Below are 115038 nucleotides of genomic sequence, written 5' to 3' on the forward strand. Positions count from 1 at the left end.
CGCACGATCGGCTTCAATCGCCTGAGCCTCGGCGTACAGGATTTCGATCCGGTCGTGCAGCAGGCGATCAACCGCATCCAGCCGCTCGCGATGACGGCCGACCTGCTCGGCGCCGCACGCGCGACGGGCTTCCATTCGGTGAGCGTCGACCTGATCTACGGCTTGCCGCACCAGACGGTCGCCGGGTTCGCGCGCACGCTCGAGACGATCATCGAACTCGCGCCCGACCGGCTGTCGGTGTTCGGCTACGCGCACATGCCGCACCTGTTCAAGATGCAGCGGCAAATCGACGATGCGACACTGCCGCCGCCCGCAACGCGCATTGCGCTGCTCGGCCTCGCGATCGACATGCTGACGTCGGCCGGCTACGTGTACATCGGGATGGACCACTTCGCTCGGCCGTCCGACGAGCTCGTGCGGGCACAGCGCAACGGCACGCTGCAGCGCAATTTCCAGGGCTACAGCACGCGCGCGGATACCGACCTCGTCGGCTTCGGCGTGTCGTCGATCGGCAAGGTCGGCGACGTCTACGCGCAGAACGCGAAAGACCTGCCCGCGTACGGCGCCGCGCTCGACGCGGGCCGGCTGCCGATCGTGCGCGGCGTGCGGCTCACGCCCGACGACCGGCTGCGCCGCGACGTGATCACGCAACTGATGTGCAACCTCGAACTGCCGTTCTCGCATGTCGAGGCCGCGCACGGCATCCGCTTCGCCGATCATTTCGCGCGCGAGCTCGATGCGCTGCGCCCGTTCGAGCGCGACGGGCTCCTGACGATCGCGGGCGACCGCCTGACGATCCATCCGGCCGGCCGGATGGTCGTGCGCAACATCGCAATGGCGTTCGACGCGTATCTCGGCCAGACGCCGCGGCAAAGCTACTCGCGCACGGTCTAGCACCGGCCGCAAACCGGCGGCCGCACGCGGGCGGCCGGTTTGATACAGTGTGAGGCTTCCGTTCCGCCAGAATCCGCACGATGCGCACCACCAAAGCGACCTACGCGGTCGAACGCCTGAAAACCCGCTCCGGCAACCCGCAATTCGCGGCCGTCGCGATGGCGGGCGGCCTGTTCTATCTCGTCGACCGCTCGGGCGGCACCGCCGAAAAGCGCTGCGAGCCGCTGCCGCTCGACGAGTTCGTCAAGTTCGTCGACGAATTCGGCCCCAAAAAGCCGCGCAAGGCGAGCAAGCTCGACCTCGCATTCGAGGCGCAGATCAAGAAAAGCAAAGGGTAAAGGTCTGTTGCAGGCCGCCTGAAGGCTTGATCGCCGCCCTGTTTGGTACAATCGCGGAGTTTATCTACCCCCGCTGATGGCCGACCAGGCTGCGTGACCACACCATGAATATCGAAAACGCGCGTTTCAACATGATCGAACAGCAGATCCGGCCGTGGGACGTGCTGGATCTGGACGTCCTGGGCCTGCTGTCGATCGTCAAGCGTGAAAACTACGTTCCGGCCGAATACCGCGATCTCGCGTTCGCCGACCTCGAACTGCCGCTGCCCGGCGGACACAGCAAGATGCTGTTCCCGCGCGTCGAAGCACGCGTGCTGCAGGAACTGACGGTCAAGAAGCACGAGAACGTGCTCCTGGTCGGCGCGGGCTCGGGCTACCTGGCCGCGCTGTTCGCGCATCGCGCGCAGCACGTGACGGCCGTCGAGATCGATCCGGTGATCGCGAAGTTCGCGGAAGACAACCTTCGCAACGACGGCGTGACGAACGCGGAAGTCGTGCTCGGCGACGGTTCGCGCGGCTGGGCCGGCAAGGCGCCGTACGACGTGATCTGCGTCGCGGGCGGCCTGCCTGTCGTACCGCAGGAAATGCTCGAACAACTGAAGGTCGGCGGCCGCCTGTCGGCGATCGTCGGCGGCCGTCCGGTGATGAAGGCGCAGATCATCACGCGCATCGACGACAAGCAGTACCGCGTCGCCGACGTGTTCGAAACCTACATCGCCCCCCTCGTCAACGCGATCGAGCCGTCGCGCTTCAAGTTCTGAACGGCGGAGCCTCCATGCAGATCCTGACGCCCGCGATGCTCGCGGAATGGCTCGGCGATACGGCGCGCCCCGCACCGGTCGTGCTCGACGTACGCGAGCCGTGGGAAATCTCGACCGCACAGATCGCCGGCAGCGTATCGATCCCGATGCAGCAGATCCCCGCGCGCAGCGAAGAGCTCGACGACGAAGCGGAAATCGTCTGCGTGTGCCACCACGGGATGCGCAGCGCGCAGGTCGCGATGTTCCTCGAATCGCGCGGCTTCACGAAGCTGTACAACCTGCAAGGCGGGATCGACGCGTGGTCGCGCGACGTCGATCCGTCCGTGCCGCGTTACTGACCTCTCCGGCGGCGCATTGCGCGCCGCCATACCGGTGACCGGCACCGCGCCGGCCACACGATCCGCCGAACGGGCGCGCATGGCGCGCCCGTTTCGCTTTCCCCCCCTACTCCGTTTCCTTCAGCGCGTCGGCGACGATCGCGAACAGCTCGGCAATCTGCGCGTCGTCGACGATGAGCGACGGCGAGAACGCGAGGATGTCGCCCGTATGGCGCACCATCGCGCCGTTCCGGTAGCGCGTGCAGGCACCGGAACGGTGAAGCACGACCGTGCACCATTTGCGCCCGCGAACCTGCACCGCAACGGACCATGGATGCCGCACGAAGCGTCACGCGCACCGCGCGTTCGCCCGCTCCGGCACGGCCGGCGTGCATGTACGCGGACTGGCACATGCCTTGCGTTACCTGATGGCCGACGCCGCCAAGGCGCACGCATATCCAACACGTCAAGGGGAACCCGATGAAACGTCGCAGTCTGTTGAAGTTCGGTTCGATGGCCGGCGCGCTCGCGCTGGCGGGCAAGAGCCCGTTCGCGCACGCGGCCGATGCGGGCACCGGCCCGATCAAGGTCGGTATCCTGCACTCGCTGTCGGGCACGATGGCGATCTCGGAAACGTCGCTGAAGGACACCGCGCTGATGACGATCGCCGACATCAACAAGAGCGGCGGCGTGATGGGCCGCAAGCTCGAGCCGGTGGTGGTCGATCCCGCGTCGAACTGGCCGCTGTTCGCGGAGAAGGCGCGCCAGTTGCTCACGCAGGACAAGGTCGCGTGCGTGTTCGGCTGCTGGACGTCGGTGTCGCGCAAGTCCGTGCTGCCGGTGTTCGAGGAACTGAACGGGCTGCTCTACTACCCGGTGCAGTACGAAGGCGAGGAAATGTCGCGCAACGTGTTCTACACGGGCGCCGCGCCGAACCAGCAGGCGATTCCGGCCATCGAGTACCTGATGGGCGCGGAAGGCGGCGGAGCGAAGCGCTTCTTCCTGCTCGGCACCGACTATGTGTATCCGCGCACGACCAACAAGATCCTGCGCGCGTTCCTGAAATCGAAGGGCGTGAAGGATGCCGACATTCAGGAGGTCTACACGCCGTTCGGCCACAGCGATTACCAGACCATCGTCGCGAACATCAAGACCTTCTCGCAAGGCGGCAAGACGACCGTGATCTCGACGATCAACGGCGATTCGAACGTGCCGTTCTACAAGGAACTCGGCAACCAGGGGATCAAGGCGACCGACGTGCCGGTCGTCGCATTCTCGGTCGGCGAGGAGGAACTGCGCGGGATCGACACGAAACCGCTCGTCGGCCACCTCGCCGCGTGGAACTACTTCATGTCGGTGAAGAACCCGACCAACACGAAATTCAAGGACCAGTTCGCCGCGTGGGTGAAGGCGAACAACCTGCCGGGCGGCGCGAAGCGCGTGACCAACGACCCGATGGAAGCGACCTACGTGGGCATCCACATGTGGAAGCAGGCCGTCGAGAAGGCGAAGAGCACCGACGTCGACAAGGTGCGCGTCGCGATGATCGGCCAGACCGTCGCCGCGCCGTCGGGCTTCACGCTCGCGATGGACGGCAACCATCACCTGCACAAGCCGGTGATGATCGGCGAGATCCGCGGCGACGGGCAATTCAACGTCGTGTGGAAGACGAAGACCGCGGTGCGCGCGCAGCCGTGGAGCCCGTTCATCGCGGGCAACCAGGGCAAGCCGGACATCGTCACGTCGATCCCGGCGTTCCTGCGCCGGCAGCGCGCGGCGTTGGCCTGACGCGGTACGGCGCGTCGCGCATCGGCGTGACGTGCCGCTCGCATGCAGGTGCCGATGCGCCGGCCGCGCTTGCGGTGACAAACCGCATGCACCGGCGCATCGCCGCATGAATCCGCTTTCCCAAGCCCGACAGGATTTCCCGATGCCTATACGCTTTCGCCGAGCCGCCGTCGCGATCGTCGCGTGCGCCGCCCTCGCGGGCGCACTGCCGCGCGCCGCGTTCGCGCTGTCGGCCGCCGATACCGCCGCGCTCGCCGGCGACGACTTCGACGCGAAGACGGCCGCGATCGAGCGGCTCGCCGCCGATGCCGATCCGCGCGCCGTCGCCGTGCTCAACGCGCTGTCGACCGGCGACGCGCTCGCGACCGGCGACGGCCGCCTGCTGATCCAGACCGGCGACACCGCGCACGACGCGCTCACGCAGGCCGCGACACCGGCCGGCGACGCGCAGCCCGTGATGCTGAACAACCTGCTGCGCACGAAGATCGCGGGCGCACTGTCAGGGCTCGCGCTCGCATCGCCCGACGTCGCCGCGCGGCGCGACGCGATCGATGCGCTGCTGAAGTCGCCCGACCCGGCGCTCAAGCCGATGATCGACCGCGCGCGCGCGAAGGAAACCGATCCCGCGCTGAAGCGCCGCCTCGATGCACTGTGGGCGATCGCCGCGCTGCACGACGGCGATCCGGCGAAGCGCCTCGAAGCCGTGCAGGTGGTGGCCGCGCGCCGCGACCTCGACATGATCGAACAACTGCGCCCGCTCGTCGCGAAGGACGCGGACGGCAGCTACGCGGAGCCCGATGCGCGCGTGCGCGATGCCGCGCAGCAAGGGCTCGACGCATTGCACACGCTGCAGCGCCGCGGCGAAATCGTCGGCACGCTGTTCGCCGGCCTGTCGCTCGGCAGCGTGCTGCTGCTCGCCGCGCTCGGCCTCGCGATCACGTACGGGCTGATCGGCGTGATCAACATGGCGCACGGCGAATTCCTGATGATCGGTGCGTACGCAACCTATGTCGTGCAGACGCTGATCCAGCGCTACGCGCCCGGCGCGTTCGACTGGTATCCGCTCGTCGCCGTGCCCGCGTCGTTCGCGACGGCCGCGCTCGTCGGCATCGTGCTCGAACGGCTCGTGCTGCGCCATCTGTACGGCCGCCCGCTCGAGACATTGCTCGCGACGTTCGGCGTGAGCCTGATCCTGATCCAGGCAACACGCATGCTGTTCGGCGCGCAGAACGTGCAGGTCGTGAACCCGTCGTGGATGAGCGGCGGCGTGACCGTGATGCAGAACCTGATCCTGCCGTACAACCGGCTCGCGATCCTCGCGTTCGCGCTCGCCGTGGTGTTCGTCGCGTGGGCGGTGCTGACGAAGACGCGGCTCGGCCTGTTCGTGCGCGCGGTCACGCAGAACCGCCGGATGGCCGCATGCGTCGGCGTGAAGACCGCGCGCGTCGACGCGTATGCGTTCGCGTTCGGCGCGGGCATCGCGGGCCTCGGCGGCTGCGCGCTGTCGCAGATCGGCAACGTGGGCCCCGACCTCGGCCAGAACTACATCATCGATTCGTTCATGGCGGTCGTGCTGGGCGGCGTCGGACAGATCGCCGGCACCGTGCTCGGCGGCTTCGGGCTCGGCCTCGCGAGCAAGGCGATCGAGCCGTTCTGGGGCGCCGTGCTCGCGAAGATCGCGGTGCTCGTGATGATCGTGCTGTTCATCCAGAAACGTCCGCAGGGCATGTTCGCCCCGAAGGGCCGCAGCGCGGAGGCTTGACGTGACTTTCATTACCGATTCGATGTCGAACCCGGTCGCCGACGCGCCGAAGCCCGCTGCCGCCGCACGCGCAGCAGACGGCTTCGCGCTCGGCCTGTCGCCGCGCCCTGCGCTGCTGTCGCGCCGCACGTGGCTCGCGCTCGTCGCGCTGTGCATCGCGATCGGCATCGGCGTGCCGCTCGCCGCGCTCGTCGCGCCCGAAGCGAGCGCATTCCATCTGTCCGCCTACGCGATGACGCTCGCCGGCAAGCTGATGTGCTACGCGATCGCCGCGCTCGCGCTCGATCTCGTATGGGGCTACTGCGGGATCCTGAGCCTCGGCCACGGGCTGTTCTTCGCGCTAGGCGGCTATGCGATCGGCATGTACCTGATGCGCGAGATCGGTCGCGACGGCAAGTACGGCAGCGACCTGCCCGACTTCATGGTGTTCCTCGACTGGCACCAGTTGCCGTGGTACTGGAGCGGCACGCAGCATCTCGCGTGGGCGCTCGCGCTCGTCGTGCTGGTGCCGGCCGTGCTCGCATGGGTGTTCGGCTTCTTCACGTTCCGTTCGCGCGTGAAAGGCGTGTACCTGTCGATCATCACGCAGGCGCTGACGTTCGCCGCGATGCTGCTGTTCTATCGCAACGAAACCGGCTTCGGCGGCAACAACGGCTTCACCGACTTCAAGCGCATCGCGGGTTTCGCGATCACGTCGCCCGGCACGCGCACGGTGCTGTTGCTGCTGACGTTCGCGACGCTGGTGCTCGCGTTCATCGCCGCGCGCGCGATCGTCACGAGCAAGCTCGGGCGCGTCGTCACCGCGGTGCGCGACGGCGAGACGCGGCTGATGTTCCTCGGCTACAGCCCGCTCGCGTACAAGCTGTTCGTGTGGACCGTGTCGGCCGTGCTGTGCGGCATCGCGGGCGCGTTGTACGTGCCGCAGGTCGGCATCATCAATCCCGGCGAGATGTCGCCCGGCAACTCGATCGAGATGGCGATCTGGGTCGCGGTAGGCGGGCGCGGCACGCTGATCGGGCCGATCGTCGGCGCGTTCGCGGTGAACGGCGCGAAGAGCTTGTTTACCGCGTACTTCGCCGAATACTGGCTGTTCTTCCTCGGCCTGATCTTCGTGCTCGTGCCGCTGTTGCTGCCGCGCGGGATCATGGGCCTCGTCGAAACCGTGCTCGCGAAGGGGAAACGTGGATGAACGGAACGGCCCTCTACCAATTCACGCCGCCGCCCGAGGACGAACTGTTGGCCGTCAGCGGCACCGCATCGATGGGCCGCGTCGTGCCGCCCGGCATCGACACGTCGCACGGCACGATCCTCTACCTCGAGGATATCGAGGTGAGCTTCGACGGCTTCCGAGCGCTGAAGAAACTGTCGCTCGCAATCGACGCGGGCGAGCTGCGCTGCGTGATCGGCCCGAACGGCGCAGGCAAGACGACGATGATGGACGTGATCACCGGCAAGACGCGTCCCGATGCCGGCAACGTGTTTCTCGGCCAGACGCTCGACCTCGCGCGGATGAGCGAGCCCGAGATCGCGCGCGCCGGCATCGGCCGCAAGTTCCAGAAGCCCACCGTGTTCGAGCAGCATCCGGTGTGGGAAAACCTCGAACTCGCGATGCAGACCGACAAGGGCTGGCTCGCGTCGCTGCGCGCGCGGCTCGACCGCGCGGCGCAGGCGAAGATCGAGGAGACGCTCGCGCTGATCGGCCTCGAAAGCCACGCGTATCGAGCAGCCGGCGAACTGTCGCACGGGCAGAAGCAGCGGCTCGAGATCGGCATGCTGCTGATGCAGCGCCCCGCGTTGCTGCTGCTCGACGAGCCGGCAGCCGGGATGACCGACCACGAGACGATGGAACTCGCCGAGCTGCTGAACACGCTGCGCGGCACCTGTTCGATGATGGTCGTCGAGCACGACATGGAATTCGTCGCGGCGCTCGCGGGCGACACGGGCCGCGTGACGGTGATGGCCGAAGGCGCGGTGCTCGCGCAAGGCACGCTCGACCAGGTCAAGCGCGACGACGCGGTAATCGAGTCTTATCTGGGACGTTGATGCGATGCTGAAGATCGAAGCGCTGAACCAGTACTACGGCGGCAGCCATATCCTGCGCAACGTGAACCTCGCCGCCGACGACGGCAAGCTCACCGTGCTGCTCGGCCGCAACGGCGTCGGCAAGAGCACGTTGCTGCGCTGCCTGATGGGCGTCGTCGCCGCGAAGAGCGGCACCGTGTCGTGGCGCGGCACCGCGCTCGGCGCGCTGCCGCCGTATGCGCGCGTCGCGGCCGGGCTCGCGTACGTGCCGCAGGGCCGCGACATCTTTCCGCGGCTGACCGTCGAGGAGAACCTGCTCGTCGGCGCGGCGAGCCGCAAGGCGCCGTCGAAAGTGCCGGACCGCATCTACGACCTGTTCCCGGTGCTGAAGGACATGCGCGCGCGGCGCGGCGGCGACCTGTCGGGCGGCCAGCAGCAGCAGCTCGCGATCGGCCGCGCGCTGATGAGCGAGCCGCAGTTGCTGATCCTCGACGAGCCGACCGAGGGCATCCAGCCGTCGATCATCCAGGACATTGGTCGCACGCTGCGACAGCTCGTCGACGAATCGAACATGACGGTGCTGCTCGTCGAGCAGTATTACGACTTCGCCCGATCGATCGCGGACCGTTACTGGGTGATGAGCCGCGGCGAGATCGTCGCGGGCGGCGACGCGCGCGACATGGAAACGAACGGCGTGCGCGAGCTGATCGCGGTGTGACGCACGGTACGGCAGCGGGCACAGGCGGCCGGTTCGCGGTGCGGCCGCACATGGCGCTTTCAACGAACGCGGCATCTGCATTATTGTTCCGGTAGGATCCACGTTTTTCGCGCCCGTTTCTCTCGTTGCCCGCTCGCCGCCGATGTCCGCCCCCGATTCCCACGCCCCGCTGTCCCGCCCCGCCGTCGCCAAGTCGTGGCGCGGCCGACTCGAACTCGGTTTCGAGCGGCACGGCGCGCGCACGACGCTCGCGCACCGGCTGCACGACGGCCCGCTGCGCGTGCAGCGGCCGCTGTACCCGGAAGGCGACGCGATCTGCCATGCGGTGATCGTCCACCCGCCGGGCGGCGTCGCGGGCGGCGACCGGCTCGACATCGACATCGCGCTCGGCGACGGCACGCACGCGGTGCTGACGACGCCCGGCGCGACCAAGTGGTACAAGTCGAACGGGCTCGATGCGACGCAGCGCATCGGCATTACTGTCGGCGAGAACGCGAAGCTCGACTGGCTGCCGCAGAACAACCTGTTCTTCGACGCGGCGCACGCAGCGCTCGACTTCACGGTGACGCTCGGCGCAGGCGCGAGCGCGATCGGCTGGGACGCGACGCAGCTCGGCCGGCAGGCGGCCGGCGAAACCTGGTCGGCGGGCCGCATCGCGTCGACCTCCGCGCTCGTCGGTGCCGACGACCGGCCGCTGTGGACCGAGCGCGCGCTGCTCGACGCGCGCGATCCGCTGCGCGGCGCGCTGCAGGGCCTCGCAGGTTTTCCCGCATACGGCACGCTGTGGGCCGCCGGCGCCGCGTGCGACGCCGCGCTCGCCGAATCGCTCGCCGCGCGGATGCCGTTCGACGACACGCTGCGCGCGGGTGCGACCTGCGTGACGCCCGGCGTCGTGCTCGTGCGCGCGCTGTCGACGTCGATGGAAGCGCTGCAGCGCCACTTCACCGACTGCTGGCTGCAGTTGCGACCGATCGTGCACGGCGTCAACGCACGACCGCTGCGCCTCTGGCAAACCTGAGCGCGCTCGCGCCGCGCACCGTTTCGGCGCAGCGGCGCGTCCGGCGCTGCACGTTACCCATGCACCGCGCACCAGGAACGCGCATCGCGCTGCGTTCCATGCACATGGCACGCGCCTTGCTGCTTACATAACCGATACACGGCGCACGCAAAACAGCGCGGTGCTACGATGATTCGCGCATCCACCCGGTTACGTGCGCACCGATAAAAATTACGTTTTCCTGAACGTTTGCCTTCATGAAACTGACTCCCCGAGAAAAGGACAAGCTGCTGATCTTCACGGCGGCGCTGCTGGCCGAACGCCGTCGCGCGCGCGGCCTGAAGCTCAACTATCCGGAGGCGGTCGCCTTCATCACCGCCGCGCTGATGGAATCCGCGCGCGACGGCAAGACGGTCGCCGAGGTGATGCACTACGGCACGACGCTGCTCACGCGCGACGACGTGATGGACGGCGTGCCGGAAATGATTCCCGACATCCAGGTCGAGGCGACCTTTCCCGACGGCACGAAGCTCGTGACCGTCCACCACCCGATTCCGTGAGGCCACGCATGATCCCCGGCGAAATCCTCACCGACGACGGCGAGCACGAACTGAACGTGGGCCGCGAAACGCTGACGCTCGTCGTCGCGAACACCGGCGACCGTCCGGTGCAGGTTGGCTCGCACTACCACTTCTTCGAAGTCAACGACGCACTGTCGTTCGACCGCGCGGCCGCGCGCGGCTTCCGGCTCAACATCGCGGCCGGCACGGCCGTGCGCTTCGAGCCGGGCCAGACGCGCACCGTCGAGCTCGTCGCGCTCGCGGGCGATCGCGCCGTCTACGGTTTTCAGGGCAAGGTGATGGGGCCGCTCTGAGCGCGCGCCCCATTCTTCAGGTCTTCAGGAACAGCACGAGATGACACTACGCTTGGGCCGCCGCGCATACGCGGAAATGTTCGGGCCGACGACGGGCGACCGCGTCCGGCTCGCCGATACCGAACTGCTGATCGAGATCGAACGCGACTTCACGACCTACGGCGAGGAAGTGAAATTCGGCGGCGGGAAAGTGATCCGCGACGGGATGGGCCAGTCGCAGCGCGTGTCCGCCGACGTGCCCGACACGGTCATCACGAACGCGGTGATCCTCGATCACTGGGGCATCGTGAAAGCCGACATCGCGATCAAGCACGGCCGCATCGCCGCGATCGGCAAGGCCGGCAATCCGGATATCCAGCCGGGCGTGACGATCGCGATTGGAGCCGCGACCGAAGTGATCGCCGGCGAAGGGTTGATCGTGACCGCGGGCGGCATCGACACGCACATCCACTTCATCAGCCCGCAGCAGATCGACGAGGCGCTCGCATCGGGCGTCACGACGATGCTCGGCGGCGGCACGGGGCCGGCCACCGGCACCAACGCGACGACCTGCACGCCGGGCCCGTGGCACATGGAGCGGATGCTTCAGGCCGCGGACGGCTGGCCGATCAACCTCGGCTTCCTCGGCAAGGGCAACGCGAGCCTGCCCGAGCCGCTCGTCGAGCAGATCGCGGCCGGCGCGATCGGGCTGAAGCTGCACGAGGACTGGGGCACGACGCCCGCCGCGATCGACAACTGCCTGTCGGTCGCCGACGACACCGACACGCAGGTCGCGATCCACACCGACACGCTGAACGAAGCCGGCTTCGTCGAATCGACGGTCGCCGCGTTCAAGGGCCGCACGATCCACACGTACCACACCGAAGGCGCGGGCGGCGGCCATGCGCCCGACATCCTGAAGGTGTGCGGCGAGGCGAACGTGCTGCCGTCGTCGACCAACCCGACGCGCCCGTACACGATCAACACGCTCGACGAGCATCTCGACATGCTGATGGTGTGCCATCACCTCGATCCGTCGATCGCCGAGGATCTCGCGTTCGCCGAATCGCGGATCCGCCGCGAGACGATCGCGGCCGAGGACATCCTGCACGATCTCGGCGCGCTGTCGATGCTGTCGTCCGATTCGCAGGCGATGGGCCGCGTCGGCGAAGTGATCATCCGCACCTGGCAGACCGCGCACAAGATGAAGGTGCAGCGCGGCGCGCTGCCCGGGGACGGCGCGCGCAACGACAACTTCCGCGCGAAGCGCTACGTCGCGAAGTACACGATCAACCCGGCGATCACGCACGGCATTGCGCACGAAGTCGGTTCGATCGAGCCCGGCAAGTGGGCCGACCTCGTGCTGTGGGAGCCCGCGTTCTTCGGGATCAAGCCGTCGATGATCCTGAAGGGCGGGATGATCGCGGTCGCGCAGATGGGCGACCCGAACGCGTCGATCCCGACGCCGCAGCCCGTCCACTATCGCGAGATGTTCGCGACGCGCGGCGGCGCGCTCGCGCGCACGTCGCTGACCTTCGTGTCGCAGATGGCGGCCGACGCGGGCATCGCGGAACGCTACGGCCTCGCGAAGCGGATCGTGCCCGTGCGCAACTGCCGCAACGTGACGAAGGCCGACATGATCCACAACGCGTGGCGCCCGTCGATCAGCGTCGACCCCGAAACCTACGACGTGATCGCCGACGGCCAGTTGCTCACCTGCGAGCCGGCGACGGTGCTGCCGATGGCGCAGCGCTATTTCCTGTTCTGATGTCCGGTTCCCGGTTCCTGTCTTATGCGCACCCTCGACAAACGCATTGCCCCGAACGTGAAACTCGCCGCGTCGCTCGTCGCGCGCGCACCGACGCTCACGCTCGCGTATGACGCCCGCTGCAAGAGCCGCCTCGCGGCGACGCTCGACACCGGCGAGGACGTCGCGGTCCTGCTGCCGCGCGGCACCGTGCTGCGCGACGGCGACGTGCTCGTCGCCGACGACGGCGCGCTCGTGCGCGTCGCCGCGGCACCCGAGACCGTGCTGCTCGTGCGCGCGGCCGATCCGCTCACGCTGATGCGCGCCGCGTACCATCTCGGCAACCGTCACACGCCGGTCGAGATCGGCGACGGCTACCTGAAGCTCGAAGCCGATCCGGTGCTCGCGGACATGCTGCGCCGGCTCGGCACGCAGGTCGAAGCGACGAGCGCGCCGTTCCAGCCGGAAGCCGGCGCCTACGGCGGCGGCCACAAGCACGGGCACGACGCGACGTTCGCCGAGGACTACGCGCTGGCGCAGCAGGTGTTCGGCGAACACCACGGACACTCGCATTCGCACGATCACGATCACGATCACGATCACCAGCATGGTCCCGGATGCACGCACGGCCACGGCCATGACCACCACTGAACTCGTCACGCTGCTGCACCTCGCGTCGCCGGCGCTGCCGATCGGCGCGTTCAGCTATTCGCAGGGCCTCGAAGCGGCGCTCGACGCGAACCTGATCCGCGACGCAGATAGCGCGCGCGACTGGATCGCGAGCGGCCTGACCGACGTGCTTGCGCAAGGCGAGCTGCCGTTCCTTGCGCACCAGCTCGCGCGCTGGCATGCGCACGACGCGCACGCGCTCGCCGCCGAAGATGCGTGGTTCATCGCGAGCCGAGAATCGGCGGAACTGCGCCGCGAGACCGAACAGATGGGCTGGTCGCTCGCGCAGCTTTGCGCGTCGCTCGAATGGGGCGAAGCCGCGCGCCGGGCGACGCTCGCATCGATGTCGCCGGTCACGCTGCCAACGGCATTCGCGTACGCAGCCGCCGCGCACGATGCCAGCGCCGACGCGACGCTCGCCGCGTACGCCTTCGGCTGGGTCGAGAACCAGACGTCCGCCGCGCTGAAGGCCGTGCCGCTCGGCCAGCTCGCCGGGCAACGCATCATCGTCGCGCTGCGCGGTGCGATCGACGCGGCCGTGCGCCGCGCGCTCGCGACGCCGCCCGACGCCGTCAACACGTTCGCGCCGCAACTCGGCATCCTGTCCGCGCGGCACGAAACCCAGTACTCGCGGTTGTTCCGCTCCTGAACACGACGCTACCCGCCATGAATGCACCTGTCCCCTCCTCCGCCCGCCGCACGAAGAAACTGCCGCCGCTGCGCGTCGGCATCGGCGGCCCCGTCGGCTCCGGCAAGACCACGCTGCTCGAAATGCTGTGCAAGGCGATGCGCGACCGCTACGACCTCGTCGCGATCACCAACGACATCTATACGAAGGAAGACCAGCGGCTGCTGACGGTTGCGGGCGCGCTGCCCGAGGAGCGCATCATGGGCGTCGAGACGGGCGGCTGCCCGCACACGGCGATCCGCGAGGATGCGTCGATCAACCTCGAGGCCGTCGACCGGATGCTGTCGCGCTTTCCCGACGCCGACATCGTGTTCATCGAATCGGGCGGCGACAATCTCGCGGCGACATTCAGCCCCGAGCTGTCGGACCTGACGATCTACGTGATCGACGTCGCGGGCGGCGAGAAGATCCCGCGCAAGGGCGGCCCCGGCATCACGAAGTCCGACCTGCTCGTGATCAACAAGACCGATCTCGCGCCGCTGGTCGGCGCGAACCTCGACGTGATGGCGTCCGACACGAAGAAGATGCGCGGCGAGCGGCCTTTCGTGATGACGAACCTGAAGGCGCTCGAAGGCGTCGCGGACGTGATCGCGTTCATCGAGAAGAAGGGCTTGCTGACGGTCTGAGCGGCGCGGCGGCGGCACACGACGCCGCCACGCATGCCCGGGGCGGCATCGCGCCGCCTTCGCCTATTCGTCGGACGTGTCCTGCGCGTCCTGCAGCGCGCGCGCGCCGCGTTCGGCGGGCGGCAGCAGTGCCGCGAGCACGTCGACCGTGCGCGCGGTCGCGCCGCGATGACGCGCCGCGAAGGCCGCGCCGGCCGCGCCCATCGCGATGCGCCGTGCCTTGTCGGCGAACAGCGCGTCGAGCACGTGCGCGAGATCGAGCGGATCCTCGACCTGCATCGCCGCACCGGCCGCGACCGCGTCGGCGGTCGCCTGCGTGAAGTTGAACACGTGCGGCCCGATCAGCACCGGCACGCCGACCGCGCACGCTTCGATCAGGTTCTGTCCGCCGAGCGGCAGCAGGCTGCCGCCGATGAACGCGACGTCGGCGGCCGCGTAATACGCACCGAGTTCACCCATCGAATCGCCGAGCAGCACCGTCACGTCGCCCGGCAGCGGTTCGGCAGCCGGCCGGCCGGCCGCGGGCGCGGCCGCGTCCGCGGCCCACGCCGAGCGTCGCACGCACTTGAGCCCGCTGCGCTCGACGAGCGCCTCGACCTCGGCGAAACGCTGCGGATGACGCGGCACGAGCACCAGCAGCGCGTCGGGCGTGCGCATCGCGGCGAACGCCTGCAACACCAGCGCCTCCTCGTTCTCGCGCGTGCTGGCGGCTACCCACACGGGCCGCGCGCCGATCGCGTCGCGCCACGCATGGCCGCGCGCCGCCAGTTCCGGCGGCGTCGTCATGTCGAACTTCAGGTTGCCAAGCACGGTCACGTTGCGTGCGCCGAGCGACGTCAGCCGCTCCGCATCGGCCGGGCTCTGCGCGAGCACGCGCGAGAAGCCGCCGAACACGTCGCGCGTCGCCGCGCCGAACTTCGCCGCGCGCCGGAACGAACGTGCGGACATCCGCGCATTGGTCAGCACGAGCGGCACGTCCGCGCGGCGGCACTCGTCGATCAGCGTCGGCCACACCTCGGTTTCCATCACGAGGCCGAGCGTCGGCCGCCATGCGCGCAGGAAGCGCCGCACCGCGCCAGGCATGTCGTACGGCAGGTAGCCGCGCAGCACGCGATCACCGAAGATCTGTTCGCCGGTCGCGCGGCCGCTCGGCGTCATGTGCGTGAGCAGGACGCGCGCATCGGGGCGCGCGCGCAGCAGCGCGTCGATCAGCGGCTGCGCGGCGCGCGTCTCGCCGACCGATACCGCATGCACCCAGATCAGCGGCGCACAGTCGTCGCGCGAGCGGCCCGCCACGCGGCCGAAGCGTTCGCCGATGTGCTCGCGATAGCCGCGCTCCTTGCGCGAACGCACGTAGAGCCGGATGACCGCGATGGGCGCGACGAGCCACCACAGCGCGCGATAGATCGCCCTCAGCATGCAGCGACCCTCGTATTGCATCGAAGCAGGTATGCGCTCAAACCAGCGCCCTGCCCTTCAGGCGCTCGAGAATGCCGAGCGGTGCGCATTCGCGGCGGACCATCGCGTCGACCGGCAGGAAGAACGTCTGCTCGAGCATGAACTGGCCGGACATCACAGCGTGCGAAGTCTGGTCCGAGAAACATATCCACACGCTGCCCGGCGGGAACGGCATCGTCTGCTGCGGGCTCGTCTTCTGGTAGTCGAGATCGGCCTTCATGCTGTCGTGCAGGTTCAGCATCAGGTGGTCGTACGCACTGCGCGGCGACTTCGTCACGTGCAGCAGGTTCAGCAGCCACGCGGCGCCCGGCAATTGCGGCTTGATGGACGGCAGGAAACGCTTCGCAACGTCCTCGAACGGCTCGCCGACACGCCACACGCGCGGCACGCCGGCCGGGTTCACGTTCGTGAACACGCGCAGGATGCGCTCGCCGTAGTTCGGCCGCGACGGGAATGCGTCGACGTGCAGCCGGCTGTCGTCCTTGCGCCACGACGTCTGGCGCGTCTCGACCTGCATCAGCCGCAGGCTGGTCGGCGCGACGCGCAGCTTGCCGCGGTATTCGGGGAAAAGGCCGTCGACGAGCGTGCCGGCCTGCTGCTGGAAGCGCGCGACGAGCGCGCGCACGGCCGACTGCGTGACGCTGTCGCCGAGCACGCCGGCGAGCGCGCCGCCGTTCGGTGCAAGGCTGATGTTCTTGCGTTTCGGATCGGCGAGCGCCGGATCGAGCAGCGCTTCCTCGCCGCCTTCGATCGCGAAGCGCAGGTGCGGGAAATACAGCACCTTGCCTTCCTCGACCGCGGCCAGCAACTGCTCGCGCGGCGCCGACAGGTTGTGTCCGCTCCAGTCGGCGGACGGGACTTCGATGATCTGGGATTCGCTCATGATCGGTTCGCGTGTATGACAGCGTTACAGGAGACCGAAGCCCGCGAGCGCCGACTTCACCTGCGCGATCGACGGGGGTTGCCCCGCCGTGCCGAGATTGACGACGTTCGGCGACCAGTAGCCGCCGGTCCGCCAGGCCGTCGCGAAATTGTACAGTTCGACCGTCGGGCGCTTCAGCGCGGCCGCGATGTGAACCAGACCTGTATCAACCCCGACGGTCGCCGCCGCGCCTTCGATCAGCCCGACCACGGCCGGCAGCGACAGCTTCGGCGGCACGATCGCCGCCGCGCCGAACTCCTTCGCGAGCCGCTCGCTCGTCGCGCGCTCCGCGTCGTTGCCCCACGGCAGCACGAGCGACGCGCCGCGCCGCACGAGCGCCTGGCCGAGCTCGATCCACGCGGCGTCCGGCCACTGCTTGTCGGCGCGCGACGTCGCATGGACGAACACCACGTACGGCACCGGCAGGTTCAGGCCGAGCGCGGCCACCGCGAGCGCCGCCGCGCGCGTGTCGAGGCCGAAGTCGACCGGATCGGCCGGCGTCGGCGCCGGGTCGCCCAGCGCGGCCGCGACGAGTTGCCGCGACCGCTCGACGACATGCGTGCGCGGCGCGATCGGCACGCGCTTGCGGTAGAAGAAGCGCACGGGCCATTCGTAGCCGGCGCCTTCGGTGCGGTTGCCGAGCCCGACGAGCGGGCCGCGCGCCCAGCCCGCGACCCAGGCCGTCTTGATGAGGCCCTGGCAGTCGATCACGAGGTCGTACTGCTCGGCCGCGAGACGCTGGCGGAATGCACGGATCTCGCGCCACGTGGCGCCCGAGAACGGCTTCTTGCGCCAGCGGCGCAGCGAGAACGGCAGCACGTCGCGCACGCCGTCGACGAGCCGCACGAGGTCGACGAAGCTTTCCTCGACGAGCCAGTCGATCTGCGCATCGGGGTGGCGGCGCCGGATATCGGCGATCACCGGCATGTTGTGCACGACGTCGCCCAGCGACGACACGCGCACGATCAGGATCTTTTGCACGCTGAAAAAACGCCGGCTGGCAGCCGGCGACAGACATAAAGGAGCGATTTTATCGCGCCCGGGGGGGCAGACAGACAAAAAGCGGCGCACGCCTTCAGCGTGCGCCGCTTTTCGGGGAGGGCGCGACCGATAGGCAAGCCGTCGCGCCTTCGGCGGCCCGCAGGCCGCCGATGCTCAGAACGGCAGCTTGACGTCCGGCTTCGCGGCCGTCAGCACACGGCGGAAGTCTTCCTGGATCCGCTTGAGCCCTTCCTGCGTCTCGGACTCGAAACGCATCACGACGACCGGCGTCGTGTTCGACGAACGCGCGAGGCCGAAGCCGTCCGGGTACTCGACGCGCAGGCCGTCGATCGTCACGACTTCCTCGGCGCCGTCGAACTTCGCCTCTTTCTGCAGCTTGTCGATCAGGCGGAAGTTCTCGCCCTCGTCGAGCCAGAGCTGCAGCTCGGGCGTGCTCATCGCGTCCGGCAGCCCGTTGAGCAGCGCGCTCGGGTCGGCCGTCTTCGTGAGGATCTCGAGCAGGCGCGCGCCCGTGTAGAGGCCGTCGTCGAAGCCGTACCAGCGATCCTTGAAGAACACGTGGCCGCTCATTTCACCGGCGAGCGGCGCACCCGTCTCGCGCAGCTTCGCCTTCACGAGCGAGTGGCCCGTCTTCCACATCAGCGGCTCGCCGCCCTTCGACTTCACCCACTGCGCGAGGTGGCGCGTGCACTTCACGTCGTAGATGATCTGCGCGCCCGGGTTGCGCGACAGCACTTCTTCCGCGAACAGCATCAGCTGGCGGTCCGGATAGATGATCTGGCCATCCTTCGTGACGACGCCAAGGCGGTCGCCGTCGCCGTCGAACGCGAAGCCGAGCTCGGCATCGGTGTCCTTCAGCGCCTGGATCACGTCCTGCAGGTTTTCCGGGTGCGCGGGATCGGGGTGGTGGTTCGGGAACGTGCCGTCGATGTCGGTGAAGCGCTCGACGAGTTCGCAGCCGAGCGCCTTGAACAGGCGCGTCGCGAGCGGGCCCGCGACGCCGTTGCCGGCGTCGACGACGAGCTTCAGCGGCCGCGCGAGCTTCACGTCGCCGACGATGCGCGCGATGTACTGATCGGCGACGTCGACCTGCTCATAGGTGCCGCTGCCCGTCTCGAAGCGCTCGTCGACGATGCGGCGGTACAGCGCCTGGATCTGCTCGCCGTAGATCGCGGCGCCGCGCAGCACCATCTTGAAGCCGTTGTAGTCGGGCGGGTTGTGGCTGCCCGTGACGACGATGCACGAATCGACGCGGCGCTCGCCGCCCTTCAGCGCAAGCGGCACGCTCGCCGCGAAATAACCGACCGGCGTAGGCACCATGCCGACATCGACGACGTCGACGCCGGCCGCACGCAGGCCGTCGGCCAGTGCGCCGACGAGCTCGGGGCCGGACAGGCGACCGTCGCGCGCGACGACGACCGCGTCGCCGCCCTGGGCGCGCACTTCGCTGCCGAATGCCCGGCCGATCCCGCGCGCCGTGTCGACGTCGAGCGTCTTGCCGACCACGCCACGAATGTCATATGCCTTGAAGATGGATTGGGAGATCATCGATTCTCTTCTCTCTCGGTTGCGTGCATGGAAAATTGTCTGGCCGCTTCTCGCCGGTGCCGCGCATGATACATGCGGGCCCGGCGAAACAAGGAACGGAACGGCTGGAGCGGCCCCGATCCCACTTATAATCGCGGGTTTCGATGACGCGCATGTCGCCCATTTTAATGCCTAGCCGACCCGCCGCCGCCAACCTGCAGCCTCCGGGCGCCCTGCCGGCCGCCCTGCGTGCGTGCGGCCGCCGCGCATGCTGAAGCGCTTCGGCAACCCGGATGTCGCGAAGGCCGTCGCGAACCTCGTCTGGCTGGGGCTCGAACGGCTCACGCAGATCGGCGTCGCGATCGCGATCAGCGGTCTTCTGGCCCGTTATTTCGGGCCGGATGTGTTCGGCAAATGGCAGTATGCGAATACGCTCCTCCTGGTACTGGCGCCGCTCACCTGGGTGTGCGGCGCGGAAATCCTCGTTCCGACCATCGTCCAGCGCCCGCCCGCCCAGCTCGGCGCGGTGCTCGGCAGCGCGTTCGCGCTGCGCATCGCCGTATCGGCCGCCGCGCTCGTTGCGACCTCGATCGCGATCGCCGCGGGCGCCTTCGATCCGCTGGTCGGCGCGATGCTCGCGGGCCTGGCGGTCACGATGGTTTTTCGCGAGCCATTCGTCGGATTGATCAACGCGTGGCTGCAAAGCATGACCTACAGCAAGCCGCAGCTCGTCACCAGCATGGTCACCGCGCTGGCGAAGGCGCTGCTCGTCTGGCTGCTGGTCCGCGCGGCCGCCGGCCCCGCGCGCTTCGGGTGGCTGTGGGCGCTCGAGGCCGCCGCGATCGGCTTCGCGCTGCTGCTGTACTACCGGCATCGTAACGGCGGCGCGCTCGGCTGGACGTTCGATAAACCGCTGTTCAGGCACTTTGCGACGGCCGGCACCGTGTTCTGGCTCGGCCTCATCTGCATGTACCTGTTCCTGAAGCTCGACCGCCTGATGCTCGAGCGTCACGTGTCGTTCGCCGATCTCGGCCGCTACTCGGCCGCGCAGCAACTCAACGAGAACTGGATCACGCTCGCGCTGATGCTCGCGCAGACGATCGCGCCCGCATTCGTCTACCGCGTGCAGGACGTCGCGCGGCTGCGCCGCAACATCGTCCGGCTGATCGCGATGACGGCCGGCCTGATGACGGCCGGCGCGCTCGTGCTCGACGCGGCCGCCCCGCTGATCGTCGGCAAGGTGTTCGGCCGCGGCTACGAGGCATCGGTCGACATCTTCCGCTGGGCCGTCTGGCTGTCCGTGCCGGCCGGCATCGAGGCGATAGGCAATCTTATCGTTCTCAAATATCAAGCAAAATTCGTGTTGCTGTCGAAATGGCTGCTCGCGCTGGCGATCGCCGCGCTCGTCAACCTGTTCGCGATCCCACGGCTGGGCCTGTACGGCGCACTCGTCGGGCTGGCGACCGGCTACCTGGCCGCCGCCGCCGTCAATTTTTATTACATCCGTTTCAAGCTGCAAACATGACGCCCCCCGCTTGCCCGCCCCCGCTCGACGACGTGGCCGTGCTGATGCCGGCCTACAACGGGCACGACGACGTCGCCCGGACCCTCGCGTCGTTTCGCGAGGACGCGCCCGTACACGTCCTGATCGTCGACGACGGCAGCACGCCGCCGATCGTCGCGCCCGACCTGCCCGGCCTCATGATCGAAGTGCTGCGCATGCCCCGGAACGGCGGCATCGAGCGCGCGCTCGCGGCCGGCATCGACGCGCTCGCGGCGCGCGGCTTCCGCTATGCGGCGCGCATCGACGCGGGCGATCTCGCCGCGCCGCAGCGCCTCGCGAAACAGCGCGCGTATCTCGGCGCCCATCCGCGCGTGGCCTGCGTCGGCATGTGGACGCAGGTCGTGTCGCGCGCCGGCGAACCGCGTTTCATGCTGACGCCGCCCGCCGATCCGCGCACGCTGCGCCGCACGCGCTTCCTGCGCTCGCCGCTCGTGCATCCGTCGGTGATGCTGCGCACCGACGCCGTGCTGGAAGTCGGCAACTATCGCGCGAAATACCGCGCGGCCGAGGATCTCGATCTTTTTTTACGGTTAATGCAACGCTACGATTGCGCGAACCTGCCGGAACTCGGCCTCTATTACGAACTCAACGAGGGCGGGATCAGTGCGACCAAGCGCCGGCGCCAGCTGGTATCGACGCTGTCGCTGCTGCTGAGCCACTTCAACGCGCTGAACCCGTACGACTGGGCCGGCCTCGCCAAGAACCTGATGCATTTCGTGACGCCATACCGCACGCTGCAGCGGATCAAGCAGACGCTGTTCGCCGCGCGGCCGTCCGCTTAGCGCTCATCCGGCCCCTTCGGCATTTCGACGCTTTATTTTTTCTTTTTTTCATGTCCGCCACCTCCCCGCTGCGCATCGCGCTCGTCTGCAACACGGCCTGGGCGATCTACACGTACCGCCACGGGCTGATCCGTGCGCTCGTCGCGCGCGGCGCCGAGGTCATCGTGATCGCGCCGCACGACCGCACGGTGCCGCTGCTCGAGCAGATGGGCTGCCGCTACGTGGCGCTCGCGGTCGCGTCGAAAGGCACGAGCCCGCGCGAGGATCTCCGCACGCTCGCCGCGCTGGTGCGTCACTACCGTGCGCTGAAGCCCGATCTCGTGTTCCATTACACGATCAAGCCGAACATCTACGGCTCGGTCGCCGCGTGGCTCGCGCGCGTGCCGTCGATCGCGGTGACGACGGGGCTCGGTTACGTATTCATCCAGAAGAGCCGTGCGGCGAGCGTCGCGAAGCGCCTGTACCGGTTCGCGTTCCGCTTCCCGCGTGAAATCTGGTTCCTGAACCGCGACGATCTCGCGACCTTCACCGACGAGCAGTTGCTCGCGCATCCCGACCGTGCACGGCTGCTGCACGGCGAGGGCGTCGATCTCGAACAGTTCGCGCCCGTGCCGCTGCCCGCCGGCGACGCGCCCGTCTTCATCCTGATCGGCCGGCTGCTGTGGGACAAGGGCGTGCGCGAATACGTGGAGGCCGCACGCATCGTGCGGGCCCGCTTCCCGAGCGCGCGCTTCCAGCTGCTCGGGCCGCTCGGCGTCGACAATCCGAGCGCGATCGGCCGCGCGGATGTCGACGCGTGGGTCGGCGAAGGCATCGTCGAGTATCTTGGCGAAGCGCACGACGTGCGCCCGCAGATCGCGGCCGCCGATTGCGTCGTGCTGCCGTCGTACCGCGAAGGCGTGCCGCGCACGCTGATGGAAGCATCGGCGATGGGCCGCCCGATCGTCGCGACCGACGTGCCGGGCTGCCGCGACGTCGTCGCCGACGGCGCAACGGGCTTCCTGTGCCGCGTGCGCGACAGCGCGAGCCTCGCGGAGCAACTGCTCCGCATGATCGAACTCGGAGCCACCGGACGCGATGCGATGGGCGCGCGCGGCCGGCAGAAGGTCACGGCGGAATTCGACGAGCAGCAGGTCGTCGAACGTTACCGGCAGACCATACATTCGTTGACAGGCATCACCCTCTGAAGGAGCGCATCAGCTATGACCGCTAAAGGCACCATCCTCGTTACCGGCGGAGCGGGCTATATCGGCTCGCACACGGCCGTCGAGCTGCTCGACAACGGCTACGATGTCGTGATCGTCGACAACCTCGTCAACAGCAAGGCCGAGTCCGTGCGGCGCATCGAGCGGATCACGGGCAGGACGCCCGCGTTCCACCAGGTCGACGTGTGCGACGAAGCCGCGCTCGCGAAGGTGTTCGACGCGCACCCGATCACCGGCACGATCCATTTCGCGGCGCTCAAGGCCGTCGGCGAATCGGTCGCGAAACCGCTCGAGTACTACCAGAACAACATCGGCGGCCTGCTCGCCGTGCTCAAGGTCATGCGCGAGCGCAACGTCAGGCAGTTCGTGTTCAGCTCGTCCGCGACCGTGTACGGCGTGCCCGAGCGCTCGCCGATCGACGAATCGTTCCCGCTGTCCGCGACGAACCCGTACGGCCAGTCGAAGCTGATCGCCGAGCAGATCCTGCGCGATCTCGAGGTGTCAGACCCGGCGTGGCGCATCGCGACGCTGCGCTACTTCAACCCGGTCGGCGCGCATGCGAGCGGGCTGATCGGCGAGGATCCGGCCGGCATCCCGAACAACCTGATGCCGTATGTCGCGCAGGTCGCCGTCGGCAAGCTGGAAAAGCTGCGCGTGTTCGGCTCCGACTACCCGACGCCGGACGGCACGGGCGTGCGCGACTACATTCACGTCGTCGATCTCGCGAAGGGGCACATCGCCGCGCTCGACGCGCTGGCGAAGCGCGACGCGAGCTTCGTCGTAAACCTCGGCACGGGCCAGGGCTACAGCGTGCTGGAAGTCGTGCGCGCGTTCGAGAAGGCGTCGGGCCGCCCGGTGCCGTACGAACTCGTCGCGCGCCGCCCGGGCGACATCGCCGAGTGCTACGCGAACCCGCAGGCCGCGGCCGACATCATCGGCTGGCGCGCGACGCTCGGCATCGAGGAAATGTGTGCCGACCACTGGCGCTGGCAGGAGGGGAACCCGCGCGGTTTTGTATAATCCGCTGTCCATTTTTCGAGCGACCCCATGCTCAGCTTCGCGTCCGGCTTTATCGTCTCCCTGCTCGTCACGCTGTTCATCGTGCGCTACGCGCACCTTCACGAGAAATTCTCGATCGACAGCGACCTGGCCGGCGTGCAGAAATTCCACGTGCGGCCCGTGCCGCGGGTCGGGGGCATCGGGATCCTCGCGGGCGTCGTCATTGCCGCGCTGGTGCTGTCCCGGCACTACCCGACGATCTCCGGCAGCATTCTGGGCATCGCCGCCTGCGGGCTGCCGGCGTTCCTGTCCGGCCTCGTCGAGGACCTGACCAAGCGCGTGTCGCCGCGCGCGCGGCTGCTGTGCACGATGGGTGCGGCCGCGCTCGCGTTCTGGCTGCTGGGCATCAAGGTCACGCGCATCAGCGTGCCGCCGCTCGATTTCCTGCTCCACTACGTGGTCATTTCGGCGTTCGTCACCGTGCTCGCGGTCGCGGCGCTCGCGAATGCGATCAACATCATCGACGGCTTCAACGGACTCGCGTCGATGGTCAGCTTCATGATGTTCGCGTCGCTCGCGTACGTGGCGTTCCAGGTCCGCGACCCAGTCGTGATGTCCGCGTCGATCATCATGATGGGCGCCGTGCTCGGCTTCTTCCTGTGGAATTTCCCGGCCGGCCTGATCTTTCTCGGCGACGGCGGCGCGTATTTCATCGGCTTCATGCTCGCGGAGCTCGCGATCCTGCTCGTGATGCGCAATCGCGAGGTGTCCGCGTGGTACCCGGTGCTGCTGTTCATGTACCCGATCTTCGAGACCTGCTTCTCGATCTACCGGAAGAAATTCATCCGCGGGATGTCACCCGGCATTCCGGACGGCGTGCACCTGCACATGCTCGTGTACAAGCGGCTGATGCGCTGGGCCGTCGGCACGAAGCACGCGCACGACCTGACGCGCCGCAATTCGCTGACGTCGCCGTACCTGTGGCTGCTATGCCTCGTCGCGGTGATACCCGCGACGCTGTTCTGGCGGCACACGGTGCACCTGTTCGTGTTCGTCGTGCTGTTCGCGCTGACCTACGTGTGGCTGTACCTCAGCATCGTGCGGTTCAGGGCGCCGAGATGGATGGTGGTGAGGAAGGCACGGCGCGGGCATTGAGCGGCCTGTCGCCAACCGAAGCCGGCGGTTTCCGGCGCCTCAAGGCCCGCCCACGCAACGAGCGGAACACTAGCTTCCCGTAGTATTGGTGCTCCAGTGCGGCACTTGCGTATAGATCACGACGTTGCCGTCGTCCTGAACGTAGGTGACTGCACCCGGATTTCCACCGGTGTTGGAATACCAGAGCGGCGTGTGCGTCGAACTGTAGACGACCAGATTGCCATCCGTTTGCATCGTGGCATAGGCGCCCGCATGACCGTACGTACCGGAATTCCACTGCGGAACGCCTTGGCGAAGCAGCACCAAATTGCCGTCGCCCTGCATGACCAGCACGTTTGCGCCGTTGCCTGAAGTAAAGCCTTGGCCGCTGCTGATGGTGACGCCGCCTTTCCAGACGGCAGGGCCGCTCGAGGAGTTGACGTATCCCGTCGTAGCGGTCGCGGTGGAAAATACCGGGATAGCCGATTCGTAGATCACCATGTTGCCGTCGTCCTGAACGGCCAGGTATTGAGCATGAGACGTGCCATTGGTCGACGAGAACCAGAGCGCCTTGCCACTCGCGCTGTAGACCACAAAGTTGCCATCGGTCTGGAAGGCCGCATAGGCGCCGGCATTTCCGGAAGCTCTGGAATTCCACACCGCAACGCCATTGGTCGTGTTGTAAAGCACGAGGTTGCCGTCGTATTGCATGGCGAGTTCATGGTTCCTGGACGGCGAATACAGCGTTTGCCCCGGGTTGAGTGTTGTACCTTCATTCACGACACCGCCGTAGATGGGAGACGTTGGAGCGCATATTGCGGAATGCAGGACGCTTATGTTCGGCGAGCCCCAGCCGGTGACAAAGTCCCATCCCGGACCGGCGCTGTATGCGCCGTTCGACCCGTAGGTGACATCGCGAAAGATGGCCGGAGTTGTTGCTTGAACGCTGTATAAGGTGGGCGCAGCGAATCCCGGGGCCGTCGCGCAAGAGCCGGAGAGCATGCGCGCCCAGGTTGCCGCAAACAGCGGCGCGGCCAGACTTGTCCCTCCCACGGTCAGCAGTTGTCCACCGGCAATGACCAGCGCACCGCTGTCGGGATCGGCATCAAACGCTAGATCCGGGACGCCCCGATAGGCCCGCCCATTGAGCTGGGATAGGTTCGACTGCCAAGCGGGAATGGGCTCCACGACGCTGATGCCACCACCGCTGTAGTCCCAGGCCGTCTCGCCGGCGAAGCTTCCATTCGCGTTCGTGTACAGGCTTGTGCCGCCCACGGCTACGACATAGGGAGAGCTTGCCGGGTATTCCACCGAGGTGCCGGAACAGCCGTAGGCAACGCTGCCTGAATCCCCCGAACTGACCGAGAAAGTCTGTCCTTGCGCTACGGCGAGTTTGAGCAGCAGATCGATTGACGTCGTTGGTGCCTGGTTCTCGCATCCGCCAATCGACATGTTGATGACCCGGGCGGTATTGTTTGCCACCGCCAGATTGATGGCGGAAGCCATATCGATCCACGCGAAGGATGACGCAACGTAGAAATCGAGTTGCTTGAGGCCGCCGGACATTCCGACAATGCTTTGGCTATCGAGCGACCATTCGACGTTCGCACTCGTGTCGGCGCTTGGTATCCCGGCATTGATGACCGAGACGGGTACGGCGGGCAGTTGGTTGTTGTTTTCGAAGGTAGTCAGGTCGATAAGCGGTTGTGTCAGGTTTCCTTCGGCAATGATCCCCACCGTGATGTTGCCGGCCGTTGGAGCGCTGCCGACGGAATAGATGCCGGGAAAAGCCGTCGGGTTATGACCTACCGTGATTGCGGCTGTCGACGGCGCGCTTGCATTATGCGCACCGCCCGTGAGCGAAGCCCGGACGCTGTGCGGATGCAAGCGGGTCGCGGTATCCAGTCCCAAAACCGATTGAACGACCCCGCTGATCGCATCGGGCACCGTCTCGGCGGTGAGGTTGACATGCGTCCGGCTGCCATCCGCCATCGCGACCGGCACCAGCGTCGTCCTGAACACGCCGGATACCACATTGGCCGGGGCATCGGCTTCGACGATCATGTTGTTGCCGGCTGCCGTGATGTTAGTGAAGCCATTACTTCGCAGGTAGGCCTTCACGGTCGAAACCTGCCCGGCCGTGGGAGCGTACTGCGCGGCGACCTGCACCGAGGTCAGCACGGCACCGAAATTGGCGCTGCCACGAGTCCTTGCCTGCTGCAGAAATCTATCCAATGCGGCTTCGTTGTTGAGCTTGAGTACCAGCGCAACATGGACGGGCGTCGTGGCGCTCAACGGCGCCAAACCTACAACATTGCCTGCGGCCCGCAGTTCCGACAACTTGTACGCCTGCGCAGTGACCGCCGTCGGGCTGTCGCCGCCCCCGCAGCTTGCAAGCGCGAACACCGCGAGTGCCGCGATCACCGATCTGGCAATGTGCTCGGTCTTCATCGGGTTGGTCTCTGTTCTGGATTATTTATTTAAATTTTTTGCAATCCTTTCTTTATTACAGCAACCAGTCGCTAATTGACGTTCCCGTCGAATTCAATTCCGTCGATAAAACATATGCAGAAATCAACCAACAGTCAAATAAGCTCGGCGCGCTGGCGCGAACGGATTAAGCCATGCCTTAATTCGAATAATGTCGCCGCGCATATCCTGCAGGCGACATGCAATCAAGGGGCCGGCAACCCCCGCAAACAAAAATGCCGTTCAGTACGCTACTGAACGGCATGGATTCCGCGAGACACCTGGTTTTGGCTATACGACAACCCGTCGACGCGATTACTCGCTGGAAACCGCCCGCTTCGGCACGCTCTGCAGCACCGGCGCAACCGCTGTCTGATATTCCGGCACCCAGCGCCGCAAATCGCGCCGCACCTCGTCGTCGCTCAGCACGCGATGCTGCATCAGCCACGGCAGCAATTCATCGAGCAGGTTGTCCGGCACTTCGCGCGCACGCGCGATCCGCAGTTTCGGATGGGGCGTGCGCGTCGTCGCCTCGTCGTCCGCGAGCAGTTCCTCATAGAGCTTCTCGCCGGGCCGCAGCCCGGTGAACTCGATCCGGATCTGATCCTCGGAGAAACCGTACAGGCGGATCAGGTCGCATGCCAGATCGACGATCTTCACCGGCTCGCCCATGTCGAGGATGAAGATCTCGCCGCCGTGCCCCATGCTCGACGCCTGCAGCACGAGCTGCGACGCTTCCGGGATCGTCATGAAGAACCGCGTGATCTCCGGGTGCGTGACCGTCACCGGGCCGCCCTTCGCGATCTGCTGCTGGAACTTCGGAATCACGCTGCCCGCGCTGCCGAGCACGTTGCCGAAGCGCACGGTCTCGAACTGCGTGCGCCCGCTCGTCTGCTGCAGCGCCTGGCAGGCCATTTCGGCGAGGCGCTTGCTCGCGCCCATCACGTTGGTCGGATTGACGGCCTTGTCGGTCGAGATCAGCACGAAGTGACGCACGTCGTGGCGGATCGCCGCGCGGGCCACGCGATACGTGCCGAGCACGTTGTTGCGCAGCGCCTGCCAGGCGTTGTGCTCCTCCATCAGCGGCACATGCTTGTAGGCGGCCGCATGGAACACGATGTGCGGCGCATGGCGCGACATCACCTGGTCGAGCAGTAGCGAATCCTTCGCGTCGCCGATGATCGGCAGGACCGGCAAGTCGGGGAAGCGCTCGCGCAGTTCCTCGGTGAGCCGGTACATCGCGTACTCGGACAGGTCGAACGCGACAAGCTGCGCCGGCGCAAAGCGCAGGATCTGCCGGCACAGCTCGGAGCCGATCGAGCCGCCCGCGCCCGTCACCATCACGACGCGGCCGCGCAGCAGCGCCTCGACGTGCGGCGTGTCGATCGTCACGGCGTCGCGGCCGAGCAGATCCTCGAGATCGATGTTCCGCACCTGCGACAGGAAACCCTGCCCCGGCATCAGCGCGGTCAGCGACGGCAGCACCATCGCCTTCACGCCGGCCCGCACGCACAGCGTCGCGACGCGACGCTGCACCTCGACCGACGCCGACGGAATCGCGATGATCGCGTACTCGACCTTCATCGCGTCGGTCCAGTGCTTGAGATCGTTGAACGAGCCCAGCACCTTGTAGCCGTAGATCTCGCGGCCCTGCTTCGTGACGTCGTCGTCGAGCAGGCCGACGAGGCGCCATTCGCCGGAGCGCGACAGTTCGCGCGCGAGACTCGCACCCGCCGTGCCAGCGCCGAGCACCAGCACCGGCTTGCCCTTCCCGACGAGCCCGCCGTACAGGTAATACTCCTTCGTCGCGCGATACAGCGCACGCGCGCCGCCCATCGCGAGGAACAGCATCAGCGGCGACACGAGCAGTACCGAGCGCGGAATGATCGGCACCGGCTGGAACATCACGGCGCCGATCATCACGATCACGCCGCCGCCGACCACCGCCTTCGCAATGCGCATCAGGTCAGGCAGGCTCGCGAACACCCACAACCCGCGATACAGGCCGAACCCGTGGAACATCAGCGCGTAGACCGGCAGTACCCACGTCAGCGCCATCAGCGCGCCGCTCAGGAAATCATGCGGAACGCTGCCATTGAAACGAACGAGATAAGCGAACAACCATGCGGCGACAACCGCCGTCAGGTCGAACAGGAAAGCACTCAGCGACAGCCACGATGCTTTGGATCGCAACATCGGCGGGAAACCTCAATAGTTGTTTTCGGCGGCCGACTGAAACCGGCGCCAACGCATGTCGATCAACCACCCGAACCATGCCAGGACGCCATACCACGCGAAGAACGACAGCCATTGCTGCAGTTCGGGGCGGCCCTTCGCCCACACGGCGACAATTATGCCGGCGAGCATGATGAGGTACCAATAAAGAGCGGTCCGACCGTGACCTACGCCCGATCGGACCATCCTTTGATAATAATGCTCGCGGTGCGCTTGCCAGAACTTTTCACCACGTAACAGGCGTCTCGAAAGTGTTACAGATGCGTCGGCAATAAAGGGCGCAAACACCATCGCGGGAAACCAGATCGGCCAGACGTCGGTACGCCAGCCCCAGTAACCCAGCGCGCCAGCCAGGAAGCCGAGCGGAATCGAGCCGGCGTCGCCGAGGAACAGCCTGGCCGGGTGGAAATTGAGCAGAAGAAAGCCCAGCGCCGCGCCGGCGACCGCCGCGCCCGCCGCGACGAGGTCGGGCGACGCGTGCACGCCACTAAGCGCCGCGACCGCGTACCCGCCGAAGCCGAACAGTGCCATGCCGCCCGCGAGGCCGTCGGCGCCATCCATGAAGTTGTACAGGTTCGTCAGCCAGACCATCGCGAAGCCCACGCCGACGAGCAGCCACCAGGGTGCGTCGGCCGGAAAGACGACGATCAGCGCGACGACTGCCGCGAGGTGCGCCGAAAACCGCACGCGGGCAGGCAGGCCGCGCCGGTCGTCGATCTGCGACATCGCGGCCAGCCCCGCCGCGGCGATGGCGACCAGCCACAGTCGAGGCGCCAGCGCCAGCAGCGCAACGATGCATACCGGCACGATGCCCCATCCGCCGACGCGCGGTGTCGGCAGCGTATGGAGCGAACGATCGTTCGGAATGTCGGTGGCGAGGCGCCATGCGAGGCCGGTCGCAAGCAGCATGCGCAGGATGGCCGTCGATGCGATGGCAGCGACCAACGCCACCACGACCGCAGCAGGCCATGTGGAGATCGGGAAAAGCATGTCGACTATTGTTGTGTATCGCGCGAACGATACCATGCGGCGGTCGCTTCGAGGCCCTGCCGGGTCGTATAGGGCGGATGCCAGTCGAGCACGCGCCTGATCCGGCCCGTATCGAGCTGCAGGCTGCCCGTCAGGCGGTCGATGGCCGCGCGGCGGCCGGTCAGCTTCCCGAGCACGCGCAGCAGTGCCGGAGGCACCGCGATCAGCCGCGCCGGCTTGCCGAGCGCGTCGCCGACCAGACGCAGCAGGCCCGCGACCGACGGCGCGTCGTCGTCGGCGACGTGAAAGCATTCGCCGGCCGCGCGCGGGTCGATTGCGCAACGCAGCAGCGCATCGGCGAGGTTGTCGACGTAGACGATGCTGCGGCGCGCTGCAACGGCGCCGAGCGGCAACGGCATCCCGCGCGCGACCGCGTCCATCATCCGCAGGAAGTTGGCACGGACGGTCGGGCCATAGACGAGCGGCGGACGAACGACGACGACGTCGAGCCCCGCCGACGCGCCGAACTGCGCGAGTTGCCGCTCCGCGCGCAGCTTCGAACGGCCGTATGCATCCTGTGGTTCGGGTTCGAAAGCTTCCGACAGCGGCACACCGCCGTCGCCCTCGCCAACCGCCTTGATGCTGCTTGCGAACACGATGCGGCGTACGCCGTGATTGCGCGCCGCCTCGGCGAGACGCAGGGTGCCGGCGACGTTGGTGGCGTCGAACGCGGCGTCGGGATCGGGCGACTCGTCGCGCATCACGTGCACGCGGGCGGCCAGATGGATCACGCAATCGGCGGCCAGATCGGCCGGCCACGCTTTATCCAGGCCATCGAAATCGGCGGTGCCGTGTACCCATTCGCGCACGCCGTCGATGCAGCCGCCCGGACGCCGTACCAGTGCGGTAACGGTGTGCCCGGCCTGCAGCGCGCGGCGGCAGACCGCACGGCCGACGAAACCGTTCGCACCGGTGACGACGAGGTGAGTCATCGCCACCTCCGGGTTTGTCGACCGACGGCTCGGCGAAGCGGCATGAAACCGACGGTGGCGCCGGCACGCAGCGCCGGCCAACGCACGCGGCCACCCGTACACGACCGGCGTGGGGAAACTGAAAGGGAGGTGGAGACGAACACGTCAGGATCTCGAAGACGGGGAGCATGCCGATCGCCGGTGCCGTCATCGATCGGCGCCGCATCGAAGCATGCGCGGCCGGCTACAACCATATGGAAAGACAAAGCGATGTTCGGGTTCCGAATCAGATGAAAACCTCGCGCGGCGTGGCTCGCCCGGCTCGCGGGACGGCGACTTCGCCACTGCGCAATCGCGCCCGAAGGCCATTCGCCGCAAGTGCCGATGGTGCCGCATGGATGCGCGGTCATTGTAACCTTGCCGGCCGGCAGCAACCAAGCCGGGCGCCCCGCATCGGTCGTGCACTGCCGCCGCGCAAACCGGACGCGCCGCCGCTCAGGCCAGCAACGTACCCACCTTGTCGACGAGCGGCGCGATCATCCGCTCCCACCCGTGCTCGTGCTCGACGAAGGTTCGCGCTCGCGCCGCCATCTCGACCGCCGCGGCCTCGTCGGCGACGAGCTGCTCGATGCGATCGACGAATTCCTCCGGCGTATCCGCAATCAGCAGATCCCGGCCGCTTTCCGCGCCCAGGCCCTCGTGGCCCAGCGATGTGGTGACGACGGGCAGCCCGAGCGCCATGTACTCGAGAATCTTGTTCTGCACGCCCGCACCGATGCGCATCGGGCACACGCCGATCGCGCCGTCGGATGCGGCTTGCGCAACCGACTCGACCCGGCCGGTCACGTCGACGCCGTCATACGCGCGAAATTGTTCGGCCAGTGCGGGCGCGATCGACCCCACGATCCGGAAGCGATAATCCGCCCGCTTGCGCAGCAACGGCAGCACGGCCTTCGCGAAAAAGTGGCACATGTCCTGGTTCTGGACCGTGCGCATGTCGCCAATGAAAATCAGGATCCGGCTCGCCATGCTGCGCGCCATGTACGGCAAGTTCGACAGATCCACGCCGTTCGAACATACCATCACCTTCGCGGCGGACGCGCCCGGAAACAGGTAGTCACGGTCGGTCCTGGAAACCAGCACCGACAGGTCGAAATCGTCGACGATCGTGCGCTCGTAGTCGAGCAGGCGTTTCGCCTCGATACCGAACACGCGCGACTTCAACCCGCGTGCGTTCTTCAACTGCTTCACACGGCTGTAGTTGAGCGAGATCGCATCGGTCATTTCCAGGATGCGCGGCTTGTCCGACTTGCGTACATACTCGGCGCAGCGCACGAGATGCACGAATACGCCGTCGTGCGACGGCAGCAATCGCGCCACGGCGGCCGCAAACGCGCGACTCCGGTAGTACGCCACCTGCAGCGGCGTGCGCGTGGGCAGCGCGAGCAGCGTATTGACGTACGACCGCCGGCGGGACAGAAAGACCCGTTCGACCCGGTCGAATACGCCATCGTCCGGCAACGCGGCGTGCATCTCTTCGTCGGTCTCGCACATGCTCAGCAGCGTCAGCGAGTAATGGCGGGACAGCACACGGCAGAGATGATAGATCCGCAGTTTGTCGCCGCCGATCACCGGATACGGAAACCGGGGCGTCAGCACCAGCAGCTTCTTCTTGTCCCGACTCATGACAGACGCGCCCAGAAATCCTGAATCGACGGACGAACGGCGGACGCCGAGAAGGTGCGCGCGCGGTCCATGCCGGCGCCGACCGCCACGTCGAATCGCGTGCTGTCGTCCCACACCCTGCGGATCTGTTCCGCCATGTCTTCCACCGAATAAGGATCGAACTGCAGGCCGCACTCGCCGACGATCTCGGGCATCGACGTCGTGTTGCTGCACGCGACGGGCGTACCGGACGCCATCGCTTCCAGCAACGGGATCCCGAACCCTTCGAACAACGAAGCAAAGATGAACGCGCGGGCCTGACGGTACTGTTCGCGCAGTTCCTCCCGCGACACATAGCCGAGCAGTTCGACGACGCCCGTCAACCCGAGTGCGTCCGCCCGCCCGAGAAAATGCGCGTGATGATCGGACTTGATCCCGGCGATCCGCAGCCGCGCGTCGTCGCCGAGCGCGGGTCGCGCCGCTGCAAAGGCCTGCAGCAGACGATCGACGTTCTTGCTCGGCACCTCTCCCGCCACCGTGAACAGGTACGGCTGGCGCGCGGCCTGACTCACCGGCGGCGCGAACCAGTCGTCCGAAATCATGCACGGAATGACGGGGACGTCCGCCTCGCGCAACCCGAACCGCTCCATCAGCTCCCGCTGCGTGAACCGCGAGATGGTCAGCACGGCATCGGCCCGGCGCACGAGCCGCGGCACCACCTGGCGACGGTAGACGCGCCCGACGGTCTGATACAGCGATCGCGCCGGCGGCAGCACATGCCACGGCTTCATGTAGATCAGGTCATGGACGACCGCGACCACCCGCGTATTGCCCGTGGACCGCAGCGGCCCCGTGTTGTACGGGCACAGCAAATAATCGAGCTTCTGCTCGCGGCACAGGCGCGGCAACTCGACCTGCTCCCACCACGGGAAGAAACCGTGCCCGCCGCTGACGCACGGCCATTCGTCGGCGCTCACGCCGCTTGGCGCCAGGCCCAGCACCGACGCGCCGACCGGCTCCACCAGTTGTCGCGCGAAGCGCCCCATGCCGCGGTAATTGCCCACCATCCAGGTGATATCCACCCCCAACTTCACGCGGCGCTCCTCGAAGCAAATTGATTCATGAACGACGTGTCGCGCCCAGGACGGTTTCGTAGACGGCCAGCGTCTTCTCCGCACAGGCGGGCCAGTTCAGCTCGCGTGCCCGCGCCAGTCCGGCCGCGCGAAGCGCGTCGGCCTTGCCCGGCTGCTCGACGATCATTCTCATGCCGTCCGCGATTTCGCCGATACGGGACGGATCGACCAGGATCGCCGCGTCGCCCGCGACTTCGGGAACGGACGTCGTGTTCGATGCGACGACCGGCAGCCCCGAAGCGAAGGCTTCCACCACGGGTAGCCCAAAGCCCTCGCAGAGCGACGCGAACACGAGCGCGCTGGCCGACTGCATCAGCGCGCGCACGTCGTGGTCAGGCAGATACTGGAGCCAGCGAACGCTGCCATCCCCTTCGGTGCGTAGACGCTCAACGAGATGCTCGCAGCCCCACCCGGCCCGACCGACGATCACCAGCGGTATGTCGCGACGCAGACCGACAGGCAAGCTCGCATGAGCGTCGAGCACCCGCTCGAGATTCTTCCGCGGCTGGAGGGTCCCGACGCACAGAAAGAATTGCGCCGGCAAGCCAAGCCGCTTCAGTACCTCATCGCGCTCGGCCCGATCAATCCGCGCGAAGAAGCGGGGGTGCACCCCCAATGGAACGACCGAGATTCGCTCCGGGGCGATACCGAAATGCTCGACGATTTCCTGCTTCGAATAGTCGGAGATCGTGATCACATGGTCGGCCCAGGTGCCCGAGCGTCGCAACAGCCAGCGGCGCAGCGCCGCCAGCCGGATCGTCGTCCATTCGGGATGCGACAACGGAATCGCGTCCATCAGTGTCGCGATGACCGGTGTCGCGGACAGCTTCGGAATCAGGTGATCGGTCGCATGAAACACGTCGACGCGTTCCGCGCGCAGTGCCTTCTCGTCGATGGCCGTCCACGGCGTCACCGCGCCCAGCACCGTCGCGACCTCGTGCCGGCCGAGATTCACCGGCGGCCGCGCACCCGGAAACACGTCGTCGCCGACCACCGCACCGAAGCCGGCCGGCACCAGGTCGACCCCGCCCCGCGCCAGCAACGCCCGCCCCAGTTCGCGCGTATACGAACCGATGCCGTCGACACCGCCATGCGCACTGCTCCGGGCCAGCGCAGTCGTGCCGAAACCGACCTTCACCCGCGCCCTCCGCCAAACATCCAGCGCAGCGTGCTTTCGAGCGGGATATCCTCGAGCGCCCCGACAGCAGCCTGCAGGCGCGAGCCGTCGCCCTGCAATCGGCGCACTTCGTTCGCACGCACGAAAGCCGGATTGACGCGCACCTCGATCGAATAGCCGGCGATCTGCTCCATCAGCGCGATCACCGACTTCAGCGACACCGCCCGGCCGGAGCAGACGTTGAACACGCCGCCGGCGGGCGCGAGCTGCAGCAGGCGCCGATACGCATCCACCACGCGGCGCACGTCCGAAAAATCGCGCTCGACGTCGATATTGCCGAGTTCGATCACGCGCTCGCCGCGCTGGAAATGGCTGACGATCTTCGGCAGCAGGAACTGCGGCGACTGGCCGACACCCGTGTAGTTGAACGGGCGCGCGACGACGATCGGCAGCTTGTCGTGCCACAGGCGGGCCATGTATTCCATCGCCAGCTTGCTGACCGCGTAATCGTTCGCCGGATTCGGTTCGACCGATTCGCCGATGACCTCGACCGCCGCGTTGCCGTAGATGTTGGCGCTGCTGGCCAGCAGAACCGCCTTCGGACGGTTCTCCAGGTTCGCGAGCGCCTCCAGCAGGTTGCGCGTGCCGACCACGTTCGTGCGATAGATCGCGTCGGCGTCGCCGTGCGCGACGAACGCGATCGCGGCGAGATGCGCGACCACGTCCGGCTGCACGTCGGCGACGACCTGTGCGAGCGCCGCGCGGTCGCACAGATCCACCCGATACATATCGGCCCCGGTTGCCTCGGACCCGTGCGCCGTGCCGAACACGCGATAGCCGGCCGCCCTCAGCGACTGCGCCAGATAGTCGCCGGTAAAGCCGCCGAGCCCCGTGACCAGCGCCCGCGGCGCGTCAGAACGAGAAGCCGAGTTCATTGCGACGCAAATCCGCTTCAACCATCATTGCGCACAGCTGCTCGAGCGTCGTCGTCGGCTCCCAGCCCAGCTTCTGCTTCGCCTTCTCCGGATTGCCGATCAGCAGGTCGACCTCGGCCGGACGATGGAACTTCGGATTGACGCGGACCACCGTCTTGCCGGTTGCGACATCGACAGCGATCTCGTTCGCGTCGCTGCCCTTGAACTCGAGGTCGACGCCGGTCGCCTTGAACGCCATGCGCACGAAGTCGCGCACGGTTTCGGTACGGTTCGTGGCGAGCACGAACGTATCCGGCTCGTCGGCCTGCAGCATGCGCCACATGCCTTCGACATATTCCTTCGCAAAGCCCCAGTCGCGCTTCGCATCCATGTTGCCGAGCTCGAGCACGTCGAGCTGGCCGAGCTTGATCTTGGCGACGGAGTCGGTGATCTTGCGCGTGACGAATTCGCGACCGCGCAGCGGCGATTCGTGATTGAACAGGATCCCGCTGCAGCCGAAGATATCGTAGCTCTCGCGGTAGTTCACCGTGATCCAGTGCGCGTACAGCTTCGCCACGCCATACGGGCTGCGCGGATAGAACGGCGTCGATTCGATCTGCGGAATCGCCTGCACCTTGCCGAACATTTCGGACGTGCTCGCCTGGTAGAAGCGGATCTTCGGATTGACGATGCGGATCGCCTCGAGCAGGTTCAGCGGACCGATGCCGGTAATTTCCGCCGTGGTGACCGGCTGGTCGAAGGACACGCCGACGAAGCTCTGCGCCGCGAGGTTGTAGACCTCCGTCGCGCCGGTCGTCTGCAGCAGGCGGATGCTCGCCGACAGGTCGGTCAGGTCGTATTCGACCAGATGCAGGTTCGGATGCTTGGCGATGCCAAGCTCTTCGATACGCCAGAAGTTCACCGAGCTGGTGCGGCGATAGGTGCCGTAGACCGTGTAGCCCTTGTCGAGCAGGAGCTCGGCGAGATAGGCGCCGTCTTGGCCGGTGATGCCGGTAATGATGGAAACTTTCATAGTTTGAGAATTCATCTTAAGTTCTCTTGCAAAATCTTTATCGGATGATTGATGGCAATGTCACTCGGTCTCCGCAGAGACTTCCATGCGGGTGACGGCCTTGATGACCTGGCGCGTCGGCAATACGCTGTCCAGCAACTGCTGGACAGAGGCTTGCCAAGTCAGCGTGGGCATTCCCTCTGACTTCGGGTGTGCGCCTTGCCGATACAGCGTGAGCCAGTGTGTCATGGCCTCCGCCAACGCTTCGCCACTGGTGCCATGGAAATAATGCGCGTGGCCTAGCGCTACCTCACGGAACACCGGCAAATCTCGGGCCAATATGGGCAGATGCTTGCGACCCGCCTCGATCAGCGGCAACCCGAAGCCTTCTCCTTCCGAAGCCGCAAGCAAACAGCAACAAGCGCCATAGACCTGCTCCAGGTATTCGTCGCTGATGCTCTCCAGCCAGAATAGCCGTTTTCCAAGCTCGGGATGCGCTCGCAGACGTGCGACCAGCTTCTCGACCAGCCACCCGGATTTGCCGACGATCACCAGATTGACCGCAGTACCTTCCTGCCAGAGCTGCTCGAAAGCCGCCAGCGCCTGGGCATGTCCTTTACGCGGCTCGACCGTCCCCACCATCAAAAAGCTGGGGGCCTCGCGCAGCGCCTCGAGTATACGAGGCGCGTCGCTCGGCATGCCGGAGCTCGGTCGCGAATTTTGTACATCTGCGCCGTAATGGAACCAGCCCACCTCAAGCGCTCCCTGGCGCTGGGGATGATGCTCCTGCAACCACTGCGTGAATTCCTCCGCCACCGTCCGGGAGCCGCACACGACACCGTCATAACGGGAGATCGTATTCAGCCATTTCTCGAACAACTCCATGCTGCCAGGTCTGAAGTAGTTAGGCATTTGCACGCATAAGAGGTCGTACACCACAAACAGGATCCGAACACCATGGCGATGCATTTCATCAAAGAACGCTTCCTGAACGGGTATGCCATCTGGGTTCAGGTCCAACCCCAAAAAGACATCACTTGCCTGGAAATCAATGGGATCCTCGTGCACCGCGCCGGGGTCATCCTGCCCCATGAAGCGCGAACGCAGACGTTCCGCATAAAAATAACCCGTTCGATCATGCGTTGCATAGACCGGCCACACCTCGAAGTCCTTCGGCGGGTTTCTGAGCAGTTCGCTCAGAATGCTCCGTACGACGCGTTGAATTCCCGTCCGCTCGTCAAGGCGAACAAGCTGCGACACATCGACAAACAGCGCACGGCGCGTTCGCGTGGGCAAGCTGAGCGCAATGCCCTGCGCCACTTGACTCAGCTCGTCTTCGTTGCATTGACGTACCAAAGGCGCGAGGGCCTGGAACAGCTTCTTGCGCGTCGACTTGATGCTCGGACGTGACGGTGCCGTCGGCAGCGCCGCACCGTTCTGGGCAAGCAGTTCCCGGCAGCGGGCATACACCTCGTCCACCGTGATGTCTTCGAGACAAAAAAAGTTGTGCGGGCAATCGCGTCGCGCAGCAATGTGGCAAGGCGAGCACGCTGCCTCGTTATGCAAGACATAGCTGTTGCCGAACACCGGTGCCCATTCGCGCGCGGTTTCCAGCCCGCCATAGACCCCTAGCGCCGCCACGCCCAGATAGGCCGCCATGTGCGCGCCGCCGGAATTGTTGGCGACGCATAGCTGGTGGCCGGCGAGATGCTGCATCAGTTCGGGGATGCTAAGCCCCGCTCGAATCACCACTTTTTCAATGCCGTCAAAGCTGAAACGCCGGGCTTCCTTTTCGCTGGCAAAGAAAACGCTGACGAGTTCCACCGTGGGATCCGCGGCCAGCCGGCGTGCCAACTCGTGGAATCGCGCAACAGGCCATTCCTTGGCATCGCCACCGGCGTAAGGAAACAGCGCAACCGCACGAGTATGCTGCTGCAAAGGCGTCGCGAGCGGCGGCAAAACCACATAGTCGGACGGATGAGCCGGTAGCGCGTCGACCAGAGCCAGCATCTGCTCGCTGATCGAAATGCGATTCAGCGGCGTTTCCACGAACGGTAGGTCCTGATACGTGGGCAGTGCGATGTCCAGCTTGGCATCGATGGCCGGATCGAGGCTGCCATAGCCGACCTTGAGCCCCGCCTCGACTTGTGCCAGGACGAACCGCGTATCGGGCTGTCGCCTGAAATCGATAGCCAGGTCGTAGAAACCCAACTGCTTCACGAATTCGGCCAACGAACCATCGGACAACTCTGCCTGCAACGACGATTTGCGCTTGAAGTAGTCGAGCGTCAACACCCGGTCGAAGAATGGCAGGGTTTGAGCCAACGCCTGATTCCAGCTACCCACCACGACATCGATACTGGCCTTCGGGTATCGTGCACGCAGGCGAGAAATGGCCGGCACCGCCAGCAGCAGATCACCCATGTGATCCAGCTTGAGCAGCAGGATCCTTTTGATTTTCGGCTCGAACAGCGTGGTGCGCTCGAAGGTCACGGCTCGCACCGTCCGTGACTCACGGGTTCGCTCGAAGGGCGCGATGGCCTGCAACACGAGCTTGGCGCTGCGATCCCACGAGAATGCCTGCGCCTGCGTCCTGGCGTTCTCCAGCAACCGCGCACGCAGGCCCTCGTCGGTCAGCGCCTGATGCATCTTGGCGCTGATGGACGGGACCGACTGCGGATCGAACAGCGCCTCGGCGCTACCCATGACTTCCGGAAGGCTGGTGCTGTCGGCCGCGATCACCACCGCGCCACATGCCATCGCTTCCAGCGGCGGCAGGCCAAAGCCTTCGTGCAGGGAAGGGAAGACAAAAAGGCTGCAGGTACTGAACAAAGTCAGCAACTCTTCGTCATTAATGTAATCGCTGAACAGTAAGTCGTCGGCACCGAGGCCAACGCGTTGCGCATGCGCACGAAGCGCGCTCACTTCCGAATGCGGCATGCGACCGACAAACAGCAGCTGGTGGTGTTGGCGCGACGTATCAGGCAGATGGGCAAACGCCTCGATCAGCCGCGGGAGGTTCTTGCGGGCATCGGCTCCCCCCGTGTACATGATGAAAGGCCTCGTTACCCCCAGGCGCCTCTTCAGGGTCGCCAGCGAGTCTGCATCGGGCACGACGCGAGTAAACATTTCATCGCACGCGCCCGACACGTTGGTCACCTTCTCGGGCGAAAAGGGCAAAGCACCCAACGCTTCCTGCCGGGCACTTTCCGAGATCGCGAGAAGATGGCGTGCCTGCTTCAGGTTTCCAATGCGATCAGCGTAATAGCCGCGATGAACTGGGTTCGTCCGGTAATGCTCGTCCGGGTTAATCAGCGGAATCAGGTCGTAAAGTATGACCGCGGTCGGCAGCGGTTCGCCCAATGCGCCAATGCTGATGACTGCATCGTCCCCCAATCCCTCGAACAGACTGGTGACCAGCACGATATCGGGATCGAGCGTTTCCAGAAACGCCTCGCGCACCCGTTCGGCAATGGCGCGACGCGACGCATTTTGCGCGTCGATCCAGCGCATCGGCCCCGGCGCCTGCCAGACCCGAATCCGCTCCTGTGGCACCAGCCCTCGAAATGCCTGACGGATCGGCCCAATGGTCTCAGGGAAAAGTCCACTGAGGGCCAGGTAGATCTCATGGTTTCCCGCATTGCGGGCCATGGCAAGCGCCAAAGAAAGGGAATAGCGCCCGATGCCCCGGAAGCGGCTCTCGGTTTGCGCTCCCTGCATGTCAATAACGATTCGCATGGTTGTCCTACTTTACTTGAGCTACCGACGCCGACCAGGCCGTCGCGACCCCGGAACAATCCGGCGCAACAGCGCGTCGGGGCGTGCTGATGGAAAAGGCCCATCCAAAGGGCAGCCTCGAGTGGTAAAAGCGGCGCTGAATCCCGCTCCAGGTTCGTTCGATCACAGAACCTCCGTCAAACCAACCTTGAAGGCTCACGTGGCTCAGAACGTAGCGCTGACGGCATTGCACCATCAAGCGACGAGACAGCTCGCCCTGCGGACGACCTGAAAATTCGAGCCGCTCGTGACACAGGCTCAAACTGGCGTCGTAGCCCTGGACTACCCATCGCGGCAGGGCAGCTTCGCACAACGCGCGCAGGCTGCGCTCCTGTTCTACAGCAAGCAAGGTCATTGATCACGCACCGCGCTGATCTTCTGAACGACACCGGTAGTCGAGTAGCCATCGTCGAGTTCGAGCGCGACCACGCGACCTCCGCGAGCACTTACCGCGTCATGGCCAACGATGTCATGCACTTCTTCGTCGCCGCCCTTCACGAGGACGTCGGGTTCAAGAGACTCGATCAATTTCAATGGCGTCGGCGCGTCGAACTCCACCACGTAATCCACAGCCGCCAGGCCAGCCAGCACTTCGGCGCGATAGGCAAAGGAATGGCTTGGGCGCCCGGAACCGTTGAGTTCGTTCACCGAAGCATCGGAATCGAGCCCCACGACCAGAATATCGCCCTGCGCACGCGCTTCGTTGAGGAAGCGGATATGGCCAGGGTGCAGCGTGTCGAAGCAGCCGTTGGTGAATACGATGACTTCCCCTCGCTGCCGATGCGCCAGCAGCAGCTTCGCGAGGGTTTCCTGATCCACCAGCTTGGGGGCACGTTGGCGTGACGGATACAGTTGATCGCGAACTTCATCCGCCCTGACCACATAGGTGCCGGAATGAGAGACAGCGATGCCTGCCGCCACATTGGCGATATGCACCGCCTCGGATACCGAAGTACCGCGGGCCAGCGCCAGTGCCAGTGCGGCGAGTACGGTATCTCCCGCGCCCGATACATCGAAGACATCACGTGCGTGCGTGGGGATGCTACCCAAATGGCCGTCCTTGCTCACGTAGACCATGCCCTTCGCGCCACGGGTCACGACGAGATGCCGCAAGCTCAGTTCACCCAACACCTGCTGTGCCCGCTCCAGCAGTTCATCTTCGGACGTGTAATCGCCGAACAGTCCGATGAATTCGGAATTATTCGGTTTGAGCAACGTTGCGCCCCGATAGAACGCGGGGTCGGTCCGTTTCGGATCGACCAGTGTGGGAATATTCAAAGCCGCTGCCGCCGCCAGAAATTCCGGCAGGTGGTCCAGCGTACCCTTCGCGTAGTCGGAAAACACGATCAGGTCATGGTCGGATGCGACTCGCCTGAATTCTTCGAGCAGTAGCGCCTGGGTACGCGCCGTCGGCCGCACGTCGCGATCAACGCGGGCGATCTGTTGCGCGCCCGCCATCAAGCGGGTCTTCTGCGTCGTGCCGCCCTCGGGGTCGGACACGAACATGGTCCGTACGCCGTACCCCTGCAAGCACTTCTGAAGCTCGATCGACGCGCTGTCGTGACCGACCACCGCCAGCAGTGTTGCGTCCCCTCCCATGGCACTGACGTTGGCTGCCACATTCGCAGCACCGCCTGGCCGATTCTCTTCGCGACCGACAGCCAGAACGGGAACCGGCGCCTCAGGAGAAATGCGAGAGACGCCACCAATGACGTAGCGGTCAAGCATGATGTCGCCGACCACCAGGATTCGTGGTCTGATCGCGTTAGCGGGCTGGGGTTTATGCATGGGGGACGTTATTTCCAAAGCAGCACTTAGCATTGTTGCCGGCACACTATTCGCGTGCACGGCAGTTCCATCTATTCGGTTACGCGCATCGTCACCGGGACTCGGACGCACGCGCGGCAGCCCGGAGCTCGTCGAGCACTTCACGGACCGACTCCGGCAAAGCTCGTTGAGACAGAGGAGAACCGACTTCAGCGCTCGTCGACTGTGTCACGACGGCGCGCAATCGACGGTCCAGTGCCGGACTCATCCTCACCAACCTGAGAGCCGCACGCTTCAATGCCGGCCGCTTCGCGAGTTCAGCCGCCCCGACCCTGAGTACGCCCTTGATTCGCCCCTTGATCCCTGACAGCAATCTGCGGTCGCGGATTGCAGAGGTCAACCTGCGAAGCGGAGCGCCGACCATACGCACCGGCTTCGACACACGCCAGGACGTGCTGTGCAGCACGGCATGCAACAGTTCATTCGCCTGCCGGGCCTGCGCTTCCGCATGTTGAGCCCGCGTCTCCACGGCGCCAAGCTGGTTCTCCGCATGCTGGCGCAACGCCTCCGCATGCCGGCACCGCTCCTCTGCGAGGTTGAGCCGGTCTTCGGTAACCTGCCGTTGCCCGGCATTCACATCAGCCTCGACGGACTGAAGCCGCTCCTGGGCCAGCTGTAGCTGCCCGCCGATCACACGAACCAGTTCGCCCATCCGCTCGACTCCCGCCTCGGCTTTTTCCATCCGGAGCCGCACGGATTCAGTTCGCGCTTCGTAACGGTCGGCCAATTGCTCCAGCGACAAACCATAATCGGTCGCAAACACCTGCGAAAATCTCTCCTTGATTTCCGAATCGGCAGCCTTCTGGGCAATCACGGCATAGTCAGGGCTCGCACCACGTATCACGTCCAGCAGCGACACCGCATGACCAGGATCCCGCAACGCTGGCGACTCCTGTAACCGGAGCGTCTTCACCGTCTCGAACCCACCATGCTCGACCACGAAAGACAGCAGCAGGGACGGAATCGGCTTTTGATGCGTGGGATCCAGATAAAAGTTGTTGGTCGCTACCGCGATATTTTCCGGATTCGGTGTCTCGAGGATCAGCAAGCCGCCAGGCCGCAACACCCGCAATGCCTCCGCAACGACAGCCTGCAACTGCTCAAAGGTAATGTGTTCGACGACATGGAAAGCCGACACGAGAACCTGGCTGTCCGATTCCAGCGACTTCAGATAGGCCACCGCATCGCCCTGCGCCGCGGGCAAGCCACGTTCCTCGCAGGCTTGCAGCATGCCGGCGTCCAGGTCCACGCCGAAAGGCGTCAAACCTTGTTCGGACATCAGTTCCAGCCACTCGCCACGACCACAGCCCAGGTCGAACGTGTTGCCGCCCGGGTAGATCGATGCCAGCGGCTCAACGAACGGCAAATACTGCTTGCGGATGCTTTTGATGAGATCCCGAGGCGCGTAATAGCGCTCTTCGAAAGCTCGGTAGAAATTCTCACTCACGACACCACCTTCGCCTGTGTCGGCATCCACGTAATTCCGACAAATTCGCTCTCGTCGCCGTTCACCATACTGAATGTGAGGGCATGATCCCTCCACTCAAAGTTGTTTTGCATGTGCGTACTGCCCGTATGCAACGCCACGGCAACGGAATAACTGCCCGGGCCGATATTCGCGAGAAATTCGAAATCGACCGTCGCATTCTCGCCGGCAGCCACATCCCCGATGTCGGACTTGAGATTGTGCGTGTTGGTGCCAAAGACGGTCTGTCCCAATCTGTCCTTGATCATGAAGCCCATGACCAGCTCCTGCACGGACTCACGACACTCGGCAGAGATCCGCAGCGTCACCGGCTGCCCGACATGCACCACTTCGATTGGTCGGCCGTCTCGATTCAGCAACGCGATCTGATCGATCGTTACCTCACCCGTACCGGAAATCGTCTGGACCTTGCCGCTCTCGAGCACCTCCTGACGAACCTCCTGGTTCTGATGGTCCGCCAGCATCGCGTTGTAGTAATCCATGACCGCCTCGGGCGATCCTTCCATCTCCAGCCTGCCGGCATTCAGCAGGATCGCGCGATCGCAGATGGCCTGAATCGCGGCCTTGTCGTGCGCAACGATCAACAACGTCGTGCCCTGCTTGCGAAACTCCCGGATGCGATCGAAACTCTTGTGCTGGAAATATGCGTCGCCGACCGAGAGCGCCTCGTCGACGATCAGGATGTCCGGACGACGAGCCGTCGCGACACTGAACGCGAGACGCACCTGCATCCCGCTCGAATACACGCGCACCGGCTGGTCAATGTATTCGCCGATTTCAGCGAACGCCTCGATTTCGGGCATCAACGCGACAATCTCTTCGACGCTGTAACCGAGCAGTTGCCCTGCCATCATGACGTTCTGGCGCCCGGTGAAGTCCGCATGGAACCCCATTCCGAGCTCAAGCAACGCCGCGACCTGGCCAGACCGCGTCACGCTGCCGACGGTCGGCTGCGTGGTGCCGACGATCATTTTCAACAGCGTGCTTTTGCCGGCACCGTTAATGCCGACAATACCCAGCGCCTCGCCGGAGCGAACCGAGAAATTCACGTCACGCTGCACCCAGTGCAGCGTGTGATGAGGCTTGCGACGCGGATCCAGCCACTCGACAAGACGCGACCACCGCGTCGGATACTGTTTGTATGCCTTGCCAAGATTGGTAACGGTAATGGTACCCATCAGAGTTCATCCACCATTTCACCCGCATGCTTGCGGAACAGACTGAAGCCGGCGAGACACAGCCCAATGCTCAATACGAACGGAAACAACAGCGTCGACCAATCCGGCCAGACGTGCTGCACCATCGTGACCTGGAAGGCCTCGATCACGGGCGCCATCGGGTTAAAGCGCAACGCAGCCTGCGTGGACTTGGACAAAATGTCGGCCGCATATACGATCGGCGTCATCCAGAACCAGAAATTCAGCACGATCCCGAAGAACTGCCCCACATCGCGAAAAAACACGTTCAACACCCCGAGCATGATGCCCAGCCCGATGGCAAACAACGTCATCAGGGTCAACACGGGAACGACGGCAAGATAGGGAAAACCAGGGAAATTGCCCGTCATCACCAGGAACACGGTGAACAACCCAAACACAATCGCGAAATTGACCAGCGCATTGATCACCACGATGATCGGCAGACACAACCGCGGAAAGCTCAGCTTTTTGAGCAGGTTCGCATTGTTGACAAATGTGTTCTGGCCGTTGCTGACAATTTCGACAAACATGCCCCACGGCAACACACCCGCGCACAAATGAATGCTGTACGCGAAAGTGCTGTCCACCCCAGGCAAGCGAGCATGCATGACTCGCGAAAAGATCACCGTATAAACGACGATCATCGCAAGCGGATTGAGTACGGTCCACGCCGCTCCGAGCAGGGAATTGCGGTACTTGGACTGAAATTCCCGCTTGACGCTACCGAGAATGAAACCGCGGTAGGCCCAAAGAACTCTCAACATCCCTAGCATCACGCCCGCCCGTAAACGTCCTGGAAGCGAACGATGTCGTCTTCCCCGAGATACTCGCCGCTCTGCACCTCGATCATCACGAGATCCAGCACGCCCGGATTCTCGAGGCGGTGCTTGTGGCCGGCAGGAATATACGTGGACTCGTTGGTCCGGACGAAGATTTCCTGATCCCCGTTGACAACCTTGGCCATCCCGCTCACGACGATCCAGTGCTCGCTGCGATGGTGGTGCATCTGCAGGCTCAGGCTCCCGCCCGGCTTGACTTCGATGCGCTTGATCTTGAATCGCGGCCCTTCTTCCAGCACCGTGTAGGTTCCCCACGGCCGGCTCACGGTGCGATGCAGCTTGTAAGCGTCGTGATTGCGTTTCTTCAGACGAGCCACGACCTGCTTCACATCCTGCGCGCGGTCGGGATGCGCGACCAGCAGTGCGTCCGGCGTATCGATGATCATCAGGTCGGCCACGCCGACCGACGCCACCACACGATCCTGGGTCTGCACGTACATGTTGCGGCTGTCGACGAAAATCGCATCGCCGACGGCCCGGTTGCTGTCCTCGTCGGGCTCAACCAGGTCGCGCACCGCGCCCCACGAGCCGATGTCGCTCCAGCCGAAGCTGGCAGGCACCACGGCCACGTTCGACGAGCGCTCCATCACCGCGTAGTCGATCGAGATGTCGGGCATCTTCTCGAACGCTTCGGCGGGGATCTCGAGCATCTGCGTCGACGCCTGGTTGGCTTCCTGCAGCGCTGCCCAGCAGGCTTCGGCGGCCGCGGCGACGTCCGGCGCATGACGAGCCATCTCGTCGAGAATGACGCCGGCCTTGAAACAGAACATGCCCGAGTTCCACAGGTAGTTGCCCGCCGCGAGGTACTCGGCCGCCTTCGCCGCATCCGGCTTCTCGACGAAGCGCAGCGCCGCCCGGCCGGCTCCGACCGGTTCCCCTGCCTCGATGTAGCCGAAGCCGGTATCCGGACTCGTCGGCACGATGCCGAACGTCACCAGCCGGCCTTGCTTCGCGAGTGCGGCCGCACTCGCGACGGCGGCCACGAAGCCTTTCTGGTCCTGAACCAGGTGATCGGCCGCCAGTACCAGCATCAGCGCGTCGCGCCCGTACTTTTCGGCGACACGATGCGCCGCCATCGCCACGGCGGGCGCCGTGTTGCGGCCGGCCGGTTCGAGCATGAATACGCCGGGCCGCTGCTCACCGAGCGCCGCGCTCGCGAACTCGTCCTTGCTCATGAAGTAGTAGTCGCGATTGGTGACCGTCAGCAATTCTCCGCCCGGCGCTTCCTCACCGCCGCCGACCACCGCGGCGGCGCGACGGTAGGTTTTCAGCAGCAGACTCTCGCCGTCGGCGAGCTTCATGAACGGTTTGGGATGCCCTTCGCGAGAAACGGGCCAAAGTCGCGTACCGGCACCACCGGACAGGATGACGGGGATTAACATCACATTCACTCCAGATTTAGTATTCGCTGGCGAAGCCAACGCCTTCGCCACTTACATCCATACACCCGCCGGTGTGGTTGCCAGCCGGTCTTGCGCGACCCGGCAGGAACAGAATTATAGCCGGCACCACTCTCCCCGAAAACGACGGTCGACCCGGGACGGCCGCCGGAGAAGGCCCGAACACGCTTGCAGCGCGATCATCCGGCCCCGTCTCGGGCCCGATCGGCGACCCGACGTTACCGATCGGTCACGTCGACGTCGTCGAACGCGCCGGATCGGTCGTCGTCAGGCCCGGCGGCGTCCTCACGACAAGGAACAATCCCCCGCGACCGTCATCCGGGACTTCGCCCGCTCGACGGTCTTCACGCACCGGGGCGGTCCGGGATCATTCGGCCAGACACAGCGCCAGCGCATCGCGCCAGTCAGGCATCTGCAGTCCGAACGTCGCGGTCAGCTTGTCCAGCGACAGTCTCGAGTTCGCGGGCCGTTTCGCGGGCGTCGGATACTCGCTCGACGCGATCGGCACGACCTGCGGCACGTGTGACGACATCGCGGTCGCGAAGATGGCTTCGGCAAAACCGCACCATGACGTGGCGCCGGCCGACGTGAAGTGGTACACGCCGGCGCGACGCGTCCACCAGTCGGCCTCGGTCGACGCCGTGCCCTGCGCGACGATGTGCGCCGTGGCGGCCGCGATGGTCTTCGCCCAGGTCGGTGCGCCGACCTGATCCGCGACAATACGCAACGCCGGCCGCTCGGCGCCCAGCTTCAGCATCGTCAGCAGGAAGTTCCTGCCGCGACGGCCATACACCCAGCTCGTTCGCAGAATCAGGTGCGCGCATCCCGTTGCCGCGATCGCCCGCTCGCCGTCAAGCTTCGTCGCGCCATAGACGTTCGCGGGATTCGTCGCATCGGTTTCCACGTACGCATCCGCTTTCGTGCCGTCGAACACGTAGTCGGTCGAGTAGTGAACCAGCGCGCCGCCGCTACGCGCCATTTCTTCCGCGAAGACGCGCGGCACGTCGGCATTCAGGCGGCGCGCGGCGTCGACATCGGTCTCGGCCTGGTCCACCGCCGTATAGGCGGCCGGATTGACGATCAGCGACGGCTTCACGTCGCGCACGAAGGCACGCACGCGATCGAGATCGGACAGATCGAGCGTCGACCTGTCGCACGGCACCACGCGGCCGAGCCCCTGCAGCGTCCGCAACAGTTCGAAGCCGACCTGTCCGTTCACGCCCGTCACGAGGATCGTCGGCGCGGGATTCATGCCGCCCTTACGCATAGACGTCGGACTCGCTCAGACGCTTGCCCGCCGCGTCCTTCGGCGCCAGTACCGGTTCGCCGTCGATAGGCCAGGTGATGCCGATCTCCGGATCGTTCCAGACGATGCTGCGCTCGTGCTCGGGAAACCAGTAGTCGGTGGTCTTGTAAAGGAATTGCGCGGCCTCCGACAGGACGACGAAGCCGTGCGCAAATCCGGGCGGCACCCAAAGCTGACGATGGTTGTCCGCCGACAGGACCATGCCGACCCACTTGCCGAAGTTCGGCGAGCTGCGGCGAATGTCGACCGCGACGTCGAACACCTCGCCCTCGATCACGCGCACGAGCTTGCCCTGCGCATGCTCGATCTGGTAGTGCAGCCCGCGCAGCACGCCCTTCGTCGAGCGTGAATGGTTGTCCTGAACGAACTCGACGTCGAACCCGACGCCTTGCCTGAACTCGCGTCCGTTGAAGCTCTCGTAAAAATAGCCGCGCGCGTCGCCGAAGACCTTCGGCTCGATGAGCTTGACTTCGGGCAGCGCCGTTGCCGTTACCTGGATTGCCATGCGACCTGATTGGTGAGTAGGTTCCTGAGATACTGCCCGTAGGCATTCTTCGAGAGCGGCTGCGCCAGCTTCAGCACCTGCTCCGCGTCGATCCAGTTGCTGCGGTACGCGATCTCCTCGGGGCACGCGACCACGAGCCCCTGACGCTTCTGCAGCGTCGCGATGAACGTCGCCGCCTCGATCAGCGAATCGTGCGTGCCCGTATCGAGCCACGCGTAGCCGCGGCCCATGATCTCGACGTTCAATGCACCGTCCGCGAGATAGCGCGAATTGACGTCGGTGATTTCCAGTTCGCCGCGCGTCGACGGCTTGATGTCCGCCGCGATGTCGCACACGCGGTTGTCGTAGAAGTACAGCCCCGTGACCGCATAGTGCGAACGCGGCTTCGCGGGCTTCTCCTCGATCGACAGTGCGCGGAAGTTCCGGTCGAACTCCACCACGCCGTAACGCTCGGGGTCATGCACGTGATAGGCGAACACGGTCGCGCCCGCATCGCGCTCGCTCGCGCGCTCGAGCTGCTTCGCGAGATCGTGCCCGTAGAAAATGTTGTCGCCGAGGATGAGCGCCGACGGATCGTTGCCGACGAAGTCGCGGCCGATGATGAACGCCTGCGCGAGCCCGTCCGGCGACGGCTGCGTCGCATACTCGATGTTCATCCCCCACTGGCTGCCGTCGCCGAGCATCGAAGCGAAGCGCGGCGTGTCCTGCGGCGTCGAGATGATCAGCACGTCCCGGATGCCCGCGATCATCAACGTCGACAGCGGGTAGTAGATCATCGGCTTGTCGTACACCGGCAGCAACTGCTTCGAGATCGCATGCGTGATCGGATAGAGCCGCGTGCCTGAACCGCCGGCGAGAATGATGCCCTTGCGTGCCATCGCTGCTCCTGTCAAACACGTTCCGCGTAATTGGTCTCGACCCACTTGCGATATTCGCCGGAAGCCACCTCGTCGGACCACGCCTGGTTGTCGAGATACCAGGCGACCGTTCTCGCGAGGCCGGTCGCGAACGTGTCGGCCGGCTTCCAGCCGAGCTCGCGCTCGAGCTTGCGCGCGTCGATCGCGTAACGGCGGTCGTGACCCGGACGATCCTTCACGTACGCGATCTGGTCGCGGTACGAGCCTTGCGTTTTGGGTCGTGCGTTGTCGAGCAGATCGCACAGCGTATGCACGACATCGAGGTTCGTCATTTCGTTCCAGCCGCCGACGTTGTAGGTCTCGCCCGGCACGCCGCGCGCGAGCACTTCGCGGATCGCGCTGCAGTGATCGCCGACGTACAGCCAGTCGCGTACGTTCTGGCCATCGCCGTAGACGGGCAGCGGCTTGCCGGCGAGTGCATTCGCAATCATCAGCGGGATGAGCTTTTCGGGGAACTGGTACGGACCGTAGTTGTTCGAGCAGTTCGTCGTCAGCGTCGGCAGGCCGTACGTATGATGGTACGCGCGCACCAGGTGATCGGAGCCGGCCTTCGTCGCCGAGTACGGGCTATTGGGCGCGTACGGTGTCATTTCGGAGAACTGCGGATCGGTTGCGGACAGCGAACCGAACACTTCGTCGGTCGACACGTGCAGGAAACGGAACGCGGCCTGCTCCGCGTCGGGCAACGCGTTCCAGTACTGACGCGCGGCTTCGAGCAGCGTAAAGGTGCCGACCACATTGGTCTGAATAAACTCGGCCGGACCGTGAATCGAGCGATCGACGTGGCTTTCCGCCGCGAAATGCAGAACCGCGCGCGGCCGGTGTGCGGCGAACAGCGCGTCAAGCGCCGCGCGATCGCAGATATCGACGCGGGCGAACACGTGCTTCGGGCTTCCGTTCAGCGATTGCAGCGTGCGAAGGTTGCCTGCGTAGGTCAACTTATCGACGTTGAGCACGGCTTCGTCGGATTGACGCAACCAGTCGATTACGAAGTTGGCACCGATAAAACCTGCGCCGCCCGTCACCAGGATCATGAGGCTCCCTCTAGTCATACACGGCAGGCCTCAAGCGCGAGCCGCCACGAATTCGGAACGCGACGACGTCAACGTGCGCGTCCCCCAAGGCGGGCATTCTAACTGCTGACCCGAACCGTCAAAGTCATGAAATGCTAATTTTGTTGGGGAGCGCTCGATTATAAGAAGCGACCCTGCTCGAAAGCCACGTCGCTAACAACTTGAAACAGTGCTCCGGACCCGCTGCATCCCAAAAAATCGCATTCAAATCAATACGTTAAAATCTCGCAATGGCGCTCGTAGCCGCGCTGCAGCAGCCACTCCATTTTTCGATTAGCGTCAAGATTTGTAACAACTTGCCTCTCATGACCCATTCCCCCATTGCCATCGGCGACATCCAGGGCTGTCATTCCGCTTTCCAGGCGCTGTTCGACAAGCTTTCAGCGCCGGCCGACACGCCGCTGTGGATCGCCGGCGACGTCGTCAACCGCGGGCCGGACTCCCTCGCCGCGCTGCGCGCGCTCGTCGACCTCGGCCCGCGCGCGACCGTCGTGCTCGGCAATCACGACCTCCACCTGCTGGCAGTCTCCGCCGGCCTGCGCACCGAACGCCCGGGCGACACGATCGGCGAGATCCTCGACGCGCCGGACGCCGAAGCGCTGCTCGACTGGGTCCGCCACCGCCCGTTCGTGCATGCGGAAAACGGGATGCTGCTCGTGCATGCGGGCGTGCTGCCGCAATGGGATGCCACGCTCGCGCTCGAACTCGCCGACGAACTCCAGCGCGCGCTGCGCGCGCCCGACTGGCGCGACACGCTGCAGAAGCTGTACGGCAACGAGCCCAATCAATGGAGCCCGGATCTGAAGAAACGCGACCGGATGCGCGTCGCGTTCAACGCCTTCACGCGCCTGCGCTTCTGCACGCCCGACGGCACCATGGAATTCAAGGCGAACGGCGGCCCGGACAGCACGCCGCCCGGTTACCTGCCGTGGTTCGACGTGCCGGGGCGCCGCACGGAGGACGTGACGGTCGTGTTCGGGCACTGGGCCGCGCTCGGCTTGATGCTGCGCGAGAATGTCGTCGCGCTCGATTCGGGATGCGTGTGGGGAAACCAGTTGTCGGCCGTGCGACTGACGGCCGATCCGGCGCAACGCACGGTCACGCAGGTGCAGTGCGAAGCGTGCGGTACGTCGGGCGAATGAGTCCCGACCATCGTACGACACACCGTGAACTTTCCGGAAAAACACCTCGACGTCGCCCGGTAAATTCCGGAAAGTACGCGATATCCAGACACCGAGGAAATCGATGAGCAGCTTGCCTCCCGACTTTTCTGCCGAAGCGTATTTGCTGCTGCATCTCGACGTGCGCGCAGCAGGCGTCGATCCGGCGCAGCATTACCTCGAGCACGGCCGACGCGAAGGCCGCCGATACCTGCCGGCAACCTTCACCCACCGGGAAGCGCTGCCCGGCGAACCCGGATTCCAGCCGCTGCCGCTGGTCGTCATTTCTTACAACCGCGGCGCGATGCTCCGGCGCGTCATCGCGTCGTACCGACGCCAGAGCGTGCCCGTGGAGATCATTGTCCACGACAACGGCAGCAACGATCCCGAAACGCTGCACGTGCTCGACGAACTCGCGCACGATCGAATCCGCGTGTTCAGGCGGGCACCCATTTCGGACGCCAACGAACTGAATCTCGTCGATGAAACCGTATCCGCGGTGTTTTCGTCCCGGGAGCCGGGCCCGTACATCGTGACGGACTGCGATATCGACCTCGCCGAATCGAGCCCCGATGCGATCGCAGTCTATCTCGAACTGTTGAACGCGTTTTCGGACATCGAGTGCGTCGGGCCGATGCTGAGAATCGACGACATCCGGAAAAGCTATCCGCTCTTCGGGCGCGTGATGAATCGCCATATCAGCCAGTTCTGGCACCAGCGTCCCGAGATCCGCATGATTGGCGGCCGGGAGATCGCGCATCTCCGTGCGCCGATCGACACAACCTTTGCCGTGCATCGCTCCGCCCAGCCGTTCCGGCGCCTGAAGTCGGGCATGCGCGTGTATACGCCGTTCGATGGCCGACATCTCGACTGGTATCCGCACGAGCAGCAGAACGACGACCGTCCCGTGTCGGATGTCTACCAGCGTGCATCGTCGCCGGAGATTTCTCACTGGGACAATCACGCGTACCTGAGCGCGTATTCGTCCGAACTACCGGAATACGACGACTATGTCGTCGTCAGGCGACACGCGTCCGGGGCACTCGAGATCGATACGCAGCGCATCGCCGACCATCCCGACTGACCGCCTCGGAGTGGGCACGCCGCACGCAAGCGCCTCACCCCTCGCGCCCCGGCACCGGCTCGTCGGCCGCCCCGTCGCCTGACGCGCCGGCGCCGAGCTCGGTCGCCGGATACGCATGCATCGCCAGCTCCGCGAGCGACTCGGCCGACGGCTTGCCGACCTTCTGCTGCAGCGTCGCGAGCGCGGCCGCGATCGCGTCGCGCGCCGCGGCGGACATCGCGCGCCGGTCGCCGCCCGGCGCGATCGGTTCGCACACGTACAGGTGCGCGACGAGCGGGCCGCCGCGCAGCACCATGTCGAGCGACTTGCCGAGCGACAACTCGCCCGTGTAGGCCGGCGCGACCGACTGCCGCCGCTGCGCGTCCTCGTACATCAGGCAGATCGGCTGCACCGCGCAGCCGGCCGATACCGCGGCCTGGAACAGGTTCGCATGAAACGGCAACAGATCCTGCCCGTCGGACGTCGTCCCTTCCGGAAACACGCACATCACGCCGCCGTTGCGCAGGCGCTCGGCCATCTCGTGCATGATCCGCATCGCCTCGGTGCGCTTCTCGCGCTGCAGGAACACGGTGTCGAGCTTCTCGGCGAGCCAGCCGACGACCGGCCACTGCCGCACCTCGGCCTTCGACACGAACGGCGTCGGCCGCCACGCGTTGACCGCGTAGATGTCGAGCCACGACACGTGGTTGCCGACGACGAGCGCGCTCGCGTCGAGCCGCGCGCCGTCGTTGTGGACGACGACGCGCATCCCGCAGATCCGCAGCATCTTGAGCGACCAGCGGCGCGTCATCTCGGCGCGGCGCGCGGGCGTGACGTGCGAAAAACGCAGCGCGACGGTCACCATGCCGCGCAACAGGTGAAAGACGAGACGCAGCTTGCGAAAGACGGTCATGGCGAGGGTCCGGCGTGGTTCAGTGGCGCTCGAACGCGATCTGTCCGGCGACGAGCGTCGTACGCACGCAGGCGGGCAGTTCGTAGCCGAGGAACGGCGAGTTGTGGCCCTGGCTCTTCAGCGCGCGCGGCTCGACGCGCCAGTGCGCGCGCGGGTCGAACACGCACAGGTCGGCCGCGCCGCCTTCGGCCAGCCGGCCCGCCGGCAGCTTCAGCACGTCGGCCGGCGCGGACGTGATGCGGCGCAGCGCCTGCGCGAGCGGCGTGCGCGTCTCGTCGGCCCACTTCAGCGTCAGCGACAGCAGCAGCTCGAGCCCCGTCGCGCCGGGCGTCGCTTCGCCGAACGGCAGCAGCTTCTCGTCGTCGTCGACGGGCGTGTGGTCGGAGCAGATCGCATCGATCGTGCCGTCGGCGAGCGCCACGCGGATCGCTTCGCGGTCGCGCTCGCTGCGCAGCGGCGGGTCGAGCCGGAACTGCGAATCGAAATAGCCGATGTCGACGTCGATCAGGTGCAGGTGGTTCACGCCGACGTCGCAGGTCACGGGCAGCCCCTCGGCCTTCGCCGCGCGCACGAGCGCGAGGCCCGCCGCCGACGACAGCCGCGCGAGGTGTACGCGCGCGCCCGTCACGCGCATCAGTTCGAAGATCGTGTGCAGCGCGATCGTCTCGGCCGCGACCGGCACGCCGGACAGCCCGAGCCGCGACGCGAGCGCACCGCTCGCGGCGACGCCGCCGCGGCCGATGAACGCGTCGAGCGGGCGCAGCCACGTGGTGTAGCCATAGGTGCTCGCGTACTGCAGCGCGCGCAGCAGCACCTGCGTGTCGCGCACCGGCACGTTCGCATGCGTGAAGCCGACGCAGCCGGACTCGGTCAGCGCGACCATTTCGGTGATCACCTCACCCTTGAGGCCGACCGTCAGCGCGCCGAGCGGATGAACGTTCGCCTGGTGCAGGTTGCGCGCGCGGTACTTGAGCATCTCGACGAGGCCCGGCTCGTCGAGCACGGGATCGGTGTCCGGCGGGCACACGAGGGTCGTGACGCCGCCCGCGACGGCCGCGGCCATCTCGGATGCGAGCGTCGCCTTGTGCTCGTAGCCGGGCTCGCGCAGCCGCGCGCACAGGTCGACGAGACCGGGCGCGACGATCAGGCCCGACGCGTCGATGGTCTTCGCGGCGTTGAAATCGGCCGGTGCCGCCGTGCCGGCCTCGGCGATCGCGGCGATCTTGCCGGCCGCGACGAATACGTCGGCCTGCCGCTCGGTGCCGGCGACCGGGTCGATCAGCGTGCCGCCTTTGATATGAATCTTCATGCGCTGTCTGTGAATGCGTTGATTGCGTGAATAGGGATGCGCGAAAGCGGGCTCAGTCGCTGGTGCCGGCGACGATGCCCATCACCGCCATCCGCACGGCGATGCCGAACGTGACCTGGTTGAGGATCACCGACTGCGGACCGTCGGCGACCTGCGAGTCGATCTCGACGCCGCGGTTCATCGGGCCCGGGTGCATCACGATCGCGTCGGGCGCGGCGAGCGCGAGGCGCTCGGGCGTCAGGCCCCAGGTCTTGAAGTATTCCTGCGCGGACGGCAGCAGCGCGCCGCTCATCCGCTCGTTCTGCAGACGCAGCATGATGATCACGTCGACGCCCTTCAACCCTTCGTCGAGGTTGTGGAACACCTTCACGCCCATCTGCTCGAGGCCGCCCGGCAGCAGCGTGCGCGGGCCGATCGCGCGCACTTCCGGCACGCCGAGCGTGGTGAGCGCGTGAATGTCCGAGCGCGCGACGCGCGAATGGAGGATGTCGCCGACGATCGCCACGCGCAGCTTCGTGAAGTCGCGCTTGTAGTGACGGATCGTGTACATGTCGAGCAGGCCCTGCGTCGGGTGCGCATGGCGACCGTCGCCGGCGTTGATCACGTGCACGTGCGGCGCGCAGTGCTCGGCGATCAGGTACGGCGCGCCGCTCGATGCGTGGCGCACGACGAACAGGTCGGCATGCATCGCCGACAGGTTGTTGATCGTGTCGAGCAGCGATTCGCCCTTGCTCGTCGACGATGCATTGATGTTCAGGTTCAGCACGTCGGCCGACAGGCGCGTCGCGGCGATCTCGAAGGTCGTGCGCGTGCGCGTCGAGTTCTCGAAGAACAGGTTGAAGACGGACTTGCCGCGCAGCAGCGGCACCTTCTTCACTTCACGGTCCGTCACGCTGACGAACTGCTCGGCCGTATCGAGGATGTGGTTCACGATCGAGCGCGGCAGGCCCTCGATCGACAGCAGGTGCTTCAGCTCGCCGTTTTTCGTGAGCTGCGGGTTGCCCTTCAGGAAACCGTAGCGGAACCGGTCGGGGCTCGCGGCCGCAGCGGGATTGCCGGTGCGGCCAGTGGTGTCGGTGGTCATGGTGTGCGTGATTCCAACTATGCAAACGGGCCGCGGTGCAAACCAGCGGCCCGGGATACGGTTTTGCGTGTCGTTCAGGCGCCGTGCGCCTCGACGCGCAGCGTGAACTGCGCGTCATCGTCGCGCGCGAGCACGAGCGTCGCGCCGGCCGGCACGTCGAGCGCGCCGCCCGCGAAGCGCGCGGCGACCGGCAGCTCGCGGCCGCCGCGGTCGGCAAGCACCGCGAGCTCGACCGCGGCCGGACGGCCGTAGTCGAACAGCTCGTTGAGCGCCGCGCGCACGGTGCGCCCGGTGTACAGCACGTCGTCGACGAGCACGATGCGCGCGCCGTCGACATCGAACGGCAGCGACGTCGGGCTGGCCTGGCTGTGCAGCCCCTTCTTCGCGTAGTCGTCGCGATGCAGCGCGACGTTCACGACGCCGAACGCCGGCGCGCCGAGATCGCGCGCGAGGCGCTCGGCGAGCCACGCGCCGCCGCTGTAGATGCCGGCGAGCCGCGGGCCGCCCGGTTCGGCGAAAGCCGTACCGTACGCGGCGCGAATCTGGTCGAGCAGGACGCGGTAAAGCGCGTCGGCGTCAATGGGGCTCATGGTCGGACAATTGATCGAGATACTGTTGAAGGATGACGCGCGCGGCCTCCGCATCGAGCATCTCGGCGCGTGCGCGGCCGCGCACGTTGCGCTCGCGCAGCCCGGCCTCGGCCTCGACCGACGAATAGCGCTCGTCGACCCAGGTGACGGGCAACCCGAAGCGGCCGTTCAACTGGTTGCCGAAGCGCTTCGCCTGCTGCGTCATGTCGTGCGGCGTGCCGTCCGGATGCATCGGCAGGCCGACGACGAGCGCGTCCGGCCGCCATTCGGCCAGCAGGTCGCCGACCGCCTTGAAGCGGTGCTCGCGATTCAGGTTCTGGATCACGACGAGCGCACGGGCCGAGCGCGTCAGCGCATTGCCGATCGCGACCCCGATTCGCTTTTCGCCGTAGTCGAACGCCAGGAGCGTCGCATCGCGCGCGCTCGCGCCACTCATGCGTGCCCTGCTTCGCCGGACAGCATCGACGAGCTGACGCCGAGCAGGCCCAGTGCGGCTTCGAAGCGCTCCTCGGCCGGCGTGTCGAACACGATGCGCGGATCGGCGGCCACGGTCAGCCAGCCGTTGCGGGAAATTTCTTCCTCGAGCTGCCCTGCGCCCCAGCCCGCATGGCCGAGCGTCAGCAGGAAGCGCTTCGGGCCGGTGCCCGTCGCGACCGCCTCGAGCACGTCCTTCGACGTCGTCATCTCCAGCCCGCCGTCGACGGACATCGACGAGTTGTAGCTCGCGCCCTCGACCGGCTCGTGCAGCACGAAGCCGCGCTCGGTCTGGACCGGGCCGCCGAAGTACACCGGGATGTGCAGCAGCGGCTCGATATCGAGCTTCAGGTCGATGCGGTTGAACAGCGATTCGAGGTCGATGTCGGTGGGACGGTTGATGACGAGGCCGAGCGCACCGCGCTCGCTGTGATCGCAAAGATAGACCACCGTTCCCGAGAACGTCGGATCGGCCATGTTCGGCATGGCGATCAGGAACTGGTTGGTGAGATTGATGCGATCGGAAGGCTTTGACATGGTTTGAATATTAGCAAAGACGCCGCGACCTGACCGGGCCGCGATCAACAAGCAACGCCGCGCCACGCTGGCAACGGCGCGCGCGGATCACACGGCACTCTAACACGCGCACGGGCACTGTCGGCAGCGTGTTGCAGGCCCGCGCGGCAAGGGGCGCAGCCGCGTGTCCGTTCCCTTGTTCGTCAGGTCCGGCCGAGCGCCGCGCCAAGCGCTTCAGACGCCGCGGTCAGGTCCGGCGGCGCGACGCCGGCCGCGATCTTCAGCAGCGCCGCGCGCAACATGTCGGACGCGTGACCGTGCGCATCGAGGCCGCCGTCGGCGAGCGGCACGCCGTGCGCCGCGCGGCGCCACGCAAGGCCGAGCGTGTCGGCCAGCAGCGCCGCGTGGCCGAGCCCGAGCGCGCACGCGGCGGTACCGACCCGGTAGGCGGCGCCGGACGCGTGCCACGCGGCACCCGGGTCGGCCGCGGCCGGATCGGCCGCGAGGTCGGCCATCGACGCATCGGCGGTCTGCAGGAAATCCTCATATGCATGCGCATTGACGGTCACGACGCCGAGCGCGCGGGTCGGCGCGGTGGCGACCGCGTCGTGCTCGGCCCGCGCGGCATCGGCCTCCCACAGCGCTTCGGACGCAGGCGTGCCGGCGACGTGCCAGTCGACCGTCAGCCCGTAGTCGTGCAGCACGTCGACGAGCGCGACGTCCTCGGCCGCGGCGCCGAACAGCGCCAAATCGCGCCACAACAGCGCGACCGTCTCGCGCACGAGCTCGGGCGGCGCGCTGCGCCGGCCCTGTGCATGCTCGCCGAGCAGCAGGTTCGTCCGCGCGAGAAAGCGCTTCAGTTCGGGCGCGCCGCTTGCACGCAGCGCGCGCAGGCACGCGGCCGCGAGCCGCCAGAAATCGTATGGTCCGTCGCCGGCCAGCGCGGCCTGCATCGCATCGAGTTCGTCGAGCGCCGCGTCGGGCGCGCCGTGCTGCGCACGCAGCACGCCGAGCAGCGCCTGCTCGTAGCGGGCGCGTACCCGGGTCGCGAACGCATCGGGCAGCACACGCAGCGTGGCCGGCGGCACCGCGCGGCCGACGAGCGCGAGCGCGTCGAGCGGCGCGCTTGCGCGCAGATCGGCGGCGCTTTGCGCACGCAATGCACGGAAATGGTCGAAGAGAACGGGCGAGCAGGCGAGCTCGCGCAGGTTGTGGCGGCCGACCGCCGCGCGGAAATCGCGCAGCGCGGCACGCCAGCCGGCCGAAGTCGGCTCGGCGGCGGCGAGCGACGCGGCGGCCGACAGTTGCCCGGCGAAACGCGCGGCCGACAGCCAGCCGGCTTCCGCCAGTACGGCCGCCGCAGCGGACAGCGGCGCGGCCGCGTCATCGCGCCGCTCGAATGCTTCGGCGGCCGCCGCAAGCCACGCGTCGGCCGCGCGCACGGCCCCGCCGCGCGGGTTGGGCAGTGCGTCAGGGAGGGGAACGTTCGCCGGATCGGCCGTCATGGACACGCGCGCCTGTCATCGTCAAGCCGCTCGCGCGAACCTCGGCGCGCGAGCGCCGGGCCGATGCGAGGCCGGAGCGGGGTGTCCGTAGGCCAAAGGTCCGGTCAGATCTGGACCATCTCGAAGTCTTCCTTGCGGGCGCCGCATTCGGGACACGTCCAGTTGATCGGGACGTCTTCCCAGCGCGTGCCCGGGGCAATGCCCTCTTCCGGCAGCCCGGCTTCTTCGTCGTAAATCCAGCCACAAATCAGGCACATCCAGCTCTTGTATTCCATCTTAAGCCGCGTCGGGAAAGTCGGTAAATTCGGGAGCCATGATGGTACCGTGTCGGGGCCGGACTGCCTAGCAATCGCGCTGGAGTACGGCGACTACGTTGCGCTGCGCTAAAAAATCCGTCGTGCGGGCCGGATTCCGCCGCATAATGACTGAAAAGTGCGGCCTGCCGGGCAACACAGGGCCGAAAAAGCCCATTTCGCCTCGCCGTCCGCATCTCCGTCGCTTTCCCGTTTTTCTCTTGCCCCATTTTTACATGTCCAGCAACGCCCCTCCGATCGTCCTCACCTTCGGCCTGTCCGATCCCACCGGGGGCTCCGGCATCCAAGCCGATCTGATGACCTTGGCGAGCATGGGCTGTCACGGCGTGTCCGTCCTGACGGGCTACACCGTGCGCGACTCGGCCGCCTGCGACGAAGTAACCGGCCTCGATCCCGACGTCGTCGCCGCCCAGGCGCGCATGCTGCTCGAGGACATGCCGGTCGCCGCGTTCAAGATCGGCGCGGCGACCCGCGCGGAAGTCGTGAGCGCGATCGCCGAGGTCGTTGCCGACTACGACGGCGTGCCGCTCGTGCTCGCGCCGGACTTCACGCTCGACGACGAGCACGTGCTCGCGGCCGATGACCTGCGCGAATCGATCGCCGACCTGCTGGCACCGCAGACGACGCTGCTGGTCGCCGACCACGCGACGCTGATCGCGCTCGCGCAGCCGGACGGCGACGCCGAGGCGCCGAATCTCGACGCGGCCGTGTCGCACCTGCTGTCGCAGGGCTGCGAGTACATCCTGTCGTCCGAGACGGGCTCGCACCGGCTCGTCAACACGCTGTACGGCGAGGAAGGCCAGCTCCGCGAGGACATGTGGGATCGCTCGCCGCACCGGCTGATGGGCATCACCGACACGCTGGGCGCGGCCATCGCCGCGCTGCTCGCGAACGGCCAGGAGCCGCCCGAGGCGGTCCGCGAGGCGCAGGAGTACCTGTACCAGGCCGTGCGCGACGCGTTCCGGCCCGGCATGGGCGCGTACCTGCCCGACCGGTTCTTCTGGGCGCGCAGCAACGAGGACGCGGACACGCCGCGGGCCACGAAGGCCGACCCGGTGCCGAGGACGTCGCACCGGCATTGAGCCGGGCGCGGCGGGCATACCCCGCCGCCGCACGGGGCTCGGCCCCGTCGGGCGCGACGCCCGGCCTGCGCACGCATCGAATCCCGCGCCCAAATAAAAAAAGACCCGCATCGCTGCGGGTCTTTTCTTTTGACTGGAACGCGCATCGCTGCGCGTTCCGGACACCATCGACCGAAGTCGATTACATGTCCATGCCCATGCCGCCCATGCCGCCCGGCATGCCGCCAGCCATCGGTGCGTCTTCCTTCGGCAGTTCTGCAACGGCTGCGTCCGTCGTCAGCAGCAGGCCTGCAACCGAAGCTGCGTTCTGCAGTGCGGTACGCGTGACCTTGGTCGGGTCGACGACGCCGGCTTCGACCATGTCGACGTACTCGCCCGTCGCTGCGTTGTAGCCGTAGTTGCCCTTGCCTGCAGCAACTGCCGCCACCACGACGCTGGCTTCTTCGCCGCCGTTCGTGACGATCTGGCGCAGCGGCTCTTCCATTGCGCGCAGCACGATCTTGATGCCGGCATTCTGGTCGGCGTTCAGGCCGGTCAGGCCTGCGATCGCGGTGCGAGCGCGGATCAGCGCAACGCCGCCGCCTGCCACGATGCCTTCTTCCACAGCTGCGCGCGTTGCGTGCAGTGCGTCTTCGACACGTGCCTTCTTTTCCTTCATTTCGACTTCGGTCGCAGCACCGACCTTGATCACTGCCACGCCGCCGGCCAGCTTGGCCACGCGCTCTTGCAGCTTTTCACGGTCGTAGTCCGACGTCGCTTCCTCGATTTGCGCGCGCACTTGCTTCACGCGTGCTTCGATGTTCACGGCTTCGCCTGCGCCATCGATGATCGTCGTGTTTTCCTTGCCCACTTCGATGCGCTTCGCCTGGCCCAGTTCTGCCAGCGTTGCCTTCTCGAGCGTCAGGCCGGTTTCTTCCGCGACGACTTGACCGCCGGTCAGGATCGCGATGTCTTCCAGCATCGCCTTGCGACGATCGCCGAAGCCCGGTGCCTTGACCGCAACGGTCTTCAGGATGCCGCGGATGTTGTTGACGACCAGCGTTGCGAGCGCTTCGCCTTCGACGTCTTCGGCGATGATCAGCAGCGGACGGCCAGCCTTCGCGACTTGCTCGAGCACCGGCAGCAGATCACGGATGTTCGACACCTTCTTGTCGTGCAGCAGCACGAACGGGTTGTCGAGGACGGCGACTTGCTTGTCCGGGTTGTTGATGAAGTACGGCGACAGGTAGCCGCGGTCGAATTGCATGCCTTCGACGACGTCGAGTTCGTCGGCCAGCGACTTGCCGTCTTCGACGGTGATCACGCCTTCCTTGCCGACCTTGTCCATCGCTTCAGCGATGCGATCGCCGATCGACGAATCGCTGTTCGCCGAGATCGAGCCGACCTGTGCGATTTCCTTGTTCGTCGTGCACGGCTTGCTGATCTTCTTCAGCTCTTCGACAGCCGCTGCGACTGCCTTGTCGATGCCGCGCTTCAGGTCCATCGGGTTCATGCCCGATGCGACGTACTTCATGCCTTCGCGAACGATCGATTGCGCGAGGACGGTTGCCGTCGTCGTGCCGTCGCCTGCGTTGTCGCTGGTCTTGGAAGCGACTTCCTTGACCATTTGCGCGCCCATGTTCTGGAGCTTGTCCTTCAGCTCGATTTCCTTCGCGACCGACACACCGTCCTTGGTGACCGTCGGGCCGCCGAAGCTGCGCTCGAGCACGACGTTGCGGCCCTTCGGACCCAGCGTGACCTTGACTGCGTTGGCGAGAATGTTCACGCCTTCGACCATCTTCGAACGGGCGGAATCGCCGAATACGACGTCTTTAGCTGCCATCTTCTAACTCCTTGAATTCTTGGGAATATGTACCGTCGGAGGACGCTTAGTTAGCGTTGACCACGGCCATGATGTCTTCTTCGCGCATGACCAGCAGTTCCTGGCCGTCGACCTTCACGGTCTGGCCTGCGTACTTGCCGAACAGGACGCGATCGCCGACCTTCACGTCGAGCGCGATCGGGGCGCCCTTGTCGTCACGCTTGCCCGGGCCGACCGCAAGGATCTCGCCTTGATCCGGCTTTTCAGCAGCGGCTTCGGGGATCACGATGCCCGAGGCGGTCTTGGTTTCCTGATCCAGGCGCTTGACGATCACGCGATCGTGCAAAGGACGAAGGTTCATATTCACTCCTCTCTTGACTGAGATTGAAGAACGCTTAGGGAATCTGCCCGGCGGATCGCCCGGCAGAGAATTGTTAGCACTCTCGTGCAGCGAGTGCTAATTATATGGACGGGTTTTGACAAATTCAAGAAGGGAAACCGGACGAATTTTCGGGGCCGCCAGGCAGCGGGAAAAGCGCATCAAAACAAGCAAAACCCCTTTCAAAACAAAACCCTGACAAACACTGCCCGGCCCGACCGGCGGGCCCGTGCGGCCCGCGAATCTCATCCAGCCCCGTTTGGACACCGGGTAAGCACGGAGTTCCTGCGTCCGGCGACATCGCATCAAAAAACCTGCGCCGGCGCCGATCCGGCATGCCGCAACGCCGCCTTCGCGCGCGCCGGACGCCCATTGCGCGCCCTTCCCGCGGATGCATCGATCCGCATCGAAGCATTCATTTTCATTACGCCGATATTTACGGTTTTGAAAGGTATCCGGCCGTCGCGGGCCTTGTCCGTAAGCCACTTCATTACATTTAGTAATCTAGATGCGAATCATTCTCGTTTACATTGACTTTCCCATTTGACACTTCTACGATGCGCCGCGTTGCGTTCATCTTCGTGCCCTGGCCAATCGGCGCCGAGCGTTCGGATAGCGCCTTAAAAGCAGGACTCCAGATTAAAGAAAACCAGGGGTTTGATATGAAGTTGGTGTCGTTCCACGGAGACCGTATCCGCGCCCGGATGCGCCCCGCCGCCTTTGCGGCCATCCTCGCTTGCGCATCGTTCGCGAGCGGCGCCGCGTTCGCCGCCACGCCGGTCGACGCACAGCCCGAAGCGCCCGAGGCCGACCTCGCGATCCAGGCCAGGCCGACCGACATGTGGACCGGCATCTGGACGCGCCAGAGCCTGCTCGGCGACATGGGCGGCATCCGCCCGTGGCTCGGCAAGTACGGCGCGACGCTGCAGATCACCGAAACCAGCGAATACCTCGCGAACCTGCGCGGCGGCCTGAACCGCGGCGGCACGTACGACGGGCTGACGACGGCGACGCTGACGGTCGATACGCAAAAGGCGATCGGCCTGCCCGGCGGCACGTTCAACGTCAGCGCGCTGCAGATCCACGGCCGCAACCTGAGCGCGGCGAACCTCGGCACGCTCAACACCGCGAGCGGCATCGAGGCGCAGGACACGACGCGCCTGTGGGAGCTGTGGTACCAGCAGTCGTTCCTCGACAAGCGCGTCGACGTGAAGATCGGCCAGCAGAGCCTGGACCAGGAATTCATGGTCAGCACGTATGCGAACTCGTTCGTCAACACGATGTTCGGCTGGCCCGCGCTGCCGTCGTACGACCTGCCCAATGGCGGCCCCGCCTATCCGCTCGCGGGCCTCGGCGTGCGCGTGCGCGCGCAGATCACGCCGAAGCTCACCGCGCTCGCGGGCGTGTTCGACGGCGATCCGCTCGGCAACAACCCGAACAACCTGAGCGGCACGAACTTCAACCTGCACAACGGCACGCTCTATATCGGCGAGCTGCAGTACGCGCTGAACCAGCCGTCCGACGGCGAAATGGACACCGGCCGCTCGAACGGGCTGCCGGGCACCTACAAGATCGGCGTCTGGTATCACAACGGCCGCTTCGCGGACCAGAACGTCGGCACCGACGGGCTGTCGCTCGCGGATCCCGCATCGAACGGCAGCGCGCAGCAGCGCCACGGCGACTACAGCTTCTATGCGGTGGCCGACCAGATGATCTGGCGCCCCGACCCGACCGGCCCGCAGAGCCTCGGCGTGTTCGCACGCGTGATGGGCGCGCCGGGCGACCGCAACCTGGTGAGCTTCGCGGCGAACGCGGGGGTCGTGCTGAAGGCGCCGTTCGCGGGCCGCGACAACGACAGCGTCGGCCTCGCCGTCACGTACATCCAGGTCGGCAGCCACGTGACCGACCTCGACCGGGCCGCGCGGTCGTTCGCGACCGGCCCGTACGGCGTGCGCACCCGCGAGACGACGCTCGAGGCGACCTACCAGTACCAGGTCAACCCGTGGTGGGTGATCGCGGCCGATGCGCAGTACACGTTCAATGCCGGCGCGGGCCAGAACCCGAGCGACGCGACCCAGCCGCTGCGCAACACGTTCGTGGTCGGTGCGCGCACGACGATCACGTTCTGAGCACCGCGCCCACGCTACCCGTTTTTCGCGCGCCGCTGCGGCGGCGCGTCCCCCAGGAGAGACCCAGATGATTCAATCCGCCCCGCTTCGCCGCCTCGCGACGGGCGCACTGGCCGCCGCCGCGCTGACGGCCGCCGCCGGCGCGTTCGCCGAGCCGCAAGGCTTCCTCGAGACGCTGCATCGCCATACGCTGCTCGTCAACACGGTGCCCGACAACGGCGACCAGAACCCGTACGCGATCGCGGTCGCGCCGGTGTCGGCCGGCACGATCCAGGCCGGCGACGTGCTCGTCGACAACTTCAACAACGCGGCGAACCTGCAGGGCACCGGCAGCACGATCGTCGACTACCGGCCGTCGACGAAGCAGATGAGCCTGTTCGCGACGATCCCGCGCGACCTGAAGGCATGCCCCGGCGGCGTCGGCCTGTCGACCGCGATGACGATGCTGAAGTCGGGCTGGGTGATCGTCGGCAGCACGCCGAGCAACGACGGCACGACGTCGACGAAGGGCGCCGGCTGCCTGATCGTGCTCGATCCGCAAGGCAAGATTGCATCGACCTGGTCGAGCCCGAACATCAACGACCCGTGGGGCAACATGGCCGTGGTCGACCGCGGCGACAGCGCGACGCTGTTCGTCAGCATGGCCGGCTTCGGCGTCGGCGGCGCGGACGGCAACCCGCCCGTCTACAAGCAGGCGACCGTGCTGCGCATCGACGTCGATGTGCCGGCCGGCAAGCCGCCCGTGATCAAGCAGGAAACGATTATCGCAAGCGGCCTCGGCGCGCAGGCCGACAAGGGCGTGTTCCTCGTCGGCCCGACCGGCCTCGCGCTGTCGGGCGACCAGAAGAAGCTGTACGTGTCGGACGCGATCGGCAACCGGATCGTCGAGATCGACGATCCGCTCACGCGCGACACGAGCGCGGGCGTCGGCCGCCAGGTGACGGCCGACGGCTTCCTGCGCCGCCCGCTCGCGCTCGCGACCGCGCCGAACGGCCATCTGCTCGCGACCAATGCGCTGAACGGCCAGGTCGTCGAGATCGACCCGGCCGCCGGCAAGCAGCTCTATGCACGCTGGATCGACACCGACAAGGCGCAATCGCCGCCCGGCAACGGCGACCTGTTCGGGATCGCGATGACGCCGGCCGGCGACGGCTTCTATTACGTCCAGGACGACGTCAACACGCTGATGCTCGCGAAGTAACGGAGCCGACCATGGCAGACGATCTGAACCCGCCATCGCGCCCCGCGCGCCGCGGCTTCCTGAAAGCCGGCGGCGCGGCGGTGGCCGCGGGCCTCGCGGCGGGCGCGATGCCGGCCGCGCGCGCGGCCGATGCCGCCAACCCGGCCGCCGCGGATGCGCACGCGCACGACGACGACCTCGAGCCGTTCTACGGCAAGCACCAGGGCGGCATCGTGACGCCGCAGCAGCGCAACGCATATTTCGCGGCGCTCGACCTCACGACCGACAAACGCGCGGACGTGATCGCGCTGCTGAAGACGTGGACCGACGCGGCCGCGCGCCTGACGCGCGGCGACACCGCGCAGCCGCTGCCGGCAACCGGCGGCGACGACGTGGCGCCGGCCGACTCGGGCGACGCGCTCGGCATCGGCCCGTCGCGGCTGACCATCACGTTCGGCTTCGGGCCCGGCCTGTTCGCGGTCGCGGGCAAGGACCGCTACGGCCTCGCGAAGCAGCGCCCGGCCGCGCTCGTCGACCTGCCGCGCTTCAACGGCGACCAGTTGATTCCGGAGAAGACCGGCGGCGACCTGTTCATCCAGGCGTGCGCGAACGATGCGCAGGTCGCGTTCCATGCGGTGCGCCAGCTCGTGCGCCTCGGCGGCAAGGCCGTGCAGATGCGCTGGGGCCAGGCCGGCTTCACGTCCGGCAAGCCGGGCGAGACGCCGCGCAACCTGATGGGCTTCAAGGACGGCACGATGAACCCGTCGCGCGACGACCCCGCCGCGATGAACGAATTCGTGTGGGCCGGCAGCGAAGGCCCGGCGTGGATGAACGGCGGCACCTATACGGTCGTGCGCCGCATCCGCATCACGCTCGAACACTGGGACAACACCGAGCTCGGTTTCCAGGAGCAGGTGTTCGGCCGCAGGAAGTACAGCGGCGCACCGATCGGCGGGAAGCAGGAATTCGAAGCGCTCGACCTCGATGCGGTCGACAACGACGGCAATTCGGTGATCCCCGACAACTCGCACGCGCGTCTCGCATCGCCGCAGCTCAACAACGGCGCGCAGATCCTGCGTCGCGCGTATTCGTACAACGACAGCGCGAATTTCTACATCGAGCGCTGGCCGCCGTGGCGTCAGCAGACCGAGTACGACGCGGGGCTGATGTTCGTCGCGCACCAGCGCGACCCGCGCCGTGGCTTCATTCCGATCAACGAGAAGCTCGCGAAGCTGGACATCATGAACCAGTTCACCACGCACGTCGGCAGCGCGATCTTCGCGTGTCCGCCGGGCGCGCAACCCGGTTCGTACATCGGCGCCGCGCTGTTCGAAGCGTAACGGCATAACGACGCAACGACACGCAACGCACCCTTTTTCCCGGCCCGTCCGGATGAAACCCACGACGACGACATGAACACTTCACCCGTTAGCCGCCCGCTGCGGCACCTGATCGCCGCGGCCGCCGCCGCGCTGATGCTGACCGGCGCGCTGCACGCCACGCGCGCGCATGCCGCGACGCTCACGCTGTACAACGCGCAGCACGAGCAGGTCGTCAACCAGCTCGTCAAGGACTTCGAAGCGCAGAGCGGCATCACCGTGAAGGTGCGCTCGGGCGAAGGCCCCGCGCTCGCCGCGCAGCTCGTCGCGGAAGGCGATCGCACGCCGGCCGACGTGTACTTCACCGAGAACTCGCCCGAGCTCGTGCTGCTCGACCGCAAGGGCCTGCTCGCGAAGACCGACGGCGCCGCACTGCAGGCGGTGCCCGCGCGCTTCAACCCGACCGACGGCAACTGGGTCGGCGTGCTCGCGCGCGAGAACGTGCTCATCTACAACACCGCGAAGCTCCAGCCGCAGCAACTGCCCGCGTCGCTGCTCGATCTCGCGAAACCCGAATGGAAGGGCAAGGTCGGCGTCGCGCCGAGCGATGCGGACTTCCTGCCGCTCGTGAGCGCGGTGCTCGCGCTGCACGGCGAAGCCGCGACGCTGCAATGGCTGAAGGGCCTGAAGACCAACGCGCAAATCTTCGACGACGACGAAGGCGTGACGGCGGCCGTCAACCGCGGCGGCGTGCTGACCGGCATCGTCAACAACTACTACTGGGATCGCCTGCACGCCGAACTCGGCGACAAGTCGACCAAGAGCGCGATCCACCACTTCGGCAACCACGACGTCGGCGCGGCCGTCAACGTGTCGGGCGCCGCGGTGCTGAAGGCGTCGAAGCACCAGGCCGATGCGCAGAAGTTCGTCGCGTATCTCGTCAGCGAGCGCGCGCAGAAGCTGATGGCGGGCGGCCACATCAGCTTCGAGTATCCGCTGCACCCGGGCGTCGCACCCGACCCGATCCTGAAGCCGTTCAACGAACTGAGCCCGCCGGCGCTGACGTTCGAACAGCTCGGCGACGACAGCCAGGCCGGCAAGCTGCTGCGCCAGGCCGGCCTGCTCTGAGCATGAGCGACGCCGTGTCCCGCACGGCACGCCCCGCGCGCGACGGCGAGCGCGCCGCGACGCGGCGGCGCCCGTCGCGCGCGCTCGTCGCCGCGGCCGCGTGCGGGCCGCTTGCGATCCTGTTGCCGCTCGGTTTCACGCTGTATCGCGCGGCGACCTTCGGCGTCGACGATGCGATCGAGCTGCTGTGGCGCCCGCTCGTCGGCGAACTGCTCGTCAACACGTTGTCGATCACGCTCGCCGCGACCCTCGCGTGCACACTGCTCGGCACCGCGGTCGCGTGGTTCATCGAGCGCACCGACCTGCCGGCGCGGCCGCTGTGGACCGCGCTCGCCGCAGCGCCACTCGCGGTGCCGCCATTCATCACGAGCTATGCGTGGGTGTCGCTGAGCCTCGACCTGCAGGACTTCCTCGGCGCGCTGATCGTGCTGACCTCGGCGTACTTCCCGCTCGTCTACCTGCCGGTGGCCGCCGCGCTGCGCGAGCTCGACCCCGCGCTCGAAGAAAGCGCGCGCACGCTCGGCTGCTCGCCGTGGCATACCTTCTTGCGCGTCGTGCTGCCGCAGTTGCGCCCCGCGCTGTGTGGCGGGATGCTGCTCGTCGCGCTCGGCGTACTGTCCGAATTCGGCGCGTTCCAGTTGCTGCGCTTTCGCACCTTCACGACCGAGATCTATGCGGAATACCGCACCGCGTTCGACGGCGGCGGCGCATCGCTGCTCGGCTGCGTGCTGATCGCGCTGTGCCTGTTGTGCCTCGCGATCGAGGCGCGCGCACGCGGCCATGCGCGCTACGGCCATACGCACCGCGCCGCGCGCCGCGTCGCGATGCGTTATCCGCTCGGGACCCTGCGCGGCCCCGTCACCGTCGCGTTCGCCGTGCTCGCGGCCGCGACGCTCGGCGTGCCGCTCGCGATGATCGGCTACTGGCTCACGCAACAGGGCGCGGCCGCCGTCACGCCGGCCGATGTGTCGCCCGAACTGCTGTGGCAGGCCGCGCTCGCGTCGTCCGGCTACGGCCTCGCGGCCGCGGCCGTCACGACGCTGCTCGCGCTGCCGCTCGCGTTCCTGCTGGTCCGTTATCCGGGCCGCGTCGCGACGATCCTCGAACGTACGGCGATGACCGTGCAGGGCGTGCCGGGCATCGTCGTCGCGCTCGCGATCGTGTCGATCACGGTACGGCTGCTGCAGCCGCTTTACCAGAGCGCGCCGGCGCTCGTCGCCGCGTACGCGATCCTGTTCCTGCCGCTCGCGGTCGTCAGCGTGCGCGCGGCGCTGTCGCACGTGCAGGTCCGGCTCGAGGAAACCGCGCGTTCGCTCGGCCTCGGCTGGCGCGCGACGCTCACGCGCGTGGTGCTGCCGCTCGCGGCGCCCGGCCTCGGCGCGGCCGCGACGATGGTGTTCATCTCGGTCGTGACGGAACTCAACGCGACGCTGCTGCTGTCGCCGATCGGCACCCGCACGCTCGCGACGCAGGTGTGGAGCGATACGGCGACGCTCGCGTTCGCGGCCGCGGCGCCTTATGCGGCGCTGCTCGTCGCGCTGTCGCTGGGCGCATCGGGACTGCTGTTCCGGCTGCTCGGCCGCGCGTCGGTGCGCGACTGAGCGCCGCCCCCTTTCCCCGGAACCGCTCATGAGCGAACTACGCATCCACGGCCTGTCCAAATCGTTCGGATCGCATACCGTCCTGCACGACATCGATCTCACCGTGCGGCGCGGCTCACGCCTCGCGCTGCTCGGCCCGTCCGGCAGCGGCAAGACGACGCTGCTGCGCGTGCTGTGCGGCTTCGAGCGCGCCGAGCGCGGCACCGTCGAGATCGACGGGCGCCGCGTGGCCGCGCCCGGCGTGCACCTGCCGCCCGAACAGCGCCGGATCGGCTATGTGCCGCAGGAAGGCGCGCTGTTTCCGCATCTGTCGGTGGCCGACAACATCGCGTTCGGCCTGCCGCGCGCGGCGCGGCGGCGCCATCATCGCGTCGGAGAACTGCTCGAGATGGTCGGACTGCCCGCGTCGTACGCGAGCCGCGCACCGCAGCAACTGTCCGGCGGGCAGCAGCAGCGCGTCGCGCTTGCGCGCGCGCTGGCGCCCGAGCCGTCGCTCGTGATCCTCGACGAACCGTTCTCCGCGCTCGACACGTCGCTGCGCCACGAAACGCGCAGCGCGGTCGCGGATGCGCTCGCCGCGGCGGGCGCGACGTCGGTGCTCGTCACGCACGACCAGCCCGAGGCGATGACGCTCGGCGACGAAGTGGCGGTGATGTGGCAAGGCCGGCTCGTGCAGACGGCCGCGCCGCAGACGCTGTACCGGCAGCCCGTCACGCGCGACATCGCGTCGTTCGTCGGGCAAGCCGTGCTGCTCGCGGGCCGCGTGCGCGACGGGCGCATCGCGTGCGCGCTCGGCGAGTTGCCGCTCGTCGCGCCGCTGCCCGACGGGCCGGCCGACGCGATGCTGCGCCCCGAGCAGATCGGCCTCGTGCCGGTCGCGCATGCCGACGCAGCGCGCGGCCATACGGCGCGCGTCGAAGCCGCACAGTTCGCGGGCCAGGACGCCGACGTGCTCACGCGCCTCGATGCCGATGCCGACGTGTTCGTGCGCGTACGCGTGCCGGGACACCGGTGTCCGGCAGTCGGCGAACGCGTCGCGCTCGTCGTCGACGGTGCGGTGATGGCGTACGCGCGCTGAGCGGCGCGGCCCGTCGTCACGCGCCATCACGCATCGGCGCAGCCCGCATCCGACAGCGGCCGGAAGGTCCGGCCGCCCGTCTCGACGGCCGCGCCCAGCAGCCGTGCAAGGCCCTTCGCGCCTTCGCGCATCACGACGTCGTGATTCCATCGGAACAGCGGGCGCGCGAACGGCTCCAGCCAGTTCATCCAGCGCACGTGCGTGTGGATGTGCCAGTCGTAGCGCACGACGGTGCATGCGCCGTCGCCGGCGAACGACCAGCATCCGTCGCCTTCGATCGCGCCGCTCGCGCGGCCTTCGAGCGCATGCGGCGGCTCGACGCGCCGCACGCGCATGTCGAAGGTCAGCCGGTACGGCAGCGCGCCCTTCCACGTGTACCGGTGCAGCGCGCCGACGCCACGCGCGTCGCCCTGCTCGATCTCGACGGTGCGTACCGCGCCCTTCCACCAGTCGGGCCAGCGGTCGACCTGGTAGATCGCGTCCCAGACCGCCGCGAGCGGGGCGTCCACGCGCCATGTCGTCGAGAACCGGTATTCCGCCATGCAGCCTCCGGCATGCGTGTCAGGGGCATCAATCGGCGCACCAATCAGGGCGCGAAAAAGCGCTCGGGAAACGCGACGTCGATCTCGATATCGTCGAGCGTCACGGTTTCGAGCGGCACGTCGTCATCGTCCGCGAAGCTGACGACCTTCAGCGGAAAGCCGTCCTCGGCGTCCAGCCACAGCCGGTAGCGATGCACGCCGTCGACCGCATGCGCGGGCCCGCCCGTGACCGACACGCGCAGCGCGGCCCGGCCGCCGACGGCCTCCTCGCCTTCGGTCACCGTCGCACCGCCCTGCTGCAGCGCATGAACGTTGCGCAGCAACTCGCCGACGTCCGACCGGTCGACCCGGTGGCCGCTGCGGTCGCGCACGAGCGGATTGGACGGCGACAGCGTCAGCGCGGGCGGCGCATGCGCGCCGAACGGGCGCAGCCGCACCTTGCCGTCGCCGGGATCGTAGGCGAGCACCGCGCCGTGATGAGGCGACACGAAATCCATCCGGACGAAGCCGGGTTTCAGGTACGCATAGCGGATTTCGGTATGTTCGCCGCCCCGCGCCGACGAGCGGATCGTCGCGCGATACGAGCGGACGTGGTCGAAATGCGCCTGCGCGACGGTCACGGGATCGGCTGTCATGCTCGCTCCTATCAGGCTCGCGGCCAGCAACGCGGCGATCACGGCGCCGCCTCGACGTCGAGCACGCCTTCCATCCCGCGCTCGCGATGGCTCCTGAAAAACAGCAGCCGATGCGTGCAATAGTAGGCGAACCGGCCCGGCTGCGCAGGCGTGAAGCGAAAGGTCTTCGGCGTCGTGCCGAGTTCGGTGTGCACCGCGATGCCGGCCTGCGGCGCGTCGATCTCGAAACTGTGCGGCACGACGCCGGGCTCGGCCGACACGGTCAGCTCGACCGGTAAGTGCGCGCGCACGATCACGTGGTTCGGACGGAAGAAATAGCTGCCGCCGACGATCGTCACCCGCTGCACGCCGTCGGCGTCGACCGGCACGCGCACCGGCGCATCGCCGTCCGCCCGCGCGAGGGCAGCACCCACGGCGAGCGCCGCGAGCACCGGCATCAGCATGAGCATCTTCGTCGTCTTCATCGACCGCTCCCTGCCGGCGCCGCGCGCGTCATCCTTTCCACGCGTCGGTCGAGCCGCCAAGCGCGCCGCACGCTTCGATCGCGAGCTCGCGCAGGCGCCGTTCGTCGCCGCGGCCGGACAGCGCATAGCCCATGCCGCGATCCGACCAGAAATACGTGTAGCGGCCGTCGGCCGACATCGCCTGCGGCGCGAGGTGCCGCGCGTCGTACGCGGTCATGTACAGCGTCACGCGCTCGCCGTCCGCGCGCTGGTACATGAGCTGCGCGGCCGGCCCCGCGTCGCCGGGCAGCAACCGGCCGCCCAGCAGCACATAGCCGTATTCGTCGAGCGACGGCGCGCGCACGGTCCGCCCGACGCGCGCCGACAGCCACGCGGCAAGGTGTCCGGGGTCTCCCGCGCCGACCTCGACCGGATGCTCGCGATCGGCTGCGTACACCGCATACGCGACATCGGCGCGCGCAGCGAACGCCGGTTCGCTGCCGAACGCCGTCCAGCCCGCATGCAGCGCGACGCCGATCAGCAGCCCGGCCGCCAGCCCCGCGAGCGCATACGCGAACCCGCGCCGGCGCGGCGCGCGGCGCTGCACGAACAGCGCAGGCGCGGCGCTCGGCAACGGAAACAGCGCATGCAGCGCATGGCGCTGCGCACGGTAATGCGCGAATCGTTCGGCTTCCTCCGGATCGGACTGCAAGCGCTCGAGCACCTCGCGCCGCTCGTGCCCGGACAGCTCGCCGTCCAGCAACGCGGACAGCAGTTGCACCGACGCATCGTCGTCCCGCTCGTTCGAAGGCTTGCGAGAATCGTCCATCATGGCTTCCTGATCACCCGTAACGTGGCTGTGCCGTGCGCCGACGGCTCGTCCAACAGCAGTGCGCGCATCTGCCCGCGCGCCCGCGCGAGCCGCGACATCACCGTTCCCACCGGTACGCCGAGCACCTGCGCGGCGTCGCGATAGCTCAATTCTTCGAGCGCGACCAGCAGCAGCACCTCGCGCTGTTCGACGGGCAGCCGGTACAGCGCGCGCTGCACGTCGCGCAGCTCCAGCCCGCCGATCTCGCCGGTCGGCGCGGCCATCGTCTGCCACGGCGCCGTCGCGTCGTCGACCGCGATCTCGTGCCGCGCACGCAACTGGTCGATGAAGCGGTGTCGCAGCAGCGTCAGCAGCCACGCGCGCAGGTTGCCGCCGTCGCGCGGCGGCCGGTTCAGCGCACGTTCGAGTGTGTCCTGCACGAGATCGTCCGCCCAGGCCCGGTCGCCCGTCAGCGCACGCGCATAGCGCGTGAGATGCGGCAGCCACACCAGCAGATCCGATTCATAGCTCATCAGGATGCCTCGCGCGTCGCCGCGCGGTCACGGACGCGCCACGTGCCACATGCCCCCGATCCCGTCGCCACCCGCGTCGCCAGCCTTGCGGTCCATCTTCCATCGATACAGCGGGTGTCCGCGGTACGCCCATTGCTTCTTGCCGTCGCTGCGCGCGACGAGGCTCCACGCGCCCGATGCCTTGTCGTACGCGTCGGCGAGCGCGGGCGGCCAGTTGGCCGCACACGCGCTGTCGCACGCGCTCTTGCCGGGCGCGTCGCGATCGAACACGTACAGCGTCATGTGATCTTCGTCGACGAGTTTCCCGTCGCCGACCTGTGGCGGTTCCGCGGCCGCCGGCCGCACGATCGCCGCCATCAGCGCGGCGGCGAAGAGCATCCGTTTCATTCCCGTTCTCCTTGGCATCGCATCGCAACACGGCGCCGCCGGACGGGACGATCGGCTTCGTCGCGACCATTATCCCGCCGGGCGGCAGTGCCGGAACTCGGTATGTAAACGGACGGCAGCCAGCGGTTATTCCATGCCGCCCGGCGACGATCGGCGGCGGCCTGGCATCGGTCATTCATATGACGAAAGAAAACGGGGAACCAAAAAGACAACGCGGCATGACATCCCTGTCATGCCGCGTTGCGCGACCTGTGTTGCATGACCTGAGTTGCACGACCGTTGCGCACGGCGGCCGATACGGCGCCGCCGTGCGTTTCCGGCTCGTTACTTCGGCAGTGCGCCCGTCAGCGACTGGAGCAGCGTCGTCACCGGTGCGAGCGGGTTGTTCGGCGAGCTGCTGCCCGAATGCGGCGTGACCGACAGGCTCGGCGCGGAACCGAGCGCCGTGCCCACCGACGTGCCGACCGCATTGACGACCGTCGCCGTCGAGTTGGCACCCGTCGTCAACAGCGAGCCGACCGCGCCCGCCGTGCCGCCGGCTGCGTTCGCGCCCGAGCCGAGCAGGCTGCCGCCTGCCGCTGCCGTCGAACCGGCCGCGCCCGTCAACGCGCCGGCCGCCTGGCCGAGCGCCGCCGGTCCGTTCGCGAGTGCGCCCGTCGCCGAACCGAGCGCGCCGGTCAGTGCCCCGGCCGGGTTGCTGCCGCCCGTCAGGCCGTTCACGAGGTTCGTGATCGGTGCGATCGGGCTGTTGCCCGTCGCGCCCGTCAGCGTGCCGACGACCTGGTTCACGACACCTTGTACCGGCGCCAGCGGGTTCGACCCGCCGAGGTTGCCGAGGGCACCCGTCACCGAGTTCAGCGCGCCCGTCAGCGCACCGGCCGGATTGCCGCTGCCGAGCGTACCGACGACCTGGTTCACGACACCCTGTACCGGCGCGAGCGGGTTCGTGCCGCCCAGCGCGCCGAGCGCACCCGCGACGGAGCCGACCGCGTTGCCGAGTGCGCCCGTGGCCGTGCCGACCGCGTTGCTCAGCGTCGCAGCCGGATTGCTGCCCCCGAGCGTGCCGACGACCTGGTTCACGACGCCTTGCACCGGCGCCAGCGGGTTCGAACCGCCGAGGTTGCCGAGCGCGCCCGTCACCGAACCGAGTGCGCCGGTCAGCGCTCCGGCCGGATTGCCGCCCGTCGGCAGCGCGTTCTGCAGGCCGTTGACGAGGTTCGTGATCGGCGTGATCGGGCTGCCACCGCCTGCGCCGGACAGCGTGCCGACGACCTGATTCACGACGCCCTGCACCGGCGCCAGGGGATTCGTGCCGCTCAGCGCACCCGTCACCGAGTTCAGCGCGTTCGTCAGCGCACCGGCCGGATCGCCGTTGCCGAGCGTGCCGGCCAGTTGCGTGACGACGCCTTGCACCGGCGCGAGCGGGCTCCCTGCGCCGCCGACGTTGCCGAGCGTGCCCGTGATCGTGTTGACCGCGTTGCTCAGCGCGCCGGCCGGGTTACCGCTGCCGAGCGTGCCCGTGACCTGGTCGACGACGTTCTGGATCGGTGCCAGCGGGTTCGCGCCGCTGCCGACGTTGCCCAGTGCGCCTGTGACCGTACCGAGGGCGCCCGTCAGTGCGCCGGCCGGGTTGCCGCCGCCGAGTGCACCCGTCACCTGATTGATGACACCCTGGGCCGGTGCCAGCGGGTTCGAGCCGCCGCCGACGTTGCCCAGTACGCCCGTGACCGTGCCAAGGGCACCCGTTAGTGCGTCGGCCGGATTGCCGCCGCCGAGTGCGCCCGTCACCTGATTGACGACACCCTGGACCGGCGCCAGCGGGTTCGAGCCGCCGCCGACGTTGCCCAGTGCACCCGTGACCGTGCCAAGGGTACCCGTCAGTGCGCCGGCCGGGTTGCCGCCGCCGAGCGCGCCCGTCACTTGATTCACGACGCCTTGAACCGGCGCCAGCGGGTTCGACCCGCCACCGACGTTACCTAGTGCACCCGTGACCGTGCCGAGGGCACCCGTCAGCGCACCGGCCGGGTTGCCGCCACCGAGCGCGCCCGTCACTTGATTCACGACACCTTGAACCGGCGCCAGCGGGTTCGACCCGCCACCGACGTTACCTAGTGCACCCGTGACCGTGCCGAGGGCACCCGTCAGCGCGCCGGCCGGGTTACCGCTGCCGAGCGTGCCCGTGACCTGGTCGACGACGTTCTGGATCGGTGCCAGCGGGTTCGAGCCGCCGCCGACGTTGCCCAGTGCACCCGTGACCGTGCCAAGGGCACCCGTCAGTGCGCCGGCCGGGTTGCCGCCGCCGAGTGCACCCGTCACCTGATTGACGACACCCTGGACCGGTGCCAGCGGGTTCGCGCCACCGCCGACGTTACCCAGTGCACCCGTGACCGTGCCGAGGGCACCCGTCAGTGCGCCGGCCGGGTTACCGCCGCCGAGTGCGCCCGTGACCTGGTTCACGACGCCCTGGACCGGTGCCAGCGGGTTCGAGCCGCCGCCGACGTTGCCCAGTGCGCCCGTTACCGTGCCAAGGGCGCCCGCCAGTGCGCCGGCCGGATTGCCGCTACCGAGCGCGCCCGTCACTTGATTCACGACGCCTTGAACCGGCGCCAGCGGGTTCGACCCGCCACCGACGTTACCTAGTGCACCCGTGACCGTGCCGAGGGCACCCGTCAGCGCACCGGCCGGGTTGCCGCCACCGAGCGCGCCCGTCACTTGATTCACGACACCCTGGACCGGCGCCAGCGGCTGCACCGTGCCGCCGCCACCACCGAGTGCGCCCGTCACCGCCCCCGCGGCGCCCGACAGCACTTGGCCGGGATCGCCGAGCGACGTCTGGATCGCGCCCGATCCGCCCGCCGTCACGGTGACCGAGCCCAGCGGCGACGTACCCGTCGCGACCAGCCCGACCGACACGCTGTTCGTCGGCGGATTGACGATCACTTGCGGGATCGGCAGCGAATCGAGGGCACCCGCCATCGCGGAACCCGAAGCCAGTACCCCGAACACCATCGCGACCGACAGCGCCACACCCGTCAATTTAAGATTTTGTCCCATCCTTATTCACCCCATCTCGGTTGGCACTACGTTGATAAAGCATGGGGACGGACTGCACGAATCGTGCCAATTCAAAAAAGCGGATTGATTCATCCGCCTATTTCCAGGCAATAACGCTTTTTTATGAATTTCAGGCGAAATATGCGGGTTCGGAGTCGGAATCATCCGACAAAAAATGCCGATGGATCACGGATGTAACGTAACGTTTGCGAGCCCCGCAGTAACGTGTTCCGGAACATTCCACGCAACACCGGAGCGTCCTGCCGAGACAGTGCCCTGCATCGTCAGGACCGGCTGCCCATTACGCATTTCAGCAATATGAAAATGCATTGATAAATCGCGAATTTGCTGATTTTATTTATTGCGCGATTTCTTTCTTGGCCATTACGCAGATCATTTCCGATTACCCGGTTTTCGATAATGCAGACAGCCGAATGAAAAATTGTTGCGGCCGCATCCGCGGCCGGAGCACGCGATGCAGCGCGCGCGGCGGCGGCCCGGGCCTGCGCCGCATCGCCGCGCCGCCGGCTCAGCCGAAGCGCGCAGGCCGGTACGGATGGGGATCGATATAGGTCGGCGCACCCGTCATCATTTCGGCGAGCAGGCGACCGGTCGCAGGGCCGAGCGTGAGCCCGTGGTGGCAATGGCCGAACGCGAACCACAGATGGCGATGGCGCGGCGCGGGCCCGATCACCGGACGCATGTCCGGCGTGCACGGCCGCATCCCGAGCCACGGCTCGGGATCGAGCCGTTCGCCGATGCCGAACGCGTCGCGCGCAAGCGGCTCGGCGCGCGCGAGCTGCACGCCGGTCGGCGGCGCGCCGCGCAGCGCGATCTCGACACCGGTCGTGAGCCGCAGGCGGCCGCCTTCCATCGGCGCGACGACGAAACCTTCCTCGGTATCGCACACCGGCACGTTCAGCGGCGTGCGCGTCGGCCGGTAGTGCATGTGGTAGCCGCGCTTCGCGCGCAGCGGAATCCGGTAGCCGAGCGGCGCGAACACGTGATCGGACCACGGCCCGAGCGCGACCACGGCCGAGCGTGCAGAGATCGGCCCATGCTCGGTACCGACCCGCCAGCCGCCATCCACCTGAACGAGCGTCTTCGCGTCGCCGAGCACGAATGTGCCGCCGTCGCGTTCGAACAGCCGCGCATAGGCCTTGGTCAGCCCGCCAGGGCTCGACACGGTCTTCGGATCCTGCCAGTGGAATGCGCCGCAGAACGCGTCGCCGACCCCGGGCTCGCGTTCGCGCAGCGCACGCGCGTCGAGCACGGTCATCCGCAGCCCGTGCGCGTCGGCCACGCGCTGCTGCGCGTGCGTTTCCGCGTCGAACAGCGCGGGCGAACGGAATGCCTCGATCCACCCGCCGTCGTGCACGAGCGGCTGCGCGTCCGTGCGCGCGAGCAGTGCGTCGTGCTCGACGACGCTTGCCGCGACGAGCGGCAGCAGGTCGCGCGCGGCGGCCGCGAGCCGCTGCGGCGACGATTCGCGCCAGAAGCGTGCGAGCCAGCCCGCATACGCCGGCAGCGCGCGGTAGTCCCAATAGAGATCGACCGAGCGGTTGCGCGCATAGCGCAACAGCGTGCCGAGCCGGCGCGGAAACGCGTACGGCACGACCGACGAGCGCTCGATCAGCCCGGCATTGCCGTGGCTCGTTTCCTCGCCGGGCGCGCGCCGGTCGACGAGCGCGACGCGCAGCCCGCGATCCTGCAGATGCAGCGCCGACGACACGCCGACGATGCCGGCCCCCAGAACGATGACGTCGAAATCCATGCTTCCCCGCCCAGCGTCGAGATTCGATGCGACGCGCGCCGGCACCGTGGCCGGCGCGCGGCCGTGCTTACTTCGCGACGATGTCGCGCTTGAAGTACTTCTGCGACAGCGCGCCCAGCGTGCCGTCCTTCTTCAGCGCGTCGAGCGCGCCGACGATCTTCGCCTGCAGCGCCTTGTCGCCCTTGCGCATCCCGAAGCCCGTGCCCTCGCCGAGCGTCGCCGGATCCTTCAGCGGCTCGCCGACGATCTGGTAGTCGCGGCCGGCCGGCTTGTCGAGGAAACCGTCCTGCGCGGTCTGCGCTTCCTGCACCGCCGCGTCGAGACGCCCGGCGACGAGATCGCCGTAGATCTGGTCCTGGTCCTGATATGACACGACGGCCACGCCCGCATTGGCCCAGTGCGCCTTCAGGAAATCCTCCTGCGACGAGCCCTGCAGCACGCCGACGTGCTTGCCGCGCAGGCTCGCGACGTCCGGCCGCAGCGGCGAGCCACGCCTGGCGACCATCACGATCGGCACCACGTAGATCGCCGGCGTGAAATCGATGCTCTGCTTGCGCTTCGCGGTGATGTTCATCGCCGAGTTGATCGCGTCGAACTTGCGCGCCTGCAGCGCCGGGATCAGGCCGTCGAACGCATTCTCGACCCACACGCATTTCATGTTCAGCTTCGCGCACACCGCGTTGCCGATATCGACGTCGAAACCCTGCAACTGGCCGGCCGGCGTCTTGCTCTCGAACGGCGGATAGGCGGCTTCGATCCCGAAGCGCAACGTGGTCTGTTCCGCGTGGGCCGTGACGGCCGCGCACGCAAGCGCCGCGACGGCGCAGAGGGAAAGCTTCCAGTTCATGACGGTCCTTCTGTTCTGGATTGAGGCGATGAAGATCGGTCGCGCGACACCCGCAACCGGGCGCCGGATCGGCATTCGATGCAGGCGGCGGCCGGATGGCGACGTACCGTGTCCTGCACGCGAAATATAGACTTAAAGTCTATATTAGACTATAGGGAATACGAGAATCGTGTGCCGTCACGTCGCGCCGAAATTTCGTCGATCGTCAAAAACACCGTTGATTTCCCGGTGTTTTTCATGAAGACGGCAACGACACAAAGTCTCGAAAAGAAAAATTCTCCGGATTTCATTTGTCTATATTAGACTTTTTGTCCATCACGAACACCGCCGGGCACCGTCTTTCGAGACTTTCCTGTCCGGCCCCGACCGGAGATGTCCCCATGACGCAAACCGTCCCGACCCTGCCGCTGACTGTCGACGAAGCCGCGGTGCGCGCGGCCCTGCCGTCGCTCGACGTGCTCGGCACGCTGCGCCGCATGTTCGCGTCGCTCGCCTCGGCGCGCGCGGTGCAGCCGCCGCAGACCCTCACGCTGTTTCCCGACCAGGCCGGCGACTTCATCACGTATCTCGGCGCGCTCGCCGACGAGCAGGTGTTCGGCGCGAAGCTGTCCCCGTACGTCGTGACGGGCGCCGGACCCGACGGGAGGCCGATCGTCACCGCGTGGACCGCGCTGATGTCGATGCGCACCGGCCAGCCGCTGATGTGGTGCGACGCGGGGCTGCTGACCGTCGAACGCACGGCCGGCACGACCGCGCTCGCGGTCGACTGCCTCGCGCCGCGCGACGCGCGCCATCTGGCGATCGTCGGCGCGGGCGCGGTCGGCCTCGCGCACCTGCGGCACACCGCGGCATTGCGCGACTGGGAGACGATCCGCGTGTACTCGCCCGCGCTTGCCGGCGACGCGGCGCTGCAGGCGACGCTCGCCGAACTCGACCCGCGTGCACGCGCGGCTGCGAGTATCGAAGCCTGCGTGCGCGACGCGGACGTCGTGATGCTGTGCACGTCGTCGGGCACGCCCGTGCTCGGCGACGGGATGCTCACGCGCCCCGCGCTCGTCACGTCGATCAGCACGAACGTCGCGCGTGCGCACGAGATCCCGCCCGCCTGGCTGCCCGACATGGACGTGTACTGCGACTACCGGCACACGACGCCCGCGAGCGCCGGCGAGATGCAGATCGCGGCGGCCGACCACGGCTGGGAAGCCGCGCGGATCGTCGGCGACTTGCCCGCGCTCGTCGCCGGCACCTGCGCGGCGCCGTCGCGCACGCGTCACGCGTTGTTCCGCTCGATCGGCCTCGGGCTCGAGGACATCGCGATCGCGCACGCGCTGTACACGCACCTGACGCGCGCATGAGCGGCACGCGAGCGCGGGGCCGATACAATGGCGCAACCGCCGCGGCGGCCGCGCGCGAGCGCACGGGCATGCCGGCCACCGATGCGCCGGCACGCCGGCCCGATGCGCCGCCCGGCCTCCGCCCACCCGAGATGGCGACACCGATGCGCAAGAAGAAATCCCCCGTCAAAGACCTGCTGCTCACCCGCTATGCGCCGATCGCCGACGGTATCGCCGCACTGTTCTTCCCGTACGCGGAAGTCGTGATCCACGACCTGCACGACCAGACCGTGCTGTATCTCGCGAACAACCTGTCCAAGCGCGAGGTCGGCGACGATTCCGCGCTCGAGGAAATCGATCATTCCGCGCGCGAGCGCGTGATCGGCCCGTACGAGAAGCTGAACTGGGACGGACGACGGATGCGCTGCGTCAGCAACGTGCTGTTCGACGACGAAGGCCGCCCGGCCGGGATGATGTGCATCAACTTCAATATCGCGGTGTTCGACGAGGTACGCGCGACGCTCGACCTGTTCATCAAGGGCGCGGGCGTCGTCGCGCAGCCGGACGAGCTGTTCCGCGACGACTGGCAGGAGCGCATCAACACGTTCCTGCATGGCTGGCTGCGCGAGCGGCAGGTCGGGCTCAACGGGCTCACCCGCGAGCACCGGCGCGAGCTCGTCGAGGCGCTTTACGCGGAAGGCGCGTTCCGCGGCAAGAGCGCGGCGAACTATGTCGCGAACGTGCTCGGGATGGGGCGCGCGACGGTCTACAAGCACCTCAAGCACCTGAAGGAAACGCAGGGCGACGTGTAAGCGGCAAGCGGCGTGCCCCCGCGGGCCGGTTCGCCGAGCCCCTCCGCCGCGCCCGACATCGGCAATCGCTATCGGTCCGTGCCTTCCGTGTCTATGCTTCGTGAGACGTCGGGCGCGGGCCCGTTCCACATGGGCCCGGCCAAGACCAAGCGTCGAAGCAGAAAATGATATAGTCACGGTTACACTTTTTTTGCCGCCCCGGACCGCCCATGACGACCGCTCACGCCCCGACTACCCGCCCGACCCTGACCGTCGAAATCTGGTCCGACCTGATCTGCCCGTGGTGCTGGATCGGCAAGCGCCGCTTCGACGAGGCGCTCGCCGCGTTCGCGCACGCCGACCGCGTCGACGTCGCGCTGCGCGCGTACCGGCTGATGCCCGGCCAGCCCGTCGAGCCGGTCGAGGCGATGCTCGCGGGCAAATACCGGATGTCGCCCGCGCAGGTCGACCAGATGCTGCGCCAGGTGACCGACGCGGCCGCAAGCGTCGGGCTGCGCTACGACCTGCCCGGCACGCTCGTCGGCGACACGCTCGACGGCCACCGGCTCGTGAAGCTCGCGGAATCGACCGGCCGCGCGCATGCACTGACCGAGCGGCTGTACCGCGCGTATTTCTGCGAGCACGGCTCGCTGTTCGATCATGCGGAACTGACCGAATTCGCGGTTGAAGCGGGGCTCGAGCGCTCGGCCGTCGACGACGTGCTGCGCAGCAACGCGTACCGCGCCGAAGTCGAGGCCGACATCGCACGCGCCGCGCAGATCGGCGGGCGCGGCGTGCCGCTGTTCGTGTTCGGCGGCCGTTACGCAGTGTCGGGCGCGCAGCCGGCCGACGCGTTTGCGCAGGCGCTCGACCAGGCGTGGCGCGACGGCATCGTCGAACTCGCCGGCAGCGACGCGGCCGCGTGCGGCCCCGACGGTTGCGAATTGCCGGCGCGCCCGTAACACGCACAACGCCCATCCCGCACGTCCCGTCCGGACACGCCACTACGCGTCGCTCCTGCCACAAACCGGCAGGAAGCCCGCGCCGATGACGTCTACAATGCATCCTTTCAAATAACTATCAGAAGGCTGCAGGCCCATGACCCACGGGATTCACGGCGAGAAGCGCTGGTACGCGCTGATCGTGCTCTGCCTCGGCGTGCTGATGATCGTGCTCGACAGCACGATCGTGAACGTCGCGCTGCCGTCGATCAGCACCGACCTCCATTTCACCGAGACGGCCCTCGTGTGGGTCGTCAACGCGTACCTGCTGACGTTCGGCGGCTGCCTGCTGCTCGGCGGCCGGCTCGGCGACCTGTACGGCCAGCGCCGCATGTTCCTCGCGGGCCTCGTCGTGTTCACGCTCGCGTCGCTCGCGTGCGGCCTCGCGCAATCGCAGACGATGCTGATCGCCGCGCGCGCGGTGCAGGGGCTCGGCGGCGCGGTCGTGTCGGCCGTCTCGCTGTCGCTGATCATGAACCTGTTCACCGAGCCCGGCGAACGCGCGCGTGCGATGGGCGTCTACGGCTTCGTCTGCGCGGGCGGCGGCAGCATCGGCGTGCTCCTCGGCGGGCTGCTGACGAGTTCGCTGTCGTGGCACTGGATCTTCCTCGTCAACCTGCCGATCGGCATCGCGGTCTATGCAATGTGCGTCGCGCTGCTGCCGCGCATGCGCGCGCCGGCCGGCGCCGCGCGGCTCGACGTCGCGGGCGCGATCACGGTGACCGCGTCGCTGATGCTGGCCGTCTACGGGATCGTCGGCGGCAACGAGGCCGGCTGGCTGTCGACGCAGACCGTCGCGCTGATCGGCGCGGCCGTCGCGCTGCTCGCACTGTTCATCGCGATCGAGGCGCGCGCCGCGCATCCGCTGATGCCGCTCACGCTGTTCGCCGCGCGCAACGTCGCGCTCGCGAACGTGATCGGCGTGCTGTGGGCGGCCGCGATGTTCGCGTGGTTCTTCCTGTCCGCGCTGTACATGCAGCGCGTGCTCGGCTACGGGCCGCTGCAGGTCGGCCTCGCGTTCCTGCCGGCGAACCTGATCATGGCCGCGTTCTCGCTCGGGTTGTCGGCACGCATCGTGATGCGCTTCGGGATCCGCGGCCCGATCGCGGCCGGCCTGCTGATCGCGGCCTGCGGCCTCGCGCTGTTCTCGCGCGCACCGGTCGACGGCGGCTTCGTCTGGCACGTGCTGCCCGGCATGACGCTGCTCGGCATCGGCGCGGGCGTCGCGTTCAACCCGATGCTGCTCGCCGCGATGAGCGACGTCGATCCGGCCGATTCCGGGCTCGCGTCGGGGATCGTCAATACCGCCTTCATGATGGGCGGCGCGCTCGGCCTCGCCGTGCTCGCGAGCCTCGCGGCCGCCCGCACCGACGCGCTCGCGGCCGCGCAGGCCGCGCCGCTCGATGCGCTGAACGGCGGCTACCACGCGGCCTTCGCGTTCGGCGCGGCGTTCGCCGCCGCGGCCGCCCTGATCGGCCTCGCACTGCGGATCCGGCCGCAGAACGGCGTCGAAGGCGTCGGCTCCGCGCTGCACTGACCGTCGACAGACGGAGCCGGTCACCGGCATCGAACCCGGGCGCGCATTGTCGCGCCCTTTTTTGCGCGTGCCGGCGCCGCGCGCGTTCGCGGTTCGTCGTACCTGTCATGCCGATGACCGGCATCGGCCCCGCCCGCGTTCAAACGCCCGTTTCACATCCGTCCGGCCGCCCGCCGCACGGGCGTTCCCGGCCGATTTTTAACGGAGTCGACCATCCACCCGCCACATTTGCGACAATGGCGGACTTTTGACCCACGCGCCGCCGCCGAACGCCGCATAACCGCCTGCTTCCGATGTCGCTTCCCCATATCGATCTGCTGTACTCCCTGTCCGGCCTGTTCGTCGGCATCCTCGTCGGCCTGACGGGCGTCGGCGGCGGTTCGCTGATGACGCCGATCCTCGTGCTGCTGTTCGGCGTCCACCCCGCGACGGCGGTCGGCACCGACCTGCTGTACGCGGCCGCGACCAAGGCGACCGGCACGCTGGTCCATGGCCTGAAGGGATCGATCGACTGGCGCATCACGGGCCGGCTCGCGGCGGGTAGCGTCCCGGCCGCGGCGCTCACGCTGTGGTGGCTGCACACGCACGGGATGAACACGCCGGGCACCGCGCGGATGATCCAGCTCGTGCTCGGCATCGCGCTGCTGCTCACGTCGCTCGCGCTGATCTTTCGGCCGCAGCTCACCGCGTTCGCCGCGCGCAACCCGCTCGCGCCGAGCCCCGCGCGCACGCTGTGGTCGACCGTGCTGACGGGCGCCGTGCTCGGCGTGCTCGTGTCGATGACGTCGGTCGGCGCCGGTGCGATCGGCGTCACCGTGCTCCTGCTGCTGTATCCGGCGCTCGCGACGACCCGCATCGTCGGCTCGGACATCGCGCACGCGGTGCCGCTCACGCTCGTCGCGGGCATGGGCCACTGGCTGCTCGGCTCGGTCGACTGGTCGATGCTGCTGTCGCTGCTGCTCGGCTCGCTGCCCGGCATCGTGCTCGGCAGCCTGCTGTCGGCGCGCGCGCCCGAGCGGCTGCTGCGCAACCTGCTCGCCGCGACGCTCGTCGCGGTCGGCGTGCGGCTCGTGCTCGCGTAAGCGGCGCGGCGCGACGCCTCGCCGCGTCGGGCGTCGACACCATCGAGCCCCTAACGAAAAACGCCGTCCCGGCTCGTGACCCAGCCTTCATTTCCTGTCTTGACGGACTTCCAGGCGAGCCTCACGGCGTACCGGTCAGCGTATGCGCAACGGGTAGGTACTTGGCCAGGATGCTCAGCATGGTGGCGGCCTCTGCCTTCGACACGGGGGAAACGGTGAGACGTACGACGTGCCGTTGCGACGCTCGTGGGCCTTCGTGATGAAGGCAAATTCCTGGGTATTCACGCCCAGCGAGGTCGACACACGCTGGATGGCCAGGTTACGGCCCGCATCTTTGGGTTCGCACCTCGTAGAACTCCAGGATGGCCTGGACCACCTGAAAATAGCCTTCGTAGGCCAAGGTAAATACCTGCAGATGTCGGGCGGGATCCAACTCTTCGGCGGTGGCCTTATAGTCCGCGGCATTGCGTAGGAAGCCCGCGATTGCCCCGGGCGTCGGAGCAACCGCATCAAAGGCTTTCGTCTTGATGAGGTTTTCGTATTCAGTTGGGCGTGGCATCACAGTATCCTCAGCAAGGGGCCTTGGGCGATCTGTGCCATGACGGGGTCGGCGGCTACCAGCGCAGCCCATTCGGCAGGCTCGTACAACGAGAAGTTGACGGGGCGCAGCAGATTTTGCTCGGCCATGTGCAGGGCTTCAGATAGCTCGAGGAGAGGGACGTTCCCGATGACGATCAAGTCGATGTCGCTACGGCCACTGTCGGTACCCTTGGCCACCGAGCCAAACACGAACGCGGTGGAGATGTGCGCGGCAAACGGCAACAAGGCTTCCTTCAACGGCTCCGCAACGGCAAATGACTTGCGCGCGATGCTGACCAGTTCCGGATAGAGGATGAATTCCGTATTCGCGCGAATGCTTCGTTGTCGGCCTCGTCGAGCGTCTTCCTTGAGTACGCCGACCTCGACCAGCCGGTCCACCTGCTTTTGAGCGCTGCCGCGCCCACTGTTTGCCAGACGCAGCAGTTCCTGGAGCGTAAAACTACGGTCAGGCTGCAGCAGCGTGGCACCAAGCACCCGTTGCATGCCCGGTGTGAAGAGAAAGTCAGCGAGACTCACGAAAATCCTCAATAGAGGGATAAACGTCCTCATTATAGGGATTTTTTGACGAATCCTCAATAGAAGGCCATTCATCCCCACTTTGAGGATTCTCACTGCCGTCACCGAGGGGCTCAGGGCCGACGAGTCGCCCCTCGGACAAGCCGATGCCCCGGGGGTCCATGACTCCCGGGGCATCCTGGAGAACGGCAGCACCGCCATCGACACACGCCGCATGAAGAGTCGAGGCGCGTGGCCGGGCTGCGTTTTTACGTCACGGCAGGCGGCGCAAGCCGCCCGCCGCGCTTACTGCCCCTGCTGCTTCAATTGCTGCTGCTTGAGCTGCTGCGTACGCGCCTGCAGCTTCAGCACGCGCTGCAGCGCGGTGCGATTCGCGAGGATGCCGTCGTAGAAGTTGGCGAGATCGCCCTTCAGCGCGGTTCGCGACGCGTCGTTCAGGTAGATCATGTGGCCCGACGGGTAGTTCTTGATCGTCAGGTTCTGCGCCTTGATCGTCGGATCGAGCGGCATCTGCGCGAGCGTCAGCTCCGTCTGGTGGAACGGCGTGACCGAATCGAAATAGCCGTTCGCCGACAGCACCTTCAGGTCCGGGTTCACGCTCATCGTCGACGCGAGGTCGCCGGCCGTGTACAGCGTATTGCCGCCGCCCTTGTTCGCGCCGGTCGGGTCCGTGTGGCTGAAGTCCCAGTTGTTGAAGACCTGGTCGTTCAGGTCCACGAACGACGACGTCGACGTGTACTTGAGGTCGGTGTTGATGTAGCTGTTCCACAGCACCGTGTACGCGCCGCCGACGTTCGTGATCGACGGATCGTTGCTGCCCGAGTTCGGCAGGATGTACGGCGCGATGCCCTTGCCCGTGAAGTTCGCGCGACCGTCGTACTGGCCGATCTGCGTGCCCGGCACGAGCGTCAGGAAGAACGTGTACGGCGGGTTGTCGTTGGACGACGGCACGTTGCCGAGCGCGGCCGGGTTGCCGAAGGTCTGGATCAGCGACGTCGGGTCCGTGCCGATGTACGAGCCCATCTGCTGCGCGGTCTGCAGGTTCAGGTTCAGCCGCACGTTCACGAAGCCGCCGTCCTGCGGGTTCGGCTTCTGCGCGAGCGGCGCGAGCGTGTTGTCCGCGTAGGCGCGGGCCTGGACCATGTACGCGTCGAGATCGGTCGGCGTCGGGTTGACCGTCGTCTTCTTCCAATAGAACGCATCGGCCGCGAGCGTCGGGAACGTGCCCGGCGCGGACAGCGCGTTCGCGTAGTCGAGGATCGACGACTGCAGCGTGATCCCGTTCAGGTCGATGCCGTCCTCATGCAGCACCCACGACACGACCGCGCTGCGCGCGGTGCCGTACGACTCGCCGTAAAGGAACTTCGGCGAATTCCAGCGCGAATACTTGGTCAGGTAGCGCTGGATGAAGCGGTCGATCGAGCGCGCATCCTGGTCGGTGCCCCAGAAGTCCTTGTTCTTCGCCGGGGCGATCGCCGCCGAATAACCGGTGCCGACCGGGTTGATGAACACGAGGTCGGTGCGGTCGAGCAGGCTGTCGGGGTTGTCGAGCAGCTTGTACGGCGCGGGCGGCGTGAAGTTCGGGAACGACGACTGCAGGCGCTTCGGCCCGTACGAGCCGAGCAGCAGGTAGACCGACGACGAGCCGGGGCCGCCGTTGTAGAAGAACGTGACCGGGCGCGGCTTCGACGGGTCCGGATTGTCCTGCGTGTACGCGACGTAGAACATCTTCGCGTTCGGCGCCGACGTGATCGGATCGATCGTCGTCAGGTGGCCCGTGGTGGCCGTGTACTTGACGGTCTTGCCGCCGATCGTGACCTGGCGGTGCACGACCGCGGCGCCTTCCGTCGAATCCGTGACCGCGTCGTTCGGCCCGGTGCCGTACACGTCGTTGTCGACGTACGGCTGGTCGGCCGCGGCGGCGGCCGTCGCGTTGGTGCTGGCCGTCGTGCTGCCGTTGGACGCCGTCGCAGCCGCGGCGGCGGCCGAAGCGGCAGGGCTCGGCCCGTCGTCGCCGCCGCACCCCGTGACGAGCAGCGCTGCAGCCGCGGCGGCGGCGAGCGGCACGCTCAGAGTCGTTCCGAATAGCGCGAAACCGTCTTTCAAGGACTTCCGTGTCGTCATTATTGCCTCTCGAACAGAACGATAAATACCGCCGGCCGCAAAGGATCATTTGCACCGGCGCTCCGCACCGGGAATGCATTCGTTATGCGACGCACTCCGAGTTTTTTACCGGATCGGCAAATACCGATCGGCACGATTTACCCCACCCATATTCTTTTGCGACTGCACAATGGAATCAATTCCATTGCGAACGACAATTCAATAATCCGCAGCAATACGAATGCATTTCACCTATTCGCATGCGCACAAAATCGACGGCAAAACGGTGCCCCGCAAAGCCCGCCCGACAAGGCGGCCTCGCTGAGAATAGACGAACAATCCCCGTCGGCGAGATGCCGATTAATCGTAAAACGGCGACCAATCGCAGCTCGAGCCGATTTAATAAAATCGAAAGGATCGATTAACCAAACGGAAAGGAATATCTCGTATCAGGAATTTATTAAATTAAGTGAAAATACCGGCGCATAATAGGTTCCTGATTTACCGCCGTAAAGTAATAATTTGTTACAGCGCTCGCCATTCGGATAAAAGGCGGCACGGGACCGATTCCAGCGACGAAAAAGAAAAAGCCGGACGGCTGTCCGGCTTCGTGATGGCGGTACTGCAGGTGCCGTCAGAGCGGCACGTCGATCGCGCCGGCGCCGGTCGTGATTGCGTTCACGCCCGGCGCGGCCGAGATCGGCGGCAGGTTCGCGCTCGTCAGCGCGGGCGCGGCGCCCGGCGTGCCGCCGCGCGGCACCGTGCGGATCACCTGCGACGGCGGCAGCGGCGCGCCGTTCTTCAGGTGCCGCCACATCAGGTTCAGCGCCTGCAGGTTGTAGTAGTGGACCGGCACGAAGCGCGTGTCGAAGCCCGCGACGGGCAGGAACGCGTCGAAGTGCTGGCCGTTCGTCACCTCGTAGAACACGAGCTGGCTGCGGCCGCCCTCGCTGATGCCGTTCTGCGCGACGTACGCGCGCGACGCGTGGTTCACCGGCACGAGCGCGTCGCTGCGGCCCTGCACGATGATCGCCGGCTTGCCCTGCAGGTTCGCGTTCACGCGCACCGCGTCGACGTTCGCGGGCATCCCGAGCATTCCGTTCGTCCACAGCTGGCGCAGGCACAGCGCACCCGCGAAGCTCGCATCGGGCGTCGCGAGCCGGTGGTCGACGCCCGCGCCCGTGTTGAACACGAGGTCGATGCCGGCCGTCGGCGGCACGCCGTTGCCGACGCCGAACACGGCCGGCATCGGCGATGTGGCGGGCGGCGCGACCGCGCCCGTCGCCGGGTTGATCGTCGCGAAACTGAAATTGCACAGGTTGTCGGTCACGCGCGAGCGCGTGTACGCGTTCGCATAGGTGACCGCGATCGCCGGAATCGCCTGCGAATCCCACATCGGCGCTTGCAGCAGGTCGGAATCGGCGAGATAACCGGCCGCGTGGAGCTGCGCGAGCGCGTCGGCGGCCTGGCTCTGCGTGTCGGCGCCCGACACGAGCCCGGCCGCGGCGAGCGTCGCGCAGCGCTGCGTGCGGATCGACTGCGTGGTCGCGGCCGGCAGCGCGCTCAGGTACGGCGCGCCGGCGAGCGACGCCGACGCGGCCGCGCACGGCTGCAGCAGGTTCGCGAGCGTCGCATAGTCGGCCAGCGGCCGGCCGAACGACGGCACGGGCTGGCCGCCCGTGCGCACGATCGCGTTCGGCGCCATCCGCACGTTGATCTGCGGTTCGCCGACCACGACCGCGGTAATCCAGCCGCGGCTGTCCTGCTCGGCCGCCGCGAGCGACGCGCCGCCGCCGTTGCTGACGGACGCGGCGATCGTCGTGATGTCGCCCGCGCGATAGCGCACGCCGTGATGCGAGCCGTCGATCAGCGGTCCGAACTGCTCGTTGAGCGCCCAGTACGCGAACTCGACCGACTGCAGCGTCACGCGCCCCCAGTCCTGCTCGGGATTCTGCTGCGAATGGGCGTGCTTGAACGCATAGCGGTTCGGGAAGCGGCTGTTGAACGCGGCGAGATCACCGCTCGTCACGTTCGCGGTAAACAGGCTCGCGGTGCCGGCGAGCACCGCGTTGGCGAGCGTGCCGTCGATCAGCGTGACGGTATCGGAGCCGAGCTCGTGCGCGCCGTTGCCGCCGCCCTTGTCGTTGTACGCGACCGCGCAGCCGCGCTTGAGCGCCCACTCGCCGGCCGCGGAGATCGCGCCGTACACGCCGCGCGAGCCCGACGACGTCGCGGTGACGATGCACGGCTGCGCGGGATCGAAGCTGGCGGGCACCTGCACGAGCAGCGTCACGTTCTTGCTGCCGCTGCCGTCGTCGGAATACGCGAGATATTCGGTGCCGGGGATCTTGCCTTCGCCGAGCGTGTCGTTGCCGGCGAGGTCGACGTTCGGCCCCCAGAAGCGGCCGTAGCCGCCGTTCGCGCTCATGTCGACGAGCGCGCGGTAGTTCGACCAGATCGCGAGACGGCGCAGCTCGGCGCTTGTCGGCCGGGATGGATTCGCAAAGCCGGGCGCGCTCGCCGCCGCGAGGCCCGTCTTGCCGAGGCCGGCCGTCAGCAGGTCGTCGCTCGCGCCGTCGTAGGCCGTCGTGCGCACGCTGCCGGACACGAAGCCGGGCAACCGGTTGCGCTCGGCCGAATCGTCGCCGTTGCAGGCGCCGAGCACCGCGACTGCGGCCAGCGCCGCGCCGAACACCACCCGCCTGCCCCACCCGAGCTTCGCCATCGCCGCCCTCTCGATCTCGTTATCGGGCCGCCGCCGCGTCGCGCGCGGTTCGCGGCTTCTGAAGCGCAAACGGGCCCCGGCACGCCGGGGCCCGCCTGAAAGCGGGCGCACGCGGCGCTCGCGCGCCGCCGCCCGGCATCACTGCTGCTGAACCGTCAGCTTGTTGGTGACCGACGTCACGCCCTTCACGCCCTTGGCTGCGGCTTCGGCCTTGTCGATCTGTGCCTGTTCGGGCATCGTGCCCTCCAGCGTGATCGCGCCGCCCTTCGAACGCACGACGAGGTTCGACACATTCTCGCCGGATTCCTTAGAAATCGCCTTGCGCACCGCGTAGCCGAGCTTGCGGTTCGCCTTCTTCGCGGTTTTCGCGGCGGCCTTCGGCGCGCTCGTCGCGGCCGCCGGCGCTTCAGTTGCCGCCGCATCGCTCGACTGCGCATACACGCTGCCCGACAGACAGGCCGCCACGGCGGCGACGCCCAACGCTCTCAACACGATCGACTTCATGCTATCTCCTTGTAACTCCGGAACGGCCGTGCACAGTACGGCCGGATACCCCCAAAGACAGCCGGCCCGCGCGCGAACGGGCGGGACAGCCGGTGATTTCCACGGCGATGCGAGAGAGGCGAGACGGGCCGGCAGCCGGCGCGCGCGAAAGCGGGCCGGCCGGGCCGGACAGCCGCCGGCCGGACGCGCCCGGTCTCATTGCGTGCCGGGTCGCGCGCGAATCGGGCGCGGCTGCGTCGCACAATGTAATCCAGCGCCCGCGGAAGCGCAAAGCTTTTGACGCGGCGCCGCCCGCCGCTGTCGCCGCAGCGCCGCGCCGCGGCGCCCGACTCGCGCATGCGCGGCGAAACCGGGTACCATCGCCGCGAGAATCCGCATCGTCCGTGACGACCGTCATCGATGCGTCACGCCAGCGTCATTCGCCGATCCCATGAAGCCTGCCCGCCCTCGCCCGCCTCGCCGTATCCTCGCCCGCTTCGTCGCGGTGTCGTGGCGCGACCTCGCGCTGTCGATCGGCCCGACCGTGCTGCTCGCCGCCGCGGCCGTCTGGCTCGCGGTCAGGCTGATCCAGCCGGCGCCGCCGTCCACGCTCGTGATCTCGGCCGGGCCGCCCGGCAGCACATACTGGAACGCCGCGCAGAAATACAAGGCCATCCTCGCGAAGAACGGCGTCACGCTCGACGTCGAATCGTCCGAAGGCTCCGCGCAGAACCTCGCGCGGCTGTCGAACCCGAACGCGCCGGTCGACGTCGGTTTCGTGCAGAGCGGCATCGGCCCGAAGGAGCGCGACGACCAGCTCGTGTCGCTCGGCAGCATCGGCTACGTGCCGCTCGCGATCATGTACCGCGGCCCGATCGTCGCGCGCCTGTCCGACTTCAAGGGCAAGCGGCTCGCGCTCGGCGCGGAAGGCAGCGGCGCGCGCGAGCTGAGCCTCGCGCTGCTGAAGATGAACGGCATCGTGCCGGGCGGCCCGACCGAACTGCTGCCGACGGCCGGCGAGGACGCCGCGACCGCGCTGCTCGACGGCAAGATCGACGCGGCGTTCCTGTCCGGCGACTCGACGCAGATCCCGGTGATGGCGAAGCTGTTCCGCGCGCCCGGCGTGCACGTGTACTCGTTCACGCAGGCCGAGGCGTACGCACGGCGCTTCCCGTACCTGACCGCGATCACGCTGCCGATGGGCGTCTACGATCTCGGCCAGAACCTGCCGCCCGCCGACATCCATACGGTCGCGCCGACCATCGAGCTGGTCGCGCGCGACACGCTGCACCCGGCGCTGTCCGACCTGCTGATCGAGGCCGCGCGCGAGGTACACGGCCACGCGACGATCCTGCAGCACGCAGGCGAATTCCCGTCGCCCGTGACGCGCGGCTTCCAGCTCTCCGACGACGCCGCGCGCTACTACAAGTCGGGCAAGACCTTCCTGTACCGCCGGCTGCCGTTCTGGGTCGCGAGCCTCGTCGACCGGCTGCTCGTCGTGATCGTGCCGCTGATCGTCGTGCTGATCCCCGGGCTGCGGCTCGTGCCGTCGCTGTACGGCTGGCGCGTGCGCTCGCGCATCTACCGCTGGTACGGCGCGCTGATCGCGCTCGAGCGCCGCGCGCTCGGCGAGCACACGGCCGAGGAGCGCGTCCGGTTGCTCGACGAGCTCGACGACATCGAGGAAGCCGTGAACCGGATGAAGATGCCGCTCGCGTACGCCGGGCAGTTCTACGTGCTGCGCGAGCACATCGGCTTCGTGCGCGAGCGGCTCACCGCGCACGACCAGGACACGCCGGCGGGCCCGCCCGGCGCCGGCGGCCAGCCGCAGGCACGCGCCGACGCCCCGCCGCCGGCCGGCGCTCCCCCCCGGGCGACTCCCGGTTCCGCATAAGCGGACGATCCGCGATCATTGCTGCAAGCGCGCACCGCCGCGTACCATGGAGGCCGCCGCACGCCCCACCCTCTGGAGATCGTCATGACAACCGGCCTCGATACCGCCCAGCCCGCCTGGTTCTTCGACTTCGTGTCGCCGTTCTCCTATCTGCTGCTCGAACAGCACGACAAGTGGCCGGACGTGCCGTTCGAGCCGGTCGCCGTGTCGCTCATCGACCTGCAGCGCCACTGGGGGCAACGCCCGAGCGCCGACGTGCCGGCCAAGCGCGTGTTCACGTACCGTCACGCGCTGTTTCGCGCGGAACAGCTCGGCATCCGCTTCAAGATGCCGCCCGCGCACCCGTTCGAGTCCGACAAGGTGCTGCGCCTCGCGATCGCGCTGCGCGCCGATATCGCAACCGTGCTGGAGATGTTCCGCTTCATCTGGCGCGACGGCAACGATCCGTCGACGCCGGAAGGTTTCGCGGCGCTGTGCGAACGGGTCGGCGTCGGCCACGGCGACGAACTGATCGAATTCGAGGAGACGAGTGCGCAACTGGCCCGCAACAACGCCGACGCGATCGCGCTCGGCGTGTTCGGCGTGCCGACGTTCTGGATGAACCAGCAACTGTTCTGGGGCGAGGACGCGCTGCCGATGGTGCTGTACTGCGCGCGCACGCCGAACTGGCTCGAATCGCGCGAGGTCAAGCGGATCAGCGCGCTGCCGAAGGGTCGTGCGTGATGGCCGGCGTGATGGCCGGTATCACGCACGGCAACGCGCGGCTGCGGTAAGGTTAGGCTTCGCCCGAATCACCCCTACCGATGGAAGACGACGACCGTACCGCCTCGCTCGACATCTGGCTCGTGCGCGTATTGCGCACGCTGCTGCTCGAGCGCAGCGTCACGCAGGCCGCGTTGCGGCTGAACCAGACCCAGCCCGCGATCAGCACCGCGCTGCGCAAGCTGCGCGAGACGCTGAACGACCCGATCCTCGTGCGCGGCAAATCCGGGATGGTGCCGACCGAATACGGCGCGTCGCTGCTCGAAGCCGCGCAGCGCGCGCTACGCGAAGTCGACTTCATCGCGACGCCGCACGGCGACTTCGACCCGTCGTCCGCGCGCCGCACGTTCCGCGTCGCCGCGCCCGACTACCTGAACGATTTCTTCATGCCGACGCTGATCGAGCGCTTTCGCGACGCGGCGCCGCATGCGCATCTGGAAATCGACTCGCTGAATCCCGCGCTCGACCACGCGGGCGCGCTCGAATCGGGCGCGCTCGATCTCGTGATCGGCAACTGGCCGAAGCCCGACCCGCAGTTCGCGCGCCAGGACCTGTTCTCCGACACGATCGTGTGTCTGATGCGCGAAGCGCACCCGCTCGCGCACGTACCGCTCACGCGCGAAGCGTATGCGGCGGCGGCGCACGTCGCGCCGACGCCATACACCGGCGACAAGCGCAACGCGATCGAGATCGGCCTCGGGCGCGCGCGCCTCACGCGGCGCATCGTGACGACGCTGCCGTACTTCGGGATCGTGCCGCAGGTGCTGCTGCAGTCGGACCTGATCTTCACGACGACGCGCCGCTTCGCGACGCACTATGCGCAGTTGCTGCCGCTCGTCGTCGTCACGCCGCCCGTGCCGTTCCCGCGCATCAAGAGCTACCTGCTCACGCATCCGCAGCCCGACCGCCCGACCGACATCGCGTGGCTGTGCGCGCTGATGCAGAGCGTGTCCGACGAGCTGACGGTCGCCCGCAGCCGCAAGCGCTGATACGCGGCGCGGCCGCTCAGGCCGTGCAGAAGGTTTCCTGCAGATGGGTCCAGCGCACGGTGCCTGCCGCGTCGCGTTCGAACACGGCCGTCGCACGGCGCGCGGGCAGCTCGCCCGATGCCGCGTGCTGCGCTTCGAGATAGGTGATCACCGCATGCGATGCGTCGGCCGCGAGCACGCGGATCTCCGACAGCGTGATGCGCAGCCCCGGCTTCGCGCCGCCAAGCTTCGCGAACAACGCGTGCGTGCCGTCGCGGTCGAACACGCGGCCGTCGGTCACGATCATCGTGAAATCGGTGGAAAACGGCGCGAGCATCGCGTCGAGCGCCGCCGGCGCGGTGTCGACGCCGGACAGCCAGCGTTCGATGGCGACGAGGCTCGCATCGAGCGCGTCGAGATAAATCGGGTGATCGGACATGTGCGTGCACGGTAAGGCGCGGCCCGATGCCGCGCGTTGCCGTGCAGTGTATGCAAAAACGCGCGGCCGTGCGCCGGCCGCACGGCGCTACCGCGTGCAGGACACCTCGTCGCGCGCGCGCCCGGCCGCGGCCGCCTTCGCGTCGGCCACCGGCATGCCCGAGCGCGCCTGCAGCAGCTCCGCGCACACGGCCACCGCGATCGCGCCCGGCGCCTTGTCGACGATGCCCGCAACGCCGATCGGGCACACCATCTCCACGAGCCGCGCCGGATCGACACCGCGCGCGGCGAGCCGGCGCTCGAACTTCACGCGCTTGGTGCGCGAGCCGATCATCCCGAAGTACGCGTAGTCGCGCCGCCGCATGATCTGCGCGGCGAGCGAGAAGTCGAGCGCGTGGTTGTGCGTCATCACGAGGAAGTACGCGCCGGGCGGCGCCGCGTCGACGACGGCCTCCGGCGTGTCGGTCGGCTCCGGCTGCACGTTCGGCGGACATTCGTCCGGGAACAGCTCGTCGCGCGTGTCGACCCACTGCACGACGCACGGCAGTGCGCCGAGCAGCGTGACGAGCGCGTGACCGACGTGCCCGGCGCCGAACAGCACGATGTGCATCGGCGCCGGCGCACCGGTCGCGCGGTTGCGCTGGCCGGTGCCCTGCGCGAACGTCGGGTTCGACGCGGCGCGAAGCGAGCGTGCGGGCCCGTTCATGTCAGCCTCCGCCGGGCCGCCCCACACGCATGGGGATAAGCCATCGGGAGATGGGGGGGCTGCGCCCCCCCAAGCGAACAAAGTGAGCGTGGGGGCCGTTTCATGTCAGCCTGCCTGAACCGCGCGGGCTGCACGCACCGCACTCACCGCGCGCAGGATCGACTCGCCGGTGGCCGGCGCGTCGAGCGGCGGGTTCACCTGGTAATCGCCGACCGCCGCGATCGCGTCGCGCACCGCGAAGAACACCGAGAACGGCAGCAGCAGCGGCGGCTCGCCGACGGCCTTCGACCGGTGGATGCTGTCCTCGACGTTGCGGTTCTCGAACAGCCGCACGTTGAATTCGGGCGGCGTGTCGTTGACGGTCGGGATCTTGTACGTGGACGGCGCATGCGTCATCAGCTTGCCGCCCTTGTTCCACCACAGCTCCTCGGTCGTCAGCCAGCCCATCCCCTGGATGAACGCGCCTTCGACCTGGCCGATGTCGAGCGCCGGGTTCAGCGACGCGCCCACGTCGTGCAGCGCATCGACACGCAGCGTGCGCATCTCGCCCGTCAGCGTGTCGATCACGACTTCCGACACGGCCGCGCCGTACGAATAGTAGTAGAACGGCCGGCCCTGCAGCTTCGACTGATCCCAGTACAGCTTCGGCGTCGCGTAGAAACCGTCGGACCAGAGCTGCACGCGCGCGAGGTACGCCTTCGCGATCACTTCGCCGAACGGCACGCCGTTGCCGCCGACCCACACGAAGTCGTTGCCGAACTTCACGTCGGCCGCATCGACCTTGCCGTCGCCGTACTGCTTCGCCGCGAACACCGCGAGCCGCTCGCGCAACTGGCGCGCCGCATCCTGCGCGGCCTTGCCGTTCAGGTCCGAGCCCGTCGACGCGGCCGTCGCGGACGTGTTCGCAACCTTGCTCGTATCGGTCGCCGTCACGCGGATCCGGCCGAAGCGGATGCCGAGCTCGTGCGCGACGACCTGCGCGACCTTCGTGTTGAGCCCCTGCCCCATCTCCGTGCCGCCGTGGTTCACGAGCACCGAGCCGTCGGTGTAGATGTGCACCAGCGCGCCGGCCTGGTTGAAGTGCGTGACGTTGAACGCGATCCCGAACTTCACCGGCGTGAGCGCGATGCCCTTCTTCAGCACCGTGTTGCGCGCGTTGAATGCGCGCACGCCCGCGCGCCGCGCGCGATAGTCGCTCGTCGTCTCGAGTTCGCCGAGCAGCTCCTGCAGCACGTTGTCCTCGACCGTCTGCCCGTACGGCGTCACGTTGCGTTCGATCTTGCCGTACAGGTTCGCGTAGCGGACGTCGAGCGGATCGCGGTCGAGCGAACGCGCGACGTCGTCGAGGATGTACTCGATCGCGAACGCGCCCTGCGGGCCGCCGAAGCCGCGGAACGCGGTGTTCGACTGCGTGTTGGTCTTGCCGCAGTAGCCGGCGATGTCGACGTCGCCCAGCCAGTACGCGTTGTCGAAGTGGCACACCGCGCGCGTCATCACCGGGCCCGACAGGTCGGCCGAGAAGCCGCAGCGCGACGTCATGTCGAGCGCCACGCCGTCGAGGCGGCCGTCGTCGTCGTAGCCGACGTCGAAGCGGTAGTGGAAGTCGTGCCGCTTGCCGGTGATCATCATGTCGTCGTCGCGGTCCGGGCGCAGCTTCACCGGGCACAGCAGCTTCCACGCGGCGAGCGCCGCGCAGCACGCGAACAGGCCCGACTGCGACTCCTTGCCGCCGAACCCGCCGCCCATCCGGCGGCATTCGACCAGCACGTTGTGCGACGCGACGCCAAGCACGTGCGCGACGAGGTGCTGCATCTCGCTCGGGTGCTGCGTCGAGCAGTACACGTGCATCCCGTCGTCGTCCTTCGGCACCGCGTACGCGATCTGCCCTTCCAGGTAGAACTGCTCCTGGCCGCCGAGCAGCATCTCGCCCGACTCGCGGTGCGGCGCGGCAGCGAGCCGCGCGGCCGCGTCGCCGCGCGCGAGCTTCAGCGGCGGGATCACGTAGGTTTCGGCCTGGCGCGCCTCCTGTGCGGTCAGGATCGCGGGCAGCTCTTCGTAGTCGACCTTCGCGCGGCGCGCGGCGAGCCGCGCGGTTTCATGCGACGTCGCGACGACGATGAACATCGGCTGGCCGACGAACTGCACGATGCCCCTGGCGAGCACCGGGTCGTCGTGGACGATCGGGCCGCAATCGTTGACGCCCGGGATGTCGTCGGCCGTGAACACGGCGACCACGCCCGGCGTCGCGCGCACCGCGTCGAAGTTCATCGACACGATCCTCGCGTGCGGCTTTGCCGACAATCCGAGCGCCGCGTGCAGCGTGCCCGCGACGACCGGAATGTCGTCGGTGTAGGTGGCGCGCCCGCTGACGTGCAGGTGCGCGGATTCGTGCGCGCGCGATACGTGGACCTGCGCGGCGTCGGCCTGCGGGTCGAGGGTACTCAGGAACGGTTCTGCTTGCTGGTTCATCTTCGGTGTTCTCCGTCTTCAGACGCGCGCCGCGTCGTTGCCGACTTCGGCGGCCACTTCACGCACATTCAGGGCTTGCGGCGGCAGCGGGTCGTGCGGGCGCGTCTCCAGCCAGAATCGGTACATCAGGTTCTTCGCGGTATCGAGGCGATATGTGCTCGTCGCGCGCATGTCGGACAGCGGCTGGTAGTCGCGCTCGAGCGCCTGCATCGCGGCCTGCGCGGTGGCTTCGTGCCACTGCGCGCCGTCGAGCACGGCTTCCGTCTGCGTCGCGCGCTTCGGCGTCGCGGCCATCCCGCCGAACGCGATGCGCGGCTCGCGGATCGTGTCGCCGTCCGCGATGAACGCGAACGCCGCGCAGACGGCCGAGATGTCGGAGTCGAACCGCTTCGACAGCTTGTACGTGCGGAACTGCAGCTTCTCGCGCGCACCGGTGCGGGTCGGCACCTTCACGCCGACGACGAATTCGTGCGGCGCCATGTCCTTCTGCTGGTAGCCCGTGTAGAGCGCCTCGAGTGGCAGCTCGCGCACCGTGTCGCCGCCGCGCAGCACGACCCGCGCGCCGAGCGCGATCAGGCCGGGCATCGAATCGCCGATCGGCGAGCCGTTCGCGACGTTGCCGCCGAGCGTGCCCGCGTTGCGGATCGGCAGCGACGCGAAGCGCTTCCACATCTCGGTCAGCTCCGGATACGTGACGGCCAGTGCCGCATATGCGGTCTCGACCGTCACGCCCGCGCCGATCTCGATCCAGTCGCCGCGCGCCGCGACGCGCTGCAGTTCGGCGATCTGGCCGACGTAGATCAGGTCGTCGAGCCGGCGCATCTGCTTCGTGACCCACAGGCCGATGTCGGTGCTGCCCGCGAGGATGCACGCGTCGGGCCGCTCGGCCTTCAGCGCGGCCAGCGCGTCGAGCGTGCGCGGCGCCGCGAAGCGCGCGCCGTTGATCGTCGTGTAGTCGAATGTGTCGTCGCGCTGGAGCGACGCGAGCGTGCGGGCGAGCGCGGCCGTGTCGACCGGTGCCGACGGCGACGGCGCGTCGAACATCTGCACGGCCGCATCGACGATCGGGCGATAGCCGGTGCAGCGGCACAGGTTGCCCGTCAGCGCGTCGGCGATCTCGGTGCGCGTCGGCACGTCCTTCGCCTTCGCGCACGCGCTGCCGCAACCCTCGTGGCCGTGCTTCTCGTACAGCGCCCACATCGACATCACGAAGCCGGGCGTGCAGAACCCGCATTGCGAACCGTGGCAATCGACCATCGCCTGCTGCACCGGATGCAGCGCACCGTCCGGCTGGCGCAGGTCCTCGACCGTCAGCAGCGCCTTGCCGTCGAGCGTCGGCAGGAACTGGATGCACGCGTTGACGGCCTTGAACTCGACCGCGCCGGCGTCGGTCAGCTCGCCGACGACGACCGTGCACGCGCCGCAGTCGCCTTCCGCGCAGCCTTCCTTGGTGCCGGTGCAATGCGCGTCCTCGCGCAGGTACTGCAGCACGGTGCGGGTGACGTCCGCGCCGCTGACTTCGCGGATCGCGTGACGATGGTAGAAGCGGATCGGCTCACTCATGTCTCTATGATTCTTCAAATGGGGGCAAGGCGGCCTGCGCGAAGCGCTCGACCGACGTTTCTCTGACAGTTTGCACGCTATCACCATCAAATTCCGCAACCCATAGCCCATCACGCATGGGGCCCATATAACTGCCGCGATATGAGCGCCGGGGCCGCCCGGCGCCCTTTCCGCACGGTGCCCCGCCGGCGTTTCCGACGTGTCGGCAACGATCCGTCATCGTCGAAAACAGGTCGCGATTAACTAAATGGTACCTGCGTGAAAACCGGTTCCATGGGAAAATCCCGATTCCGTTTTTCGCCGCCGTCCGTTCCGTAACGTTCCGTTCCGTTCATTCGTTCCGACCCCATGTCTACCGACTCCGCCACACCACCACGCAGCGGGTTCGCGGTCACGCTGCAAATCGTGTCCGTCGTCTGCTTCACGTTCATCTGCTACCTGACCATCGGCCTGCCGCTCGCGGTGCTGCCGGGCTTCGTCCATGACGACCTCGGCTTTTCCGCGATCGTCGCGGGCGGCGCGATCAGCGTCCAGTACTTCGCGACGCTCGCGTCGCGGCCGCTCGCCGGGCGCTTCGCCGATACGCTCGGCCCGAAGCAGACGGTGCTGCGCGGGCTGGTCGGCTGCGGCGTGTCGGGCGTGCTGCTGCTCGTCGCGCTGCTGCTCGCGCACTGGCCGGTCGCGAGCCTCGTGCTGCTGGTCGCGAGCCGGCTCGTGCTCGGCGTCGGCGAGAGCCTGTGCGGCACCGGCGCGATCCTGTGGGGCATCGGCCGGGTCGGCGTCACGCACAACGCGAAGGTGATCTCGTGGAACGGCATCGCGACCTACGGCGCGCTCGCGCTCGGCGCGCCGGTCGGCGTCGCGATCGCGCATACGCTGAATCCGGCGCTGATCGGCGTGATCGTGATCGCGCTGGCCGCGCTCGGCTTCTACCTCGCGCGCCTGATCGATTCCGTGCCGCTCGTGCATGGCGAACGGATGTCGTATGCAAGCGTGTTCACGCGCGTGCTGCCGCACGGCCTCGGCCTCGCGCTCGGCTCGGCCGGCTTCGGCTCGATCGCGACCTTCGTCACGCTGTACTACGCGGCGCGCCACTGGCCGAACGCCGCGCTGTCGCTGACCGTGTTCGGCACGCTGTTCATCGGCGCGCGACTGCTGTTCGCGAACACGATCAAGACCTACGGCGGCTTCCGCGTCGCGATCGTGTCGTTCGCGTTCGAATGCTCGGGCCTCGTGCTGCTGTGGCTCGCGCCGGTGCCGCACGTTGCGCTCGTCGGCGCCGCGCTGACGGGCTTCGGCTTCGCGCTGATCTTCCCGGCACTCGGCGTCGAGGCCGTCGCGCTCGTGCCGCCCGCGAGCCGCGGCGCGGCGCTGTCCGCGTACTCGGTGTTCCTCGACCTGTCGCTCGGCATCACGGGCCCGCTCGCCGGCTATGTCGCGGGCGCGTTCGGCTATCCGCAGGTGTTCCTGTTCGCGGCGATGGCGGCCGCCGCGGGCGTCGCGCTGTCGATGGTGCTGTACCAGCGGCAGGCGCGTGTAGCGGGGAGCGGCGCGGCCGCCTGATCACGCCTGCCCGCCGCATGGCGGCCGGCCGCGCAGGTCGCGGCGCCGCTGCCCAAAAAGAAAACGCCCGCATCGCGCAGGCGTTTTTCTTTTATCCGGAGGCCGGCGCGCTCAGGCCGTCCGGAGAAACAGCCGGCGCGTCAGGTCGAACGCGACGAGATTGCCGGCCACCACCAGCAGCAGCCCGAGCACCGCAAGCGGCGACCACTGGTAGCCCTCGAACACCGTCGACACGGCCAGCGCGACGATCGGGAACAGCACCGTGCAGTACGCGGCGCGCTCCGGCCCGATCCGGCCGACGAGCGTCAGGTACGCGGTGAAGCCGATCACCGAGCCCGGTACGGCGAGGTAGACGAGCGCGCCGAGATAACGCGGGCTCATGTCGAGCGTGAACGGCATCCCGGCCACCGCGCTGCCGACGGTCAGGATCGCCGCGCCGATCAGCATCGCCCAGCCGTTGGTCGCGAGCGGGTGCAGCCCCATCGACTGCATCCGGCTCGACAGCAGGTTGCCGGCCGAGAAGCACATCGTGCCGGCGAACGCGATCGCGAGCCCGATCCAGGTCGCGTGGTCGTCGAGATGGCCGGCCATCTGCTGCCAGAACAGGCACGCGATGCCGATCAGGCCGAGCAGCGCGCCGGCAATCGCCGACGGCCGCAGCGGGCGGCCCATGAACAGCCGGCCGTTGATCGAGTTCAGCAGCGGCGCGGTCGAGAAGATCACCGCGACGAGCCCGCTCGGCACGACCTGTTCCGCGTAGTAGAAGCACAGGAAGTTCAGGCAGAACAGCGCGAAGCCCTGCGCAACGAGGTAGCGCCACGCTTCGCGCGGCGGGCGGACCGGCCGGCGCATCACGCGCAGCAGCGCGAACAGCACGGCGGCCGCGAGCCAGAAGCGCCACGCGATCGACACGGGCGGCGGCACGGAGCCGAGTTGCCACTTGATCGCGATCCAGGTGGTGCCCCAGATCAGCACGGTGACGAAATAAAGCGACAGGTTCATGGCGGTGGCGGTCCGGAAATCGGATGAAACGGGATCCCGACTATGCCGCCGCGCGGCGCGCGCCGATTGTCCGGAATTGCGGTCTTTTTAGAGCGGTCGCACCCGGTGCCGCGCGCCCGCTTATACTCGTCGCACCATGAGCTTCTCCCTCTCCGCCCCGCCCGTCGACCGCGCCGCCGCCCTGGCCGGCGGCGATCTGCCGTTCGGCCTGCAGTCGGTCTGCCGCACGCTCGCCGACGCGAACGCGACGCTCGAGCGCTTCGCGTGGCTCGGCGACCATCTCGCGATCGCCGAATGGACGCGGATCACCGACGAAAGCGAGACGATCTACGAGCAGCCCGGCCACCACACGCTGTCGTGCTACCTCGACGGCGGCTACCGGACCGAGCGCGAACGCGTGCCGCGCTACGGCGCGCCGAGCCTGCTGTGCGCGCTGCCGGGCGACCATGAATCGCGCTGGTGGGTGCGCGGCGAGATGCACTTCATCCACCTGTATTTCCTGCCCGAGCACTTCACGCAGCGCGCGATCCGCGAACTCGACCGCGAGCCGCGCGAGCTGAAGCTCGCCGACCGCACCTATTTCGAGGATGCGCGCGTCGCCGCGCTGCTGCGCTCGCTCGCGCTGGACGGCTGGGACGATGCCGACGAGCGGCTGCGCGTGAACGAGACCGCGCACGAGGTGCTGAGCCTGCTGCTGCGCGGGCAGAGCACGACGCGTACCGACGCATCGTTCCGCGGCGGGCTTGCGCCGGCCGTGCGCCGCCGCGTGCGCGACTACATCGACACGTACCTGACGCAGCCGCTGACGCTCGGCGAACTGGCCGACGTCGCCGCGCTGTCCGAATATCACTTCTCGCGGATGTTCCGGCTGTCGTTCGGCCGTGCGCCGCACGCGTGGGTCGCCGAGCAGCGGCTCGCGCGGGCGCGCGAGCTGCTGCGCACGACGTCGCTGCCGATCGCGCAGGTCGCGGCCGACTGCGGCTACGCGAACGCCGGCCACTTCAGCCATCGCTTTCGCGACGCGCACGGCACGACGCCGAATACGTACCGGCGCGCGATGCAGCGCGGCTGAGCGCGACCGGCCCGGGGCCGGTCGATCGTCGGTGCCCCTCGGCGGCGCTACGCGCCGCGCCGCGACAGTTCCTGTTCCAGCGCCGCGACACCGGCCGGCAGGTCGACCGGCACCTTCAGGTCGACCATCGTGCGGCCGAACGCATGCAGCGTGCGGAACAGGTTGTGTTCGCGGCACTGCTCGCCCATCTGCCCGATCCGCACGATCGGCAACCCGAACGAGCCGGAGATCTCGACCTGGTACTGCTTCGAGATGTGGCCGCAGACCATCCCCGGCGTGAGCCCTTCCGGCGTCTCGATCCCGACCACCGAATTGAGCCGGCATTCCTTCGGCGCATAGAGCTTGAGGCCCATCGCCTCGACGCCCGCCTGCAGCGCGAGCGAGCAGCGCAGGTGGCGCGCGAAGCGGCTTTCGAGCGTTTCCGCGCAAACCAGCCGCAACGCCTCGTGCAGCGCGAGCACGCCCGACACGGGCGCCGTGTAGTGATAGCCGGCGTTGTGCCAGAAGTTCTCCGCGAGCGCCATGTCGAGGCACCAGTGCGTATTCGGTTCGGGGCGATGCTTCATGCGCTCCCATGCGGCGTCGGAGAACGCGATCAGCGACACGCCCGGGATCGACGACAGTCCCTTCTGGCCGCCGGTGATCACCGCATCGATGCCCCATGCGTCCATCTCGAGCGGCATCGTCGACAGCGTGCACACCGCATCGACGACGACCAGCGCGCCGGCCGCCTTCGCGAGCGCCGCGATGTCGCGCAGGTCGCGGTTCCACACGGTGTTCGACGTCTCGCCCTGCACGATCGTGACGATCTCGGGCCGCTCGCGCGCGATCGCATCCGCGATCTCGTCGAGGCTCGCGACCGCGCGATCGGCCACTTCGAGCGTCGCGACGTCGGCGCCGACGCGCGTGGCCATCTCGGCCATCCGCGCGCTGAAGAAGCCGTTGCGGATCGACAGCACGCGCGTGCCGCGCCATGCGAGGTTCGAGATCGCCATTTCCATCGCGGCCGAACCGGGGCCCGCGACGCCGAGCACCCACTTCGTGCGGGTCTGGAACACGTAGCGCGCCATCTCCTTCACCTGCTCGATGATCTTCGCCATCGTCGCGCCGAGGTGGTTGATCACGATCGTGTTCGCCTTCGCGACGGCGGCCGGGATCGGGACCGGGCCGGCCCCCATCATCAGCAGCGGTTCTTCGGGCAGGATCGCGTCGAGCGGCACGACGACGGGACAGGGAATCGGCGAGTAATCGATGGACATGGCTGGTAAAAGTCGAGGAAAGGAAATGCACGGACGCCCGCCGCGCTGCATGGCGAACTGATCGATCATTCCGCGTTCCGCGGCCGCGCGCAAGAGGCACGCGCGGCCGGACAGCGCGACGGTGGCCCGGTCGCCGGACCGGGCCAGCCGGCCGCGCATGCGTCGCGCACCGGGGTTCCGGATTGAAAAGGCATTGCCGGCCGGTCGTGAAACGGTTCCATGCGCGCGATTTTCTCCGCCAATATCGCTGCGCTTCGTCGATGCCGACGGTTCAGCACGATTTGCGTATCGAACGAAATAGACCGGATACCCGATAAAAATCGCCTTACGGAATACGATACGCAAAATCCGCGTGCGATGAAAAAACATCCATTGCAGTAGCATGTATTGGGGAACGATTCCCCAATTACCAGATCAAGCGTGATCCAACAACACCCAACCCATTGATTAACATGCGAATTATTCGTCGACACGGCGCATATTCCAATACCCTCCCGCCTTTGAACGGCAGGCAAGCAAGACAGCTCGACGTTTAACCGTTACCCCCTATTTCGATTTTCCGCAAGCCGCCCATTTTCTCAGGTTGACGGACATCGCATCTGTATTTAACAATCATCTGCGGAATCGAAAGCCGATTTTTCGATACGAAGACGAACTGGGTGCCGCGCGATGCGCTTTCGAGGTTGCGCGGCGAAAAATCACAACCATAATCAATCAACCGGGCCAGAAATACACAAGCCATGAACCAGATTCAGACCATGCGTGTATTCGTCTGCGTCGCCGAGCAGCAGAGCTTCCGGCGCGCGGCGCACCATCTCGGCGTGTCCAATGCGCTCGTCACGCGTTCGATCGCGATGCTCGAGGGCCACCTGAACACGCGGCTGATCCACCGCACCACGCGCAACCTGTCGCTCACCGAGGCCGGCGTGCGCTACCTCGACGGTTGCCGTGCGCTGCTCGAGGAATTCGACCACCTCGAGTCGTCCGTCGCGCATGCCGTGCGCGAGCCGGCCGGCACGCTGCGCGTCGTCGCGTCGGGTCTGCTGTCGCCGCTCGCGCTGACGCCGCTCGTCAGCAGCTTCCGGCACCGCTACCCCGAGCTGCGCGTGCAGTTGACCGTCGCCGAGGGGCCGCTCGACGTGCTCGATTCGGGCTACGACGTCGGCATCGTCACGGGCAACCGGCTCGACGGCAACCCGACGCTGATCGGCCATGCACTCGCGCCGAACCCGTTTGTCGCGTGCGCGGCGCCGGCCTATCTCGAGCGGCGCGGCGAACCGCGCGCGCCCGACGACCTGCCCGGCCACGACTGGGTCACGCTCGCCCCGCACCAGCACGCCCCCGCGTGGCAGCTCGTCGGCCACGACGGCGTCGCGCATTCCGTCACGGTGCGCCCGGCCTGCACGGTCAACCAGCTCGCGCTCGTGTACGCGGCCGCCGTGGCCGGCGCCGGCATCGCGGTGCTGCCCGAGCCGTGCGTCGCCGACGCGCTCGCCAACGGTACGCTCGTGCGGCTGCTGGCCGGCTACCGGATCGACGATCCCGACACGCAGTTGTCGCTCGTCTATCCGAACCGCCAGTACGTGCCGGCCCGCACGCGCAGCTTCGTCGAGCACGCGCTCGACCACTTCAGCGCGCAGGCGACCCGTGAGCGGACGGACTACGGTTTCCTGCGTCCGTCGCGCGGCCCCGACCGCTCCGACATCGTCACGGGCCTGCAGTAAACTGCGCGCGTCAGCCATCGGAGGTGCAGCGTGCGCGTGATCCTGTTCAGCAGCCGGCAGTACGACGACGATTCGTTTAGCGCCGCCAACCGGCAGTTCGGCTATCGGCTGCACTTCCAGCCGTCGCACCTCGACGCGGAGACCGCGATCCTCGCGCATGGCTATGACGTCGTCTGCCCGTTCGTCAACGACACGGTCGACGCGGCCGTGCTCGAACGGCTGGCGGACGGCGGCACGCGCCTGATCGCGCTGCGCTCGGCGGGCTTCAACCATGTCGACCTCGCGGCCGCCGGGCGGCTCGGCATCACGGTCGTGCGCGTGCCCGCGTATTCGCCGCATGCGGTCGCCGAGCACGCGGTCGCGCTGATCCTCGCGCTCAACCGCCGCCTGCCGCGCGCCGTCGCGCGCACCCGCGAAGGCGACTTCTCGCTGAACGGGCTGCTCGGCTTCGACCTGCACGGCAAGACCGTCGGCGTGATCGGCACCGGCATCATCGGCAGCGTGTTCGCGAAGATCATGATGGGCTTCGGGATGCATGTGCTCGCGCATTCGGTGCCGCCGTACAACGACGAGCTGATCGCGTTCGGCGCGCGCTATGTCGCGCTCGACGAGTTGCTGCACCACGCCGACATCGTCAGCCTGCACTGTCCGCTGCTGCCGTCGACGCACCATCTGATCAACGCACAGACGCTCGCGCGGATGAAGCACGGCGCGATGCTGATCAACACCGGCCGCGGCGGCCTCGTCGATGCGCAGGCGCTGGTCGACGCGCTCAAGAGCGGCCGGCTCGGCCATCTCGGGCTCGACGTGTACGAGGAGGAAAGCGGGCTTTTCTTCGAGGATCACTCCGACCTGCCGCTGCAGGACGACGTGCTCGCGCGCCTGCTGACGTTCCCGAACGTGATCGTCACGTCGCACCAGGCGTTCTTCACGCGCGAGGCATTGGCGGAGATCGCGCACACGACGCTGCTGAACATCGAAGCCTGGCATGCGGGCACGCCCGCCAACGTCGTGGGCCCGAATCGCTGACGCTCGGGCGCGGCGCGAACGCCACGCGCCGCTCGCTTGCCGGCCGATGTCGCGTCCGGGCGCCGCATCCGCATTCCATCAACAATTCCGTGTTTTGTTTCGACTGATGTAACGCGGCCCGCGCGCGGTCTGCTATCGTTGCGCCGACGTCATCCCCTGCTTTTGCCGCTCATGCGTTTCGACGACTCCGCCATCGCCGCCGTCTACCGCGCCATTTTCGAACGGCGCGACATGCGCCATTTCACGCCGGCGCCCGTCGACCCGGCCGTGCTCGCGCGCTTGCTGCGCGCGGCGCACCATGCGCCGAGCGTCGGCTTCATGCAGCCGTGGCGCTTTATCCGGATCACCGATCCCGCGCTGCGCACCGCGATCCACGCGCTGGTCGAGGCCGAGCGCCGCGCGACCGCCGACGCGCTCGGCGAGCGCCAGGACGAATTCATGCGGCTGAAGGTCGAAGGCGTGCGCGAATGCGGCGAACTGCTGGTCGTCGCGCTCGCCGACGGCCGCGAGCGCCACGTGTTCGGCCGCCGCACGCTGCCGGAGATGGATCTCGCGTCCGCCGCGTGCGCGATCCAGAACATGTGGCTCGCGGCCCGCGCGGAAGGGCTCGGGATGGGCTGGGTGTCGCTGTTCGACGTCGATGCGCTGCGCACGCTGCTGCGGATGCCCGACGGCGCGAAGCCGATCGCGGTGCTGTGCGTCGGGCACGTCGACGCGTTCTATGCGAAGCCGATGCTCGAAGCGGAGCGCTGGGCCGCGCGGATGCCGATCGAAGCGTGCCTGTTCGAGAATAGCTGGGACGATCCAGCCGCGCTCGACGCCGCCGGATCGCCTGCGTCGTCTGCGGACACGGACGCAAAACCGGACGCAAACGCGCCACGCACATCGAACGCCAGCGCCGAACCGGCGCGAGCCGACGCGCTCCCCGACGGCTCGCCCGAACGCATCGTCTGAAGCACGGCCCGGCAGCCGCATTCGTTCCGCCCCCGACGAATTCGCGTCCGCAAACCACCGTCGAATCCCACACTGTGAGCTTCCCGCCCGCTGCCGCGTCGCACGCCGGCAACATCCGTTTTGGCCCCGAGCATAAGGGTTTTCACTGAAGTAGAATCGCGGCTGTCGTCCGCCTTCCCGTCCGCCCGTCCCGCGCATCCTGCGCCAGCCCGAGCGGCGGCTTTTCCCGAGCCTACCGCGATGCCCTTGCCTCTTTTCGCCCTTGCCGTCGCCGCATTTGGAATCGGTACCACCGAATTCGTGATCATGGGGTTGTTGCCCAACGTCGCGCGCGACCTCGGCGTATCGATTCCGGCCGCCGGGATGCTCGTGTCGGGCTACGCGCTCGGCGTGACGATCGGCGCGCCGATCCTCGCGATCGTCACCGCGAAGATGCCGCGCAAGCGCGCGCTGATGGGCCTGATCGGGCTGTTCATCGCGGGCAACCTGTTCTGCGCGATCGCGCCGGGCTATGCGGTGCTGATGGCCGCGCGCGTCGTCACCGCGTTCTGCCACGGCGCGTTCTTCGGGATCGGCTCGGTGGTCGCGAGCAACCTCGTCGCGCCGAACCGCCGCGCACAGGCGATCGCGCTGATGTTCACCGGCCTCACGCTCGCGAACGTGCTCGGCGTGCCGCTCGGCACCGCGCTCGGCCAGGCGTTCGGCTGGCGCGCGACGTTCTGGGCCGTCACCGGCATCGGCATCGCCGCGGCCGCCGCGCTCGCGGTCTGCCTGCCGAAGAACCTCGCGATGCCCGACACCAGCATCACGCGCGAATTCAGCGTGCTGAAGCATCCGCAGGTGCTGATGGTGCTCGGCATCAGCGTGCTCGCGTCCGCGAGCCTGTTCAGCGTGTTCACGTACATCACGCCGATCCTCGAGGACGTGACGGGCTTCTCTCCGCGCCAGGTCACGTATGTGCTGCTGCTGTTCGGCCTCGGGCTGACGGTCGGCGGCACGCTCGGCGGCAAGCTCGCCGACTGGCGCCGGATGCCGTCGCTGATCGCGACGCTCGCGCTGATCGGCATCGTCCTCGCGCTGTTCGCGGGCACGATGCATTTGCCGTTCGCCGCGCTCGCGACGATCTTCGTGTGGGGCATCCTCGCGTTCGCGATCGTGCCGCCGCTGCAGATCCTGATCGTCGATCGCGCGAGCGACGCGCCGAACCTCGCGTCGACGCTGAACCAGGGCGCGTTCAACCTCGGCAACGCGACGGGCGCGTGGCTCGGCGGGATGGCGATCGGCTCCGGCGTGCCGCTCGTGAACCTGCCGTGGGTCGGCGTCGCGATGGCCGTCGCGGCGCTGGCGCTCACGCTGTGGTCCGCGTCGCTCGAACGCCGCCCGGTGGCCGCGCCGACCGAATACGTGTAACGCGGGGCCGCGCGCATTCGTTGCGCGCGCAACTCCATTCGATCCTGATGGCCTTCATGGACCTTTCAAGGCCCCCGGTGTAGCATCCCCGCCGATGAAAGCCATTCTCAATCGCGATTTCCTCGCACTCATCCTGAGCGTCGCGGTCGTCGGCCTCGGCACCGGCGCCACGTTGCCGCTCACCGCGCTCGCGTTGACCGAAGCCGGACACGGCACCAACGTCGTCGGCATGCTGACGGCCGCGCAGGCGCTCGGCGGCCTCGCAATCGTCCCGTTCGTCACCGCGCTTGCGCGGCACATCGGCTCGCGCCGCGCGATCGTCGTGTCGGTCGTGCTGCTCGCCGCGGCCACCGCGCTGATGCAGTTCACGTCGAACCTGATCCTGTGGGGCGTGCTGCGCGTGCTGTGCGGCGCCGCGCTGATGCTGCTGTTCACGATCGGCGAGGCGTGGGTCAACCAGCTCGCCGACGATTCGACGCGCGGCCGCGTCGTCGCGATCTACGCGACCAATTTCACGCTGTTCCAGATGGCGGGCCCCGTGCTCGTCAGCCAGATCGCCGGTGCGACGAGCATCCGCTTCGCGCTGTGCGGCGCGCTGTTCCTGCTCGCGCTGCCGACGCTCGCGACGATCCGGCGCGCGCCGCTCGCCGGCGACGACGCACGTCACGCGGAACACGATCACTGGCTCGCGGTGCTGCCGCGCATGCCCGCGCTGATCATCGGCACCGGGTTCTTCGCGCTGTTCGATACGCTCGCGCTGTCGCTGCTGCCGCTCTATGCGATGGATCACGGCGTCGCGAGCGCGACCGCCGTGCTGCTCGCGTCGATCATGCTGTTCGGCGATACCGCGATGCAGTTCCCGATCGGCTGGCTCGCGGACAAGCTCGGCCGCGAACGCGTGCACCTCGGCGCGGGCTGGATCGTGCTGGCCGGCCTGCCGCTGCTGCCGTTCGTGATCGCGAACCCGTGGCTGTGCTGGCCGCTGCTGTTCGTGCTCGGCGCGGCGGCCGGCAGCATCTATACGCTGTCGCTCGTCGCGTGCGGCGAACGCTTTCGCGGCGCGGCGCTCGTCACCGCAAGCTCGCTCGTGTCGGCGTCGTGGAGCGCCGCGAGCTTCGGCGGCCCGCTCGTTGCGGGCGCATTGATGGAGCAACTGGGCAGCAACGCGCTGGTCGGCGTGCTGGTCGTCTGCGTCGCGGCGTTCGTCGCGGCCGCGCTGTGGGAACGCCGCGCCACGTTGCAACGCGCGGTCTGACACGCGCCGTCACACAATGACGACGGCCCGCATGATGCGGGCCGCCCGGTACTGCCGTACTACGCGCTGCGTCTTGCGCGTTACGCGTTACGCGCCGGCAGGATCTTGCCGGCGCAGGTGCCGAAGCCGACGCGATAGCCGTCGCCCTGGCACCACCCGGCGAGCGTGAGCTCGTCGCCGTCCTCGATGAACGCGCGGCTGCCGCCGCCGTCCAGTGCAAGCGGTTCCTTGCCGTTCCACGTCAGCTCGAGCAGGCTGCCGAACGAATCTTTCGTCGGCCCGCTGATCGTGCCCGAACCCATCAGGTCGCCGACCCGCGTGTTGCAACCCGCGACCGTGTGATGCGCGAGCTGCTGCGCCATCGTCCAGTACATGTGCTTGAAGTTGGTGCGGCTGATCGACGTCGCGTGCGCCGCCCCTTCGGCGCGCAATGTCACTTCGAGCGCGATGTCGAATGCATGCTTGCCCGCATGCTGCAGATACGCAAGCGGCTGCGGCACCTGCTCCGGCTGCGCGGTACGGAACGGTTCGAGCGCGTCGAGCGTGACGATCCACGGCGAGACCGTCGTCGCGAACGTCTTCGCATTGAACGGGCCGAGCGGCACGTATTCCCACTGCTGGATGTCGCGCGCGCTCCAGTCGTTCAGCAGCACCATCCCGAAGATATGCGCTTCCGCGTCCTCGCACGCGATCGGCTCGCCGAGCGCGTTGCCCTTGCCGACGATGAAGCCCGTCTCCAGCTCGATGTCGAGCTTGCGGCACGCGCCGAACACCGGACGCTCCTGGTCGGGCAGCTTCAGTTGCCCGTTCGGGCGCCGCACCGGCGTGCCGCTCACCACCACCGACGACGCGCGGCCGTTGTAGCCGATCGGCATCTCCGACCAGTTCGGCAGCAGCGCATTCTTCGGATCGCGGAACATCGAGCCGACGTTGGTCGCGTGCTCCTTCGACGAATAGAAATCGGTGTAGCCGGGAATCTCGACCGGCAGATGCAGCGTCGCGTCGCGCTGCGCGACGAGCACCTGCGCGCGCAGCGCCGCGTCGTCGCGCAGTCTCGCGTTGTCGCGCGAGAACAGGTCCGACAGTTGCACGCGCACGCTGCGCCATGCATCGCGGCCGAGCGCGATGAATGCATTGAGCGTCGGCGCGGCGAACGCATCGGCGCCGGCCGGCAGCGTCACGAGGCCCGCGCGCGCAAGCGCCGCGAGATCGACGATCTGGTCGCCGAGCGCGACGCCCGCACGGCGCGCCGCCTGCTTCGCGTCGCTGAAGATCCCGAATGGCAGGTTCTGGATCGGGAAATCGCAGGCGGGATCGTTCGCCGTGTCGACCCAGCTCTTGCGGGCCGGGTCGAGCGTCGCGCGCCAGTCTTGGGTATCGCTCATCGTTGCTCCGCATTGAAGTGTTTCTTGATGCCTTGCCAGCATTCGAAGTAGTCCGCCTGCAGTTGCGCGGTGTCGAGCGCGTAGCGCGTCGGCCGGATCAGCGTGCGGGTCTCGAACATGAACGCCATCGTCGCGTCGACCTTGTGCGGCTTCGTCGTGTCGCTCGCGGACGCCT

At 67.3% G+C, this 115038-nt stretch carries 101 protein-coding genes and 1 pseudogene (2 of these 102 running past the window's edge); 45 read left to right on the forward strand and 57 right to left on the reverse strand.

Annotation, left to right across the window (positions count from 1 at the left end; genetic code table 11):
* From hemN to JYG32_RS09935, 4 genes are all read left to right on the forward strand, one after another.
* A protein-coding gene (gene hemN / locus JYG32_RS09920; protein ID WP_213263448.1) for an oxygen-independent coproporphyrinogen III oxidase crosses the window boundary here: on the forward strand, window positions 1-894 show its 3' portion. Its footprint begins 498 nt before the window's first position; the window shows 894 of its 1392 coding nt (coding positions 499-1392); its start codon lies beyond the left edge, outside the window; the stop codon is at window positions 892-894.
* A gap of 80 nt (window positions 895-974) precedes the next feature.
* Window positions 975-1232 carry a hypothetical protein gene (locus JYG32_RS09925; protein ID WP_034182921.1) on the forward strand — a complete coding sequence of 86 codons (258 nt, stop codon included), beginning with the start codon at window positions 975-977 and terminating at the stop codon, window positions 1230-1232.
* 104 nt (window positions 1233-1336) lie between these two features.
* The gene (locus tag JYG32_RS09930) at window positions 1337-1993 is read left to right on the forward strand and encodes a protein-L-isoaspartate O-methyltransferase family protein (protein WP_174379651.1); all 657 of its coding nucleotides are present in this window, start codon (window positions 1337-1339) and stop codon (window positions 1991-1993) included.
* A 14-nt stretch (window positions 1994-2007) separates the two neighbouring features.
* Entirely contained in the window at window positions 2008-2331 is a 324-nt protein-coding gene (locus JYG32_RS09935; RefSeq protein ID WP_174379650.1) for a rhodanese-like domain-containing protein, read from the forward strand.
* A 106-nt stretch (window positions 2332-2437) separates the two neighbouring features.
* Here JYG32_RS09935 and JYG32_RS09940 read toward each other — a convergent pair.
* Window positions 2438-2566 (reverse strand): annotated as a pseudogene (locus tag JYG32_RS09940) (aminotransferase class III-fold pyridoxal phosphate-dependent enzyme); the annotation flags it as partial.
* 224 nt (window positions 2567-2790) lie between these two features.
* On the opposite strand from JYG32_RS09940, the gene urtA reads away from it, so the two are divergent.
* The 12 genes from urtA to ureG all read left to right on the forward strand — a co-directional run bounded on the left by urtA (window position 2791) and on the right by ureG (window position 14180).
* Window positions 2791-4098 carry an urea ABC transporter substrate-binding protein gene (gene urtA / locus JYG32_RS09945; RefSeq protein ID WP_213263449.1) on the forward strand — a complete coding sequence of 436 codons (1308 nt, stop codon included), beginning with the start codon at window positions 2791-2793 and terminating at the stop codon, window positions 4096-4098.
* Window positions 4099-4240: 142 nt separating this feature from the next.
* The gene (urtB, locus tag JYG32_RS09950) at window positions 4241-5860 is read left to right on the forward strand and encodes an urea ABC transporter permease subunit UrtB (RefSeq protein ID WP_213263450.1); all 1620 of its coding nucleotides are present in this window, start codon (window positions 4241-4243) and stop codon (window positions 5858-5860) included.
* A 1-nt stretch (window position 5861) separates the two neighbouring features.
* Complete coding sequence (gene urtC, locus JYG32_RS09955; RefSeq protein WP_213263451.1) at window positions 5862-7049, forward strand: urea ABC transporter permease subunit UrtC; 1188 nt, start codon at window positions 5862-5864, stop codon at window positions 7047-7049.
* Complete coding sequence (gene urtD, locus JYG32_RS09960) at window positions 7046-7903, forward strand: urea ABC transporter ATP-binding protein UrtD (protein ID WP_069745995.1); 858 nt, start codon at window positions 7046-7048, stop codon at window positions 7901-7903. Before urtC ends, urtD begins: the two co-directional genes overlap by 4 nt.
* A gap of 4 nt (window positions 7904-7907) precedes the next feature.
* Complete coding sequence (gene urtE, locus JYG32_RS09965) at window positions 7908-8600, forward strand: urea ABC transporter ATP-binding subunit UrtE (RefSeq protein ID WP_047900002.1); 693 nt, start codon at window positions 7908-7910, stop codon at window positions 8598-8600.
* Between the two features lie 142 nt (window positions 8601-8742).
* Window positions 8743-9618, forward strand: coding sequence for an urease accessory protein UreD (locus JYG32_RS09970; RefSeq protein ID WP_213263452.1), 876 nt, complete (start codon window positions 8743-8745; stop codon window positions 9616-9618).
* A 236-nt stretch (window positions 9619-9854) separates the two neighbouring features.
* Window positions 9855-10157, forward strand: coding sequence for an urease subunit gamma (locus JYG32_RS09975; RefSeq protein ID WP_213263453.1), 303 nt, complete (start codon window positions 9855-9857; stop codon window positions 10155-10157).
* An 8-nt stretch (window positions 10158-10165) separates the two neighbouring features.
* Entirely contained in the window at window positions 10166-10471 is a 306-nt protein-coding gene (locus JYG32_RS09980; RefSeq protein WP_128843110.1) for an urease subunit beta, read from the forward strand.
* 40 nt (window positions 10472-10511) lie between these two features.
* Entirely contained in the window at window positions 10512-12218 is a 1707-nt protein-coding gene (gene ureC, locus JYG32_RS09985; protein ID WP_213263454.1) for an urease subunit alpha, read from the forward strand.
* 24 nt (window positions 12219-12242) lie between these two features.
* Window positions 12243-12848, forward strand: a complete 606-nt coding sequence (gene ureE / locus JYG32_RS09990; protein ID WP_213263455.1) for an urease accessory protein UreE — start codon at window positions 12243-12245, stop codon at window positions 12846-12848.
* A complete protein-coding gene (locus tag JYG32_RS09995; RefSeq protein WP_213263456.1) occupies window positions 12835-13515 on the forward strand; it encodes an urease accessory protein UreF in 681 nt (226 codons plus the stop codon). The genes ureE and JYG32_RS09995 overlap by 14 nt, the downstream gene beginning before the upstream one ends.
* Before the next feature lie 17 nt (window positions 13516-13532).
* Window positions 13533-14180: an urease accessory protein UreG gene (ureG, locus tag JYG32_RS10000; RefSeq protein WP_213263457.1), complete on the forward strand. Its 648-nt coding sequence runs from the start codon at window positions 13533-13535 to the stop codon at window positions 14178-14180.
* Between the two features lie 63 nt (window positions 14181-14243).
* Here the strand turns inward: ureG and waaA are convergent, their stop codons facing one another.
* From waaA to JYG32_RS10020, 4 genes are all read right to left on the reverse strand, one after another.
* Complete coding sequence (waaA, locus tag JYG32_RS10005; RefSeq protein ID WP_213263458.1) at window positions 14244-15599, reverse strand: lipid IV(A) 3-deoxy-D-manno-octulosonic acid transferase; 1356 nt, start codon at window positions 15597-15599, stop codon at window positions 14244-14246.
* Window positions 15600-15636: 37 nt separating this feature from the next.
* Window positions 15637-16521, reverse strand: coding sequence for a Kdo hydroxylase family protein (locus tag JYG32_RS10010; protein ID WP_213263459.1), 885 nt, complete (start codon window positions 16519-16521; stop codon window positions 15637-15639).
* Between the two features lie 24 nt (window positions 16522-16545).
* Window positions 16546-17541: a lipopolysaccharide heptosyltransferase I gene (gene waaC, locus JYG32_RS10015; RefSeq protein ID WP_213263460.1), complete on the reverse strand. Its 996-nt coding sequence runs from the start codon at window positions 17539-17541 to the stop codon at window positions 16546-16548.
* Between the two features lie 174 nt (window positions 17542-17715).
* Window positions 17716-19110, reverse strand: a complete 1395-nt coding sequence (locus tag JYG32_RS10020) for a phosphomannomutase/phosphoglucomutase (RefSeq protein ID WP_174381578.1) — start codon at window positions 19108-19110, stop codon at window positions 17716-17718.
* A gap of 247 nt (window positions 19111-19357) precedes the next feature.
* On the opposite strand from JYG32_RS10020, the gene JYG32_RS10025 reads away from it, so the two are divergent.
* From JYG32_RS10025 to JYG32_RS10045, 5 genes are read left to right on the forward strand one after another with little or no spacing between them, the layout of a single operon-like run.
* Window positions 19358-20614: an oligosaccharide flippase family protein gene (locus tag JYG32_RS10025; protein ID WP_213263461.1), complete on the forward strand. Its 1257-nt coding sequence runs from the start codon at window positions 19358-19360 to the stop codon at window positions 20612-20614.
* Window positions 20611-21435, forward strand: a complete 825-nt coding sequence (locus JYG32_RS10030) for a glycosyltransferase (RefSeq protein ID WP_213263462.1) — start codon at window positions 20611-20613, stop codon at window positions 21433-21435. Before JYG32_RS10025 ends, JYG32_RS10030 begins: the two co-directional genes overlap by 4 nt.
* A gap of 50 nt (window positions 21436-21485) precedes the next feature.
* Window positions 21486-22622: a glycosyltransferase family 4 protein gene (locus JYG32_RS10035; protein WP_213263463.1), complete on the forward strand. Its 1137-nt coding sequence runs from the start codon at window positions 21486-21488 to the stop codon at window positions 22620-22622.
* A 15-nt stretch (window positions 22623-22637) separates the two neighbouring features.
* Complete coding sequence (gene galE, locus JYG32_RS10040; RefSeq protein WP_174381582.1) at window positions 22638-23660, forward strand: UDP-glucose 4-epimerase GalE; 1023 nt, start codon at window positions 22638-22640, stop codon at window positions 23658-23660.
* A 27-nt stretch (window positions 23661-23687) separates the two neighbouring features.
* On the forward strand, window positions 23688-24794 hold the full coding sequence (locus JYG32_RS10045) for an MraY family glycosyltransferase (RefSeq protein WP_174381583.1): 1107 nt from the start codon (window positions 23688-23690) through the stop codon (window positions 24792-24794).
* Between the two features lie 69 nt (window positions 24795-24863).
* Here the strand turns inward: JYG32_RS10045 and JYG32_RS10050 are convergent, their stop codons facing one another.
* The 20 genes from JYG32_RS10050 to rfbB all read right to left on the reverse strand — a co-directional run bounded on the left by JYG32_RS10050 (window position 24864) and on the right by rfbB (window position 51548).
* Window positions 24864-27224, reverse strand: a complete 2361-nt coding sequence (locus tag JYG32_RS10050) for a protease pro-enzyme activation domain-containing protein (RefSeq protein ID WP_213263464.1) — start codon at window positions 27222-27224, stop codon at window positions 24864-24866.
* A gap of 333 nt (window positions 27225-27557) precedes the next feature.
* Window positions 27558-29438 carry a polysaccharide biosynthesis protein gene (locus JYG32_RS10055; protein WP_174381585.1) on the reverse strand — a complete coding sequence of 627 codons (1881 nt, stop codon included), beginning with the start codon at window positions 29436-29438 and terminating at the stop codon, window positions 27558-27560.
* Window positions 29439-29450: 12 nt separating this feature from the next.
* Window positions 29451-30467, reverse strand: coding sequence for an MraY family glycosyltransferase (locus JYG32_RS10060; RefSeq protein WP_249744528.1), 1017 nt, complete (start codon window positions 30465-30467; stop codon window positions 29451-29453).
* 5 nt (window positions 30468-30472) lie between these two features.
* Window positions 30473-31438 carry a UDP-glucose 4-epimerase family protein gene (locus tag JYG32_RS10065; RefSeq protein ID WP_213263466.1) on the reverse strand — a complete coding sequence of 322 codons (966 nt, stop codon included), beginning with the start codon at window positions 31436-31438 and terminating at the stop codon, window positions 30473-30475.
* 474 nt (window positions 31439-31912) lie between these two features.
* Window positions 31913-33103 carry a glycosyltransferase gene (locus JYG32_RS10070; protein WP_213263467.1) on the reverse strand — a complete coding sequence of 397 codons (1191 nt, stop codon included), beginning with the start codon at window positions 33101-33103 and terminating at the stop codon, window positions 31913-31915.
* On the reverse strand, window positions 33100-34176 hold the full coding sequence (locus tag JYG32_RS10075) for a glycosyltransferase family 4 protein (protein ID WP_174381589.1): 1077 nt from the start codon (window positions 34174-34176) through the stop codon (window positions 33100-33102). The genes JYG32_RS10070 and JYG32_RS10075 overlap by 4 nt, the downstream gene beginning before the upstream one ends.
* 25 nt (window positions 34177-34201) lie before the next feature.
* Complete coding sequence (locus tag JYG32_RS10080; RefSeq protein ID WP_213263468.1) at window positions 34202-35353, reverse strand: glycosyltransferase family 4 protein; 1152 nt, start codon at window positions 35351-35353, stop codon at window positions 34202-34204.
* Window positions 35350-36267, reverse strand: coding sequence for an NAD-dependent epimerase/dehydratase family protein (locus tag JYG32_RS10085; RefSeq protein ID WP_213263469.1), 918 nt, complete (start codon window positions 36265-36267; stop codon window positions 35350-35352). Before JYG32_RS10085 ends, JYG32_RS10080 begins: the two co-directional genes overlap by 4 nt.
* Window positions 36245-37279, reverse strand: a complete 1035-nt coding sequence (gene gmd, locus JYG32_RS10090; RefSeq protein WP_174381592.1) for a GDP-mannose 4,6-dehydratase — start codon at window positions 37277-37279, stop codon at window positions 36245-36247. The genes JYG32_RS10085 and gmd overlap by 23 nt, the downstream gene beginning before the upstream one ends.
* A 60-nt stretch (window positions 37280-37339) precedes the next feature.
* Window positions 37340-40996 (reverse strand): glycosyltransferase, encoded by a 3657-nt coding sequence (locus JYG32_RS10095; protein WP_213263470.1) that lies wholly within the window; start codon window positions 40994-40996, stop codon window positions 37340-37342.
* Between the two features lie 7 nt (window positions 40997-41003).
* On the reverse strand, window positions 41004-41390 hold the full coding sequence (locus JYG32_RS10100; RefSeq protein ID WP_213263471.1) for a hypothetical protein: 387 nt from the start codon (window positions 41388-41390) through the stop codon (window positions 41004-41006).
* Window positions 41387-42823 carry a PfkB family carbohydrate kinase gene (locus JYG32_RS10105; RefSeq protein WP_174381594.1) on the reverse strand — a complete coding sequence of 479 codons (1437 nt, stop codon included), beginning with the start codon at window positions 42821-42823 and terminating at the stop codon, window positions 41387-41389. The genes JYG32_RS10100 and JYG32_RS10105 overlap by 4 nt, the downstream gene beginning before the upstream one ends.
* Before the next feature lie 91 nt (window positions 42824-42914).
* Window positions 42915-44339 (reverse strand): class I SAM-dependent methyltransferase, encoded by a 1425-nt coding sequence (locus tag JYG32_RS10110; protein ID WP_249744529.1) that lies wholly within the window; start codon window positions 44337-44339, stop codon window positions 42915-42917.
* The gene (locus tag JYG32_RS10115) at window positions 44306-45526 is read right to left on the reverse strand and encodes an ABC transporter ATP-binding protein (protein ID WP_174381596.1); all 1221 of its coding nucleotides are present in this window, start codon (window positions 45524-45526) and stop codon (window positions 44306-44308) included. Before JYG32_RS10115 ends, JYG32_RS10110 begins: the two co-directional genes overlap by 34 nt.
* Window positions 45526-46320, reverse strand: a complete 795-nt coding sequence (locus tag JYG32_RS10120) for an ABC transporter permease (RefSeq protein WP_174381597.1) — start codon at window positions 46318-46320, stop codon at window positions 45526-45528. The genes JYG32_RS10115 and JYG32_RS10120 overlap by 1 nt, the downstream gene beginning before the upstream one ends.
* Complete coding sequence (locus tag JYG32_RS10125; protein WP_174381598.1) at window positions 46320-47768, reverse strand: mannose-1-phosphate guanylyltransferase/mannose-6-phosphate isomerase; 1449 nt, start codon at window positions 47766-47768, stop codon at window positions 46320-46322. Before JYG32_RS10125 ends, JYG32_RS10120 begins: the two co-directional genes overlap by 1 nt.
* 385 nt (window positions 47769-48153) lie before the next feature.
* A complete protein-coding gene (gene rfbD / locus JYG32_RS10130; RefSeq protein ID WP_213263472.1) occupies window positions 48154-49053 on the reverse strand; it encodes a dTDP-4-dehydrorhamnose reductase in 900 nt (299 codons plus the stop codon).
* On the reverse strand, window positions 49046-49597 hold the full coding sequence (gene rfbC, locus JYG32_RS10135; RefSeq protein ID WP_213263473.1) for a dTDP-4-dehydrorhamnose 3,5-epimerase: 552 nt from the start codon (window positions 49595-49597) through the stop codon (window positions 49046-49048). The genes rfbD and rfbC overlap by 8 nt, the downstream gene beginning before the upstream one ends.
* Window positions 49582-50475 carry a glucose-1-phosphate thymidylyltransferase RfbA gene (rfbA, locus tag JYG32_RS10140; protein WP_213263474.1) on the reverse strand — a complete coding sequence of 298 codons (894 nt, stop codon included), beginning with the start codon at window positions 50473-50475 and terminating at the stop codon, window positions 49582-49584. The genes rfbC and rfbA overlap by 16 nt, the downstream gene beginning before the upstream one ends.
* Window positions 50476-50486: 11 nt before the next feature.
* A complete protein-coding gene (rfbB, locus tag JYG32_RS10145) occupies window positions 50487-51548 on the reverse strand; it encodes a dTDP-glucose 4,6-dehydratase (protein WP_213263475.1) in 1062 nt (353 codons plus the stop codon).
* 344 nt (window positions 51549-51892) lie between these two features.
* Here rfbB and JYG32_RS10150 point away from each other — a divergent pair, with 344 nt between their 5' ends.
* A complete protein-coding gene (locus JYG32_RS10150; protein WP_213263476.1) occupies window positions 51893-52729 on the forward strand; it encodes a symmetrical bis(5'-nucleosyl)-tetraphosphatase in 837 nt (278 codons plus the stop codon).
* 103 nt (window positions 52730-52832) lie between these two features.
* On the forward strand, window positions 52833-53831 hold the full coding sequence (locus tag JYG32_RS10155) for a glycosyltransferase family 2 protein (RefSeq protein WP_213263477.1): 999 nt from the start codon (window positions 52833-52835) through the stop codon (window positions 53829-53831).
* Window positions 53832-53865: 34 nt separating this feature from the next.
* Here the strand turns inward: JYG32_RS10155 and JYG32_RS10160 are convergent, their stop codons facing one another.
* The 8 genes from JYG32_RS10160 to JYG32_RS10195 all read right to left on the reverse strand — a co-directional run bounded on the left by JYG32_RS10160 (window position 53866) and on the right by JYG32_RS10195 (window position 60476).
* Window positions 53866-54723, reverse strand: a complete 858-nt coding sequence (locus JYG32_RS10160; protein WP_213263478.1) for a lysophospholipid acyltransferase family protein — start codon at window positions 54721-54723, stop codon at window positions 53866-53868.
* A 19-nt stretch (window positions 54724-54742) separates the two neighbouring features.
* Entirely contained in the window at window positions 54743-56032 is a 1290-nt protein-coding gene (locus JYG32_RS10165; protein WP_213263479.1) for a dihydroorotase, read from the reverse strand.
* 52 nt (window positions 56033-56084) lie between these two features.
* Window positions 56085-57116: an aspartate carbamoyltransferase catalytic subunit gene (locus tag JYG32_RS10170; protein ID WP_174384510.1), complete on the reverse strand. Its 1032-nt coding sequence runs from the start codon at window positions 57114-57116 to the stop codon at window positions 56085-56087.
* Window positions 57117-57190: 74 nt separating this feature from the next.
* Window positions 57191-57706, reverse strand: a complete 516-nt coding sequence (pyrR, locus tag JYG32_RS10175; RefSeq protein WP_213263480.1) for a bifunctional pyr operon transcriptional regulator/uracil phosphoribosyltransferase PyrR — start codon at window positions 57704-57706, stop codon at window positions 57191-57193.
* Window positions 57693-58142: a Holliday junction resolvase RuvX gene (gene ruvX / locus JYG32_RS10180; protein ID WP_213263481.1), complete on the reverse strand. Its 450-nt coding sequence runs from the start codon at window positions 58140-58142 to the stop codon at window positions 57693-57695. Before ruvX ends, pyrR begins: the two co-directional genes overlap by 14 nt.
* Window positions 58139-58717, reverse strand: a complete 579-nt coding sequence (locus JYG32_RS10185) for a YqgE/AlgH family protein (RefSeq protein WP_006491354.1) — start codon at window positions 58715-58717, stop codon at window positions 58139-58141. The genes ruvX and JYG32_RS10185 overlap by 4 nt, the downstream gene beginning before the upstream one ends.
* Window positions 58718-58899: 182 nt before the next feature.
* Window positions 58900-60201, reverse strand: coding sequence for a hypothetical protein (locus tag JYG32_RS10190; RefSeq protein WP_213263482.1), 1302 nt, complete (start codon window positions 60199-60201; stop codon window positions 58900-58902).
* A 104-nt stretch (window positions 60202-60305) separates the two neighbouring features.
* Entirely contained in the window at window positions 60306-60476 is a 171-nt protein-coding gene (locus JYG32_RS10195) for a rubredoxin (protein WP_004186709.1), read from the reverse strand.
* A 254-nt stretch (window positions 60477-60730) separates the two neighbouring features.
* Here JYG32_RS10195 and JYG32_RS10200 point away from each other — a divergent pair, with 254 nt between their 5' ends.
* Entirely contained in the window at window positions 60731-61597 is an 867-nt protein-coding gene (locus JYG32_RS10200; RefSeq protein ID WP_213263483.1) for a hydroxymethylpyrimidine/phosphomethylpyrimidine kinase, read from the forward strand.
* 181 nt (window positions 61598-61778) lie between these two features.
* Here the strand turns inward: JYG32_RS10200 and groL are convergent, their stop codons facing one another.
* Window positions 61779-63419, reverse strand: coding sequence for a chaperonin GroEL (gene groL / locus JYG32_RS10205; protein ID WP_096472611.1), 1641 nt, complete (start codon window positions 63417-63419; stop codon window positions 61779-61781).
* Between the two features lie 46 nt (window positions 63420-63465).
* Entirely contained in the window at window positions 63466-63759 is a 294-nt protein-coding gene (locus JYG32_RS10210; protein ID WP_026044985.1) for a co-chaperone GroES, read from the reverse strand.
* Between the two features lie 680 nt (window positions 63760-64439).
* Here JYG32_RS10210 and JYG32_RS10215 point away from each other — a divergent pair.
* From JYG32_RS10215 to JYG32_RS10240, 6 genes are all read left to right on the forward strand, one after another.
* Complete coding sequence (locus JYG32_RS10215; protein WP_213263484.1) at window positions 64440-65906, forward strand: carbohydrate porin; 1467 nt, start codon at window positions 64440-64442, stop codon at window positions 65904-65906.
* 67 nt (window positions 65907-65973) lie between these two features.
* Entirely contained in the window at window positions 65974-67107 is a 1134-nt protein-coding gene (locus tag JYG32_RS10220; RefSeq protein WP_174384229.1) for a hypothetical protein, read from the forward strand.
* Window positions 67108-67118: 11 nt separating this feature from the next.
* A complete protein-coding gene (gene efeB / locus JYG32_RS10225; protein ID WP_213263485.1) occupies window positions 67119-68426 on the forward strand; it encodes an iron uptake transporter deferrochelatase/peroxidase subunit in 1308 nt (435 codons plus the stop codon).
* A gap of 72 nt (window positions 68427-68498) precedes the next feature.
* A complete protein-coding gene (locus JYG32_RS10230; protein WP_213263486.1) occupies window positions 68499-69533 on the forward strand; it encodes an iron ABC transporter substrate-binding protein in 1035 nt (344 codons plus the stop codon).
* Between the two features lie 2 nt (window positions 69534-69535).
* A complete protein-coding gene (locus JYG32_RS10235; protein ID WP_213263487.1) occupies window positions 69536-71134 on the forward strand; it encodes an ABC transporter permease in 1599 nt (532 codons plus the stop codon).
* 28 nt (window positions 71135-71162) lie between these two features.
* Complete coding sequence (locus tag JYG32_RS10240) at window positions 71163-72212, forward strand: ABC transporter ATP-binding protein (protein WP_213263488.1); 1050 nt, start codon at window positions 71163-71165, stop codon at window positions 72210-72212.
* Window positions 72213-72238: 26 nt separating this feature from the next.
* On the opposite strand, the gene JYG32_RS10245 is transcribed toward JYG32_RS10240, so the two are convergent.
* The 9 genes from JYG32_RS10245 to JYG32_RS10285 all read right to left on the reverse strand — a co-directional run bounded on the left by JYG32_RS10245 (window position 72239) and on the right by JYG32_RS10285 (window position 81238).
* Window positions 72239-72754, reverse strand: coding sequence for an SRPBCC family protein (locus tag JYG32_RS10245; protein WP_213263489.1), 516 nt, complete (start codon window positions 72752-72754; stop codon window positions 72239-72241).
* Window positions 72755-72798: 44 nt separating this feature from the next.
* Window positions 72799-73431 (reverse strand): LolA family protein, encoded by a 633-nt coding sequence (locus JYG32_RS10250; RefSeq protein ID WP_174384453.1) that lies wholly within the window; start codon window positions 73429-73431, stop codon window positions 72799-72801.
* Window positions 73428-73853 carry a quinol oxidase gene (locus JYG32_RS10255; protein ID WP_433960822.1) on the reverse strand — a complete coding sequence of 142 codons (426 nt, stop codon included), beginning with the start codon at window positions 73851-73853 and terminating at the stop codon, window positions 73428-73430. The genes JYG32_RS10250 and JYG32_RS10255 overlap by 4 nt, the downstream gene beginning before the upstream one ends.
* A 28-nt stretch (window positions 73854-73881) precedes the next feature.
* Complete coding sequence (locus tag JYG32_RS10260) at window positions 73882-74664, reverse strand: anti-sigma factor family protein (RefSeq protein WP_174384452.1); 783 nt, start codon at window positions 74662-74664, stop codon at window positions 73882-73884.
* Window positions 74661-75176 carry a sigma-70 family RNA polymerase sigma factor gene (locus JYG32_RS10265; protein WP_174384451.1) on the reverse strand — a complete coding sequence of 172 codons (516 nt, stop codon included), beginning with the start codon at window positions 75174-75176 and terminating at the stop codon, window positions 74661-74663. The genes JYG32_RS10260 and JYG32_RS10265 overlap by 4 nt, the downstream gene beginning before the upstream one ends.
* A gap of 27 nt (window positions 75177-75203) precedes the next feature.
* Window positions 75204-75563 (reverse strand): COG4315 family predicted lipoprotein, encoded by a 360-nt coding sequence (locus JYG32_RS10270; RefSeq protein ID WP_174384450.1) that lies wholly within the window; start codon window positions 75561-75563, stop codon window positions 75204-75206.
* 324 nt (window positions 75564-75887) lie between these two features.
* Window positions 75888-78617, reverse strand: a complete 2730-nt coding sequence (locus JYG32_RS10275) for a beta strand repeat-containing protein (protein ID WP_213263490.1) — start codon at window positions 78615-78617, stop codon at window positions 75888-75890.
* Window positions 78618-79146: 529 nt separating this feature from the next.
* Complete coding sequence (locus JYG32_RS10280; RefSeq protein WP_213263491.1) at window positions 79147-80391, reverse strand: NAD(P)/FAD-dependent oxidoreductase; 1245 nt, start codon at window positions 80389-80391, stop codon at window positions 79147-79149.
* Window positions 80392-80458: 67 nt separating this feature from the next.
* A complete protein-coding gene (locus JYG32_RS10285; RefSeq protein WP_213263492.1) occupies window positions 80459-81238 on the reverse strand; it encodes an ABC transporter substrate-binding protein in 780 nt (259 codons plus the stop codon).
* Between the two features lie 380 nt (window positions 81239-81618).
* On the opposite strand from JYG32_RS10285, the gene JYG32_RS10290 reads away from it, so the two are divergent.
* From JYG32_RS10290 to JYG32_RS10310, 5 genes are all read left to right on the forward strand, one after another.
* A complete protein-coding gene (locus tag JYG32_RS10290) occupies window positions 81619-82593 on the forward strand; it encodes an ornithine cyclodeaminase family protein (RefSeq protein WP_174382567.1) in 975 nt (324 codons plus the stop codon).
* A complete protein-coding gene (locus JYG32_RS10295; RefSeq protein WP_213263493.1) occupies window positions 82590-83384 on the forward strand; it encodes a helix-turn-helix transcriptional regulator in 795 nt (264 codons plus the stop codon). The genes JYG32_RS10290 and JYG32_RS10295 overlap by 4 nt, the downstream gene beginning before the upstream one ends.
* Window positions 83385-83593: 209 nt before the next feature.
* Window positions 83594-84325, forward strand: coding sequence for a DsbA family oxidoreductase (locus tag JYG32_RS10300; protein ID WP_174382569.1), 732 nt, complete (start codon window positions 83594-83596; stop codon window positions 84323-84325).
* A 136-nt stretch (window positions 84326-84461) separates the two neighbouring features.
* Window positions 84462-85901, forward strand: coding sequence for a DHA2 family efflux MFS transporter permease subunit (locus tag JYG32_RS10305; protein WP_213263494.1), 1440 nt, complete (start codon window positions 84462-84464; stop codon window positions 85899-85901).
* Between the two features lie 293 nt (window positions 85902-86194).
* Entirely contained in the window at window positions 86195-86983 is a 789-nt protein-coding gene (locus JYG32_RS10310) for a sulfite exporter TauE/SafE family protein (protein WP_047901150.1), read from the forward strand.
* Window positions 86984-87302: 319 nt separating this feature from the next.
* Here the strand turns inward: JYG32_RS10310 and JYG32_RS38885 are convergent, their stop codons facing one another.
* From JYG32_RS38885 to JYG32_RS10335, 5 genes are all read right to left on the reverse strand, one after another.
* Window positions 87303-87542, reverse strand: a complete 240-nt coding sequence (locus tag JYG32_RS38885) for a hypothetical protein (protein WP_249744530.1) — start codon at window positions 87540-87542, stop codon at window positions 87303-87305.
* Window positions 87542-88099, reverse strand: coding sequence for a nucleotidyltransferase domain-containing protein (locus JYG32_RS10320; protein ID WP_249744531.1), 558 nt, complete (start codon window positions 88097-88099; stop codon window positions 87542-87544). The genes JYG32_RS38885 and JYG32_RS10320 overlap by 1 nt, the downstream gene beginning before the upstream one ends.
* Before the next feature lie 285 nt (window positions 88100-88384).
* Window positions 88385-90223, reverse strand: coding sequence for a S10 family peptidase (locus JYG32_RS10325; protein WP_213263495.1), 1839 nt, complete (start codon window positions 90221-90223; stop codon window positions 88385-88387).
* 613 nt (window positions 90224-90836) lie between these two features.
* Window positions 90837-92927 carry a D-(-)-3-hydroxybutyrate oligomer hydrolase gene (locus JYG32_RS10330; protein WP_213263496.1) on the reverse strand — a complete coding sequence of 697 codons (2091 nt, stop codon included), beginning with the start codon at window positions 92925-92927 and terminating at the stop codon, window positions 90837-90839.
* Between the two features lie 138 nt (window positions 92928-93065).
* Window positions 93066-93431 carry a BON domain-containing protein gene (locus tag JYG32_RS10335; RefSeq protein ID WP_174382574.1) on the reverse strand — a complete coding sequence of 122 codons (366 nt, stop codon included), beginning with the start codon at window positions 93429-93431 and terminating at the stop codon, window positions 93066-93068.
* Window positions 93432-93861: 430 nt separating this feature from the next.
* Here JYG32_RS10335 and JYG32_RS10340 point away from each other — a divergent pair, with 430 nt between their 5' ends.
* The 3 genes from JYG32_RS10340 (at window position 93862) to JYG32_RS10350 (ending at window position 97055) form a co-directional block, all read left to right on the forward strand.
* On the forward strand, window positions 93862-95304 hold the full coding sequence (locus JYG32_RS10340; protein ID WP_174382575.1) for a TAXI family TRAP transporter solute-binding subunit: 1443 nt from the start codon (window positions 93862-93864) through the stop codon (window positions 95302-95304).
* A gap of 84 nt (window positions 95305-95388) precedes the next feature.
* Entirely contained in the window at window positions 95389-96027 is a 639-nt protein-coding gene (locus tag JYG32_RS10345; RefSeq protein WP_174382576.1) for a DsbA family protein, read from the forward strand.
* Window positions 96028-96107: 80 nt separating this feature from the next.
* On the forward strand, window positions 96108-97055 hold the full coding sequence (locus JYG32_RS10350) for a LysR family transcriptional regulator (RefSeq protein ID WP_213263497.1): 948 nt from the start codon (window positions 96108-96110) through the stop codon (window positions 97053-97055).
* 16 nt (window positions 97056-97071) lie between these two features.
* On the opposite strand, the gene JYG32_RS10355 is transcribed toward JYG32_RS10350, so the two are convergent.
* From JYG32_RS10355 to xdhA, 4 genes are all read right to left on the reverse strand, one after another.
* A complete protein-coding gene (locus tag JYG32_RS10355) occupies window positions 97072-97473 on the reverse strand; it encodes a polyketide cyclase (RefSeq protein WP_174382578.1) in 402 nt (133 codons plus the stop codon).
* 87 nt (window positions 97474-97560) lie between these two features.
* Entirely contained in the window at window positions 97561-98178 is a 618-nt protein-coding gene (gene xdhC, locus JYG32_RS10360) for a xanthine dehydrogenase accessory protein XdhC (RefSeq protein ID WP_213263498.1), read from the reverse strand.
* Window positions 98179-98283: 105 nt separating this feature from the next.
* The gene (gene xdhB, locus JYG32_RS10365; protein WP_213263499.1) at window positions 98284-100647 is read right to left on the reverse strand and encodes a xanthine dehydrogenase molybdopterin binding subunit; all 2364 of its coding nucleotides are present in this window, start codon (window positions 100645-100647) and stop codon (window positions 98284-98286) included.
* 18 nt (window positions 100648-100665) lie between these two features.
* Window positions 100666-102210, reverse strand: a complete 1545-nt coding sequence (gene xdhA / locus JYG32_RS10370; protein WP_213263500.1) for a xanthine dehydrogenase small subunit — start codon at window positions 102208-102210, stop codon at window positions 100666-100668.
* A gap of 348 nt (window positions 102211-102558) precedes the next feature.
* On the opposite strand from xdhA, the gene JYG32_RS10375 reads away from it, so the two are divergent.
* On the forward strand, window positions 102559-103773 hold the full coding sequence (locus JYG32_RS10375; RefSeq protein ID WP_213263501.1) for an MFS transporter: 1215 nt from the start codon (window positions 102559-102561) through the stop codon (window positions 103771-103773).
* Window positions 103774-103884: 111 nt separating this feature from the next.
* On the opposite strand, the gene JYG32_RS10380 is transcribed toward JYG32_RS10375, so the two are convergent.
* The gene (locus JYG32_RS10380; RefSeq protein WP_213263502.1) at window positions 103885-104775 is read right to left on the reverse strand and encodes a DMT family transporter; all 891 of its coding nucleotides are present in this window, start codon (window positions 104773-104775) and stop codon (window positions 103885-103887) included.
* A gap of 136 nt (window positions 104776-104911) precedes the next feature.
* Between JYG32_RS10380 and JYG32_RS10385 the strand changes: the two genes are divergently transcribed.
* Window positions 104912-105847 carry an AraC family transcriptional regulator gene (locus JYG32_RS10385; RefSeq protein ID WP_213263503.1) on the forward strand — a complete coding sequence of 312 codons (936 nt, stop codon included), beginning with the start codon at window positions 104912-104914 and terminating at the stop codon, window positions 105845-105847.
* A 47-nt stretch (window positions 105848-105894) separates the two neighbouring features.
* Here the strand turns inward: JYG32_RS10385 and JYG32_RS10390 are convergent, their stop codons facing one another.
* Window positions 105895-107106: a pyridoxal-phosphate-dependent aminotransferase family protein gene (locus JYG32_RS10390; RefSeq protein ID WP_174383681.1), complete on the reverse strand. Its 1212-nt coding sequence runs from the start codon at window positions 107104-107106 to the stop codon at window positions 105895-105897.
* A gap of 740 nt (window positions 107107-107846) precedes the next feature.
* Between JYG32_RS10390 and JYG32_RS10395 the strand changes: the two genes are divergently transcribed.
* The 5 genes from JYG32_RS10395 (at window position 107847) to JYG32_RS10415 (ending at window position 113478) form a co-directional block, all read left to right on the forward strand.
* A complete protein-coding gene (locus tag JYG32_RS10395) occupies window positions 107847-108830 on the forward strand; it encodes a LysR family transcriptional regulator (protein WP_213263504.1) in 984 nt (327 codons plus the stop codon).
* Between the two features lie 30 nt (window positions 108831-108860).
* Entirely contained in the window at window positions 108861-109859 is a 999-nt protein-coding gene (locus JYG32_RS10400; protein WP_174383683.1) for a 2-hydroxyacid dehydrogenase, read from the forward strand.
* Window positions 109860-110030: 171 nt separating this feature from the next.
* The gene (gene bluB / locus JYG32_RS10405; protein ID WP_213263505.1) at window positions 110031-110813 is read left to right on the forward strand and encodes a 5,6-dimethylbenzimidazole synthase; all 783 of its coding nucleotides are present in this window, start codon (window positions 110031-110033) and stop codon (window positions 110811-110813) included.
* A gap of 240 nt (window positions 110814-111053) precedes the next feature.
* Entirely contained in the window at window positions 111054-112223 is a 1170-nt protein-coding gene (locus JYG32_RS10410; RefSeq protein WP_174383685.1) for an MFS transporter, read from the forward strand.
* Window positions 112224-112317: 94 nt separating this feature from the next.
* Window positions 112318-113478, forward strand: a complete 1161-nt coding sequence (locus JYG32_RS10415; RefSeq protein ID WP_213263506.1) for an MFS transporter — start codon at window positions 112318-112320, stop codon at window positions 113476-113478.
* 80 nt (window positions 113479-113558) lie between these two features.
* On the opposite strand, the gene fahA is transcribed toward JYG32_RS10415, so the two are convergent.
* On the reverse strand, window positions 113559-114863 hold the full coding sequence (fahA, locus tag JYG32_RS10420; protein WP_213263507.1) for a fumarylacetoacetase: 1305 nt from the start codon (window positions 114861-114863) through the stop codon (window positions 113559-113561).
* On the reverse strand, window positions 114860-115038 hold the final stretch of the coding sequence (gene hmgA, locus JYG32_RS10425) for a homogentisate 1,2-dioxygenase (protein WP_213263508.1). Its footprint extends 1156 nt past the window's final position; only the last 179 of its 1335 coding nucleotides appear in the window; its start codon lies beyond the right edge, outside the window; it ends in the stop codon at window positions 114860-114862. The genes fahA and hmgA overlap by 4 nt, the downstream gene beginning before the upstream one ends.

The organism is Burkholderia pyrrocinia (assembly GCF_018417535.1).
GTDB lineage: Bacteria > Pseudomonadota > Gammaproteobacteria > Burkholderiales > Burkholderiaceae > Burkholderia > Burkholderia pyrrocinia_E.

Excerpts from the sequence above, each read along its gene's own strand:
- JYG32_RS10245 (WP_213263489.1), bottom strand. The coding sequence starts at position 72,754 with ATGGCGGAATACCGGTTCTCGACGACATGGCGCGTGGACGCCCCGCTC.
- JYG32_RS38885 (WP_249744530.1), bottom strand. The coding sequence starts at position 87,542 with ATGCCACGCCCAACTGAATACGAAAACCTCATCAAGACGAAAGCCTTT.
- rfbB (WP_213263475.1), bottom strand. The coding sequence starts at position 51,548 with ATGATCCTGGTGACGGGCGGCGCAGGTTTTATCGGTGCCAACTTCGTA.
- JYG32_RS10300 (WP_174382569.1), top strand. The coding sequence starts at position 83,594 with ATGACGACCGCTCACGCCCCGACTACCCGCCCGACCCTGACCGTCGAA.
- JYG32_RS10030 (WP_213263462.1), top strand. The coding sequence starts at position 20,611 with ATGACGCCCCCCGCTTGCCCGCCCCCGCTCGACGACGTGGCCGTGCTG.
- ureG (WP_213263457.1), top strand. The coding sequence starts at position 13,533 with ATGAATGCACCTGTCCCCTCCTCCGCCCGCCGCACGAAGAAACTGCCG.
- JYG32_RS09995 (WP_213263456.1), top strand. The coding sequence starts at position 12,835 with ATGACCACCACTGAACTCGTCACGCTGCTGCACCTCGCGTCGCCGGCG.
- JYG32_RS10395 (WP_213263504.1), top strand. The coding sequence starts at position 107,847 with ATGAACCAGATTCAGACCATGCGTGTATTCGTCTGCGTCGCCGAGCAG.
- JYG32_RS10195 (WP_004186709.1), bottom strand. The coding sequence starts at position 60,476 with ATGGAATACAAGAGCTGGATGTGCCTGATTTGTGGCTGGATTTACGAC.
- JYG32_RS10255 (WP_433960822.1), bottom strand. The coding sequence starts at position 73,853 with ATGAAGACGACGAAGATGCTCATGCTGATGCCGGTGCTCGCGGCGCTC.
- JYG32_RS10270 (WP_174384450.1), bottom strand. The coding sequence starts at position 75,563 with ATGAAACGGATGCTCTTCGCCGCCGCGCTGATGGCGGCGATCGTGCGG.
- ruvX (WP_213263481.1), bottom strand. The coding sequence starts at position 58,142 with ATGAGTGGCGCGAGCGCGCGCGATGCGACGCTCCTGGCGTTCGACTAC.
- JYG32_RS10330 (WP_213263496.1), bottom strand. The coding sequence starts at position 92,927 with ATGGCGAAGCTCGGGTGGGGCAGGCGGGTGGTGTTCGGCGCGGCGCTG.
- JYG32_RS09970 (WP_213263452.1), top strand. The coding sequence starts at position 8,743 with ATGTCCGCCCCCGATTCCCACGCCCCGCTGTCCCGCCCCGCCGTCGCC.
- rfbC (WP_213263473.1), bottom strand. The coding sequence starts at position 49,597 with ATGGCAATCCAGGTAACGGCAACGGCGCTGCCCGAAGTCAAGCTCATC.
- JYG32_RS10025 (WP_213263461.1), top strand. The coding sequence starts at position 19,358 with ATGCTGAAGCGCTTCGGCAACCCGGATGTCGCGAAGGCCGTCGCGAAC.
- JYG32_RS10385 (WP_213263503.1), top strand. The coding sequence starts at position 104,912 with ATGAGCTTCTCCCTCTCCGCCCCGCCCGTCGACCGCGCCGCCGCCCTG.
- JYG32_RS10310 (WP_047901150.1), top strand. The coding sequence starts at position 86,195 with ATGTCGCTTCCCCATATCGATCTGCTGTACTCCCTGTCCGGCCTGTTC.
- JYG32_RS10200 (WP_213263483.1), top strand. The coding sequence starts at position 60,731 with ATGTCCAGCAACGCCCCTCCGATCGTCCTCACCTTCGGCCTGTCCGAT.
- JYG32_RS10280 (WP_213263491.1), bottom strand. The coding sequence starts at position 80,391 with ATGGATTTCGACGTCATCGTTCTGGGGGCCGGCATCGTCGGCGTGTCG.
- JYG32_RS10220 (WP_174384229.1), top strand. The coding sequence starts at position 65,974 with ATGATTCAATCCGCCCCGCTTCGCCGCCTCGCGACGGGCGCACTGGCC.
- JYG32_RS10065 (WP_213263466.1), bottom strand. The coding sequence starts at position 31,438 with ATGACTCACCTCGTCGTCACCGGTGCGAACGGTTTCGTCGGCCGTGCG.
- urtA (WP_213263449.1), top strand. The coding sequence starts at position 2,791 with ATGAAACGTCGCAGTCTGTTGAAGTTCGGTTCGATGGCCGGCGCGCTC.
- JYG32_RS10235 (WP_213263487.1), top strand. The coding sequence starts at position 69,536 with ATGAGCGACGCCGTGTCCCGCACGGCACGCCCCGCGCGCGACGGCGAG.
- JYG32_RS10355 (WP_174382578.1), bottom strand. The coding sequence starts at position 97,473 with ATGTCCGATCACCCGATTTATCTCGACGCGCTCGATGCGAGCCTCGTC.
- JYG32_RS10150 (WP_213263476.1), top strand. The coding sequence starts at position 51,893 with ATGACCCATTCCCCCATTGCCATCGGCGACATCCAGGGCTGTCATTCC.
- xdhB (WP_213263499.1), bottom strand. The coding sequence starts at position 100,647 with ATGAACCAGCAAGCAGAACCGTTCCTGAGTACCCTCGACCCGCAGGCC.
- JYG32_RS10095 (WP_213263470.1), bottom strand. The coding sequence starts at position 40,996 with ATGCGAATCGTTATTGACATGCAGGGAGCGCAAACCGAGAGCCGCTTC.
- JYG32_RS10305 (WP_213263494.1), top strand. The coding sequence starts at position 84,462 with ATGACCCACGGGATTCACGGCGAGAAGCGCTGGTACGCGCTGATCGTG.
- JYG32_RS10125 (WP_174381598.1), bottom strand. The coding sequence starts at position 47,768 with ATGTTAATCCCCGTCATCCTGTCCGGTGGTGCCGGTACGCGACTTTGG.
- urtE (WP_047900002.1), top strand. The coding sequence starts at position 7,908 with ATGCTGAAGATCGAAGCGCTGAACCAGTACTACGGCGGCAGCCATATC.
- JYG32_RS10055 (WP_174381585.1), bottom strand. The coding sequence starts at position 29,438 with ATGTTGCGATCCAAAGCATCGTGGCTGTCGCTGAGTGCTTTCCTGTTC.
- rfbA (WP_213263474.1), bottom strand. The coding sequence starts at position 50,475 with ATGGCACGCAAGGGCATCATTCTCGCCGGCGGTTCAGGCACGCGGCTC.
- urtD (WP_069745995.1), top strand. The coding sequence starts at position 7,046 with ATGAACGGAACGGCCCTCTACCAATTCACGCCGCCGCCCGAGGACGAA.
- ureC (WP_213263454.1), top strand. The coding sequence starts at position 10,512 with ATGACACTACGCTTGGGCCGCCGCGCATACGCGGAAATGTTCGGGCCG.
- urtB (WP_213263450.1), top strand. The coding sequence starts at position 4,241 with ATGCCTATACGCTTTCGCCGAGCCGCCGTCGCGATCGTCGCGTGCGCC.
- JYG32_RS10340 (WP_174382575.1), top strand. The coding sequence starts at position 93,862 with ATGAAGCCTGCCCGCCCTCGCCCGCCTCGCCGTATCCTCGCCCGCTTC.
- JYG32_RS10275 (WP_213263490.1), bottom strand. The coding sequence starts at position 78,617 with ATGGGACAAAATCTTAAATTGACGGGTGTGGCGCTGTCGGTCGCGATG.
- JYG32_RS10375 (WP_213263501.1), top strand. The coding sequence starts at position 102,559 with ATGTCTACCGACTCCGCCACACCACCACGCAGCGGGTTCGCGGTCACG.
- JYG32_RS10105 (WP_174381594.1), bottom strand. The coding sequence starts at position 42,823 with ATGCATAAACCCCAGCCCGCTAACGCGATCAGACCACGAATCCTGGTG.
- JYG32_RS09925 (WP_034182921.1), top strand. The coding sequence starts at position 975 with ATGCGCACCACCAAAGCGACCTACGCGGTCGAACGCCTGAAAACCCGC.
- JYG32_RS10165 (WP_213263479.1), bottom strand. The coding sequence starts at position 56,032 with ATGAAGATTCATATCAAAGGCGGCACGCTGATCGACCCGGTCGCCGGC.
- JYG32_RS10215 (WP_213263484.1), top strand. The coding sequence starts at position 64,440 with ATGAAGTTGGTGTCGTTCCACGGAGACCGTATCCGCGCCCGGATGCGC.
- bluB (WP_213263505.1), top strand. The coding sequence starts at position 110,031 with ATGCGTTTCGACGACTCCGCCATCGCCGCCGTCTACCGCGCCATTTTC.
- JYG32_RS10070 (WP_213263467.1), bottom strand. The coding sequence starts at position 33,103 with ATGAGTCGGGACAAGAAGAAGCTGCTGGTGCTGACGCCCCGGTTTCCG.
- JYG32_RS10345 (WP_174382576.1), top strand. The coding sequence starts at position 95,389 with ATGACAACCGGCCTCGATACCGCCCAGCCCGCCTGGTTCTTCGACTTC.
- JYG32_RS10380 (WP_213263502.1), bottom strand. The coding sequence starts at position 104,775 with ATGAACCTGTCGCTTTATTTCGTCACCGTGCTGATCTGGGGCACCACC.
- JYG32_RS10410 (WP_174383685.1), top strand. The coding sequence starts at position 111,054 with ATGCCCTTGCCTCTTTTCGCCCTTGCCGTCGCCGCATTTGGAATCGGT.
- xdhC (WP_213263498.1), bottom strand. The coding sequence starts at position 98,178 with ATGAACGGGCCCGCACGCTCGCTTCGCGCCGCGTCGAACCCGACGTTC.
- rfbD (WP_213263472.1), bottom strand. The coding sequence starts at position 49,053 with ATGCGTAAGGGCGGCATGAATCCCGCGCCGACGATCCTCGTGACGGGC.
- JYG32_RS10050 (WP_213263464.1), bottom strand. The coding sequence starts at position 27,224 with ATGAAGACCGAGCACATTGCCAGATCGGTGATCGCGGCACTCGCGGTG.
- JYG32_RS10295 (WP_213263493.1), top strand. The coding sequence starts at position 82,590 with ATGAGCGGCACGCGAGCGCGGGGCCGATACAATGGCGCAACCGCCGCG.
- JYG32_RS10210 (WP_026044985.1), bottom strand. The coding sequence starts at position 63,759 with ATGAACCTTCGTCCTTTGCACGATCGCGTGATCGTCAAGCGCCTGGAT.
- JYG32_RS09975 (WP_213263453.1), top strand. The coding sequence starts at position 9,855 with ATGAAACTGACTCCCCGAGAAAAGGACAAGCTGCTGATCTTCACGGCG.
- JYG32_RS09935 (WP_174379650.1), top strand. The coding sequence starts at position 2,008 with ATGCAGATCCTGACGCCCGCGATGCTCGCGGAATGGCTCGGCGATACG.
- JYG32_RS09980 (WP_128843110.1), top strand. The coding sequence starts at position 10,166 with ATGATCCCCGGCGAAATCCTCACCGACGACGGCGAGCACGAACTGAAC.
- xdhA (WP_213263500.1), bottom strand. The coding sequence starts at position 102,210 with ATGAGTGAGCCGATCCGCTTCTACCATCGTCACGCGATCCGCGAAGTC.
- efeB (WP_213263485.1), top strand. The coding sequence starts at position 67,119 with ATGGCAGACGATCTGAACCCGCCATCGCGCCCCGCGCGCCGCGGCTTC.
- JYG32_RS10185 (WP_006491354.1), bottom strand. The coding sequence starts at position 58,717 with ATGTCAAAGCCTTCCGATCGCATCAATCTCACCAACCAGTTCCTGATC.
- JYG32_RS10020 (WP_174381578.1), bottom strand. The coding sequence starts at position 19,110 with ATGATCTCCCAATCCATCTTCAAGGCATATGACATTCGTGGCGTGGTC.
- JYG32_RS10415 (WP_213263506.1), top strand. The coding sequence starts at position 112,318 with ATGAAAGCCATTCTCAATCGCGATTTCCTCGCACTCATCCTGAGCGTC.
- JYG32_RS10290 (WP_174382567.1), top strand. The coding sequence starts at position 81,619 with ATGACGCAAACCGTCCCGACCCTGCCGCTGACTGTCGACGAAGCCGCG.
- pyrR (WP_213263480.1), bottom strand. The coding sequence starts at position 57,706 with ATGAGCCCCATTGACGCCGACGCGCTTTACCGCGTCCTGCTCGACCAG.
- waaA (WP_213263458.1), bottom strand. The coding sequence starts at position 15,599 with ATGCTGAGGGCGATCTATCGCGCGCTGTGGTGGCTCGTCGCGCCCATC.
- JYG32_RS10010 (WP_213263459.1), bottom strand. The coding sequence starts at position 16,521 with ATGAGCGAATCCCAGATCATCGAAGTCCCGTCCGCCGACTGGAGCGGA.
- fahA (WP_213263507.1), bottom strand. The coding sequence starts at position 114,863 with ATGAGCGATACCCAAGACTGGCGCGCGACGCTCGACCCGGCCCGCAAG.
- JYG32_RS10120 (WP_174381597.1), bottom strand. The coding sequence starts at position 46,320 with ATGCTAGGGATGTTGAGAGTTCTTTGGGCCTACCGCGGTTTCATTCTC.
- JYG32_RS10390 (WP_174383681.1), bottom strand. The coding sequence starts at position 107,106 with ATGTCCATCGATTACTCGCCGATTCCCTGTCCCGTCGTCGTGCCGCTC.
- JYG32_RS10325 (WP_213263495.1), bottom strand. The coding sequence starts at position 90,223 with ATGACGACACGGAAGTCCTTGAAAGACGGTTTCGCGCTATTCGGAACG.
- JYG32_RS10035 (WP_213263463.1), top strand. The coding sequence starts at position 21,486 with ATGTCCGCCACCTCCCCGCTGCGCATCGCGCTCGTCTGCAACACGGCC.
- JYG32_RS09930 (WP_174379651.1), top strand. The coding sequence starts at position 1,337 with ATGAATATCGAAAACGCGCGTTTCAACATGATCGAACAGCAGATCCGG.
- JYG32_RS10170 (WP_174384510.1), bottom strand. The coding sequence starts at position 57,116 with ATGACCACCGACACCACTGGCCGCACCGGCAATCCCGCTGCGGCCGCG.
- JYG32_RS10060 (WP_249744528.1), bottom strand. The coding sequence starts at position 30,467 with ATGCTTTTCCCGATCTCCACATGGCCTGCTGCGGTCGTGGTGGCGTTG.
- JYG32_RS10335 (WP_174382574.1), bottom strand. The coding sequence starts at position 93,431 with ATGAAGTCGATCGTGTTGAGAGCGTTGGGCGTCGCCGCCGTGGCGGCC.
- JYG32_RS10045 (WP_174381583.1), top strand. The coding sequence starts at position 23,688 with ATGCTCAGCTTCGCGTCCGGCTTTATCGTCTCCCTGCTCGTCACGCTG.
- ureE (WP_213263455.1), top strand. The coding sequence starts at position 12,243 with ATGCGCACCCTCGACAAACGCATTGCCCCGAACGTGAAACTCGCCGCG.
- JYG32_RS10260 (WP_174384452.1), bottom strand. The coding sequence starts at position 74,664 with ATGATGGACGATTCTCGCAAGCCTTCGAACGAGCGGGACGACGATGCG.
- JYG32_RS10285 (WP_213263492.1), bottom strand. The coding sequence starts at position 81,238 with ATGAACTGGAAGCTTTCCCTCTGCGCCGTCGCGGCGCTTGCGTGCGCG.
- gmd (WP_174381592.1), bottom strand. The coding sequence starts at position 37,279 with ATGAAAGTTTCCATCATTACCGGCATCACCGGCCAAGACGGCGCCTAT.
- JYG32_RS10240 (WP_213263488.1), top strand. The coding sequence starts at position 71,163 with ATGAGCGAACTACGCATCCACGGCCTGTCCAAATCGTTCGGATCGCAT.
- JYG32_RS10190 (WP_213263482.1), bottom strand. The coding sequence starts at position 60,201 with ATGACGGCCGATCCGGCGAACGTTCCCCTCCCTGACGCACTGCCCAAC.
- JYG32_RS10160 (WP_213263478.1), bottom strand. The coding sequence starts at position 54,723 with ATGACCGTCTTTCGCAAGCTGCGTCTCGTCTTTCACCTGTTGCGCGGC.
- JYG32_RS10230 (WP_213263486.1), top strand. The coding sequence starts at position 68,499 with ATGAACACTTCACCCGTTAGCCGCCCGCTGCGGCACCTGATCGCCGCG.
- JYG32_RS10085 (WP_213263469.1), bottom strand. The coding sequence starts at position 36,267 with ATGAACTCGGCTTCTCGTTCTGACGCGCCGCGGGCGCTGGTCACGGGG.
- JYG32_RS10100 (WP_213263471.1), bottom strand. The coding sequence starts at position 41,390 with ATGACCTTGCTTGCTGTAGAACAGGAGCGCAGCCTGCGCGCGTTGTGC.
- JYG32_RS10155 (WP_213263477.1), top strand. The coding sequence starts at position 52,833 with ATGAGCAGCTTGCCTCCCGACTTTTCTGCCGAAGCGTATTTGCTGCTG.
- groL (WP_096472611.1), bottom strand. The coding sequence starts at position 63,419 with ATGGCAGCTAAAGACGTCGTATTCGGCGATTCCGCCCGTTCGAAGATG.
- JYG32_RS10350 (WP_213263497.1), top strand. The coding sequence starts at position 96,108 with ATGGAAGACGACGACCGTACCGCCTCGCTCGACATCTGGCTCGTGCGC.
- JYG32_RS10265 (WP_174384451.1), bottom strand. The coding sequence starts at position 75,176 with ATGAGCTATGAATCGGATCTGCTGGTGTGGCTGCCGCATCTCACGCGC.
- galE (WP_174381582.1), top strand. The coding sequence starts at position 22,638 with ATGACCGCTAAAGGCACCATCCTCGTTACCGGCGGAGCGGGCTATATC.
- JYG32_RS10115 (WP_174381596.1), bottom strand. The coding sequence starts at position 45,526 with ATGGGTACCATTACCGTTACCAATCTTGGCAAGGCATACAAACAGTAT.